Origin of the sequence: Duganella sp. S19_KUP01_CR8 (genome assembly GCF_036688705.1) — a bacterium.
In the GTDB taxonomy this organism is placed as follows: domain Bacteria; phylum Pseudomonadota; class Gammaproteobacteria; order Burkholderiales; family Burkholderiaceae_D; genus Rugamonas.
Genome location: NZ_JAQQPR010000002.1, coordinates 56141 through 171483, shown reverse-complemented (window position 1 = coordinate 171483; position 115343 = coordinate 56141). Strand labels below are relative to the sequence as shown.

General features: G+C 64.3%; 102 protein-coding genes (2 of these 102 running past the window's edge). 37 read left to right on the top strand and 65 right to left on the bottom strand.

The genetic code is table 11. The features are described 5' to 3' along the window. From V6M89_RS02640 to V6M89_RS02560, 17 genes are all read right to left on the bottom strand, one after another. Nucleotides 1–1076 carry the 5' portion of an NAD(P)/FAD-dependent oxidoreductase gene (locus V6M89_RS02640; protein ID WP_332851693.1) on the bottom strand. 214 nt of this gene lie to the left of the window's left edge, so 1076 of the gene's 1290 nt are visible here — the first part of the coding sequence; the start codon lies at nt 1074–1076; the stop codon falls past the left edge of the window. After that, complete coding sequence (locus V6M89_RS02635) at nt 1073–2419, bottom strand: glutamine synthetase family protein (protein WP_332851692.1); 1347 nt, start codon at nt 2417–2419, stop codon at nt 1073–1075. Before V6M89_RS02635 ends, V6M89_RS02640 begins: the two co-directional genes overlap by 4 nt. A gap of 99 nt (nt 2420–2518) precedes the next feature. After that, nucleotides 2519–3256: a TetR/AcrR family transcriptional regulator gene (locus V6M89_RS02630; protein ID WP_332851691.1), complete on the bottom strand. Its 738-nt coding sequence runs from the start codon at nt 3254–3256 to the stop codon at nt 2519–2521. 55 nt (nt 3257–3311) lie between these two features. Then, nucleotides 3312–4748, bottom strand: a complete 1437-nt coding sequence (locus V6M89_RS02625; RefSeq protein WP_332851690.1) for an amidase — start codon at nt 4746–4748, stop codon at nt 3312–3314. A 27-nt stretch (nt 4749–4775) separates the two neighbouring features. Continuing rightward, nucleotides 4776–6311, bottom strand: a complete 1536-nt coding sequence (locus tag V6M89_RS02620) for an aldehyde dehydrogenase family protein (protein ID WP_332851689.1) — start codon at nt 6309–6311, stop codon at nt 4776–4778. A 139-nt stretch (nt 6312–6450) separates the two neighbouring features. Next, nucleotides 6451–8001, bottom strand: a complete 1551-nt coding sequence (locus tag V6M89_RS02615) for a flavin monoamine oxidase family protein (protein WP_332851688.1) — start codon at nt 7999–8001, stop codon at nt 6451–6453. An 18-nt stretch (nt 8002–8019) separates the two neighbouring features. Further along, nucleotides 8020–9363, bottom strand: coding sequence for an APC family permease (locus V6M89_RS02610; RefSeq protein WP_332851687.1), 1344 nt, complete (start codon nt 9361–9363; stop codon nt 8020–8022). Between the two features lies 1 nt (nt 9364). After that, nucleotides 9365–10792, bottom strand: coding sequence for an amidase (locus V6M89_RS02605; RefSeq protein ID WP_332851686.1), 1428 nt, complete (start codon nt 10790–10792; stop codon nt 9365–9367). A 143-nt stretch (nt 10793–10935) separates the two neighbouring features. Further along, nucleotides 10936–11925, bottom strand: a complete 990-nt coding sequence (locus V6M89_RS02600) for a WD40/YVTN/BNR-like repeat-containing protein (protein ID WP_332851685.1) — start codon at nt 11923–11925, stop codon at nt 10936–10938. A gap of 15 nt (nt 11926–11940) precedes the next feature. After that, nucleotides 11941–14355 (bottom strand): efflux RND transporter permease subunit, encoded by a 2415-nt coding sequence (locus V6M89_RS02595; protein WP_332851684.1) that lies wholly within the window; start codon nt 14353–14355, stop codon nt 11941–11943. A 13-nt stretch (nt 14356–14368) separates the two neighbouring features. Beyond that, nucleotides 14369–15997, bottom strand: coding sequence for a DUF1302 domain-containing protein (locus tag V6M89_RS02590; RefSeq protein WP_332851683.1), 1629 nt, complete (start codon nt 15995–15997; stop codon nt 14369–14371). A gap of 27 nt (nt 15998–16024) precedes the next feature. After that, a complete protein-coding gene (locus V6M89_RS02585) occupies nt 16025–17392 on the bottom strand; it encodes a DUF1329 domain-containing protein (protein ID WP_332851894.1) in 1368 nt (455 codons plus the stop codon). A 121-nt stretch (nt 17393–17513) separates the two neighbouring features. Continuing rightward, complete coding sequence (locus V6M89_RS02580; RefSeq protein ID WP_332851682.1) at nt 17514–19007, bottom strand: aldehyde dehydrogenase family protein; 1494 nt, start codon at nt 19005–19007, stop codon at nt 17514–17516. A gap of 17 nt (nt 19008–19024) precedes the next feature. Continuing rightward, entirely contained in the window at nt 19025–20230 is a 1206-nt protein-coding gene (locus tag V6M89_RS02575) for a saccharopine dehydrogenase family protein (RefSeq protein ID WP_332851681.1), read from the bottom strand. Between the two features lie 226 nt (nt 20231–20456). After that, nucleotides 20457–20819 carry a hypothetical protein gene (locus V6M89_RS02570; RefSeq protein WP_332851680.1) on the bottom strand — a complete coding sequence of 121 codons (363 nt, stop codon included), beginning with the start codon at nt 20817–20819 and terminating at the stop codon, nt 20457–20459. Nucleotides 20820–20882: 63 nt separating this feature from the next. Next, the gene (locus tag V6M89_RS02565) at nt 20883–22391 is read right to left on the bottom strand and encodes a CoA-acylating methylmalonate-semialdehyde dehydrogenase (RefSeq protein WP_332851679.1); all 1509 of its coding nucleotides are present in this window, start codon (nt 22389–22391) and stop codon (nt 20883–20885) included. Between the two features lie 141 nt (nt 22392–22532). Then, the gene (locus V6M89_RS02560) at nt 22533–23864 is read right to left on the bottom strand and encodes an aspartate aminotransferase family protein (RefSeq protein ID WP_332851678.1); all 1332 of its coding nucleotides are present in this window, start codon (nt 23862–23864) and stop codon (nt 22533–22535) included. 95 nt (nt 23865–23959) lie between these two features. Between V6M89_RS02560 and V6M89_RS02555 the strand changes: the two genes are divergently transcribed. Further along, on the top strand, nt 23960–24886 hold the full coding sequence (locus V6M89_RS02555) for a LysR family transcriptional regulator (protein ID WP_332851677.1): 927 nt from the start codon (nt 23960–23962) through the stop codon (nt 24884–24886). Here the strand turns inward: V6M89_RS02555 and gabD are convergent. Then, nucleotides 24883–26337 (bottom strand): NADP-dependent succinate-semialdehyde dehydrogenase, encoded by a 1455-nt coding sequence (gene gabD / locus V6M89_RS02550; protein WP_332851676.1) that lies wholly within the window; start codon nt 26335–26337, stop codon nt 24883–24885. The two genes, V6M89_RS02555 and gabD, sit on opposite strands and share 4 nt — an antisense overlap. Before the next feature lie 126 nt (nt 26338–26463). Continuing rightward, entirely contained in the window at nt 26464–27732 is a 1269-nt protein-coding gene (gabT, locus tag V6M89_RS02545; protein WP_332851675.1) for a 4-aminobutyrate--2-oxoglutarate transaminase, read from the bottom strand. A gap of 118 nt (nt 27733–27850) precedes the next feature. Between gabT and pdxR the strand changes: the two genes are divergently transcribed. The 3 genes from pdxR to V6M89_RS02530 all read left to right on the top strand — a co-directional run bounded on the left by pdxR (nt 27851) and on the right by V6M89_RS02530 (nt 31874). Further along, nucleotides 27851–29344: a MocR-like pyridoxine biosynthesis transcription factor PdxR gene (pdxR, locus tag V6M89_RS02540; protein ID WP_332851674.1), complete on the top strand. Its 1494-nt coding sequence runs from the start codon at nt 27851–27853 to the stop codon at nt 29342–29344. A gap of 65 nt (nt 29345–29409) precedes the next feature. Then, nucleotides 29410–30153 carry a LemA family protein gene (locus V6M89_RS02535; RefSeq protein WP_332851673.1) on the top strand — a complete coding sequence of 248 codons (744 nt, stop codon included), beginning with the start codon at nt 29410–29412 and terminating at the stop codon, nt 30151–30153. Beyond that, nucleotides 30150–31874: an MAG1210 family protein gene (locus tag V6M89_RS02530; RefSeq protein ID WP_332851672.1), complete on the top strand. Its 1725-nt coding sequence runs from the start codon at nt 30150–30152 to the stop codon at nt 31872–31874. Before V6M89_RS02535 ends, V6M89_RS02530 begins: the two co-directional genes overlap by 4 nt. 4 nt (nt 31875–31878) lie before the next feature. Here V6M89_RS02530 and V6M89_RS02525 read toward each other — a convergent pair whose 3' ends face one another. The 8 genes from V6M89_RS02525 to V6M89_RS02490 form a co-directional block, all read right to left on the bottom strand. Continuing rightward, nucleotides 31879–32613 carry a substrate-binding periplasmic protein gene (locus V6M89_RS02525; RefSeq protein ID WP_332851671.1) on the bottom strand — a complete coding sequence of 245 codons (735 nt, stop codon included), beginning with the start codon at nt 32611–32613 and terminating at the stop codon, nt 31879–31881. 112 nt (nt 32614–32725) lie between these two features. Beyond that, a complete protein-coding gene (locus V6M89_RS02520; protein WP_332851670.1) occupies nt 32726–34306 on the bottom strand; it encodes a GH39 family glycosyl hydrolase in 1581 nt (526 codons plus the stop codon). 137 nt (nt 34307–34443) lie between these two features. Then, nucleotides 34444–34968, bottom strand: coding sequence for a protein tyrosine phosphatase family protein (locus tag V6M89_RS02515; RefSeq protein WP_332851669.1), 525 nt, complete (start codon nt 34966–34968; stop codon nt 34444–34446). 13 nt (nt 34969–34981) lie between these two features. Then, nucleotides 34982–35449: a group II truncated hemoglobin gene (locus V6M89_RS02510; protein ID WP_332851668.1), complete on the bottom strand. Its 468-nt coding sequence runs from the start codon at nt 35447–35449 to the stop codon at nt 34982–34984. A 44-nt stretch (nt 35450–35493) separates the two neighbouring features. Then, nucleotides 35494–35709, bottom strand: coding sequence for a hypothetical protein (locus V6M89_RS02505; RefSeq protein ID WP_116988858.1), 216 nt, complete (start codon nt 35707–35709; stop codon nt 35494–35496). Between the two features lie 30 nt (nt 35710–35739). Further along, a complete protein-coding gene (locus V6M89_RS02500) occupies nt 35740–36000 on the bottom strand; it encodes a hypothetical protein (protein WP_332851667.1) in 261 nt (86 codons plus the stop codon). A gap of 118 nt (nt 36001–36118) precedes the next feature. Next, nucleotides 36119–36832 carry a LytR/AlgR family response regulator transcription factor gene (locus V6M89_RS02495; RefSeq protein ID WP_332851666.1) on the bottom strand — a complete coding sequence of 238 codons (714 nt, stop codon included), beginning with the start codon at nt 36830–36832 and terminating at the stop codon, nt 36119–36121. Next, entirely contained in the window at nt 36832–37968 is a 1137-nt protein-coding gene (locus V6M89_RS02490; protein WP_332851665.1) for a sensor histidine kinase, read from the bottom strand. Before V6M89_RS02490 ends, V6M89_RS02495 begins: the two co-directional genes overlap by 1 nt. Nucleotides 37969–38050: 82 nt before the next feature. Between V6M89_RS02490 and V6M89_RS02485 the strand changes: the two genes are divergently transcribed. From V6M89_RS02485 to V6M89_RS02475, 3 genes are all read left to right on the top strand, one after another. Then, nucleotides 38051–39244, top strand: a complete 1194-nt coding sequence (locus V6M89_RS02485) for a DJ-1/PfpI family protein (RefSeq protein WP_332851664.1) — start codon at nt 38051–38053, stop codon at nt 39242–39244. A gap of 119 nt (nt 39245–39363) precedes the next feature. Continuing rightward, nucleotides 39364–40641, top strand: a complete 1278-nt coding sequence (locus V6M89_RS02480; protein WP_332851663.1) for an efflux RND transporter periplasmic adaptor subunit — start codon at nt 39364–39366, stop codon at nt 40639–40641. A gap of 10 nt (nt 40642–40651) precedes the next feature. Beyond that, entirely contained in the window at nt 40652–42040 is a 1389-nt protein-coding gene (locus V6M89_RS02475; RefSeq protein WP_332851662.1) for an efflux transporter outer membrane subunit, read from the top strand. A gap of 19 nt (nt 42041–42059) precedes the next feature. On the opposite strand, the gene V6M89_RS02470 is transcribed toward V6M89_RS02475, so the two are convergent. Beyond that, nucleotides 42060–44423, bottom strand: coding sequence for a S53 family peptidase (locus V6M89_RS02470; protein ID WP_332851661.1), 2364 nt, complete (start codon nt 44421–44423; stop codon nt 42060–42062). A 233-nt stretch (nt 44424–44656) separates the two neighbouring features. On the opposite strand from V6M89_RS02470, the gene V6M89_RS02465 reads away from it, so the two are divergent. Together V6M89_RS02465 and V6M89_RS02460 are read left to right on the top strand one after the other, a co-directional pair. After that, nucleotides 44657–46834 carry a phosphocholine-specific phospholipase C gene (locus V6M89_RS02465; RefSeq protein WP_332851660.1) on the top strand — a complete coding sequence of 726 codons (2178 nt, stop codon included), beginning with the start codon at nt 44657–44659 and terminating at the stop codon, nt 46832–46834. A gap of 19 nt (nt 46835–46853) precedes the next feature. Beyond that, a complete protein-coding gene (locus tag V6M89_RS02460; protein WP_332851659.1) occupies nt 46854–47531 on the top strand; it encodes a PEP-CTERM sorting domain-containing protein in 678 nt (225 codons plus the stop codon). An 83-nt stretch (nt 47532–47614) separates the two neighbouring features. Here the strand turns inward: V6M89_RS02460 and guaA are convergent, their stop codons facing one another. After that, nucleotides 47615–49225, bottom strand: coding sequence for a glutamine-hydrolyzing GMP synthase (gene guaA, locus V6M89_RS02455; protein WP_116988848.1), 1611 nt, complete (start codon nt 49223–49225; stop codon nt 47615–47617). A 69-nt stretch (nt 49226–49294) separates the two neighbouring features. After that, nucleotides 49295–50767, bottom strand: a complete 1473-nt coding sequence (guaB, locus tag V6M89_RS02450) for an IMP dehydrogenase (protein WP_332851658.1) — start codon at nt 50765–50767, stop codon at nt 49295–49297. Nucleotides 50768–51168: 401 nt separating this feature from the next. On the opposite strand from guaB, the gene V6M89_RS02445 reads away from it, so the two are divergent. From V6M89_RS02445 to V6M89_RS02430, 4 genes are all read left to right on the top strand, one after another. After that, nucleotides 51169–52302: a choice-of-anchor J family PEP-CTERM protein gene (locus V6M89_RS02445; protein ID WP_332851657.1), complete on the top strand. Its 1134-nt coding sequence runs from the start codon at nt 51169–51171 to the stop codon at nt 52300–52302. After that, a complete protein-coding gene (locus V6M89_RS02440; protein ID WP_332851656.1) occupies nt 52299–53714 on the top strand; it encodes a PA domain-containing protein in 1416 nt (471 codons plus the stop codon). Before V6M89_RS02445 ends, V6M89_RS02440 begins: the two co-directional genes overlap by 4 nt. A gap of 142 nt (nt 53715–53856) precedes the next feature. Next, nucleotides 53857–54360 carry a DUF4124 domain-containing protein gene (locus V6M89_RS02435; RefSeq protein WP_332851655.1) on the top strand — a complete coding sequence of 168 codons (504 nt, stop codon included), beginning with the start codon at nt 53857–53859 and terminating at the stop codon, nt 54358–54360. A 67-nt stretch (nt 54361–54427) separates the two neighbouring features. Further along, nucleotides 54428–55456: a LacI family DNA-binding transcriptional regulator gene (locus V6M89_RS02430; RefSeq protein WP_332851654.1), complete on the top strand. Its 1029-nt coding sequence runs from the start codon at nt 54428–54430 to the stop codon at nt 55454–55456. Nucleotides 55457–55467: 11 nt separating this feature from the next. Here V6M89_RS02430 and V6M89_RS02425 read toward each other — a convergent pair whose 3' ends face one another. Beyond that, entirely contained in the window at nt 55468–56301 is an 834-nt protein-coding gene (locus tag V6M89_RS02425) for a substrate-binding periplasmic protein (protein ID WP_332851653.1), read from the bottom strand. A gap of 130 nt (nt 56302–56431) precedes the next feature. On the opposite strand from V6M89_RS02425, the gene V6M89_RS02420 reads away from it, so the two are divergent. Next, nucleotides 56432–57661, top strand: coding sequence for an esterase/lipase family protein (locus V6M89_RS02420; RefSeq protein WP_332851652.1), 1230 nt, complete (start codon nt 56432–56434; stop codon nt 57659–57661). A 126-nt stretch (nt 57662–57787) separates the two neighbouring features. Further along, on the top strand, nt 57788–58030 hold the full coding sequence (locus V6M89_RS02415) for a hypothetical protein (RefSeq protein ID WP_332851651.1): 243 nt from the start codon (nt 57788–57790) through the stop codon (nt 58028–58030). Between the two features lie 4 nt (nt 58031–58034). Here the strand turns inward: V6M89_RS02415 and V6M89_RS02410 are convergent, their stop codons facing one another. Both V6M89_RS02410 and V6M89_RS02405 read right to left on the bottom strand, forming a co-directional pair. Beyond that, nucleotides 58035–58319 carry an RnfH family protein gene (locus tag V6M89_RS02410; RefSeq protein ID WP_332851650.1) on the bottom strand — a complete coding sequence of 95 codons (285 nt, stop codon included), beginning with the start codon at nt 58317–58319 and terminating at the stop codon, nt 58035–58037. After that, nucleotides 58309–58743 (bottom strand): type II toxin-antitoxin system RatA family toxin, encoded by a 435-nt coding sequence (locus tag V6M89_RS02405; RefSeq protein ID WP_332851649.1) that lies wholly within the window; start codon nt 58741–58743, stop codon nt 58309–58311. Before V6M89_RS02405 ends, V6M89_RS02410 begins: the two co-directional genes overlap by 11 nt. A 75-nt stretch (nt 58744–58818) precedes the next feature. Between V6M89_RS02405 and smpB the strand changes: the two genes are divergently transcribed. The 3 genes from smpB to V6M89_RS02390 all read left to right on the top strand — a co-directional run bounded on the left by smpB (nt 58819) and on the right by V6M89_RS02390 (nt 60680). Next, nucleotides 58819–59268: an SsrA-binding protein SmpB gene (gene smpB, locus V6M89_RS02400; RefSeq protein ID WP_020702788.1), complete on the top strand. Its 450-nt coding sequence runs from the start codon at nt 58819–58821 to the stop codon at nt 59266–59268. A 165-nt stretch (nt 59269–59433) separates the two neighbouring features. Next, complete coding sequence (locus V6M89_RS02395) at nt 59434–60120, top strand: hypothetical protein (protein ID WP_332851648.1); 687 nt, start codon at nt 59434–59436, stop codon at nt 60118–60120. Then, a complete protein-coding gene (locus tag V6M89_RS02390) occupies nt 60120–60680 on the top strand; it encodes a FlgO family outer membrane protein (RefSeq protein ID WP_116988674.1) in 561 nt (186 codons plus the stop codon). The genes V6M89_RS02395 and V6M89_RS02390 overlap by 1 nt, the downstream gene beginning before the upstream one ends. Nucleotides 60681–60692: 12 nt before the next feature. Here the strand turns inward: V6M89_RS02390 and V6M89_RS02385 are convergent, their stop codons facing one another. Further along, a complete protein-coding gene (locus V6M89_RS02385) occupies nt 60693–61544 on the bottom strand; it encodes an NAD-dependent protein deacetylase (protein ID WP_332851893.1) in 852 nt (283 codons plus the stop codon). A 102-nt stretch (nt 61545–61646) separates the two neighbouring features. On the opposite strand from V6M89_RS02385, the gene V6M89_RS02380 reads away from it, so the two are divergent. From V6M89_RS02380 to V6M89_RS02355, 6 genes are all read left to right on the top strand, one after another. Then, nucleotides 61647–62231, top strand: a complete 585-nt coding sequence (locus V6M89_RS02380) for an RNA polymerase sigma factor (protein WP_332851647.1) — start codon at nt 61647–61649, stop codon at nt 62229–62231. 17 nt (nt 62232–62248) lie between these two features. Next, a complete protein-coding gene (locus V6M89_RS02375; RefSeq protein WP_332851646.1) occupies nt 62249–62965 on the top strand; it encodes a zf-HC2 domain-containing protein in 717 nt (238 codons plus the stop codon). After that, the gene (locus V6M89_RS02370; protein WP_332851645.1) at nt 62962–64353 is read left to right on the top strand and encodes a S8 family peptidase; all 1392 of its coding nucleotides are present in this window, start codon (nt 62962–62964) and stop codon (nt 64351–64353) included. The genes V6M89_RS02375 and V6M89_RS02370 overlap by 4 nt, the downstream gene beginning before the upstream one ends. Further along, nucleotides 64350–65051, top strand: coding sequence for a TorF family putative porin (locus V6M89_RS02365; protein WP_332851644.1), 702 nt, complete (start codon nt 64350–64352; stop codon nt 65049–65051). Before V6M89_RS02370 ends, V6M89_RS02365 begins: the two co-directional genes overlap by 4 nt. A gap of 83 nt (nt 65052–65134) precedes the next feature. Further along, nucleotides 65135–66205, top strand: a complete 1071-nt coding sequence (locus tag V6M89_RS02360) for a TIGR03118 family protein (RefSeq protein WP_332851643.1) — start codon at nt 65135–65137, stop codon at nt 66203–66205. A 96-nt stretch (nt 66206–66301) separates the two neighbouring features. Continuing rightward, nucleotides 66302–66919, top strand: a complete 618-nt coding sequence (locus V6M89_RS02355; RefSeq protein WP_332851642.1) for a PEP-CTERM sorting domain-containing protein — start codon at nt 66302–66304, stop codon at nt 66917–66919. 110 nt (nt 66920–67029) lie between these two features. Here the strand turns inward: V6M89_RS02355 and V6M89_RS02350 are convergent, their stop codons facing one another. Continuing rightward, entirely contained in the window at nt 67030–67446 is a 417-nt protein-coding gene (locus V6M89_RS02350) for a DUF4259 domain-containing protein (protein WP_332851641.1), read from the bottom strand. A 79-nt stretch (nt 67447–67525) separates the two neighbouring features. Between V6M89_RS02350 and V6M89_RS02345 the strand changes: the two genes are divergently transcribed. Further along, nucleotides 67526–68617 (top strand): GSCFA domain-containing protein, encoded by a 1092-nt coding sequence (locus V6M89_RS02345; RefSeq protein WP_332851640.1) that lies wholly within the window; start codon nt 67526–67528, stop codon nt 68615–68617. Next, the gene (locus tag V6M89_RS02340; RefSeq protein WP_332851639.1) at nt 68614–70161 is read left to right on the top strand and encodes a hypothetical protein; all 1548 of its coding nucleotides are present in this window, start codon (nt 68614–68616) and stop codon (nt 70159–70161) included. The genes V6M89_RS02345 and V6M89_RS02340 overlap by 4 nt, the downstream gene beginning before the upstream one ends. A gap of 13 nt (nt 70162–70174) precedes the next feature. Here V6M89_RS02340 and V6M89_RS02335 read toward each other — a convergent pair whose 3' ends face one another. From V6M89_RS02335 to ppsA, 3 genes are all read right to left on the bottom strand, one after another. Continuing rightward, the gene (locus V6M89_RS02335) at nt 70175–71125 is read right to left on the bottom strand and encodes an SPFH domain-containing protein (protein ID WP_116988667.1); all 951 of its coding nucleotides are present in this window, start codon (nt 71123–71125) and stop codon (nt 70175–70177) included. 22 nt (nt 71126–71147) lie between these two features. Further along, nucleotides 71148–71570, bottom strand: coding sequence for an NfeD family protein (locus tag V6M89_RS02330; protein ID WP_332851638.1), 423 nt, complete (start codon nt 71568–71570; stop codon nt 71148–71150). A 157-nt stretch (nt 71571–71727) separates the two neighbouring features. Next, the gene (gene ppsA, locus V6M89_RS02325; protein WP_332851637.1) at nt 71728–74157 is read right to left on the bottom strand and encodes a phosphoenolpyruvate synthase; all 2430 of its coding nucleotides are present in this window, start codon (nt 74155–74157) and stop codon (nt 71728–71730) included. 154 nt (nt 74158–74311) lie between these two features. On the opposite strand from ppsA, the gene ppsR reads away from it, so the two are divergent. Beyond that, entirely contained in the window at nt 74312–75160 is an 849-nt protein-coding gene (gene ppsR, locus V6M89_RS02320; protein WP_332851636.1) for a posphoenolpyruvate synthetase regulatory kinase/phosphorylase PpsR, read from the top strand. Between the two features lie 2 nt (nt 75161–75162). After that, the gene (locus V6M89_RS02315; protein ID WP_332851635.1) at nt 75163–76488 is read left to right on the top strand and encodes an amidohydrolase family protein; all 1326 of its coding nucleotides are present in this window, start codon (nt 75163–75165) and stop codon (nt 76486–76488) included. Nucleotides 76489–77249: 761 nt separating this feature from the next. On the opposite strand, the gene V6M89_RS02310 is transcribed toward V6M89_RS02315, so the two are convergent. The 19 genes from V6M89_RS02310 to rpsB all read right to left on the bottom strand — a co-directional run bounded on the left by V6M89_RS02310 (nt 77250) and on the right by rpsB (nt 95006). Next, the gene (locus V6M89_RS02310) at nt 77250–77723 is read right to left on the bottom strand and encodes an RES family NAD+ phosphorylase (protein ID WP_332851634.1); all 474 of its coding nucleotides are present in this window, start codon (nt 77721–77723) and stop codon (nt 77250–77252) included. After that, nucleotides 77720–78181 carry a type II RES/Xre toxin-antitoxin system antitoxin gene (gene parS / locus V6M89_RS02305; protein ID WP_332851633.1) on the bottom strand — a complete coding sequence of 154 codons (462 nt, stop codon included), beginning with the start codon at nt 78179–78181 and terminating at the stop codon, nt 77720–77722. Before parS ends, V6M89_RS02310 begins: the two co-directional genes overlap by 4 nt. 61 nt (nt 78182–78242) lie before the next feature. Further along, the gene (locus V6M89_RS02300; protein ID WP_332851632.1) at nt 78243–79448 is read right to left on the bottom strand and encodes an EAL domain-containing response regulator; all 1206 of its coding nucleotides are present in this window, start codon (nt 79446–79448) and stop codon (nt 78243–78245) included. 20 nt (nt 79449–79468) lie between these two features. Beyond that, the gene (locus tag V6M89_RS02295; protein ID WP_332851631.1) at nt 79469–80254 is read right to left on the bottom strand and encodes a TrmH family RNA methyltransferase; all 786 of its coding nucleotides are present in this window, start codon (nt 80252–80254) and stop codon (nt 79469–79471) included. Then, complete coding sequence (gene rnhB, locus V6M89_RS02290) at nt 80251–80892, bottom strand: ribonuclease HII (protein ID WP_332851630.1); 642 nt, start codon at nt 80890–80892, stop codon at nt 80251–80253. Before rnhB ends, V6M89_RS02295 begins: the two co-directional genes overlap by 4 nt. Before the next feature lie 10 nt (nt 80893–80902). Next, a complete protein-coding gene (lpxB, locus tag V6M89_RS02285) occupies nt 80903–82081 on the bottom strand; it encodes a lipid-A-disaccharide synthase (RefSeq protein ID WP_332851629.1) in 1179 nt (392 codons plus the stop codon). Further along, a complete protein-coding gene (gene lpxA, locus V6M89_RS02280; protein ID WP_020702765.1) occupies nt 82065–82853 on the bottom strand; it encodes an acyl-ACP--UDP-N-acetylglucosamine O-acyltransferase in 789 nt (262 codons plus the stop codon). The genes lpxB and lpxA overlap by 17 nt, the downstream gene beginning before the upstream one ends. Before the next feature lie 2 nt (nt 82854–82855). Continuing rightward, nucleotides 82856–83317: a 3-hydroxyacyl-ACP dehydratase FabZ gene (fabZ, locus tag V6M89_RS02275; protein WP_332851628.1), complete on the bottom strand. Its 462-nt coding sequence runs from the start codon at nt 83315–83317 to the stop codon at nt 82856–82858. Nucleotides 83318–83373: 56 nt separating this feature from the next. Beyond that, nucleotides 83374–84429, bottom strand: a complete 1056-nt coding sequence (gene lpxD, locus V6M89_RS02270) for a UDP-3-O-(3-hydroxymyristoyl)glucosamine N-acyltransferase (protein WP_332851627.1) — start codon at nt 84427–84429, stop codon at nt 83374–83376. Nucleotides 84430–84453: 24 nt separating this feature from the next. After that, nucleotides 84454–84978, bottom strand: coding sequence for an OmpH family outer membrane protein (locus V6M89_RS02265; RefSeq protein ID WP_217940231.1), 525 nt, complete (start codon nt 84976–84978; stop codon nt 84454–84456). Between the two features lie 58 nt (nt 84979–85036). Continuing rightward, the gene (gene bamA, locus V6M89_RS02260; protein WP_332851626.1) at nt 85037–87373 is read right to left on the bottom strand and encodes an outer membrane protein assembly factor BamA; all 2337 of its coding nucleotides are present in this window, start codon (nt 87371–87373) and stop codon (nt 85037–85039) included. 55 nt (nt 87374–87428) lie between these two features. Continuing rightward, nucleotides 87429–88823, bottom strand: coding sequence for an RIP metalloprotease RseP (gene rseP, locus V6M89_RS02255; protein ID WP_332851625.1), 1395 nt, complete (start codon nt 88821–88823; stop codon nt 87429–87431). After that, a complete protein-coding gene (gene ispC, locus V6M89_RS02250; protein ID WP_332851624.1) occupies nt 88820–90013 on the bottom strand; it encodes a 1-deoxy-D-xylulose-5-phosphate reductoisomerase in 1194 nt (397 codons plus the stop codon). The genes rseP and ispC overlap by 4 nt, the downstream gene beginning before the upstream one ends. A gap of 10 nt (nt 90014–90023) precedes the next feature. Further along, nucleotides 90024–90863: a phosphatidate cytidylyltransferase gene (locus tag V6M89_RS02245; RefSeq protein ID WP_332851623.1), complete on the bottom strand. Its 840-nt coding sequence runs from the start codon at nt 90861–90863 to the stop codon at nt 90024–90026. Next, on the bottom strand, nt 90863–91615 hold the full coding sequence (gene uppS, locus V6M89_RS02240) for a polyprenyl diphosphate synthase (RefSeq protein WP_332851622.1): 753 nt from the start codon (nt 91613–91615) through the stop codon (nt 90863–90865). Before uppS ends, V6M89_RS02245 begins: the two co-directional genes overlap by 1 nt. A 158-nt stretch (nt 91616–91773) precedes the next feature. Next, entirely contained in the window at nt 91774–92334 is a 561-nt protein-coding gene (gene frr / locus V6M89_RS02235; RefSeq protein ID WP_008449292.1) for a ribosome recycling factor, read from the bottom strand. A gap of 28 nt (nt 92335–92362) precedes the next feature. Next, complete coding sequence (pyrH, locus tag V6M89_RS02230; protein WP_020702755.1) at nt 92363–93079, bottom strand: UMP kinase; 717 nt, start codon at nt 93077–93079, stop codon at nt 92363–92365. A 144-nt stretch (nt 93080–93223) separates the two neighbouring features. Beyond that, nucleotides 93224–94135, bottom strand: coding sequence for a translation elongation factor Ts (gene tsf / locus V6M89_RS02225; protein WP_116988647.1), 912 nt, complete (start codon nt 94133–94135; stop codon nt 93224–93226). Between the two features lie 118 nt (nt 94136–94253). After that, nucleotides 94254–95006, bottom strand: coding sequence for a 30S ribosomal protein S2 (gene rpsB, locus V6M89_RS02220; protein ID WP_070271614.1), 753 nt, complete (start codon nt 95004–95006; stop codon nt 94254–94256). 388 nt (nt 95007–95394) lie between these two features. Between rpsB and V6M89_RS02215 the strand changes: the two genes are divergently transcribed. The 7 genes from V6M89_RS02215 to V6M89_RS02185 all read left to right on the top strand — a co-directional run bounded on the left by V6M89_RS02215 (nt 95395) and on the right by V6M89_RS02185 (nt 105987). Further along, nucleotides 95395–96210: an MHFG family PEP-CTERM protein gene (locus V6M89_RS02215; RefSeq protein ID WP_332851621.1), complete on the top strand. Its 816-nt coding sequence runs from the start codon at nt 95395–95397 to the stop codon at nt 96208–96210. A 179-nt stretch (nt 96211–96389) separates the two neighbouring features. Further along, complete coding sequence (gene map / locus V6M89_RS02210) at nt 96390–97211, top strand: type I methionyl aminopeptidase (RefSeq protein WP_332851620.1); 822 nt, start codon at nt 96390–96392, stop codon at nt 97209–97211. Between the two features lie 7 nt (nt 97212–97218). Then, on the top strand, nt 97219–99801 hold the full coding sequence (locus V6M89_RS02205) for a [protein-PII] uridylyltransferase (protein WP_332851619.1): 2583 nt from the start codon (nt 97219–97221) through the stop codon (nt 99799–99801). Between the two features lie 123 nt (nt 99802–99924). Next, nucleotides 99925–100674, top strand: coding sequence for a pseudouridine synthase (locus V6M89_RS02200; protein ID WP_020702749.1), 750 nt, complete (start codon nt 99925–99927; stop codon nt 100672–100674). Between the two features lie 202 nt (nt 100675–100876). Continuing rightward, complete coding sequence (locus V6M89_RS02195) at nt 100877–101548, top strand: flagellar brake protein (protein ID WP_332851892.1); 672 nt, start codon at nt 100877–100879, stop codon at nt 101546–101548. Nucleotides 101549–101627: 79 nt separating this feature from the next. Further along, a complete protein-coding gene (locus tag V6M89_RS02190; protein WP_332851618.1) occupies nt 101628–105041 on the top strand; it encodes a hybrid sensor histidine kinase/response regulator in 3414 nt (1137 codons plus the stop codon). Then, the gene (locus tag V6M89_RS02185; protein WP_332851617.1) at nt 105025–105987 is read left to right on the top strand and encodes a response regulator transcription factor; all 963 of its coding nucleotides are present in this window, start codon (nt 105025–105027) and stop codon (nt 105985–105987) included. Before V6M89_RS02190 ends, V6M89_RS02185 begins: the two co-directional genes overlap by 17 nt. On the opposite strand, the gene V6M89_RS02180 is transcribed toward V6M89_RS02185, so the two are convergent. The 8 genes from V6M89_RS02180 to V6M89_RS02145 form a co-directional block, all read right to left on the bottom strand. Continuing rightward, nucleotides 105929–106525, bottom strand: a complete 597-nt coding sequence (locus tag V6M89_RS02180; RefSeq protein WP_332851616.1) for a trimeric intracellular cation channel family protein — start codon at nt 106523–106525, stop codon at nt 105929–105931. The two genes, V6M89_RS02185 and V6M89_RS02180, sit on opposite strands and share 59 nt — an antisense overlap. 86 nt (nt 106526–106611) lie before the next feature. After that, nucleotides 106612–107454 (bottom strand): hypothetical protein, encoded by an 843-nt coding sequence (locus V6M89_RS02175; RefSeq protein ID WP_332851615.1) that lies wholly within the window; start codon nt 107452–107454, stop codon nt 106612–106614. A gap of 89 nt (nt 107455–107543) precedes the next feature. Then, nucleotides 107544–108242 carry an urea ABC transporter ATP-binding subunit UrtE gene (urtE, locus tag V6M89_RS02170; RefSeq protein WP_332851614.1) on the bottom strand — a complete coding sequence of 233 codons (699 nt, stop codon included), beginning with the start codon at nt 108240–108242 and terminating at the stop codon, nt 107544–107546. 5 nt (nt 108243–108247) lie between these two features. Next, the gene (urtD, locus tag V6M89_RS02165) at nt 108248–109105 is read right to left on the bottom strand and encodes an urea ABC transporter ATP-binding protein UrtD (protein ID WP_332851613.1); all 858 of its coding nucleotides are present in this window, start codon (nt 109103–109105) and stop codon (nt 108248–108250) included. Beyond that, complete coding sequence (gene urtC, locus V6M89_RS02160; RefSeq protein ID WP_332851612.1) at nt 109102–110184, bottom strand: urea ABC transporter permease subunit UrtC; 1083 nt, start codon at nt 110182–110184, stop codon at nt 109102–109104. The genes urtD and urtC overlap by 4 nt, the downstream gene beginning before the upstream one ends. Next, entirely contained in the window at nt 110181–111755 is a 1575-nt protein-coding gene (gene urtB, locus V6M89_RS02155; RefSeq protein WP_332851611.1) for an urea ABC transporter permease subunit UrtB, read from the bottom strand. The genes urtC and urtB overlap by 4 nt, the downstream gene beginning before the upstream one ends. Nucleotides 111756–111840: 85 nt before the next feature. Beyond that, nucleotides 111841–113040 (bottom strand): urea ABC transporter substrate-binding protein, encoded by a 1200-nt coding sequence (urtA, locus tag V6M89_RS02150; protein ID WP_332851891.1) that lies wholly within the window; start codon nt 113038–113040, stop codon nt 111841–111843. A 79-nt stretch (nt 113041–113119) separates the two neighbouring features. Continuing rightward, nucleotides 113120–114235 carry a porin gene (locus V6M89_RS02145; protein ID WP_332851610.1) on the bottom strand — a complete coding sequence of 372 codons (1116 nt, stop codon included), beginning with the start codon at nt 114233–114235 and terminating at the stop codon, nt 113120–113122. Nucleotides 114236–114394: 159 nt separating this feature from the next. Between V6M89_RS02145 and V6M89_RS02140 the strand changes: the two genes are divergently transcribed. Together V6M89_RS02140 and V6M89_RS02135 are read left to right on the top strand one after the other, a co-directional pair. Next, nucleotides 114395–114622 (top strand): hypothetical protein, encoded by a 228-nt coding sequence (locus V6M89_RS02140; protein WP_332851609.1) that lies wholly within the window; start codon nt 114395–114397, stop codon nt 114620–114622. Between the two features lie 75 nt (nt 114623–114697). Next, a protein-coding gene (locus tag V6M89_RS02135) for a DNA topoisomerase IB (protein ID WP_332851608.1) crosses the window boundary here: on the top strand, nt 114698–115343 show its 5' portion. The gene runs 467 nt beyond the window's last position; the window shows 646 of its 1113 coding nt (coding positions 1–646); it begins with the start codon at nt 114698–114700; its stop codon lies off the right edge, out of view.

Below are 115343 nucleotides of genomic sequence, written 5' to 3'. Positions count from 1 at the left end.
TGCGCCAACTTCCCCAACTGCGGAATCCGGTTGATGACGATGCCCATGTCGCAACTCCACTGGTAGTCGATCTCCACCCCGCGCAGCTGCGGGAAGGTGCGCTCTATGCACGGCCGCAGTTCGGCCGCGATGTCGCGCGAGGACTTGCCCGAGTAGTTGGCGCCGCCGCCGAACAGCAGCCGGCCGTCGGCCGTGGTGCGGTAGTAGTCCAGCACGAAGCGGCTGTCGTACACCGCCACGTCCTGCGGATTGATCTGCCGCGCCAGTTCCCCCAGCGGCGCGGTGGCGACGATGCCGCCGGCCGCCGGGAAAATCATGCCGCCCAGCTTGCGCCGTTCCAGTTTGTGGCTGACATCACCGGCCAGCAGGATCTGGTCGGCGACGATGCGCCCGCCCTCCAGCCGCAGCGCCGGCGTGGCGCCGTGGATGATCTCCAGCACCGGCGACTGTTCAAAAATCAAACCACCCAGGCTGGCCAGCGCGCGCGCCTCGCCCAGGCAAAGGTTGAGCGGATGCAGGTGCAGATTGCGCTGGTTGTAGATGCCGCCGTGATACAAGGGCGTGGCCAGGAAGCGGCCCATGTCGCGCGCCTCCACCAGTTCCACCATATCGCCCATGTCGCGCCGGACCAGTTCCTCGTAAGCCGTGCACATGGCACGCATGTCGCTTGCCTTGTAGGCGGCGTGCAGGTGGCCGTATTTGAGGTCGCATTCGATGCCGTACTTCGCGATGCGCTTGCGGATGATGTCCTGCCCGCGCCAACGCAGATTCCAGATGAATTCCTCGGCCACCTCGGCCCCGGCCTGGCGCGTCAACTGCCGCAGGATGGCGCCGTCACCCGACAGGCTGCCCGTGACCTGCCCGCCGTTGCGGCCGGACTGGCCCCAGCCGATGCGATGCGCCTCGACCAGCGCCACCCGCTTGCCCTGCTCCGCCAGCTCCAGCGCCGTGGCCAGGCCGGTGAAGCCGCCGCCGATGACGGCGACATCGACCCGCAGCTCGCCTTCCAGCTTGGGATAGCGCGTGGTGCTGTTGACGGTGGCGTTGTAGTACGAATGGATGCGTTCGGTGCTCATGCGAGCTCCAGGTAGCGTTGCAGCTCCCAGTCCGTTACGCTCTGGTTGAACTGAGCCACTTCCCATTGCCGGGTCTGGACGAAATGGCGGACGAATTCCTCGCCCATCAGTTCGCATGCCAGCGGCGAGCGCTCCATCGCGGCGGTGGCCTCGGCCAGTGTGCGCGGCAGCCGCTCGACCTGCTCGGCGCCACGGTTGGCGCCGGCCACCGGCGGCAATTCCAACGCCAGCTTGTGCTCGATGCCGTACAGGCCGGACGCCAGCGCGGCGGCGATCGCCAGGTAGGGATTGGCGTCGGCGCCGGCGGTGCGGGTCTCCAGCCGCATGCTGTGGCTGCCGCCGGGGATCACCCGCAGCGCGGCGTTGCGGTTGTCGACCGCCCAGGTCGGCTTGACCGGGGCCAGGTGATGGTCCACCAGCCGTTTGTAGCTGTTGATGAACGGCGCCAGCATCGGCAGCAGATGCGGCAGGCAATGCAACTGGCCGGCGATGAAATGGCGCATGGTGTCGCTCATGCCGTGCTCGCCCCGCTCGTCGTGGAAGCAGTTGCGGCCGTCCCGCCACAGGCTCTGGTGCAGGTGCTGGCCGCAACCGGCGTAGTCGGTCGAGTACTTGGCCATGAAGGTGTTCAGCAGGCCGTGGCGGCGGCCGATCTCGCGCACCGATTCCTTGAACAGCACCGCGCGGTCCGCAGTCTTGAGCGCGTCGCCGTAGCGGATCGCCGCTTCGAAGTTGCCGGGGCCGGCCTCGGTGTGCAGGGCTTCCAGCGGCACGTCGATGGCGTTCAGGCTGGTGAACAGTTCGCGCACGAACGCTTGCCGGGCGCCGAGGCGGAACGGCGAGTAGTTGGTCATGCCGTGGGTGGCGGTCTGCAGGTCACGGTAGCCCTTGGCGCGCACCGACACTTCGGTCTCGTCCAGCACAAACCATTCGAACTCGGCGCCCACCTGGGCGGAGTAGCCGAGCGCGTCGGCCTTGGCCAGCACCCGTTTCAGCACCTGGCGCGGGCAGATCGGCAACGGCGTGCCGTCGGCGCGGGTGTGCTCGCCGAGGATCAGCCAGCAGTTGTCGTCCCACGGCAGCTGGCGCGCGGTGGCGGGATCGAGCACCAGGCCGATGTCGGGAAAGCCGGTGTGGAAGCCGGTGAAGCTGACCTGCTGGTACAACTGGTCCTGGATATCCCAGCCGAACACGGCGCTGGCGATAGTGCCGCCGCCGTCCAGCATGCTGGCGATCTTTTCGCCGGACAGGTGCTTGCCACGGCTGACGCCGTCGATATCGGTGACGAGGAAACGGGCATAGGGCTGGCCTGCCAGCGAGTCTTTGGAAAAAGTCGGGTTCATATAGTGCTCTCGATGCGGTTGGTCCTGCGGACGCGCAGGCGCACGCCACCGGCGCGAACGCCGGTGGACGGATGGAACGGGATGGGGAGGCGGGAGAGCTTAGGTGACGTCGGGCGGCGCTTCAGGGCGTGGCTTGGCCAGGCGCCCCTGTTCGTTCAGCAGCATCATATGGCTGGCCAGCGCGTGATGGCAGATCAGGCGGTGGCTCTCGAACAGCTCGGCATGGGCCGGGTCGCGCATGATCGATTCGATCAACAGATGGTGGTCCAGGATGGTCATGGTGCGCGCCATGACGCCGCAGTGGTCCTTGTCGACATACGGCACCAGGAACTGGATGGCGTCGGTCAGCAAGGCTTTCACCTGCAGGTCGATCTCATGTTCCAGCGCCTTCAGCGCCGGCACCGACGACAGCAGCGTGATCAGCTCGCTCACACCGGGCACCTGCTGGTACAAAGGCTTGACGGCCGCATAGACCATGCCCAGATAACGGATCAGATCGGTGCAACCGGTCTTGGACGGATGGATGGCGGCCACCGCGTCCTTGACCTGTTCCAGCCACTGGCTGGCCAGCGCGTGCACCACCGCTTCCTTGTTGGGGAAGTATTCGTACAGGCCGCCCACCGACAGGCCCGCCGCTTCGGCGATGCGCTTGGTGGTGAGCTTGCCCAGGCCACCGCGCGCGATTTCCTGTCCGGCCGCCTTGAGGATGACCTCGATCGTCTTGATGCCGCGCTCCTGCTGCGGAACGCGCCGCTTGGCGGCCGGCTTGGCGACAGGCTTGACGGCGGCCTTGGCGCTGGCCGGCGCTACCTGGGCGAGGGATTCTTTTTTTTGCATACGTTTCAGTGACTGTTCGAAGAGCGGCGCAGAGCGCCGATTATGCCACAGCAGTTCAAGCTGCCGGGCCCATGGTGGGAAAGCGTTCAATGAACAGCTGCGACGTGCCGGCCCGCGCGTGGTTGGCGCCGATCCGGAACACCGTCTCGTCGTCGTAGGCGTTGGCGACGATCTGCATGCCGGTCGGCACGCCGAGCTCGGACAGGCCGGTCGGCACCGCCATCACCGGATAGCGGTTGAGCAGGTTGAACGGCGGCGTCAGGCACCAGCCCAGGTAGGCGTCGATCTGGTGGCCGTTGATGTCGAGCAGCGGCTCGGCGACCGGGTCCTGGTCGGCGGCCAGGTCGGTGGTCAGCATCGAGGCGCAGATGAAAGCGCTGTAGCCCTTGCCCCAGACCTTGCCCTGCATCTCGCGTTGCAGGCGCTGGCCCAGCGCGGCGCTCGGCATGACCGAGGCGCGCGGACCGCCGGCTTTTTCGTGCAGGTCGGCGGTGTAGCTGTTCAGCTTGTGCAGCTCGGCGTGCGGGATGTCGCGCATGAACTCGTCCACGAACAGCGCCCGCAAGCCTTCCAGCAAGACGCGGTTGACCTCTTCCAGGTCCCAGTGCAGCGCCACCTCCTCGATCACGGCGCCGCGCTCGCGCAGGCCGTCCAGCGCCGTCATCATATTGCGGCGGATGTCGTCGGCCAGCGCCGGATGGCCGAACGCCGGGCTGTAGGCGATGCGCACGCCATGCAGGTCGCCGTATTCGGTCGGCAGCGGCGTGAACGGCAGCGTCGTATAGGAGTTCGGATGCGCGCCACCCAGCACGTTTTGCATCAGCACCAGGTCGTCGAAGGTGCGCGTCATCGGTCCCTCCACCGCCTGCGCCATGTATTCGTCGCCGGGCGCGCAGGCCAGGCGGCCGAACGGCGGCTTGTAGCCGTACACGCCGCACAGCGAGGCCGGCAGGCGGATCGAGCCGGCCATGTCGCTGCCGGTGGCCAGCGGCGCCACGCCGGCCGCCAGCGCCGCGCCGGAGCCGCCGCTGGAACCGCCGCAGGAATACGCGGTCGCCCACGGATTGCCGGTCACGCCGTACAGCTTGCTCCACGTATGGCCCAGCACACAAAATTCAGGATTGGTGGCCTGGAAGTACGGGATCGCGCCCGCCTCCAGCAGCTTGTCGACGATGGGATGATTCTCGGTGGCGATCTTGTCGCGGTAGACCAGCGAGGCCAGCGGACGCGGCCAGCCCTTCACGCTGGTCTCTTCCTTGATGATCACCGGCACGCCCTCCAGCGGGCGGGCCGTGCCTTCAGCATAGCGGCGGCGCGCCTCCAGCGCCATCGCGCGGGCGGCGTCCAGGTGCAGGCTGGCGGCGCAGTTCACCGTCGCTTGTTGACGGTGGGCCGCTTCGATCAGCGTTTCCAGGTAGTCGGCCGGGTCCAGCGTTCCGGTGCGGAATTGCGCCAGCAGTTCGGTGGCGGGCAGGTAGTTTGTGTGTTGCATGAAATGTCCAGTCCAGTCGTTATTCAGTCATTGCTCTTCGGTTGCGGCCGCTTGGGCCGGGTAAAACGCCGCGTCCGGGCGGGGCAGCCACCAGTCGTGGATGCGCGGCTGGTGATCGAGGATGACCATCTTGCTGCGGCGGAAGGCGTCCAGTCCCTGCCGGCCCAGCTCGCAGCCCAGGCCGGACATCTTGCTGCCGCTGAAAGGCAGCGCATCGTTGTCGATCAGCGGGTTGTTGATCCAGACCATGCCCGATTCCAGCCGGTTGGCCGCTTCCATGGCCTCGGCCAGGTCGGTGGTGAAGACCGAGGCGCCCAGGCCGAATTCGGAATCGTTGGCCAGCCGCAGCGCCTCGTCGAAGTCGGCCACGCGGCAGATCGCCGCCACCGGGCCGAAGCACTCTTCGCGCATGATGGCCATCTGCGGCGTCACGCCTGTGAGGATGGTCGGCTCGTAGAACCAGCCGGGCGGGCAGTCCGGCGGTATGCGGCCGCCGCAGACGATCTTGGCGCCCTGCTCCACCGCCTCCAGCACCAGCCGCGCCACCTTGTCGCGCGCGGCCTGGCTGACCAGCGGGCCGATCTCCGCCGTGCCCATGCCGTCGCCGACCCGCAGCTGCACCGTGCGGCGGGCGAACTCGGCCACGAAATCATCGTGGATCTGGTCGACCACGAAGAAGCGTTCGGACGAGGTGCACACTTGTCCGCTCAGCAGGAAGGCGGAGTTGACGCAACCGGCCGCCGCCACTTCCAGCGGCGCGTGGCGCGAGATGATCATCGGATCGCTGCCGCCCGCTTCCAGCACGCACGGCTTCATGCGCTCGGCACAAGCCACGCCGACGGCGCGCGCCGCCGCCACGCTGCCGGTGAAGGCCACCGCGTGGGTACCGGCCGATTGAATCAGCAATTGCGCCGTGTGGGCGTCGCCGGGCAGGCAGGCCACCAGGCCGGGCGGCAAGGCGGCGAAGTATTCCATGAAGCGCAGCGTGCACAGCGCGGTCGCCTCGGCCGGCTTGATGATGCAGGCGTTGCCGGCGGCCAGCGATGCGGCCACGGTCCAGCACAACAGCAGGATCGGATAGTTGAACGGCAAGATGTGCACGCTGACGCCGTAGGGTTCGTAGCGCATGTGCTGGAACGAGCCGGCCTGGTTGGTGCCGGCCACCTTGCCGCCATCGTCGCGCGCCATCTCCGCGTAGTAGCGGAACACCGAGGCGCAGATCGACAGTTCGCCATACGCATCCGGATAAGGCTTGCCCATTTCGCGGCAGATCAGCTTGGCGACCTCGCTGCGGATGGGGGCATTTTCCAGCGCGTGGGCGATGGCGTGCAGCAGCGCGGCGCGGCTGGCGGTGTCGGTCTGCTTCCACAGCTTTTGCGCGCGGTTGGCCGACGCCACCGCCCGCTCGACATCGGCTTCCGCGCACACCGGGTAGCGCCCCACGGACGCCAGCGTGGCCGGATTGACGGCTAGTTTGGCCTGCCCGGTCAGCGGCTCGACATAGCCGCCGTCCAGGTAGACCTGCGCGCGCAGCGGAGTGAAACAGGAAAAATTCACGTGCATCTTGGTTCCAGTTATCTAAGTTAAGTCGCCCCGTCGTTCCCGCGCAGGCGGGAACCCATGCACTGCATGCGTTCCCTCCATAGAACCGCTCTGGAGCAAGCTCAGCATGGGTTCCCGCTTTCGCGGGAATGACGCGGTATCAATGCACGGCGAGGGCGATGACCTTGGCGCAGCGTTGGCCGGTTTCCACCGCGCCATTGAGAAAGCCCGAATGCTGCACCGATGCGTGCTCGCCGGCGAAATGGCAATTCCCCTGCCGCACGCCGGCATAGCCATACCATGTGGTGTAGCTGCCCTTCGGATGCGCCGTGTAGGCGCCCTTGGTCCATTGGTAGCCCGGCCAGTAGTTCAGCACCACGCGGCCGTTCCACAAAGGCTTGATGCCGGGGAAAGTCAGGTTCAGGCCGTTCAACATGTCGGCCGCCTTGCGGTTGATCGGCTTGTCGTTCATCGCCACCGCCACCGCATCGCCAGAGAAACAAGTCAGGATGCCGGCCGTACCAGGTTGGGCGCGCGTGACTTCCCAGCTGATCTGGTAGCCGGTGTCGTTGTCGCTCAGACCGGTGTAGCCCTGCTCGCGCCAGATGCGGCGTTCGAACTGCATCTGGAACTTCGAGTGCATGCCCATGCGGAAGTTGCGGATGGTGTCGACCTTGCGCGCATCAAAGCCGGCGCCGCTGTAGTCCACGGCGCTTTGCAGGATGGAGAACGGCAAGGCCAGCACCACGTGGTCGGCCTGCACCTGGACCGTGTTGGCGCCGTTCTTGAAGGTCAGGCTGTAGCTGTCGTTGGCGTTCTTGACGATGCGGGTCAGCGCATGGTTCTTGATGATCTGGCCGTTGTTCAGCGTGGCCGCCATGCGGCTGACCAGCTGGTCGTTGCCGCCACGGATGTGGAAGCGCTCGTCCGATGCCTTGGCGGCGAAGAAGCCCACCAGATCCAGCGCGCTGGTCTCGGTGGCGGCGATGCCGGACGAGGCATCCATCAGCAGCTTCAACAGCTTGCCCTGGCGCGAAGCCAGGCCGCCCGGCACATAGGCGCTGATGTAATCGGTGACCGACATATTGTCCAGCTCCGCGCCGCGCGCGCTGTGGCTGTCGTAGGTCTGTGGCCACGGCGCCGCCTGGTTGTCGGCGTCGATCTGATCGGCGAAGGCGCCGAAGTCGACCACTTGCTCGTCCCAGGTGTAGCGCGCGCCGTCGATCCAGAAGGTGAGCTCGCCGCCCTGCTCCTCATCGTAGGCGTTCAGGTCGTCCAGCGTCAGGCCCAGTTCGGCGGCCAGCAGGCGCAGTTCATGGTGACCAGTATCGATCAGCTCGCCGCCGTTTTCCGCCACCTGGCCGGGGAAGCTGGTGGTATTGGACGAGCAACGTCCACCCAGGTGGTCCGACGCTTCATACACGGTGGCGCAGATGCCGGCCTTCTTCAGGTCGTAAGCGCAGGCCAGGCCGCCCAGGCCGCCGCCGACGACGACCACGCGCACATCGCTGCGATCACGGCGGACGCGGCTTGCCGCCATCAACGGGCCGCTGGCCAGCACAGCGGCCGAGCCGACGGCCGACAGCTTGAGCAACGCGCGCCGTTCGCGCAGCAAGGCCAGCGCCGCTTCGCTCGACAGGCCGTGCCGCTTGCGCAGGCGGGCCACCTCCATGACGGAGGCCAGGATACGCTTCAAAGGAGAATGTGCCATGTTGTCTCTTTCTAATGGTTATGGGTTGCTCTGTTGGAAAACGTCGCGGGAAGCGTCCTGGCTGCGTCGCGAAAACAGCCAGTAACCCAAACCGGCCACGAACCAGCAGCCACCCACGGTCAGCGCCGTGGCGTTCAGGTTGATGAGGATAATCAGCACGGCGGACAGCCCGCACAGCGGCACGATCACATGCGCCCACCAGCGCCGTCCGCCATGCCGGCCGAAATGCGCCAATACCGACAGGTGCACGAACAGGAAGCCGACCAGCGCGCCAACGCTGATAAAGATCGCCAAGTCGCTGATGTTGTTGCGCATCAGCAGCGCGATGCCCAGCGAGATGGTGGTCGAGACGATCATGGCGACGTAGGGGTTGCCGTGCCGTTGGTGCACCTTGGCCAGCACCGACGGCAAGCTGCGGTCGCGGCCCATGGCGAACAGCACACGCGCCACGCCCACCTGCATCGGCAGCACGTTCGGCACGCCGACCACCAGGATCAGGAACCACGCCAGCGCCAGCGAAGCCTTGTGGCCGGCAATGGCGGCCAGCAGTTCGTAGATCACCGTGGCCGGATCCTGCACCGGGAAACCCACCAACAGATTGCCCACCACCCACGAGGTCAGCACGAAAATGCCGCTGGTGATGGCCAGGTTGGTCATGATGGCCTTGCCGACCACGCGGGTGTTGCCATCCTTGACTTCCTCGGCCAGCGTCGAGACGGCATCGAAGCCCAGGTAGGACATCACGCAGATCGAGGTGGCGGCCAGCACGCTGGCGCCGTGGAACTTGCCGGCGTCGATCAGCGGCGCCAGCGTCAGCGCCCCGCTGCCGTGGCCGCCGAACAGCGCGAACAGGCACATCCCTACGATGACCAGCACCGCCAGCAGTTGCAGCACCACCGACATGAAGCTGACGCGCGACGTCACGCTGATGCCGAACCAGTTCACCGCAAACGTCGCGGCCACGGTCGCCACGATCCAGGTGGCGCGGTCGCCGTGCGGCAACAGCTCCTCCAGGCTCACCGCGCACAGCGCGTAGGTAAAGGCCGGCACCAGCAGGTAGTCCAGCAATATCATCCAGCCGGCGATGAAGCCGGCGAAACGGCCCATGGTCTGGCTGGCGAAGCCGTACACCGAGCCGGCGCTGGGCATGGCCGAGGTCATCACCGCATAGCTGCTGGCCGTGAAGTACACGCACAGCGCGCCCAGCACATAGGCCAGCATCGGCAGGCCGCCGGACACGGTCCAGACGAAGCCGGCCATGGTCAGCGGCGCCACCGGCGCGGTGTAGGCCAGGCCGTAGAACACCAGGTCGCTGTAGCTGAGCGCGCGCTTCAGCTTGCCGTTCGGAGTGGCGTCGGACATGTCAGGATGCTCCAAGTGGATGGCGGGCCGTCATGGCCGGATCGGGACGCTTGCCTTGCCAGACGCCCGCCTCCACCGCCGCGCCGATGCGGAACACGGTGGTCTCGTCGAAGGTGCGGCCGACCACCTGCACGCCGGTGGGGATGCCGTTGCTGGCGATACCCGACGGCACGCTCAGCACCGGGTGCCGGCTCAGCAGGTTGAACGGGAAGGTCAGCGCGTCGTTGCGCAGCACCGCCATGCTGTCGCGCTCGCCTTCGGCCACGGCGCCGATGGCGCCCATGGTTGGGCAGATCAGGGCGTCGTAGCGGGTCATCACCTCGGCCAGCGAGTCGTACATGCGGCCGGTGGTGACGTCGGCGGCCAGGTACTGCTCGCCCGTCATGCACAGGCCGGCGGCGGCGAAGTGGCGGATGTAGTCGCTGGTTTCCAGCTCCTGCTCCAGGATGCGGACGGCGAACGCGCGGCCGGTCTCGTAGCCCAGCCGGTGCTCCAGCGCATCGGCGGCGCTGCTGTCCCAGCCCAGCGTCACCTGCTCGACGATGGCGCCCTGCGCGCGCAGCGCCTGCACCACCTGGTCCATCGACTTGCGCACATCCGCATGGACCTTGCAGAAGTCCAGGTCGTAGGACAGCGCGATGCGCAAGCCCTTCACCGGCAGGAAGTCCAGCGGCACCTCCAGCTTGGGGCTGATGGTGGCCGGGTCGCGCACATGCGGACCGTTCATGATGTTGAACATCAGCGCGCAATCGGCCACGGTGCGCGCCATCGGGCCGATGTGGTTCATCGGATGCAGCGCGTAGCCGATCGGCGTGACCGGCACGCGGCCGTAGCTGGGCTTGAGGCCGACCACGCCGCAGTAGCTGGCGGGGATGCGGATCGAGCCGCCGATGTCCGAACCGGACGCCAGCGCCGTCAAGCCCGCCGCCAGCGCGGCGCCGCTGCCGCCGCTGGAGCCGCCGGGGGTCATCTCGGGATTCCACGGATTACGCGTCACGCCGTGGCGTACCGAGCGGGTGAAGCCGGCCATGTAGAATTCCGGCACATTGGTCTGCGCGTGGATCACCGCGCCGGCGTCCAGCAGGCGCTGGCTGACCGGGGCGTTGACCGTGTCCGGCGTGTTCCCTTGCAGCCAGGAGCCTTTGGTGGTGACCCAGCCGACCAGCGTGTGTTCGTTCTTCAGCGACACCGGGATGCCTTCCAGCGGACGCGGTACGGCGCCACGGCCGCCGTAGGCCAGCTCGGCGTCGCGCGCGGCGGCCTTGGCTTCCTCGCGGCGCTGGGCGCTGAAGGTGTTCAATACCGGCTCAAGTTGGTCGGCGCGGGCCAGGCAGGCATCCAGCAACTCCACCGGCGACAGGTCGCGCGAGCGGAACAGCTGCAAGGCCTCGGTAGCGGGCAGGTAGCAGAGTTCATCGGGTTTGTACATGTTCGTGTCCTTGTAAGGTCAATCTAATAAGTACCATCGTCGTTCTCGCGGAAGCGGGAACCCATGCTGAGCGTCCTGCCCGGCGAAGTATGGATTCCCGCTTTCGCGGGAATGACGGGGTGGTGGCCATTGATGGGCACCGGCTAATGCTGGTCCGCCGGGGCCGGGCCACGGGCGGACATCATGGGTGGGGTGTTGCCGGCCAGCGGCAAGGCGGCCGACAGTGGCAGGCGGTCGGTGCGGTAGCTGCCCTGCACGCTGGCGCCGTCGTCCGCGCTGCGCAGGACCAGGCCGTCCTGGCCCACTGCCAGCACGTCGTGTCCGCTGCCGGTGCGCACCACGCTGGTGATCGAGGCGGTGCTGCCGGTGGCGACGCGGGTCCAGCTCTGGCCGGCGTCGCCGCTGCGGTACAGCGCACCGCGCAGGCCGCCGACCAGCAGGCCGCCGTCCCGCAACGCGGTGCCGGCCCAGAACGAGCCCTTGTAGCCGGTGGGTAGGTAGTTCCAGCTGAGGCCCTGGTCGGCCGAGTGCAGCACATAGCCTTTTTCGGCGGCGGCATAGAGCGCCCCGCCCTGGCCGGCAAACAAGCCCAGCAGGTTCAGGTCGGCGCGGCGGGCGCCGGGTGGCGCTTCAAGTTCCCGGGTGGTCCAGTGGCGGCCGCCATCGGTGGTGGTCAGCACCAGCGACCACAGGCCGACCGCCACGCCATGCTGCGCATCGAAGAAATGTACGGCAAACAGCGGACGATCCTGCTCCGGCTGGCTCCGCTGCACCGACCATTCCTCGCCGCCGTTGCTGGTGTGCAGCACCACGCCGGCATGGCCAACCGCCCAGCCTTCCTTGTCGTTGGCAAAGGATACGGACGTCAGCGTGACATCCAGCGGCACCTTGCCGGCCTGGCGCCATTGCTTGCCCTGGTCGTCCGACAGCAGCACCACGCCGTGCGCGCCGACCGCGACGATGCGCTTGCCGGCCCAGGCGGTGGCCAGCATGCCGGCCTGGCCGGCATGGGCCACCTTGGCGGCCGCATGCAATCCCACCGGCCAGGCGGACGGTTCGGCGCCGCAGGCGAACGGCAGCAGCGCGGCGGCGCCCAACAGTCCGGCCCATATGTGTTTCAAGTTACGGTTCATGGCGTCTCCGTCGGTTCAATGCTGGAGCAGACCCGGCGCGCGGGCCGGAGTCTTGCGTGGAAATAAACGTTCCAGCCACACGGCGAAGGCCGGTAGCGCGGTCATGGCCATGATCATGTTCACCATAAACATGAAGGCTAACAGCTTGCCCATGTCGGCCTGGAATTTCAGGGCCGAGAAGGACCAGGTCGCCACACCCACGGCCAGCGTGACGGCGGTGAAGATGGTCGCCGTGCCCACTTCCAGGATGGCCTGCTCGACCGCCTTGACGATGGGCAGTCCGTTCGCCAGGTGCATCTGCAAGCGGTTGTAGATGTAGAACGCATAATCGACGCCGATACCGACCGCCAGCACCATCACCGGCAGCGTCGCCACCGTCAGGCCGATGTTGAGCTCCTTCATGAACCAGTAGCCGATGAAGGTGCCCACCGTCAGCGGCAGGCAGCAGGCCAGCACGGCCCGCAGGTCGCGGTAAGTAACCAGCACCAGCAACACGATGGCGGCGTACACCCACAACATCATCGGCAGCTCGCTGTGCTCCAGCGTCTGGTTGACCGCCGCCAGCACGCCGGCATTGCCGGAAGCGAGACGGATGGTGATGCCGGGCGCCGACTGGCTGGCGGCAAACGCCTCGACGGCGGCGATCACGCGGTTGATGGTGACGGCCTTGTGATCGGTCAGGTACAGGTGCACCGCCGTCATGCTGCAATCCTTGCGCATGGTGCCACGGGTGCGGGCGATTTCGGTGGCCAGCGCCGCGAAGTTGGCGGAGTCCAGCGGGATTGCCTCCATCTTCGGATTGCCTTCGTTGTAGCCACGGTTGTACTGCTTCATCTGGTCCGAGAACGAAGCGATCGACAGCACGCCCGGCACCGGCTGCATGGCCCAGGTGAAGCGATCCTGGAACAGGCCGATGTTGGAATTGCCGCAGAAACCGACGCCCTGCCCGTCCGCCGGGGCCGACGAGTCGCCTGCACCTGAGATCGCCTTGGCTTCGAAGATCACGGTCAACCAATCGAGGCCGGTGTCGTAGTTGCTGGCGATGGAGACGGCGTCGCGGTTGAAGCGGGCGTCCGGCCGCAGTTCCGGCGCGCCCGGCTCCACCGTGCCCACCACCCGCCCCTGGCTCTGCCACACGGCCAGGCTGAAGATGGCGCCCACCACGGCCAGGCAGATCGCCGCGTTGCGCGGCCGGGCCACGCGGGCCAGCACGCGCAGCCAGCCGGCCCGCTTTTCGCGCAGCACCATCGCGGCGTCGGCATAGGACTGGTCGATGCGGCAGTAGGAGGCCGCCACCGGCAGCATCACCAGGTTGGTGATGATCTTGAAGCCCACGCCCAGCGAAGCGGCGATCGCCAGTTCGCGCACCATCGGGATCGGGATCATCAGCAGCGTGACGAAGGAGACGAAGGCCGTGGCCAACGCCAGCGTGCCCGGTATCAGCAAGCCGGAGAAGCTGGCGCGGCAAGCATCCATGCAGCTCTTGCCGAGCGAGACTTCACGAACGATGTAGTTGATCTGCTGCACGCCGTGCGAGACGCCGATGGCGAACACCAGGAACGGCACCAGCACCGCCAGCGGATCCAGCCCGAAGCCCAGCAGATGCAGGGCGCCGAACTGCCACACCAGCGAACTGAGCGAGCAGACAATCGGCAGCAGCGTGAACCGCACCGAGCGGCAATACCAGTACACCGCACCGGCCGTCAGCAGCAGGGCCAGCCCGAAGAAGCGCAGCACCGACTTGGCCGAATCGGCGATCTCGCCGACCTGCTTGGCGAAGCCGATGATCTCGATGCTGAAGTCCTGGTCCTCGTAACGCTGGCGCAGCTGCTCCAGGATGGCGTTGTAGGCGACGTAGTCCAGCTTGTGGCCGTCCTTGTCGGACTCCAGCAGTTCTGCGCTGATCATGGCGCTGTCCTGGCCGCGCGACACCAGCGTGCCGACGAAGCCGCCCTGCACCGCCGCCGCCTGGATGCCGGCGATGGCGGCCGCGTCCAGCCGGTCCGGGGTGATGCTGCCGTCGATCAGCGGATCGGCACGGAAGCCCTCCTCGGTGATTTCGTTGACGAAGGTGTTGGGCGTCCACAGCGACTGCACGCCCAGCCGCTCCACGTTCGGCAGGAAGGTGACGGCCTGGGTGACCTCGTACAGCCGCTTGAGGCCGGCGGCGCTCCAGATGGTGCCGGTGCGCGCCCGCACCACGATGTTGAGGCGGTTGGCGCCCATCACATCGTCGCGGTAGGTATGGAAGGTCTCGACATACGGATGGTTGGTCGGCATCTGTTTCTCGAAGCCGGCCTCCATCCGCAGGCGCCAACCCAGGCAGCCCATGAGCACGGTCAGTCCCAGCAGCGCAACCATCAACCAGTTGCGCCGCGTGAAGCAGACCGTTTCAAAGCGCGCCAATAAACGGGCGGGGGAAAATGTCATTGTTACGGTCCGGTCAGAAGTTGCGCGAAAGGGTCAGGCCGACAAAACTGCGGTCGCGGTAAGGCTGGTCGAACACCGTCTTGCCGCCCATGAAGCGGGCGTAGTTGATGGCGGCCTGCCAGTTGGCCGGGTTCTGGATGAAGCTGACCGTGAAGTTGACCGACTGCGCTCCCTTCATGAACGTCGCCGCGCCGTTGGGCGTGCGGCCGTTGAGCGCGCGGAAGTAGTACACCTCCGGCACCACCTGCCAGCCGGGGATCAAGGTGCCGTCATACACCCAGCTGAAGTCGAAGTTCACGCCCGACGAGTTGCGCGTGCCGACCTGCTTCGGCGTGCCTGCTGCCGAATACTCCTGGCCCCAGCCCCAGCCACCGGCCGACACCAGGTCGTCGCCGTACTGGGTTTGCATGTCCGGGAAGCGGATCGCCACGGCTTCCGCCATGAAGTTGCCGGAATCGGCGTGCAACAGGCCCAGCAGGGTCGACGCGGTGTCCGGCGTCAGGCTGAACATGCCGGTGACGGCCGCCTGCATGCGGGTGGTGTCGACCCAGCATTTGCCGCCCTGCGAGGCGCAGCCGGTGGTGGCCGAGTTGATCGTCACGGCGTCTTTCGGACGGTAGGAGAATTCGCCGCCGACCGCCCAGTTACCGACCGGGAAGTTGGCCGACATGCCGTACAGCTTGCGGTCTTCGCCATACACCCAGCCCAGCGCGCCATTCGGATTGTTGAAGGTGAACGATGGCGACTTGTCGTGGTAGTTGATGGCGTAGGCGCCCAGGTTCAGCTGCGTGCCGGGCGGCTGGTAGCGCAGCGACAGCCCCCACTGGCCGCCGTTCCTGGCCTTGGTCTCTTGCAGGAAGTAGTCGTCGTGGCCGGCGCCGATGCCGTTGTAGTTCGACCAGTAGCTGCCGGTCGGCGGCATGTAGTTGGCGTTCCAGCCCAGCTGCACATAGGCTTCGGCGTTGAAGCCGTTGCCCAGGCCCGCGGCCGCGCTGACGATGGGCGCCGGCAGGATGGCCTCCTTCAGCTGCGTGCCCGGCTGCGACAGGCGCATCAGGTCGACCGCGTTGGTGACGTTGATGCCGCCGGGGATGAACAGGCTTTCGCCCCAGCTGATCACCTGGTTACCGGCGCGGATGCGCAGCATGTGGCCGTCGATGTCGAAGCGCTTGCTGACCCACAGGTCCAGCACGCGGGCCTTGAAACGCAAGTCCTTGCGGGCATCGTCGGACAGGTTGCCGTCCAAGCCGGGCGGCGTGCCGACGCTGGTCCAGCCGGTGGTATGGGCGGCCGTGAAATCGCGCAGCCAACTGACCCGGCCCATCGCGGTAATGCCCTCAGGGAAGCTGAGCAGCAGCTCGTGCGAACCCTTCAGGTAGGTGGTGAAGGCATCGCCCTTGCCGTAGTTCAGGTCGCCCTGGTCGCCGAGGCCGCTGGTTGGCGACAACTGGCCTTCCGGCCCGCCGGTATTGCCGGCGCTGACCAGGGTCGGATTCGGACCACGGGTGCGGATGCCGGTGCCGATGCTGATGGTGGAATCGAAACTGCCCTTGACGTACTCGTTGCTAAAGGTTTCGGCGCGCACGCCCAGGCTGGCGACGGACGTACCGATCGCGCAGGCCATGATAAACGGCTTGTTCATAAAAGACTCCGGAATGTGGTGGACGGATTAGCGGTCGCTGATGGCGCGCAGGTTTTCTGAGGTGAAGAACGACGCTTTGGTGCGTTCGCCACGGCTTTCCGTCAGCCACTTGACGTCGGTACCAGCGCCGACGGTGGTGAAGTCGAATACATAGCGGCCTTCCGGCAGGTTGTACTGGCTGAAGGCCAGCACATCGCAGGTGCCCGTCTCGTAGACCGGTACCAGATAGCCTTCACGGACCTTCCACAGCGCGCCCTGGACGTCATAGTCCTCGGCCAGTACCGCATTCCAGCTGTCTTCATCGAGGTAGTAGGTGCGCTTCGGCGACACGTGGCGCGCGCCCTGCTTCACCGTCGCCTCGACCACCCACACGCGGTGCAGCTCGTAGCGGCGGGCGCTGGCGGCCAGCGCGTTGCGGCCGACCACGTCCGAGATCTTAGCCTTGAAGTCATACGCGCCGAAGGCGTTGTACGGCACCAACACTTCCTTCTTGCCGACGATCTTCCAGTCGAAGCGGTCCAGCGTGCCGGTGAACATCGCGGTCTCGTCGAGCAGGTACTGGTTCTCGAAGCCGATCTGCGGCGCATCGTAGGCATAGGCCGGCAGGCGGCGCACACGGCGCTGGCCGGGGAAATAGTAGAACGTCTCGTTGCTCGAACTATCGAACAGGATGTTGGCGGCCAGCGCCTGGCCGGCCAGCGCGGCCGGCGACTTGTAGGTGAAGTAGGTGTAGTACTCGACATTGCCGACGTCGCTCAGGTTGAACGAGCCCTTCTTCCCGGTCGGGAAGAAATAGTTCTGCTCGTAGCCGGCCGTGATCCAGTCCTCGCTGCCACGGCGTGGCGATACCATGGTGTAGCCATTCTGGTATTCGACGCCGACGCCGCGATAGCGCAGCTTCATGTTCATCATCGCCTGGGCGCCGGTGGTCGGCAGCGGGAATGGAATGCCGGGTACGACGGCGGCCTTCAGGCTCCATCCGTCTGCGCCCATCTTGGCGCTGGCGACGTTCTTGCGGGTGTTGTCGGCGACGAAGTCCGGCACGCCGCAGCTGCGGCGGGTCGGGTAGACGTCCATCTGGAAGCCGGGATTCTGTTTGAGCAGCGCCATCTGGCCCGGCGTCAGCACATCGGCGTGCTGGGCCATGTTGGCGGCGTTGATCGTGTACTGGGATGCATCGTTCTTGTATTTCCAGAACTCCTTGCGCGGCTTGCCCCAGGCCCAGCCGTCGGTGGACTGGACTTCGTTTTTCCAGGCCGGGATGCGGCCGTCCTTGCTGCCTGCCATTTCCGCGCCCAGCGGGGTCAGCGTGGTGCCGAGCTGGGTCGCGTCGGCGGCCATTGCGGCGCCGCTGGCGCCGGCCAGCCACAAGCCGCCGAGTATCAAGCGGCGCATGACGCCGTAAGGTGTTTGCTTAACCATCTTCTTGTCTCCGTTTGGATTATTTTTATGTGCAGACTATAACCGAATAAATATTCAGTTTTCCACACGTTTTTGTACAGCGTTGTAAATTGGACTATTTGCTTATCACTGCCGCCGGCTGGTACCAGTTCCAGTCGGCGTTGGCGTCGAAGCGGGTGATCTGCTTCACCTCCAGATAGGCTTCGTAGCCGTGCCGCCCCAGCTCGCGGCCAATGCCGGAGGCTTTGTAGCCGCCCCACGGCAATTGGGTAAAGGTCGGCTGCGAGCAGTTGATCCACACCACGCCTGCACGCAGCGCATTGGCCACCCGCTCGCACCGTTCCAGGTCGGCCGACATCACCGCTCCGGCCAGGCCGAAGCGGCTGTCGTTGGCGACGGCAAGCGCTTCGGCTTCGGTGTCGAACGGGCGCACGCACAACACCGGGCCGAACACTTCTTCGCGCCAGATCCAGCTGTCGAGCGGGACGTCGGCGAAGATGGTCGGTTGGACGAAATAGCCGCGCACCAGTTGCGGTGGGCTGCAACCGCCGCTGACCAGCCGCGCGCCTTCGGCCCTGCCGCGCTCGATACCTTCCAGTACCCGACGCCGCTGCCCTTCCGACACGATGGGCCCCATCTGCACGCCGTCGAGATCGCCGGGACCGATCAGGATGCGCTGCGCCGCCGCGACCAGCCGCGCCAGCAAGGCCTCGTAGATCGGCCGTTCCACCAGCAGGCGCGAGGTGGCGGAACAAATCTGCCCCTGGTTCCAGAACACGCCGAACTGTATCCACTCGACTGCCTTGTCCAGATCGCAGTCGGCAAACACGATGAACGGCGATTTGCCGCCCAGCTCCAGGCTGACGTTGCGGATGCCGGGCGCCGCCGCCTGCATCACCCGCGTGCCAGTCGCCTGCGAGCCGGTGAAGGCCAGCTTGTCGACGCCGGCATGCATGCTCAGCGGGACGCCGGCGTCCGGCCCGGTCCCTGTCAGCAGGTTGAATGCGCCGGCCGGCAAGCCGGCCTCGTGCAGGTAGTGCGCCAGCGCGCCGCACGTCAGCGGACACAACTCGGACGGCTTGAGCACCACGCAGCAACCGGCCGCCAGCGCAGGCGCCACCTTCCACGCCGCCATCAGCAGCGGGAAGTTCCACGGCGTGATCGCGCCCACCACGCCCAGCGGCTCCTTGCGTACCCGGCAATGGAAGCGGTCGTCGCCGACATCGTGCGTGGCGTCGCCTTCGGCCTCGGCCTGTTCGGCCATGTCGGCGTAGTAGTCGAAGCAGTAGGCGGCGTCGGCGATGTCGCCGCGCGCTTCCTTCAGCGGCTTGCCGTTGTCGCGCATTTCCAGTGTCGCCAGTTCCTCCAGGTCGGTGCGGATGGCGCCGGCCACCAGCCGCAGCACGGCGGCGCGCTGGGCGGCCGGCATGCGCGGCCATGGGCCGTGGTCGAAGGCGCGACGGGCGGCGGCCACGGCGGCATCGACATCGGCCTCGGTCGCGGCGGCGGCCAGCGCGAAGCAATCGCCGGTGGCCGGATCGATCACCTCGAGGAATCCGCCGCGGGCCGGTTCGACCAGGGCGCCGTCGATATAAAGCAGGTTGCGCATGGTTGCTCTCCGTCCGCTCAGCCGATGTCGCGCGTCATGGTGATGTCGAACTCGCGCTTCTCCGCTTCGCGGAAATAGCTGACCGCGTTGAAGTACGCTTCCGGCGCATACACACCGGGACGGCGCGGCTCGCTCAGCATCAGTTGCACCGCGATCGATGCGTTCATCGAGGTGGCCGCGTCCACATAGCCCTCGTACATCGCGTTGGGACGGACGATGACCTGGCAGCGCGCCGTCGCGGCCTTTCCGCCGACACGGCCACGGCCGATGGCGAAATGGATCTCGTGACTCTTCTGCTGCGGGATACGCTCCTGGTTCTCGGCGATGTTGCGCTGGATGACGGCGTTGAGCACGTCAAGCGGACGCACCGCTACGCCGTTGATGTCCACCGTGCGGTCGAAGTCGCCGAAGCCGGCCTTGACCAGCCCTACCCACGCCTCATGCTCGCGATGCGGCAGGTGCAGTTTCCAGGTGAATTCCTTGATGCCTTTTTCGCGGATACCGTCGGCCAGCGGCACGGTCAGCTGCTCGGAGTGGATCGAGTACATGAACTCGCAACTGCCCCACGGCGCCGGCAGGTCGATGGTTTCGACACCGGTCTGCGGCGCGCATTCGACATGCCGGCCATCGAGGAATTGCAGGCACGGATGGGCATACTCGGCCAGCACGGTCGATACGCTGTACGGCGGCACCAGCACCGGATTCTCATCGCCGGTCAGCGTCGCGGCCCAGTACAGGTTGATGCTGTCGATCTCGTCCAGCTCGTCGGCCACGGCGCGGCAGATCACGTTCGACATGCCGGGATCGGCGCCCACGCCCAGCACCGCCACCACGCCGGCGTCACGGAAACGCTGCTGCCATTGCAGCTGCTTGACGGTGAAGGTGCCCAGGCCGCCCAGGTCCACATAATCGACGCGGGCGCCCAGCGCCGCTTCGAAGATCGCCATCTGGTGTCCGGCCAGCGTCGGCACCGAGTTGACGCAAATGTCGGAACCGGCCAGCGCGCGCGCCAGTGCCGTGGGATCGGCCACGTCCAGGTCGTGCAGCGTCAGGCGGGCATCGCCCAGTTCGTCGCGCAGGGCCGTCATGCGGTTGCGGTCGCTATCGAATACCCGTACTTCGCCGATCTCCACAATGCTGCGGTCGGACAGCAGGTCACGGATGATGCCCTGCCCCATCATGCCGCCGCCGCCCAGGATGGAGATGATTGCCTTCTTTGCCATTGGTAGTGCTCCTTTATCGTTTGCATCACAAACCGAACAATTAGTCGGCTTTTGAAAAATAGTACCCGAAAAGCGGATCAAGTCCGCAAATACTTTTGAAAAAACTGATCTTTTATTCGCTTTTTTACGACAGCTGCGGCTGCCATGCGAACACGCGAACGCGAGCGCCCCACTCACTCCAGCAGGAGTGGTGGGGCTGGCATAAGCGGTATGCCGAGTCGATGACTTATTGCGAGTCGTCGATCAGCGTGATGCCGGCGATTTTCCTTTGCAGCTCCTCGCTGAGCTGGCGCGTTTCTCCCAATTCGTTACCCGCGACCATGACGACCGCCGTAGCACGTGGCGCCGTGTTCACACAGGTGATGGCAACGTAGGCATTGCCACGCGAACCGGCCACCTCCATGCTCGATACCCGTATGCCCTGCATGCCGGTGCCACGCATGGCGTCGGACGCGAATCCCAGGCAGGTTTTAACGGAGCCGCTCTTGACGGGCGTCTTGGTCCAGTACAGCGCGACGGCGCCCGCCTCATGCGCCGCCACGGCGCCGATGAACGCCAGGAGGACTAGCTTGCCAGCAGGGTTCTTCATGATGTCTCCAGAGAGGATGGTCGAGATCAATTAGACCTGCCGCTCAGGCGCGAGTTCAGCTCCTTACTGGTTAGACGGGAAGCTGAACACCGCGGCTTCACGCAGGCCGGCGGAAGGCCAGCGCTGGGTGATCGTCTTGCGCCGGGTGTAGAAGCGCACGCCGTCCGGACCATACGCGCCGAGATCGCCGAACAGCGAACGCTTCCAGCCGCCGAAGGAGTGATAGGCCACCGGCACCGGCAACGGCACGTTCACGCCCACCATGCCGACCTGGATGCCGTCGCTGAAGTAACGCGCCGCCTCGCCGTCGCGGGTGAAGATGCAGGTTCCGTTGCCGTACTCATGCGCGTCGATCAGATCCATCGCTGCCTGCAGCGAGGCGACCCGCACCACGCCCAGCACCGGGCCGAAAATCTCTTCCTGGTAGATGCGCATGTTCGGCGTGACGTGGTCGAACAGGCAGGGACCGAGGTAGTAGCCATCCTCGTAGCCCTTCGGCAGTTCGATCTCGCGGCCGTCGACCAGCAGCGTCGCGCCTTCGGCCACGCCATTCGCCACATAGCCGCGCACCTTGTCGTAGTGCTGGCGCGTGACCAGCGGCCCCATGTCGCTGCGCGCATCGTCGCCTGGGCCGACACGCATCTTGCCGATCTCGGTGCGCAGGCCGGCGATCAGGGCGTCGGCCGTCGCATCACCGACCGCCACCAGCAGCGGGATCGCCATGCAGCGCTCGCCACACGCGCCGTAGGCCGCGCCCATCAGTGCGCTGACAGCTTGCGGGATGTCGGCGTCCGGCATGACGACCGCGTGATTCTTGGCTCCGCCCAGCGCCTGGATGCGCTTGCCCTGCGCGGTGCCGGTGGCGTAAATGTACTGGGCGATCGGGGTCGAGCCGACGAAGCTGACCGCCTGTACGCGCGTATCGAGCAACAGCGTATCGACCGCTTCCTTGTCGCCGTTGACGACATTGAGCACGCCCGGCGGCAAGCCCGCCTCCAGCGCCAGGCGGGCGATCAGCAAGGTGGACGAGGGATCGCGTTCCGACGGCTTGAGCACGAAGGTGTTGCCGCAAGCGATGGCCAGCGGCCACATCCACAACGGCACCATCGCCGGGAAGTTGAACGGCGTGATGCCGGCCACAACGCCCAGCGGCTGCATCTCGCTCCAGGAATCGATGGACGGGCCGGCGTTCTTGCTGTGTTCGCCCTTCAGCAGCTCCGGCGCGTAGCTGGCGTACTCGATGTTCTCGATGCCGCGCTGCAGCTCGCCCATGGCGTCACTGAGCACTTTGCCGTGCTCGGCCGTGATGAGCTGGCAGATCTCGTCGGCGTGCTGCTCCAGCAGCTGCTTCAGGTTGCTCATGACACGCGCGCGCTTCAGCGGCGGCGTGTTGCGCCAGGCCGGAAACGCGGCCTGGGCCGAAGCGATGGCGGCTTCGACGGTTAGCCGGTCGGCCAGCAGCACGCGCTTCTCCGCCGCGCCGGTGGCCGGGTTGTAGACGTATTGCGAACGGCCGGTGCCGTAGACATCCTGGCCGTCGATCAAGTGGCCGATGAGGTTGTTCGATTCCATATGCGGTGTTCCTGTATTGTTTGAGTAAAAAATCCCCGGTCGTTCCCGCGCAGGCGGGAACCCATGCCGAGTATCCCCTCCAGCGAAGCATGGATTCCCGCGTGCGCGGGAATGACGCTTAAGCGGCTATTCGGCGCTACATCAGGCGGTTTCATGGATGGCTTCGCCCAGTGCGGAGACCAGGCTGTCGATCTCGGCCGGGGTGGAAATGAATGGCGGCGCCAGCTGGATGGTGTCGCCGCCGTAGCGTACGTAAAAGCCTTTGCGCCAGCACTTCATGGCGATCTCGTACGGCCGGCGCGCCGGTTCGCCAGGCAGCGCGGCGATGGTCAGGCCAGCTGCCAGCCCGATGTTGCGGATGTCGGTGACGTGCTTGCTGCCCTTGAGGCTGTGCACCGCGTCTTCGAAATGCGGCGCCAGGCCCTGCACCCGCTCGATCATCTGCTCGCCGACCAGCACATCCAGCGCCGCCAGGCCCGCCGCGCAGGCGACCGGGTGTGCCGAGTAGGTGTAGCCATGCGCGAACTCGACCATGTATTCGGGGCCGCCATTGGCCATGAAGGTGTCGTAGATTTCTTTCGAGGCCAGCACGGCGCCGAGCGGCTGGGCGCCGTTGGTCACCTGCTTGGCCAGGTTCATGATGTCCGGCGTGACGCCGAAAGCCTGTGCGGCGGTGTAGGCGCCAACGCGGCCGAAGCCGGTAATGACTTCATCGAAAATCAGCAGGATGTTGTGGGCGTCGCAGATCTGGCGCAGGCGCTGCAGATAGCCTTTCGGCGGTATCACCACGCCGGCCGAACCGGAGAACGGTTCGACGATGACGGCGGCGATGTTCGATGCGTCATGCAGCGCGATCAGGTCGAGCAACTCGTCCGCCAGTTCGATGCCATGCTCCGGCATGCCGCGCGAGAAGGCGTTCTGCTTCAGCTGGGTGTGCGGCAGGTGATCGGCCTGGATGCCCTGGCCGAACATCTTGCGGTTGCCGGCGATGCCGCCGACGGAAATGCCGCCGAAATTGACGCCGTGATAGCCCTTCTCGCGGCCGATCAGCACGGTCTTGCTGGCCTGCCCCTTGGCGCGCCAGTAGGCACGCGCCATCTTCAGCGAGGTGTCCGCCGCTTCCGAGCCGGAGCCGGTGAAGAAGACGTAATCGAGTCCGTCCGGCGTCAGCTCCTTCAGGCGGTTGGCCAGCGCGAACGACTGCGGATGGCCGAACTGGAAGGCCGGCGCGTAGTCCAGCGTTGCCATCTGGCGGCTGACGGCTTCGGTGATCTTCGGGTGGCCGTGGCCGAGGCCGCTGCACCACAGGCCCGACAGGCCGTCGAAGATGCGGCGGCCGTCGATGTCAGTGTAGTAGCTGCCCTGTGCACCGACGATGATGCGCGGGTCGGCCTTGAAATTGCGGTTGCCGGAGAACGGCATCCAGTGGGCCTCCAGCCAAGCGGCGTCGGTACGGGTGTCGCCTTGCTTCATGTTCGTCTCCTGTTAAAAAAGCGTTGATGGCGTCGATTCTAGGGTAAGATTTCACTTCCATATTTATCAATCTATCACTGCTTAGTTAGCGTTTTATGCAACCAAAGACCAAGGCCGTACTGGGACAGTTGAGCGACATGGATTTTCGCTTGCTGCAAGTGTTTAAAAGCGTGGCCGATTGCGGCGGCATGGCTGCGGCCGGGCTGGAGCTCAACATCGGCATCTCCACGGTCAGCCGGCATGTGAAGGATCTGGAAGAACGGCTGAAACTGCGCCTGTGCAGCCGTGGCCGGGCCGGTTTTGCGCTGACCGCCGAGGGCGAACGCATCTACGAGGAGACCCAGCGCCTTCTGGCCTCGGCCGACATCTTTCGCGCCAGCGTGGACGACATCCATCGCCGCATGGGCGGCCAGCTGCACGTGGCGGTATTCGACAAGACGGCCAGCAATCCGGCCTGCAAGATCAGCGAGGCGATAGCCTTGTTTGCCGAACTGGCGCCGGATGTGGCGTTGAACTTCCACGTCGCGACGATCAACATGATTGAACGCGGCGTCATTGACGGCCAGTTCCAGGTCGGGATTATTCCGGCGCACCGTAGTTCGGAAAGCCTGAGCTACGACACGCTGTTCGGCGAGACGATGCTGCTGCACTGTGGCGCGAATCACCCGCTGTTTGCGCGGGCCGACGCCGGGTTGGATTGGCACGGCATCCGTAGTTATCAGTTCGCGGGACTGGGCTATCATTCGCCCAATATGGAGATCAGCCAGCAGGTGCGGCTGCCGCGCAAGGCCACGGGTTTCGACCAGGAGTCGATCGCGACGCTGATCTTGTCCGGCAAGTACCTGGGGTTCTTGCCGGACCATTATGCGCGGGGCTTCGTAGCGGATGGCAAGATGCGCGCCGTAAATCCATCGCTATTCCGCTACGAGTGCGATTTCGTCGCGATACTGCGCGGCTCGCCCCGGCCGTCGCGGGTAGCGCTCGCGTTCCAGCAATGCCTGCTGGATGCGCACGCTCGTTAGAGTCCGCCCAGGCAGACGTATTTCATCACCAGATAGTCGTCGATGCCGTGGCGCGATCCTTCGCGCCCCAGGCCCGATTGCTTGACGCCGCCGAACGGTGCGATTTCGTTGGAGATCAGCCCGGTGTTGACGCCGACCATGCCGCTCTCCAACCCCTCCGCCACGCGCCAGATGCGGCCGATGTCGCGCGAGTAGAAGTAGCTGGCCAGACCGAACTCGGTGTCGTTGGCCAGCGCGATGACTTCCTCGTCGCTCTTGAAGCGGAACAGCGGCGCCAGCGGGCCGAAGGTCTCCTCGGTGGCGACGATCATGTCGCTGGTGATGTCAGCGATCACGGTCGGCTGGAAGAAGCTGTGGCCCAGCGCGTGCCGCCGGCCGCCGGCCAGCAGGCGCCCGCCCTTGGCCAGTGCGTCGGCCACGTGCTGCTCGACCTTTTGTACTGCCTTCTCGTCGATCAGCGGCCCTTGGGTCACGCCATCGTCCGCGCCGTTGCCGACTTTGAGCTTGGCCACGGCGGCCACCAGCTTGTCGGCGAATTGTTCGTACACGCCGTCCTGCACGTAGATGCGGTTGGCGCAGACGCAGGTCTGACCGGCGTTGCGGTACTTGGAGGCCAGCGCGCCCTCCACCGCCGCATCGAGATCGGCATCATCGAACACGATGAACGGCGCGTTGCCGCCCAGTTCCAGCGACAGCTTCTTGATGGTCTTGGCGCTTTGCTCCATCAGCAGACGGCCGACCGCCGTCGAGCCGGTGAAGGTCAACTTGCGCACGGTGGGGTTGGAAGTCATCTCGGCGCCGATGTCCTTCGGCTTGCCGGTCACCACGCTGAACACGCCGGCCGGCACGCCTGCGCGTTCGGCCAGCAGGGCCAGCGCCAGCGCGGAGAATGGCGTCGCTTCCGCCGGCTTGAGCACCATGGTGCAGCCGGCGGCCAGCGCCGGGCCGACTTTGCGGGTGATCATCGCGATCGGAAAGTTCCATGGCGTGATGGCGGCGCAGACGCCGATCGGCTCCTTTGTCACCAGCAGGCGGCGGTCCGTCCATGGCGAGGCCAAGGTTTCGCCGGCGACGCGCTTGGCCTCCTCGCCGAACCATTCGATGAAGGAAGCGCCATACGCCACTTCGCCACGCGATTCGGCCAGTGGCTTGCCCTGCTCCGCCGTCATCAACTGCGCCAGGTCTTCTGCGTTTGCCAGGATCAGGTCATTCCACTTGCGCAGGATGGCGGCGCGTTCCTTGGCACTCTTCTTGCGCCAGGCCGGCCAGGCCGCGTTGGCGGCGGCGATGGCGCGGCGCGTTTCGGCGGCGCCCATCAGCGGCACGGCGCCGAGCTGTTCGCCGGTAGCGGGATTGGTCACGGCCAGCGTGGCGCCGCCATCGGCATCGCTCCACTCGCCGTTGATGTATGCCTGCTGGCGCAGCAGGGATGGATCTGTTAGCTTCAGCATAATTCGTCTCTCCTTATGGACACGTTAATCCGTCATTCCCGCGCAGGCGGGAATCCATGCTCCGCCTCTGACCACGCGACGTATGGATTCCCGCCTTCGCGGGAATGACGGTATTTCCAGGCTTCGTTACGCGCGCAGGGCTGCGTCGAGAATGTCGAGCGCTTCGTCCAGCACCGTATCGCCTATCGTCAGCGGGCACAGGAAACGTATCACCTGGCCGTAGCCGCCGCAGGTCAACAGCAGCAAGCCATTGCTCATCGCGTGCGTCTGAACCTTCTTGGTGAAGGCGGGGTTCGGCGCGCCGCTCTGCGGGTCGCGGAACTCCACCGCCAGCATCGCACCGATGCCGCGCACCTCGGCGATCTCCGGCACATCGGCGCGCGCCGCCTCCAGCCTGTCGCGCAGGCGCTGCGCCACCGTCACCGCGCGTTCGCACAGCCGCTCCTCTTCGATCACGTCCAGCACCGCGTGCGCCGCCGCCACCGCCAGCGGATTACCGCCGTAGGTGCCGCCCAAGCCACCCGGTCCCGGCGCGTCCATGATCTCGGCCCGGCCACACACCGCCGACAGCGGCAAACCGCCCGCCAGGCTCTTGGCCATCGTCATCAGGTCCGGCAGCACGTCGTAGTGGTCCATCGCGAACATCTTGCCGGTGCGGGCGAAGCCGGTCTGGATCTCGTCGGCGATCAGCAAGATGCCGTGGGTGTCGCACAGCGCGCGCAAGGCACGCATGAATTCCGGCGGCGCGACATAGAAACCGCCCTCGCCCTGCACCGGCTCGATGATGATGGCGGCCACCCGCTTCGGTTCGATATCGGCCTTGAACAACGTGTTCAGCGCGGCCAGCGACTGCTCCACCGTGACGCCATGCAGCGCGTTTGGGAACGGCACGTGGAACACCTCCGCCGGGAAAGGGCCAAAGCCGGTTTTATAGGGTTCGACCTTGCCGGTCAGCGCCATGCCCATCATGGTGCGGCCGTGGAAGCCGCCGCTGAAGGCGATCACGCCGGCGCGGCCGGTGGCGGAACGGGCGATCTTGATCGCGTTCTCGACCGCCTCGGCGCCGGTGCTGAAGAAGGCTGTCTTCTTAGCGTGGGTACCTGGCGTGATCTGGTTGATCTTCTCGGCCAGCGCGACATAGGAGGCGTAAGGCACGATCTGGTAGGCGGTATGGCTGAAGCGCTGCAACTGCTCGCTGACGGCGGCCAGTATGCGCGGGTGGCTATGCCCGGTGTTGAGCACCGCGATGCCGGCGCCGAAGTCGATATAGCGGCGGCCTTCGATATCCCAAAGCTCCGCATTCAATGCGCGCTCCGCGTAGAAATCACACATCACGCCCACGCCGCGTGGGGTGCTCTGGTTTTTGCGCTGCTGCCAATCGCGATTGCTATCCATGCTGCTTCCTGCCATGACGAGTTAAGAGGCGTCCATGGTCGCGCGTCTTGGCACCAGTTGATAGTGCCAATTTCGATTTTTAGATGGTACCAAGATTCCGCCCACGCTATACTGGGCCATGCGCACCTTCACCGTATCCGACTACCTGCTGCTCCATCTCGACAAAGTTCCCGGCCAGCCGCGCAATCAGCGGATCTACCAGCTGCTGCGCCAGCTCATTCTCGACCGCGTACTGCCGGCCGACACGCGCCTGCCGTCCAGCCGCGACCTGGCGCTCCAGCTGGGCCTGTCGCGCAACACCGTCCTGTATGGCTACGAGCAGCTGCTAGCCGAAGGCTACCTGGAGACGCGCGGCAGCGGCGGCACCTACGTCGCCGACACCGTGCCGATGCTCGACGGCGCGCCGCCGGCCACTGCGCGCCGCAAGCCGGCGACGGCCAGTGCGCACAGCGCCCTGTCGCAGCGCGGCCGCAAGCTGGTGGCCCACGCCGGCGCCTCCCATCAGCAATGGGGAGCGTTCGTGCCCGGCGTGCCGGACGTGACGCAGTTCCCGCACAAGACCTGGAACGCGCTGCAATCGCGCATCTGGCGCAATCCGCCGGTCGCCAGCCTCACTTACGGCCATGGCGGCGGCTACCAGCCCTTGCGCGAAGCGCTGGCCAACTACCTGAAGGTGTCGCGTTCGGTGGACTGCACGCCGGAGCAGATCGTCATCACCGGCGGCATCCACCAGTCGATCGACCTGTGCATGCGCCTGCTCAGCGATCCGGGCGACGCGGCGTGGGTGGAAGATCCCTGCTACTGGGGCGCGCGCAATATGCTGGCGGCGGCGGGCGTGGAGATCCGGCCGGTCGGCTTGGACCAGGAAGGCATCTGCCCGAAGCCAGGCCAACTGGCGCGGCCGCCGCGCTTCATCTTCGTGACTCCGTCGCACCAGTATCCGCTGGGGACCGTGATGAGCCTGTCGCGCCGCCGCATGTTGCTGGAGTATGCGCAGCGCCACGGCTGCTGGATCATCGAGGACGACTACGACAGCGAGTTCCGTTACGGCGGCCGGCCGCTCGCGTCGCTGCAAGGCATGGATCGCGGCGAACGCGTGCTGTACATGGGCACCTTCAGCAAGACCATGTTTCCCGGCCTGCGGCTGGGCTACCTGGTGCTGCCGGAAGCGCTGGCGCCGGCCTTCGTGACCGGCATGGAAGAGGTGTACCGGTCCGGCCACGCGCCGCTGCAGGCGACCATGGCGGCGTTCATCGAGCGCGGCCATTTCAACGCCCATATCCGGCGCATGCGTCTGCTGTATGGCAGCAGGCTGGAGATTTTGCAGCGGGCCATCGCCGCCGAGTTCGCGCCGGAGCAGGTGCACGCGGCCGGCGCCGATGCCGGCCTGCACCTGACCCTGTACCTGCCGCCAGGCTGCGACGACCGGGCGGTGGCGCAAACGGCGCAGCAGATGGGCATCGCGGTGCGGCCATTGTCGGGCTACTACCATCAGCACGCGCGCAGCCAGTCCGGGCTGGTGCTGGGCTATGCCTGCGTGGAATCGGCCCACATCGCGCCGGCGTTCGCGCAGCTGGCGCGGGCGATACGTTTGACTGCAAGGATTGGATAGATTTCCCGGTAACAACTAATGTTACACTGATCATTTAGCAAACAATGATTTAAGGAATACTATTTATGGCAAATGATTTAGACGAAACCACCGGCCCGATTGACCATGAGGGACGCGACATCAATGTCATCAACAAACAGATCCCCGTTCAAATCGGCACCGGCTCCCTGGTGTTTGAAATTGCGCTGTGGACTGTCGGGACTATTCCCGGAATCATTGCACTGGCAACCAACGCGCTGCCCCAGCTGCACAGCATTGGACTTCTGGCGGCGGGCATACTCCCGGGCCTGATTTTCTTGTTCATGAAGATCAACGCCTTGTCCTATTTGCGCAAACTGCAGCAAAAAATTCAAGCCGACGCATCGCAGATTGATAACTACCTGGAACAGCGCGTCGTCATCCTCAACAACGTCGTTGGCCTGGTTGCAAAGTCGATCGATCTGGACAAGGACGTCATGAAGTCGGTGGCGGCCTACAGAAGCGGTCACGATGGAAGTTCGGACGCGCTACGCAATGCGGCTTCACAACAGATTGACGGAGTTTTTTCGCGCATCAGCATGGCGTGCGAGTCGTATCCCGACCTGAAGGCGCAAGCCGCCATTGCCGATGCGATGCGGCAGAACAGCTATCTGCAGAAGGAAATCACTGCTGCGCGCACGCTGTACAACGACACCGTAGCGATGTGGAACCAGGATGTGTTTGCCTGGCCCGCCAAGCAGATCGTTGCTGCCCGCGCCGGCTTTACCACCCGCATTCCATTTACCGCTTCCGCCGAAACCAAGGCCGCCGCCAGGGGTACGTTCTTTTGATCGATGACGTACACGAGCCGTTAGAGCAATACGCGGCCGAATTCAAGACTGCTCACATCGATAACACGTCGAATTTCTTTGAAGACCTGGTGCGCCAGTCCGGCGTTGACGCGGATGCCAATGCCAGAACTGTTCAGCAACTGCGACTGCTGGAAAAGCAGGCCGGAGGAGCGAGCTCCACCAACAAATGGTGGCGGGTACTACGTGGCGTCCTCATTGCGGCAACCCTGGTGGCGCTGCTGTACATCTACATGGAATATTCGTGGCCGTGGATGCTGGCGCCGACGGCAGCATTTTTGCCTGCGATCTACTGGCTCAACCGGACCATCAACGATTCCTATGCGCGCTTGAAAGCGCTGGAACAGGCGCGCGACGCGAAACGCGCCGAGGCATGGGGTCAGATGGCGCCGCTCAACCGGCTGTTCGACTGGGACATCGCCGCCAAGCTGGTGCAAAAAACCTTGCCACGGCTGGCGTTCGATCCGTACTTTTCCAACGGCCGCATGACGGAACTTCGCAACAGTTTCGGCTGGTCCGGCGATCTGGGTGGCGATGAGTCCATCGTCTTTTCCCACAGCGGCGTGCTGAATGGCAATCCATTCATTCTGGCGCGCACTTTGACGCATTGGATGGGAAGCAGAACCTACCACGGCTCACTGGATATCAGTTGGACCGAGCAGGTTCGCGGCGCCGACGGCAAATACCGCACCGAGACACGCCGCGAGACGCTGCGCGCGTCGGTTGAACAGCCGTATCCGGAATATGGCAACCAGACATTTATCGTCTATGGCAACGAAGCCGCGCCCGATCTTATATTCAGCCGCAGCCCGTCGAAACTGTCCAAGCTGGAAGACGGCTTTTTCGACAGGATGCGAAAAAATCGCGCCATTAAAAAACTTGAGAAAAAGTCCCGCGACGTGGGGGAAGGAAAGACTTTCACGGTGATGTCCAACCGTGAATTCGATGCCCTGTTCGACGCAACCGATCGCAACCACGAGGTGCAGTTCCGCCTGTTGTTCACGCCACTGGCGCAGCAGGAGATGTTGAAGCTGCTACAAGACGACCTGGTCGGCTATGGCGACGATTTCGAATTTAGAAAAACGCACATGATCAACATCGTGGAGCCAGAGCATATGCGTGAAACCGATGTTGGCGGCGAGCCGGAAAAGTTTCACGCTTATGAACTGGCGCATGCGCGTACTTTCTTCAACACCTACCACAACGACTTTTTCCGTTCGTTCTATTTTGGCATTGCACCGCTACTGGCCATCCCGTTGTACCAGCAACACCGTCCTCATTCCGATATTTACAAGGACACCTACACCAGCAAATCGTGTTTCTGGGAGCATGAGGCGATTGCAAATTACCACGGCGAGGCGGTGTTCAAACACCCGGACTGCGTTACCCGGAGTATCCTCAAGACCACGTCGGAAAACGACGCCGACGGATCGCAACGCGTGCGCGTCGTGGCCAGCGGATACGGTAGCGTCGAGCGGGTGGACCATGTCTCGGTCCGGGGTGGCGACGGCCACAGCCACCGCGTCCCGGTCCACTGGACCGAGTACTACGATGTGCGGCATGCATCCGCCATGATGGTGAAAGAACAAACGCCTGCCAGCGATGACGGAGCCACATTGCGCAAGGTGTTCGAAAAGCGCGGGGTCGAGTACAAGAAAGCAATCGTTCGCCGCTCCATCGTTTCGGCTGTGCTGCCCGGTTAATTAGTCAATCAACGTCCAGCCCATACTTGCGGGCGATGCGCGCCAGCTCGCCGGCGCCGCGCAGCTTCTGCAACTCGCTGTTGAAGCCGGCCAGGACGGCCGGCTCCAGGTGTTTGGCGAAAGCGATGCGGAACTCCAGCTTGTCGGCCACCAGCACCGGCACAGTCCTGATCTCCAGTTCCGCCGCGGTGATTTCCAGCATCGCCTGGGGACCGTAGATCAGCGCCTTGTCGCCGTAGCGGCCGGCGTGCAGCTTTTGCACGATGGTGGCGATATCGGTTTCGGCCACCACCCGCATCTTGCTCAGGCGGACGGCCTTGCCTTCCAGCATACGCAAGGTGGTCGAGCCGCGCACCGAGGCCACCGTATAGCCGTCCAATTCACGTTCGCTATGCACCGGAACCGCGCCGGGATTACCCAGGAAGGCCACGTGGGACACGATAATGCCGTCGGTGAAATTCAGGTAAGAGGAGCGCTCGTCGTTGAGCAACAGGCTCAGCACCGCGTCAGCGCGGCCGGTCCGGCTTTCCGTCAGCGCCCTGAGCAGGGGCATGCCGGTAAACGAGCATTGATGGCCGAGCCGCGCGCACACCGCCTGGGCAATTTCCACCATCGCCCCGGTGTAGACTCCCGCCACAGTGGCATTGAAGGCAGGGGATTCCTGGCCGACAAACTTCAGCTCCCTGCCCTGCGCAGCCAGGCTCAGCAACAACAATAGCAGAATGACTATCCTCGGCATGGCCGCCCCCTGTAACGGACCAGTATAGCCGATGCGATCTGGCGCATCCGCAAAAAAAGACCGCGCCGCGCGGATACGACGGCACGGCCCCGGCACTCAGGGTCGCGTCGTCTTAATCCTCCCGCGCCAGGGTCACCAGGGCGACGTCGTTGCTGCGCATCGGCACGGTCAGATCGACGGCGCCGCTCTTGCCGACCTTGATCACGCGGTCGGTCTCGGGCAGGTCGCGGGTGAGCCCGTGCAGCTGCTCGACCTGGGCCGGGGTCAGCGTCTTCGGCGCCCCCATCTCGATGTAGGCCGAGTAGGCGTCGTTGGCGCGGAAACCGCTGCGGCGCACCTGCAGCCGGTACTTGCCGGCCTTGACGTGGCTGATGCGCAGCGCCAGCGGCGCCGACGGCGACGATGGCACCACGCGGCTGTAGAACGGCCGGTTGCTGACCTTCTGCTCCGGCTGCTGGAAGTCCCACACCAGCGCGGTCACCTTGCGGCCGTCCGCGGACGCCATCACTTGCGCATCGGCGACCGGGATCTCGTTGCCGCTCAGCGCGTGCAGGTACTTGTAGGCGAAATACGCGGGCTTGCGGACGCCCTGCGGATTGAGCAGGCCGAAGCCGCCTTCGAACGGCTTGCTCGGCGGCCCCGGCTCTTCGAACAGGTCGCTATAGGTCCAGTAGCTCATGCCCTGCACCAGGCCCTTGGTGGCCTTGAGCTTGCTGAGTATGTAGGTCGAGCTGATGTAGGAATCGTGCACCAGGTCGCGTGGCGTGTAGCTGGTGCTCCACTCGGTGAAGTACAGAGGCAGCGTGGGGAATTTCGACGCCGAGATCTGCTCGCGCACGCGCCGCACGTCGCCGACGATGGCGTCCGGCGACGGCGACAGCTTGGTGTCGCCCTCGCCTTTTTCGTCGAGGAAGCCGCCGTCCACGCCGTAGGTGTGGGTGGTGACGAAATCGACGGCGGCGCCGCTATGGGCCACGTGGTCGAGGAATTCCGGCACCCAGGCGGCGCCGGCGGTGGACGGCCCGCCCACGCGCAGCGCCGGATCGATGGACTTGATGGTGTTGGCGGTCAGGTCGTACAGCTCGAAATAGGCTTTCTGGTCGGCGTGCTCCCAGAAGCCGTCCAGGTTGGGCTCGTTCCACACTTCGAAGAACCAGCTGCGCACTTCCTGCTGGCCGTAGCGCTGCTCGATGTGGCGCACGAAGGCCGCGATCAGGTCCTTCCATTTGGCCGGGTCGGGATGCGAGGTGTTTCCTTGCCAGTAGAAGATCTGGCTGTTCGAGGTCGCCATCGCCTTGGGCGTGAAGCCCAGCTCGACGAAAGGCTTGATGTGGCGCGCCAGCATCTTGTCGTACAGCTGGTCCAGCTTGGTCCAGTCGTAGACGACCTTGCCGTCTTCGACGCGCACCGTGCCCAGCACGTCGTGGAAGATGGCGTGGAAGCGCAGGTAGCGGAAGCCGAGCTCGTCGACCGTGGTCTGCAACTGCGCCATGCTGTCGTCGCGCAGCAAGGTGCCAGGGTAGTCGGAGCCGACCGACAGGTCGTAGAAGCGGTCGAGCGGCGTGAGTGCCTGCGCGACATCGACCACGATGCGGCGCGGCGCCGGATGGCCGGCGTCGGCCGCCGTTGCGGCCGACAATGGCAGGCAGATCGTGGCGACTGCCGCCAGACAGGTGGTGCTGAAGTGCTGCATAGATACGGTCTCCTGGTCTGATTATTGCCGGATGCTAGCACCTGCGCTGCGCATCCGGCATAGCCGACGGGACCGTTGCTACATTTCGTTAAGCCGGTTGGTGATTTGCATAATGCCGCTCGCCACAGCCCGCCTCTTCAATACGGCTCAAACTGAATACCCGCTTTTCGTAGCTGGGACACCAGCAAGCTCTTCCAAGGCCCCTCCGGCGACCACACCCGCGCGACCGATTCATACGCCAGCTCGGGCTTCTCGTGCAGGACGATGGCGCGATACAGGAAGGTCATGCTGGATGCGCGCATATTGACCTGGCAATGGACCAGGACTTTGCGATCACCCAGTCGCCGCATGGCAGCCACGAACGACTGGAAGTCGGCCTCGGTGGGATTGCCGAAGCGGATAGGAATATTGATGAACTCAAGGCCCTGCTTGCGAACGATCTCCGCTTCACCAGCAATGGCGTCCGGCACGGTCAGCGGCGCCAGGTAGATGACTGCTCCAAACCCCTGCGCGGCCAAGCCGGCCAGTGCCTCTGCGCTTGGCTGGCCGGATGTGACGAGCTGTGGCGAGATCGCGACCACGTTCGGCGCCGCGATCACCACATCCGCCGCCGAAATCACGCCACCTGCCAGCAGGCCGGTGAGCAGCGTGAGCACCACCATCGCACGCCTCGTTTTAACCACGATATGGTCCCTTGACTTCGCCCCAGCCCCACTTGGGCATGGGCGCGTCCTGATCGGCTTGCGCCCCCGGCTGCGAGTTGATGACAGCCAGGCGCGAACCCCACTCTAGATAGCCAACCAGCGCCGAGCGGAATTCCGGATCGTCGGGCATGCCCAACTCATCGGCTGTTTCCAGCAGCAGCGCAACCCATCGGCGCCGCTGCTCCTGGACCAGATGCCGGTTGAGATGCTGCTGAATCATGTGCGGGTGCCCTCCGTACTGCTCGGAGTAGGTGGTGGGCCCACCCAGCACCTCGGCAAGAAAAGCGGCAACGTGCGCCGGATGATCGCCGCCCATATGGGCAAACACAGGGCCCAGCAAGGTATCTTGCTTGACATGCTCGTAGAAGCGCGAGGTCAGACGACGCAGGGCATCGATACCGCCCAGCCATTCGTACAGCGTAGGAATGTTTTCGGACATGCTGAACCTTTCAAATGCGGTCTAAGGCATCATAGGGTAGCAGGTCAATCAACGCGCGCGGCACATTTTGCGCATTTCACCAGTCCCGTGCGGCCTATCGTCCAACCGCACGCCCTCGCCGCCACCGCCGCCCGCTTGGCCCACTCGTCCATGGGATCGTTGGCGACTTCTTCGAATTCAAAAAACGCGCGGCAGTCATGCGATTCGCACACCAGCATGAATTCGCAGAACAGCATTTCTTCGAGCAAGTCATTCAACATTGCGATGGCCTTTAAAATATGGAACACCCCCTATTGTACTGGTGGGACCGTACCGGCCACGAGCAGCGACACGCCGGTGACGAGTTCCCAGATGATGAGCGCGTAGCAGCCACCGCGCTCCCATGCTCCATCCCAGGGCCCCGTCGGGACCAGGATGTCCGTCGAGCTGCCGGTGGTGGTGGCCATGAGTATCGCCAGCGAGGCGATTCCCAGGACGCTGATGCCCACGCTGAAATTCCGATAAGCCGTCGAAGCCCCAAGCCTGTGGGCGTACAGGCCGGCGACGATCATCGCCAGGTAGCCGCAGACGATAGCCAGCGCGGCCCCGAGTACATGCAGCGCGAACGTCCCATCGGTCGCGGCCCGCTCAAGCTCAGACCGCGCCAGCAGCCGTCGCCGCCAGCCTTCGCTAGGCCAGCCGATCCATAACGGGTTTGCGGTACCGCCTGCTCATGCGCAGGCGCTGCGTGCTGTCAAGGACGATTTCATATTCGCCGTCCGGACACAGCTCCAGCGCACGGATGCGGTCGAGATTGACGATGGCCGAGCGATGAATCCGGCAGAAGCCAAAGGGCGCCAGCAACACCTCCAGATCGGCCAGGCTGCGGCGCAACATATGGGCACGCCCGCCGGCATGCAGGGTCGAGTAATAATCGCTCGCTTCAATCCAGTCGACGTCTGCGTACTTGACCACGTCGAGCACATTGCCATTCCTGACCATGAACCGTTGGCTGGCGCCGGGAATCCGCAGGCGCTCCTTGACCCGTTCCAGCACGCGCTGGAAGCGCTGGTCGTCGAACGGTTTCATTAAGTAGTCGAGCGCGCCCACCTCGAAAGCGCGCAAGGCGAATTGGTGATGGGCGGTAACGAAGACGATGGCAAACGGCAGCACCGGCCCGAGACGGTCGAGCAGTTCGAAACCGTCGCACTCGGGCATTTCCACATCCAGAAAAACCAGGTCCGGCTTGCAGGCGGCAATCGCGGCCATGGCGTCCTCGGCAGAACCGCATTGGCCGACCAGCTGTATTCCGGCGTCACGCGCCAGCAGCGCGGCGATATTGCTGCGCGCGAGCGGCTCGTCGTCGACAATCAGGGCGCGCAGTGCAACGGTGCTGTGATCCATCAATCCTCACGATATGGCAGGGTAATTGTGGCAAGCACGCCCAGCTCGTCACGGTTCTTGAGCGCGAACGTCTGCGCGCCGCCGTACAGCGCGGCCAGGCGTTGCCGCGTATTGCCCAAGCCCACGCCAACGCCTGTCTCCGGAGGCAGAAGCGGACCGTCGTTATAGACGGTCAGGGTCAGAACCGGGCCCGCGCGCGCCGCCCCGATGCGCAGCGCGCCGCCCTTGGTGCGCTTGCCGATGCCGTGCTTGATGGCGTTTTCCACCAGTGGTTGCAGGATAAAGTCAGGCACCCGGGCCGCCAGCAACTGATCGGGAATGTCGATATGGTAGCGCAAGCGCTCGGCGAAACGCATCTGCTGCAGCGCCAGGTACTTGCGCAGGAATGTGATCTCGTCTTCCAACGTAACGTATTGGCGGTCGGAGTGGTCGGTCACCCGCCGCAACAGGTCGCCGAGCGCGGCGATCATCGCAATCGCATCGTTGCCCCGCTCCTCGCGTATCAGCCCGGTGATCGCGTTGAGACAGTTGAAAACGAAATGCGGCTCCAGCTGGAGTTTGAGCGTGGCTAGTTGCGCCTGCGCCAGCACTTCAGCCATGCGCGCGCTCGCGGCCTGCTGCTGCGCCAGGCGATTGTGGGCCTCGACCGTATGGTTCAGCGCCACGATGGCGCCATACAGTATTCCTCCGACGATGAGCATGCCATAGAATTTCGGATACCAGAGCACTGAGAACGCGGTCGGACCGGCGGGGTTGGCCAAGGGGTTGGTCAGGTGTTCAAGCAGCGAGGCCCACGTGGCCCAAACCAGGCAGATGACGGCGCAGGTCGCTGCATGCGCCAGCCACGGCAGCGCCGACCTGGACGGCAGGCGCAAGCGTTGCAGTAAAACGAGCACGGCGGGAGTGAACACGGGCCACGCGGCCCAGCTGGCTGCTGTCACCATAAACAGGGTGGCCCACAGGTGGTGCATGCCCATCGCGCGCATGCTGATCACCGTTTGGGTCGCATCGACCAGGGCGATGGTCAGCCAGACTGCAACAATCTGCAACCATAGTTTCGATATAACATGTGCGCTTTTCATGGCCCCATCATAAGCGAACCAGGGGCGCACCGGACGGCTTTGCAGCCAATCCACGCCGGGCTGCAGCCAAGCCCCTCGCGCGGGCGCCTGGACGATGGGAGACTGGTTGCCTCTTCACTACCGCTCCAGGATCACCATGAACCACCTCCCAACGGCCATCGACACTGGCGCCCCGGTCCACGCCGGAAGCGCCGCATCCCCTTCGCGCGCGCGGCGGCACACGGCCCGCATGATGGCCGTGGCATGCGCGCTGGCGCTGTGTGGCGCGGTAACGTCTGCCGCTGCGGCCGACATGGTCGCGCAGAAAAAGCCGGTCTATGTCTGCCAGATGGCCAGCCACGCCCACATGGCCGGCCATCCGGTCGCCGAGTATGACAAGCCAGGGATATGTCCCACCGACGGCATGGAATTGATCGATAAATCCCAGCGCCTGCGCGTTGCCGTGTTGATCTTCAATGGTGTGCAGGACATCGACTATTCCGGCCCGATGGAAGTGTTCGGCCAGTCCGGCGCCACCATCTTTACTGTTGCCGGCAGCACCAACAGCGTACGTTCGGCCTGGGGCTTGCAGATGACGCCCGATTACGACCTTGAGCATGCGCCACAGGCCGACATTGTGGTCGTCCCCGGCGGCGACGTGGGCAGCGTCATCCGCGATCCCAAGGCACTCGACTGGACACGCGCGCGCGCCGTCGACAGCCGCGCCGTGCTGTCGGTGTGCACCGGCGCCTTCATCATGGGCAAGGCCGGCTTGCTCGATGGGCAGTCGGCGACCACCATCGTCGGCGCGACGGAACAACTGGCGGCGATGTTTCCAAAGGCGAAGGTGGTCAACGACCGGCGCTATGTCGACAACGGCAAGATCGTCACCACCGGCGGACTGTCCTCGGGCATCGATGGCGCGCTGCACATGGTGTACCGCGAACTGGGCGCTTTGCGGGCCGAAAGTGTCGCCCGCGGCATGGAATACGAGTGGCGCGAAGAAGGCAAGCTCGCCTTCGGCCAGCTGGCTGCCTATCAGATGCCCGACGTTGCCGAGTTCGTGCCCAAGGGCGCAATGTGGGAACGCCTGATCGACGCTGGCGATGTCAATCAATGGGAGGTGGGCGGACGTATCGAACTGGCGGCTGGCAGCTCGGACTTCCTCGACCAGAGCGCGATCAAGATGGGCGCGGCCGGTTGGCGCGAGCTGCCCGCTGCCGGCAAGCTTGGCCGCAGCTTCACCAAGACCAGCAAAGGCAAGACATGGCAGGTGGCCATGGCAATCCAGGACGCTGACGCACCGGCCGTCTACAGGCTGACCATCAAGATCAAGCAGGTGGGCGCGTAGAACGATGCGCTCTGGCGCGTCGCGCGCGATGCCGGCGCATGAATGCGCTAGAATACCCGCAGTTTCTAACGATGCGAGGGGCCTTACTTGTCGCGTCACGACCTGGTTGGACCCACCGCATGCACCTGCCTTATCCCGATGTAAAACTGATGACCGGTGGACGCGCTCGCCGCCCTGTTGCTGCCGGCCCGTCCTGGTCCCGATGGCATGGCGGCCTGACGGCCGGCGCGCTGGCGATGGCGCTCAACGCCGGCGTTGTGCTGGCGCAAGTGCCGCAACCACCGAAGGCGCCGCCGCCGGCTGCCACGGCGGAGCTGCCGCACCCGCCCGCGGACACCGTGACGGTGCAGCGCGGTGATCTGCAGCAAACGGTCGACGCCATCGGAAAACTGCAATTCCATCAATTCGCGGACGTGGACATCCCGGTGGCTGGCCAGGTAAAAGAGGTCCTGGTTGCCGTCGGAGATACTGTGCAAAAAGGCAAAGTGGTGATGGAAATGTCGCCCGCGGTCCAGGCAAACCAGATGGCAAGCAATCGCGCTCAAATGGCGCGCCTGCAGGCCGAACTGGCAGACCAGCAGGCACAGATGGACTTTGCCGAGCTGCAGTTCAAGCGCCAGACCCAGCTCAAGGCGCAAAATGCCACGCGCGAAGAAAGCTTCGAGTCGAGCCGCATGAGTCTGTCTTCGGCCCGCGCCCGGGTGGACTCCATCAACGCCCAGATCCACCAGCTCGAGACGACGCTCAAATCCGATGAGGAGAGCCGCCAGCACACGCAGGTGCTGGCGCCGATTTCCGGAACCGTGGTCGCCGTGAATGCGCGGCCCGGACAAACGGCGAGTGTCGGGCAAGCCGCCGTGCCCTTGATGCGCATCGCGGATCTTACACAAATGACGGTGCAGGCACGCGTGGCCGAGATCGATGTGACGCTGCTGCGACGCGGCATGCCGGCCAATTTCAAGACGCCCGGTTATCCTGGCCGCATCTGGTCGGGCAAGCTGCGGCAGGTACTTCCGGTGCCCGCCGAAGGCACGGGCGAACAGGGCAAGCAGACTTTTTACAACGTCCTGTTCGAGGTCAACAATCCGGAGCAGGAGCTCATGAGCGGCATGACTACCCAGGTGCAGTTCATCGTCGCGCAGGCCAGGGATGCGGTGCTGTTGCCGCTCAACTTGCTGGGCAAGTGCGATGCGGAGAAATTATGCGAGGTCAACGTGTTGACCGCCAACGGCCAGGTCGATGCGCGCAAGCTGAAACTTGGCGTGCGCAATCAGCAGCAGGTGCAAGTGCTGTCCGGCCTGGAAGCCGGCGAGCAATTGCTGGCCGGCCCGGCGCCGGCCGTCGCGCTGCGGCCCAAGCCGGCCGCTGCGGGCGCCGGTGGCGCCACGCTGCGCTGATGGGAACGCCATGAAGCGCCGCGCCCTGTTCTCCTCGCTGTGTCTGGCCGGCGTCCTGCTGGCAGGCTGTGCGCACACGATTCCCGTGGCGGAAGCGCCGCCGGCACTCGACTTGCCGGCCGGCTGGTCGCAGGCGGATAAAGCGCGCGCCCAGGAATGGCCCGATGCCCAGTGGTGGCAACATTTTGGCAGCGCCGAGCTGTGCCAGCTGGTAGGCGAGGGACAAGAAGGCAATCTGGAACTGGCCGCAGCGCTGTCGCGTGTGCGCCAGGCAGAGGCTCAGGCCCGCATTGCGGGGGTCGCCCTGCTGCCATCGGTCGATGTGTCCGCAGGCGCCAGCCGGGATCTGCCGCTCGGCAGCCATCACAACGCCAATGTGTCGTCCAGCGGCCTGTTGCAAGTGTCTTACGAAATTGATTTCTGGGGCAAGAGCAAGGCCGGCATCGCCGCGGCCGAGGCATCGCTGAGGGCCAATTTCTATGATCGGCAAACCGTCGCCTTGACGGTGACGAGCGGCATTGTGTCGACCTATCTGCAAGTGCTGTCGCTCCACGACCGCCTCGACGTGGCGCGCGAGAACGTCGGCAATGCCGAACGTGTGCTGTCGCTGGTCGAGGCGCAGCGCAGCGTGGGGGCCGCCACGTCGGTCGACCTGGCCCGCCAGCGTTCCGCCGTTGCCAGCCAACATGCCACGATTCCCGATTTGCAACAACAGGAACGCGAAGCGCAATCGGCATTGGCCATCTTGCTCGGTCGCCCGCCGCAAACCTTCCGGATCGGGCATGGCGGACTCGACACCATCAGCTTGCCCGAGGTGACGCCGGGCCTGCCCTCCGAACTGCTGTCGCGGCGGCCGGATATTCGCCGTTCAGAAGCGACGTTGGCGGCGGCCAGCGCCAACGTGGACGCGGCGCGCGCGGCACTGTTTCCCAGCATACGCCTGACCGGATCGACGGGGACGCAAAGCAGCGCCCTGCTCTCGCTGCTCAATGGCCAGAATTTGTTCGCCAATGTCGGCGCTTCGCTGATGGCGCCGATTTTCGACGGCGGACGTCTGCGGACCGAACGTGATCTGGCCATCGAACAAAAACAGGAGCTGGTGAAGGCGTATCGCTCGACCGTGCTCGCGGCGCTGGCGGAAGTAGACACCGTGCTAGGCCAGATCAGGAGCATCGATGAGCAGCGTCAGCTGAAACAGGTCGAACTGGAACAGACGCGTCTTGCCTTCAATTTGTCGGAGATCCGCTACAAGGCGGGGGCGGAAGACTTGATGACCGTGCTCGATACCCAGCGCAACCTGTCGGACGTGCAAAATGAGTTGGGAATACTGAAGCTGAAGCGCCTGCAGGCCACCGTGTCCCTGTATAAAGCCCTGGGCGGTGGCTGGACGGCCAGCTGACTGTTGTCTGTAATTTCGATCAGCGCGCCGTCACCGTCACCGGGATCGTCAGCTGGGCGCTGCCTCCGGCATTATCGGTCACCACCACCTTCAATTGATAGCTGCCGGCCACCGGCGCGTTCCAGTACGGCATAACGCTCAGGCCGCTGGACTGGAACATCATCCCCAGCGGTACCCCGGTGATCGTGATCGACACCGAACTGGCGCCATTGTCGACGATGGTGATCAAGCCCGTCATAGGCTTGCCCGCCACGCCCGTCATGGCCGCGGCCGTGATCACCGGGCCACCGGCGGTGATTTGCACCGTGTACTTGGCCTGGCCGCTCAAGCCGGTCTTGCTGTCCTTGGCGGTGACGGTGACGGAATAGCTGCCGGCCACCGGCTTGGCCCAGCTGACCAGGCCCGCAGTGCTGATCGCCATGCCGGACGGCGCGCCGCTCAGCGCGTAGGTGACCGGATTGGCATTGCTGGCCGCCGCCGAGAACGACAACGCCACGCCCACCTTGCCGCTGATGGTGCCCGAAGTCAGCACCGGCGCCGACAACGGCGCGATGACGACGGTGTACACGCCCTGCCCGCTGAGGCCGGTCTTGCTGTCCTTGGCGGTCACGGTGACGGCGTAGGTCCCGGCCACCGGCGCTGCCCAGCTGACCACGCCGGCGCTGCTGACACTCATGCCGGACGGCGCCCCGGTCAGCGTATAGCTGACCGCATTGGCCGCAACGGTGGAAATCGTGAACGTCAACGCTGTCCCGACCGTGCCTTTGATGCTGGCCGAGCCCACCTGCGGCGCGGCGGCGACGGTCAGGCCCGACAGCGTCGACAATAGGCTGGACACATTCGGCGTGCCCAGGCCGGTCAACTGGTCGTAGCCGGTCTTGGCGGTACAGGCAGCGCATGTGCCGTGGCTGCCGGAGGTGATATCGGCAAAGGAGGATGCGTAGCTGCCCGGCACGGAGGAGATCCCGCCGTACAGGGCCGCGTGCGGCGCGCCGATTGCCGCCTTGCCGTTCAGCGCGCGGGTGGCGTTGGCCACCGCGATCAGGCCGGCCCATTGCGGCGTCGACAGGCTGGTGCCGCCCACGCTGCCCCAGCGCACCGTGCTGCTGCCGGGCGCGATCATCGCCACGTACTGGCCGGACGACGGATTGGCATTGAAGGCGACATCGGCCACCGTGCGGCGCGCGGGCGTACCCATGCCCGGCACGGCGTTGGTCTGGTAGCTCGGCGTGGCCGTGTACAGGCTGACGCCGCCGCCGGTGCCGGACCAGGCCACTTCGGAACGCAGTCCGCTGCCACTGTAGCTGAGCGTGGTGCCACCGACCGCCAGCACATGCGGCGCGACCGCTGGCCACGACACGCCCGCGCCGGAGTCGCCGGTGGCGGCCAGATAGGTCATGCCGGCGGCGGCGAATACGCTGTCGGAGGAGACGGTGCCGCTACTTTCAGCGCCGCCAAAACTCATCGAGACGATACCCGGCCCCATCGCGTTGGCCAGCTTGGCGCCGCCCAGCAGATTGTTGTAGCTTGGATCGGCGGTTTCGATCAGCACGATGCGGGCCAGTGGCGCGGTGGCGTGCGCCCACTGCACGTCGAGCGTGATTTCGCTGGCCCAGCCGGCGTCGTACGAGGGCTGGGTCGCGGTCATGGCGCCGCCGGCGGTGCTGTACACCACGGCCAGTTCGCAGCCGCTGGTGGAGGCGGCGGCCAACGGCAGGCTGGCCGCAGGAGCGATGGTCTTGGTGGTGCAGGCCGGCAGGCTGAATTTGGTGTTGAACGCGGCCAGTTCGGCGGCCACGTTCGGGTCATGGTAGGCGTCGAGGATGTAGATGGTCTGGCCGGCGCCCAGCTGGGCCGCCTGGGCCGCCGTCAATGCGCTGCCGGCCGCCGGCAGCGCCGGCAAGCCATAAGCGGCGCGGATCTGGGCCGGAGTGTAGGTCGCCACCACGCTGCCGGAGGCTGCCGGCGCTGCGGCCGCTTCCGGGCTCAGACTCCGCATGGCTTCCAGGTGACGGCCACGCAGCGCCTGCATGGTCAGGCGGCGAGTCGACAGGTTCTGAAATTCAGTCGGGACAGCCTGCGCGTGCACCGGCGCGGTGGCGCTGTCGGCATGGTCGTCCGGCGCCTGCAGTTCGACCGGGGCCATGTGGAACGACGGCAGCGCCATGCGCTGGGCGTCTTCGGCCGGCAGCGTGGCGGGATCCAGCACCAGCGTGGTCGAGCCGGTTGCGAGCGGAGCCGCGCCCTGTACCAGACGCGGTTCAGCCGAGTTGTCAGTGGCGCCCCCGCCGCATGCGCTCAACAGGGCAGCCGTACACAGCGCGAGCGCCGGCAGCGCAACCGCAGATGCGTTGAATTTTGTTAAATATTGATTCTTCATCATCTGCCTTGGCGCCGCCATTTTGTATCCGTACGGAAATTATCGCACATTATTTAGGCATTGCAAGTCACCGACTAAGCGAAGTGCTATCAATTGCATGCCATGTCATCAACATTTCATCGTTGTTACGTAAATTATTGCCTGCATGCCTACAGTTTTCATGTTTTCCCGACAATCGACTGGATCAATCAAATGCATATTTTCAAATTCGCGCTCGCGCGCACGCAGGTGCGTGCATGAGCCGACGTGACTTCCTCCGCAAAATGGGCAAGTCGGCCGGCGCAAGTGCCGTGCTTGCGACCTTTCCGCCGTCCATCCAAAAGGCGCTCGCCCTCCCCGCCAACCAGCGCACTCGCAGCCTGCAGGATGTTGAGCATATCGTCGTGCTGACGCAGGAGAACCGCAGTTTCGACCATTACTTTGGCACCATGGAAGGAGTAAGGGGATTCGGTGATCCCTTCCCGATTCCGGTGATGGACCGGCAAAATCTGTTCAATCGCAAATCGGTCTTCGTGCAGCGCTCTGTCGGCGGGGCGCCGGTGCCTGGCCGGCCCAACTGGCCGCAGGGCAGCGCCATCGCGCCGTTCCGGCTCAACACGGTGCAGGACTTTCCAGTCATGCGCGTGGCCGGGACGCCACATGCCTGGCTCGACGCCCAGCTGGCGTGGGACCACGGACGCATGAACGACTGGTGCACGGTCAAGCAGAACCACGCGATGGGCTATTACGCCGACGCCGACATTCCCTTCCAGTTCTCACTCGCGCGTGCCTTTACCATCTGCGACCACTATCACTGCGCAACCCAGACCGGTACCAACACCAACCGGCTGTTTCTGTTCAGCGGTCACAACGATCCCCAGGCGGCCGCAGGCGGCCCATCGACTGACAACAGCCGCGACGACTTCAATCCGGACATGTCGACCGACTACTTGTGGACCACCTATCCGGAGCGACTCGAAGCGGCGGGTATCAAGTGGCAGGTTTACCAGAACATGGCGGACAACTTCACCGATAACTCGCTGGCGGGATTCCGCTCGTTCCGCAACGCGTGGTATCGCCGGCCGGGCTACTCGCAATCCCTGCGCGATCGCGGCACCACGACGCGTGACATCGACCTGCTCAAGGCCGACGTGCTGGCCAACCGCCTGCCGCAGGTCAGCTGGGTCGTCGCGACCGCCGAAGGCTCCGAACACCCGGGTCCCTCCAGTCCCGCGTCGGGCGCCGACTACATCGCGCGCGTGCTGGACGCCCTGACCGCCAATCCCGAGAGCTGGAGCAAGACGGTCCTGCTCATCAACTTCGACGAGAACGACGGCTTCTTCGACCACATGCCACCGCCGGCGGTCCCTGCGTACACGAGTTACAACAGCAATCCGGCGCAGTCGCAGCTCGCCGGCGCGTCGTCCGTCGACACGACCGGCGAATACCATCACGTGCTCAACGGCGCCGATGCACGTACGCACCATCGCCCCTACGGTCTCGGGCCGCGCGTTCCGATGTATGTGATCTCGCCGTGGACCAAGGGCGGCTGGGTGAATTCGCAGGTCTTCGACCACACATCGGTGGTGCGTTTCATCGAGGCGCGTTTCGGTGTGCGCGAGCCGCTGATCAGCCCGTGGCGCCGTGCGGTGAGCGGCAACCTGTTGTCCTGTTTCGACTTCGCCAACCCGAACGACAACGGGTTCACGCAACTGCTGCCGGAAACGGCCGCGCGGCGTTCGATGGCGCTGAGCCTGCCAAACACCAAGGTACCCGCAACGCCGACCTCCCTGACGGCCCCCGTCCAGGCTGCCGGCGTGCGTCCGGCACGCGCCCTGCCCTACGAACTCCAGGTGCAGGCACAGGTGCCGGTCGGAGGCGGCCAGGTGGAACTCAGATTCGACAACCTGGGCGAAGCCGGGGCGGTGTTTCATGTGTACGACCGCCTGGCGTTGGACCAGGTCCCGCGCCGCTATACGGTCGAACCTGGCAAACAGCTCACAGGCCGCTGGAACACCGCATCTGCCTACGATCTCTGGGTACTGGGACCGAACGGCTTTCATCGCCACATCGTTGGGGACGTGCGCGGTGACGGCAACGCTGCATGGCCGGAAATCAGCATTCGCGCCGAACGCAGCGCCGGCGAGTTGGTCATTGACCTGGTCAACAATGGCGCACAGCCATGCACCTTCCTACTCACCGCCAACAAGTATTACGCGAACAAGCCGTTGGAAGTGCGCGTCGTCGCACGTTCGAGGAGCGCGGTCCGGCTTCCGCTGGCATCGAGTTCCAACTGGTACGACTACAGCCTGCGTGTGGCTGGCTTGCCGGGCTGGTTGCGCCGCTTCGCCGGCCATCTGGAAAACGGCTTGCCGTCTATCAGTGACCCTGCGATGCGCGGGGCAGCCCAACTTGACCAGTACCGCGTCATTTGACTTTTATAAGGAGCTTTTCATGAAGTGCAGATTTTTCGTTGCCGCGGCCTTGTTCGCCGTGGCGTGCAGTGGCAAGGCTGATGTCATCTACGGTCACAACCTCATTGTCAACGGCGATGCCGAAGCAGGCGTGAGCGGCTGGAGCGGCTACACGGGTTACAACATGGTCCAGTCGGTGGACTATGGCAACAACTGGGTGCTGCCCACCCAGCCTGGCCCGGTCGATCGCGGAACCAAGATGTTCGCCGGCCTCGGGCAGTATGCCGTGGGCACTCAGACCCTGGACTTCGGCGTGCCGACGGCCAAGAACAGTTCCTATTCCCTGAGCGGATGGCTCGGCGGCTGGGCCGCCCAGGGCGATAACGCACTGTTCTATGTGCAGTTTCTCGATGCGGCGAACAATGCGATAGGAAACGCCGCGATCGGTCCCGTCACCCCGCAAGATCGCGGCAACCAGACCGGCCTGTACTACCGGGAGTCCGTGGGAATCATGCCTGCTGGCACCAGCAAGCTGTCGTTCTGGCTGTCGATGGAGCGTCTCGCTTCGAACGATAACGATGGCTACGCGGATAACCTGTCCTTCATCGCGCGGGAGATTACGAGCCCGGTACCGGAACCGGGCATGGCGTCGATGCTCGTGCTGGGCTTGGGCATGTTGGTCGGGGCGCTCCGCCGCAATACGCGCGCACCCAAATAATCGAAAAAAGAAAAAGCCCCTGAAAATCAGGGGCTTAGTCTCATCCGTTTGCCAGGCAGCGCCAGCGGCTGCCGACTAGGAAATCACTCCCACTCGATGGTCGCAGGCGGCTTGCCGCTGATGTCGTACACCACACGGTTGATGCCGCGCACTTCATTGATGATGCGATTGGACACCTTGCCCAGCAGCGCGTGCGGCAGGTGCGCCCAGTGCGCGGTCATGAAGTCCTGCGTCTGCACGGCGCGCAATGCCACGACGTATTCGTAGGTGCGGCCGTCGCCCATCACGCCCACCGATTTCACCGGCAGGAACACGGCAAACGCTTGCGACGTCGCCTCGTACCAGTTGGTCGGCACGCTGTCCTGGTCGAAACCTGGCACCACCACCGGCTCGTACGGGGTGTTGCGCAGTTCTTCGATGAAGATCGCGTCGGCGCGGCGCAGCAGGTCGGCGAAGTCCTTCTTCACTTCGCCGAGGATGCGCACGCCCAGGCCCGGGCCTGGGAACGGGTGACGGTAGACCATGTCATGCGGCAGGCCCAGCGCCACGCCCAGCTTGCGCACCTCGTCCTTGAACAGTTCGCGCAGCGGCTCCAGCAGCTTCAGCTTCATGGTCTCCGGCAAGCCGCCGACGTTGTGGTGGCTCTTGATGGTCTGGCCCTTCTTGCCCTTGCCGGCCGACTCGATCACGTCCGGGTAGATGGTGCCTTGCGCCAGCCACTTGGCGTTGACCAGCTTGCCCGATTCGACCTGGAACACTTCGACGAATTCACGGCCGATGATCTTGCGCTTCTGCTCAGGATCGGCAACGCCGGCCAGGTGGCCCATGAACTGGTCTTCGGCATCGACGCGAATCACTTTGACGCCGAGGTTCTTGGCGAACATGTCCATCACCATCTTGCCTTCGTCCAGGCGCAGCAGGCCGTGGTCGACGAACACGCAGGTCAGCTGGTCGCCGATGGCGCGGTGGATCAGCGCGGCGGCCACCGACGAATCGACGCCGCCGGACAGGCCCAGGATCACTTCATCGGTGCCCACTTGCGCGCGGATTTTCTCGACCGCTTCCGAGATGTAGTCCGGCATGTTCCAGTCCGATTTGCAGCCGCAGATCTCGTGCACGAAACGTCCCAGCATGGCCTTGCCCTGCACCGTGTGGGTCACTTCCGGGTGCCACTGCACGCCGTAGAAACGTTTCTCTTCGTTGGCCATGGCGGCGATCGGGCAGCTCGGGGTGTTGCCCATCAGGACGAAGCCTGGCGGCATGTCCAGCACCTTGTCGCCGTGGCTCATCCATACTTTCAGCATGCCGTGGCCTTCGTCGGTGACGAAGTCGTTGATGCCGTCGAGCAGTTTGGTGTGGCTGCGGGCGCGCACTTCGGCGTAGCCGAATTCACGCACCAGGCCGTTCTCGACCTTGCCGCCCAGCTGGGCCGCCATGGTTTGCATGCCGTAGCAGATCCCCAGCACCGGCACGCCCAGTTCGAACACGGCGTCCGGCGCGCGCGGGGCGTCGCCTTCCAGGGTCGAGCTGTGGCTGCCCGACAGGATCACGCCGGCGGCGCCGTAGTTGCGCACGAACTCGTCGCTGACGTCATACGGGTAGACTTCCGAGAACACGCCGGAGTCGCGCACGCGGCGCGCGATCAGCTGGGTGACTTGGGAGCCGAAATCGAGAATGAGGATTTTTGAGTGCATGAGTAATGTACTGGAGAGGTAAAGAATAGAAAAACGCCGGCTTGACTCAGCCGGCGTTGCAAGGACTGTTTAGTCGCCGGAACGGTAGTTCGGCGCTTCCTTGGTGATTTGCACGTCGTGCACATGCGATTCGCGCATGCCGGCCGAGGTGATCTCGACGAACTCGGCTTTGTTACGCAGTTCGTCGATGGTGGCGCAACCGCAGTAACCCATCGATTGACGCACGCCGCCGACCAGCTGGAAGATGATCGCCAGCACGCTGCCCTTGTAGGCGACGCGGCCTTCGATACCTTCAGGCACGAACTTGTCGGCCTTCATGGTGGCGTCCTGGAAGTAGCGGTCGGCCGAACCGTCGGACATGGCGCCCAGCGAGCCCATGCCGCGATACGATTTGTACGAACGGCCCTGATACAGGATCACTTCGCCCGGCGCCTCTTCGGTGCCGGCAAACATGGAGCCCATCATCACGGTCGACGCGCCGGCCGCCAGGGCCTTGGAGATGTCGCCCGAGAAGCGGATGCCGCCGTCGGCGATACATGGCACGCCGGTGCCTTCCAGTGCTTCGGCGACGTTGGAGATCGCGGTGATCTGCGGTACGCCGACGCCGGCCACGATACGGGTGGTGCAGATCGAGCCCGGGCCGATGCCGACCTTGACCGCGTCCGCGCCGTATTCGACCAGCGCCTTGGCGGCGGCGGCGGTGGCGATGTTGCCGCCAATGACGTCCACGTGCGGGAACTTGGTCTTGATCCAACGCACGCGATCGAGGATGCCTTGCGAGTGGCCGTGGGCAGTGTCGACCACCAGCACGTCGACGCCGGCGGCGACCAGCAGTTCGATCCGCTCTTCATCCTTGACGCCAACGCCGACTGCGGCGCCGACCAGCAGCTTGCCCTGCGAGTCTTTCGACGCCAGCGGGTGCTCGGTGGACTTCTGGATGTCTTTGACGGTGATCAGGCCGCGCAGTTCGAAGGCGTCGTTGACGACCAGCACGCGCTCGAGGCGGTGCTTGTTCATCAGGCGCTTGGCTTCGTCGCGGTCGGCGCCTTCCGCGCCCTCTTTGACGAACACCAGCTTTTCACGCGGGGTCATCTTGGCGCGGGCTTCGGCGTCGAGTTCCTGTTCGAAACGCAGGTCGCGGTTGGTGATGATGCCGACCACTTCCTTGCCTTCGACGACAGGGAAGCCGGAAATGCCATATTGCTCGGTCAGCTTGATGACGTCGCGGATCTTCATGGTCGGCGGAATCGTGATCGGATCACGCAGCACGCCGGCCTCGAAACGCTTGACGCGCGCCACTTCGCGAGCCTGGTCTTTAGGATTCAGGTTCTTGTGGATGATACCTATGCCGCCCTCTTGAGCCATGGCAATCGCCAGGCGGGCTTCGGTGACCGTATCCATCGCTGCGGACAGCAAAGGGATGTTCAGGCTGATATTACGGGTCAGACGAGTTTTGAGGGACGTATCGGCAGGCAGAACATTCGAGTACGCGGGGACGAGAAGCACGTCATCAAACGTGAGTGCTTTTTGGAGTAGACGCATAGCATTTCCTATAGGCGCAAAAGCAGATTATACAGAAAAAGCAGTGGCCTGTCTGAAACTTCTTCGCGCTGCCGGGCGCCCCCATGCGGGTACCGGTCGAATTTATATTCCTCTCAATGTTCCGTTTAGTACATGTTGCAAAAAAGCCTCTATTTCTACGCAAAATTTGGTCGTATCCAAAACTACTGCTGTGCTAGCTAGCATGAGGCTTGGAAGCGTTTTCAGCCGACCATTCGTGGATATCTTATAAATAATATATATAGATAGCCAAGAAAAATTACTGTACTTTATGAAACGTAGTCATTTGGGCCAGAGGCACACAACCGTTGCCGTCTGACATGTTCAACGCGCTCGCTTGCCGTAGCGAATTGTATGCAAGCAAACAATACCATTGGGGCATCATGAACTTGAATAAATACCTGACCGGACTCGTAGCCACCGTCGCTGCCAGCTCCGCTTTCGCCAGTCCTTTGCTAAACGAAGGATTCAATGACATCAGCACCCTCGGCGCGAGCGGCTGGGTGATGACCAACAACAGCGCAGCCGGCGGCAGCACCAGCTGGTTCCAGGGCGGCGATTTCTTCCCCGCCGCAGCCGGCCCGGCTTCTTCGTATGTAGCGGCAAACCTCAACAATGCCGGTTTCGGCGGCGCCGTCAGCAACTGGCTGATCACCCCTGAAGTCGCCATGACGAACGGCGAAAAACTGAACTTCTCGCTGCGCCTGCTCGGCGAAGGCGTCGTCGACACCGTCCAGGTGTATTACAGCACCGCTGGCGCCAGCGCCAACGTTGGAACGACCACCTCGTCGACCGGTGACTTCACCCTGTTGGGCACGTATTCCGCGTCCGCCGATACCGGCTGGACCGCAAACTCGCTAAGCCTGTCCGGCCTGTCGGGCGCGACCACCGGCCGCTACGCTTTCCGGTATCTGGTCAACGACACCGCCATCAACGGCGATTACATCGGCATCGACTCGGTCAGCGTCAGCGCCGTGCCGGAACCAACCACCGCACTGATGCTGTTGCTGGGCCTGGGCGTGGTGGCATTCAGCCGCAAGAAGCAGCTGCGTCTGCTGGCACTGGCCGGCCTGTCGGCCAGCACCCTGGTGGCGCAAGCGGCCGAGCCGCAAACCGGCGCCAATGGCCTGATGAGCTTCCCGAACGCGCGCGTCGTCGTCGCACCTGAGCTGAGCGCCACCGCCGCGCCGGCAGGCGCCGGCATGGTCGCGTACAAAGATGCAGCCGGCCAACTGGTCGGCCCATCGGCAGAACAAGCCGCCGACCTGGCCGCCGCAGCCGTGCCAGCCACCAGCGCCAAGGCCGCCGGCCGCCTGGCACTGGGCGGCCGCATCGCCCCGCTGACCACCGCAAAAGGCGGCGTCGGCCGCAAGCTGGACGACTCCAGCGCCAGCTTTGCCGTCATCCACAAGGATGCCGATGGCAATCTGGTCGAATCCTGCGTCCCCGGCGAAGATGTCGCCCACCACCTGGCGCACGGCCCTAGCCTGCCTGCCGTGAAAGGAGAACAACAATGAAGCGCTTTACCCTGAACACCCTGGCCGCTGCTGCCGCCTGCCTGTTCGCCTCCTCCAGCTTTGCTGCCGCGACCATCGTGATCGTCAACGGCGACCCTGCCAACGTCGGCTTCAATGACCCGACCGTGGTCGCTCCGGTCGGCGGCAACGCCGGCACCACGCTGGGCGTCCAGCGCCTGAACGCCTTCCAGGCCGCCGCCAACAAATGGGGCGCCACGCTGACCAGCACCACCCCGATCCGCGTGCTGGCCACCTGGGAAGCGCTGACCTGCACCTCCTCGTCGGCCGTGCTGGGCAGCGCCGGCGCCACCGAGGTGTTCCGCGACTTCGCCGGCGCACCGCAAGCAGGCGCCTGGTTCGGCAAGGCCCAGACCGGCAAGCTGACCGGCGCCGATCCTGATTCCGACGTCGCCGACATCCGCGCCCGCTTCAACATCAACCTGGGCACGGCCAATTGCCTGGCCGGTTCGCCGTTCTACCTGGGCCTGGACGCCAACCACGGCACCGCCGTCGACCTGGTGACCGTGCTGACCCATGAATTCGGCCACGGCCTGGGCTTCCAGACCTACACCAACGGTTCGACCGGCGCGCAGCTGGACAACACCCCGAGTATCTGGGACTTCTACCTGAAGGACACCAGCACCGGCAAGCTGTGGAAAGACATGACGGCCGCCGAGCGCGCCGCCTCGTCGCTGAAATCCGGCAAGCTGGTGTGGAACGGTCCGATCGCCAACAGCTATGTCAACACCGTGCTGCAACAAGGCGCGCCAGCGCTGACCTTGCTGAGCCCAGCCAGCATCGCCGGCTCCCTGCAGGTCGGCACCGCCAGCTTCGGCCCGACCCTCAGCAGCCCGGGCATGACCGGCGAGATCATGCCTGTGGTCGACACCGCGCCTAACCTCGGCCTGGCTTGCGGCACGCTGTCGGCAGCCAATGCCGCCGCTGTCAACGGCAAGATCGCGCTGGTGGACCGCGGCGTTTGCGCCTTCACGGTCAAAGCCAAGGCGGTGCAGAATGCCGGCGCGATCGGCATGATCGTTGCCGACAACGCTCCAGGTTCGCCACCGCCAGGCTTGGGCGGCGCCGATCCTACCGTCACCATCCCAGCGGTACGCATCTCGCAGGACGACGGCATTGCGCTGAAAACGGCCCTGGCCAAGCGCACCCGCCTGCACTCCAACGTGTTTGCCAACCTGGGCGTGAACCTGGCCTTGCGCGCAGGCGCCGACTCCGCAGGACGCCTGCTGATGTTCGCGCCTAACCCGTACCAGGGCGGTTCGTCGGTATCGCACTACGACGTCAGCGCCTTCCCTAACATGCTGATGGAACCGGCGATCAGCAACGACCTGACCCACGAGGTCACGCCGCCGAACGACCTGTCCTTCCCGCTGCTGCGCGACATCGGCTGGTAAGCGGACCCGGTGCCTGGCTGGCCCTTCCGGCAGCCAGCTCCGACCAGCCCGTCGTCCACTTCGGACGGCGGGCTTTTTCTTTATGGTTGACAGTTGCCGTAAATCATGGCGAAATCGGTGCTTGCTTTACTGGAGCGCTACCATGACTGACCGTACTTTGCATTGCCTGGCCGGCGCCCTGCTGCTGGCCGTTTCCTCGCTGGCGATGGCCCAGTACATCTGGATCGACGACAAGGGCGTCAAGCAATTGTCGGACCGGCCGCCGCCGCCCTCGGTGCCGGAACAGCGCATCCTGAAGGCGCCCGGCAAGGCGCCGTTCAACCCCAACGCCGAAGCCGAAGCCCCGGCGGCCGAAGCGGCGCCGGAAAGCCCCGTCAAGCGGCCGCCGACGCTGGCCGAGCGGAACGCCGACTTCAACAAGCGCAAGGCCGACGCCGCCGCCGCCGACAAAAAGGCCGCCGACGAGGCCAGGCAAAAAGCCGACATCGCCGCCAACTGCGACGCCGCCCGCAAGAACCAGCAGGCGCTGGCCGACGGCGTGCGCATGGCCAATTACGACAGCAACGGCGAACGCGGCATCATGAGCGACGCCGAACGTGCCGAAATGGCGAAAAAGAACCAAAAAGTGTTGGCTGGCTGCAAATAGCCCCTGTCGGGGTCTGGCCAAGCTGCCGTATGATATCGCTATCAACAAGCACCACCGGCTACCTCCTATGATCAAGACAGCAGCGAACAAGAGCCGCGCCAGCGGCCGTATCACTTTGGCCATGGTGGCCGAACGCGCCGGCGTGGCGACCATGACCGCCTCGCGCGCCATCACCCAGCCAGACATGGTGTCGCAGGCGCTGCGCGACCGGGTCGAGCAGGCCGTCGCCGAGCTGGGCTACGTGCCCAACCGCGCCGCCCGCGCGCTGGCCTCGTCGCAATCGAAGGTGATCGCGGTGCTGGTGCCGTCGCTGTCGAACGCGGTGTTCACCGAGGTGTTGGCCGGCATCCAGGACGCGCTGGACGCCGACGACTACCAGATCCTGATCGGCAATACCCGCTATTCCGACAAGGAAGAAGAAAAGCTGATCGGCACGTATTTACAGTCGAATCCCGACGGCATGCTGCTCTCCGGCCTGAGCCACAGCCCGCGGGTGCAACAGATCCTGACCAATTCGCGCGTGCCGGTGGTGTCGATGATGGACATGTCCACCGACACCACGCAGCTGACGGTGGGCTTCTCGCAGGTGCAGGCCGGCCACGCGATGACGCACTACCTGATCGAAAAAGGCCACAAGCGCATCGGCTTCATCGGCGCCCAGCTGGACGAGCGCACCCTGCGCCGCGCCGAAGGCTACCGCCAGGCCATGCGCGAAGCCGGCCTGGCCGACAGCAAGCTGGAGGTGATGGTGGGCGAGCCGTCCACCATCGCGCTGGGGGCCGAGCTGCTGGGCCGCATGCTGGCGCAGGCGCCGGACTGCGACGCCATCTTCTGCTGCAACGACGACCTGGCCCACGGCGCCGTCTACCAGTCCCAGCGGCGCGGCATCGCCGTGCCGTCGCAGCTGGCCATTTGCGGCTTCAATGATTTGCCGGCCTCGGCCTGGATGAATCCCTCGCTGACCACGGTCGCCACACCACGCTACCGCATCGGCTACGAGGCGGCCAAGCTGCTGCGCGCCGTCATCAAGGGCGAAGAGCCGGCCAGCCGCCAGATCGACCTGGGCTTCACGCTGATGGCGCGCGAAAGCGCCTGACAGCCGGCAGCTCAATCCCCGTTCGCCAGGGCGGCCAGCAAAGGCGCCGGACCCTGGCGGAATATGCGTTTGACGGTGGCGTCGTCAAAATACCGGGCATACAGGACCGGCACCACCTGCTCGGCCACCATGGCTTTGACGGCGGCGGCATAGCGCCCGCGCACGTCGGCGCCGAGGGTTTTCTTCGACAGATAGACACCGGTGAATTGCGCGGTCGCCTCCGGCAATGGGATCACCGACAGCCGGTCTTTGAAGTTGCGCGTCTTCAGGTGCCTGGCGTAAATCGGCGGCGTGGCCAGCGTGCCGTCGGCGCGGCCCATCTCCAGCTTGCCGAACACGGTCTCGAAATCGCTGACCACTTCCAGCCTGCCCGCCGAGGCCAGCAGCGCCAGCTGGGTTTCGACGGCGGCGTCATAAGCCATGCCGCGCGTCACGTTCAGTCTGCCGGTGCCGCGCGCGACAAAATCGCTCAGGCCCGCATAATGCTGGCCGGCCGGCTCCGCCAGGATCAGGTCGTACTGCAGGTAGGCGTAAGGCAGGAAGCTGGCGTAGGCGTCGCGCTCCGGCGTGCGCAGCGCGGCCAGCGTCATGTCGATGCGGCCCGCCTCCAGCTCGACGAACAGGCGCTGGCGCGGATACCAGAAGAATTCGAACTGGCAACCGGTGCGGCGCGCCATTTCCTTGACGACGTCGACCGAGATGCCGCGTATCTGCCCATCTTCGCGGAACGAGGTGTAGCCCAGGTCGCTGACGCCCACCCGCGTGACCGCCGGGCAGCCTTCGCGCGCCTGGACAGGCGCCAGGCCGAAGCACAAACCGACAGCCAGAAGTATCCGGCTACGCATCCAGCGTTTCATCATGGGTCCAGGTTGTGCAGTATCGGTGAGTGTAGCTTAGCTTGCCGCGTCTGCGCAATCCGGCGCGGCGATCGGCCGCAGCATCGTACACTGGCGCCAGAACCATCAGGAGATAAGCATGCAATTCGCAAAGCATGAAGAACTGCAACGCGCGCTGGCCGACGCCGCGCCGGACATCGTCGCGCCGCCTTTGTCGCTGGCCGCCGCGCCAGCCTTGCCTGCCGCCCAGATTGCCGACACCCACCTGAACATCGTGCGTCACAAGGATAGCGGCTGCATCCAGTTTGTATTCCCGCGCCAAGGCGCGCAGTTGCTGGCGGCGCCAATATCGCCGGCCGCCGGCCGCATGGACTGGATCCTGCAAGCGGCCTTGCGGGTGAAGGAGCGCATGACGCAGCAGATGATCGAGACCATCGAAGCGCACAACAAGCCCGAAGGCTTGCTCAGCCTGCGCCACGGCTGGCGCCAGCCGGCAACGGCGGCCGAACTGGCGGCCTCGCGCGGCCGCAAGGTGCTGCTGTTCGTGCACGGGATATTCAGCTCCATCGAAGGCGCCTTCAGCGACCTGGCTGCCGACGACACCATGCAGCGGCTGCTGGCGCAATACGACGGCCAGGTGTTCGGCTACGATCACTGGAGCATCGCCAAGACGCCGCAGCAGAATGCGCTGGACCTGCTGTCGCATCTGCCGCCCGATGCCGGCTGGCAGGCCGACATCGTCTGTCACAGCCGCGGCGGCCTGGTGGTGCGCTCGCTGCTGTCGGCCGCGCCGCACGCGCAGGACGCCGTGCTGGCCGCCATCGACCAGCAGCGCATGGGCCGTATCGCCAGCGTGGGCAAGGTCTACTTTGTGGCGGCGGCCAACCAGGGATCGCCGCTGGCGTCGCCGGACGATGTCGAACACTTCCTCAACGCGGCGGCGATGCTGGCCTCATTCAGCGGCGGCATGGCGCTGGACCTGGTGATCGGACTGGCGCGGATGGTGGTGTCGCTGGGCTTCGACCGCCCCAGCGTGGAGGCGCTGGCGAGCGGTTCGGCGTTGATCGTTCAATTGAACGAAGGCGCCACCTTGCTGACCAGCGCCAGCACCTATTACGCCCGCGCCGATTTCGATTTCGGCACCTCGGTGCTGGAGCGTACCGGCGCCCTGCTCAACCGCATGCTGCTGGAAAGCGATAACGATGTGGTCGTTCCATACAGCAGCGTGCTGCTGCCTGAGGCGCAAGTCACCGACGACCGCATGCTGAGCTTTGGCACGCCACTGCAAAAACAATCGGAGGTCTGGCATACTGAGTTTTTCAAGCAGGCGAAAGTACGTGATTTTTTAACACGCGACGCCGCGCCATAAAAAAAGGAATCGCTACTTTGCATCGCTACGCCATCGTCGATGATTACAACAAAGTAACAATTTGATACCATTGCCAACTCAGCAAGATGTTATCCTGCCGCTCCGATACGTCACAACGAGTTTTACATGAATAAATTCACGTTCCCGATAGTCCTGGTGGTCGCGGCGGTAGTGCTGGGCTGCGCGCCGATGCTCTACAACGCATATACCAACGAACTGCTGCTGCGCACAGTCATGGCGCAGACAGATAGAAACGTGAGTTTCGTCCCGCTGGCGCCTATCGTCCCCCTCACCTGCTTGTCGCTCGGCATGGTGTCGCTTCTGGCCGGCATCATCCTGGGCTGGAAAGTCAGCGCCAGGGCGGATTGAAATATCAGGCGGCGGCCTTGCGCCGCCGGCGGGCATTCTTGGGATCGGCGATCAGGGGGCGGTAGATTTCGACGCGGTCATGCTCCCGCAGCACGGTGTCCAGCGTCTTCTTCTTGGCATAGATACCGACCTGCATCGTGGCCAGGTCGACCTCGGGCACTTCCTGCAGCACGCCGCTGATGGCGATGGCCTGTTCGATGGTGGTGCCCACCGGCACCCGCAGCGCGCACAGGAACTGCACCGCGTCGCTGGCGTAGCACACTTCGATATTGAAGGTTTCAGCCGCCATAAACCGTTTCCGCCCGCTTGCAGAAGGAATCGACCATGCTGTTGGCGATCATGCCGAACACCGGCCCCACCAGCTGCGCCAGCAAGGCGCTGGAGAACTCGTAGTGCAGGTCCAGCTCGATCTTGCAGGCATCCTCGCGCAGCGCCTTGAAGGTCCACACGCCGTCCAGGCACTTGAAAGGCCCGTCCACCAGCTTCATCTTGATCTCGGTCGACGGCGTGTTTTCATTGGAGGTGGTGAAGCTTTGGCGCACCCCGTGGTAGTTGATGCCGACGCTGGCCGTCACCGTATTTCCATTGCGTTCGCGGATCTCCACGCCACCGCACCACGGCAGAAATTTGGGATAGTCCTCGATCGCGGCGACCAGATCGAACATCTGCTGCGCGCTATATCCGAGGAAAACTGATTTGTGCACTACTGCCATTGGCTAACCATTTGCTATGATGTTGAATTATTCGCGTTTCTGTGCGCGAAGCAGTAGTTTAACCGATACCATCCCATGACCATAGCCGATAACAAAAAAGCCTTTTTTGACTACTTCATCGAAGACCGCTACGAAGCGGGCATCGTCCTTGAAGGCTGGGAAGTCAAGGCCATCCGCGACGCCCGCGTGCAGATCAAGGAAGCCTACGTCACCATCAAGGGCGACGAGCTGTTCCTGTTCGGCGCCCACATCAGCGCGCTGCCGACCGCCTCCACCCACATCCACCCGGAAGCGATCCGCACCCGCAAGCTGTTGCTGCACCGCGCCGAGATGGACAAGCTGATCGGCAAGGTCGAGCGCGCCGGCTACACCTTGGTGCCGCTGAACCTGCATTACAAGGGCGGCCGCGTCAAATGTGAAATCGGCCTGGCCAAGGGTAAAAAAATGCACGACAAACGTGCCACCGAGAAAGACCGCGACGGCAAACGCGAGGTGGCGGCCGCCATGAAGACCAATCGCCGTTAAAAAAGCCCGCGACACTGTTGCGCGCCCTGTACAAAACCCGGTCCCGCACCGGGTTTTTTATTGCCCGACGAGTTTCTAATTAGAAACACCCATGCTAAACTGGCAGAAGAATGATTTCACATTCGGACTTTTGACGACGAGGCAATGATGGCGCTGAAAACTGCAATGGCTCTGGCAGCCGGTACCTTGGCCAGTCTCTTGTTGGCAGGCTGTGCGTCGCGCTACACGCCGACCCCGTTGGCGAGCAACTTCCCCACCACCAAGCAGGCCAAGCTGCAGGCGGCCTATCACTGGGGCGTCATTTCCGACAATATCGAGAAAAGCATCGTGGCCGAGCTCAAGAAGAGCCCGCCGCGCCCGGTGTTCCTGAACGAACCGCGCGAGCCGACCGCGTTCCAGCGCGCGCTGACCACCCAGCTGACCACCTCGCTGGTCAACGACGGCTACATCGTGACCCGCAGCCCGGCCGGCTCGCTGAAGATCGACATGGACGTGCAGGCCGTGACCTTCACCGCCAACCGTCCGCAATACCGCTACCACGGCGAGCGCGCGGCGCTGGCCGCCGGCGTCTGGGTGCTGAGCGAGATCGAAGCGCCGCTGCTGGCCAGCGTGGCGGCCGGCGCCGGCGCCTGGGATTCCTACGACTGGTTCAACGCCCAGTTCGCGCCCGGCGCGACGCCCCGAACCGAAATCATCGTCACCGTCTCGGTCTCCGACCAGTTCCGCTACGTGGCGCGCAGCACCTCGGCCTATTACGTGGCCGACAGCGATCGCATCCTGTATGGCATCGTCGATCCCGAGCCGGACGAACCTAAACTGACCCGACTGTACAAAGTCCGCGGAGACATGTAATGCCGACCCACGTTTTGACCCTGGCCCGCGCTTCCGTGCTGGCGCTGCCGCTGCTGCTGGGCGCCTGCTCCTCCACCCCCGTCAAGGACGAAGGCAATTATTCGACCATCTCGTCCAACCAGTTCATCGACGCCAACTACAAGGCCGCCGATTCGCTGATGCACCAGCTGAACGGCAAGCTGATGGCCGACAAGCCGCTGATCATGGCCACCATCGTCAACATCGATGCATTGGAACAGACTACGACCCTGGGCCGGCTGGTGTCCGAGCAGCTGTCGACGCGCCTGGCGCAAGGCGGCCTGAGCATGCTGGAGATGAAGCTGCGCAACAGCGTCTACCTGAAGCGCAACCAGGGCGAGCTGATGCTCACCCGCGAGATCGGCGAAGTGGCCACCGCCCACAATGCGCAGGCGATCGTGGTCGGCTCGTATGCGGAGACCTCCGACATGGTGTTCATCAACATCAAGGTGATCCAGCCGAACACCAACTTCGTGCTGGCCGGCCAGGATTACGTGCTGGCCAAGGAAGCCATCGTCCGCTCGATGTTGCAGCGGAACTGATCCGCAACTGAACTACAGCAGGCGCGGCAGCACCTCGCTGGCCGTCGCCTCCACTTTCAGGCCGATCAGGTCGTCCGCCCGGGTCTTGCCCAGGTTGATGGCGGCGATCGGCTTGCCCGTCACCGCCGCCAGCTTGCAGAAGCGGTAGCCGGAAAACACCATCAGCGACGAACCCACCACCAGCAAGGCATCAGCCTGCTCCATCATATCGAGCGCGGCCGCCGTGCGCGGCGCCGGGATGTTATCGCCGAAAAAGATCACGTCCGGCTGCAAGGTGCCGCCGCAGGCGTCGCAGGATGGCATGTGAAAGTCCTGCAGGGCGTCCAGTTCGACTTCGGCGTCGCCGTCGGGGCGGGCTTCGGGCACCACGCTGTCCACGCCGGCCGCCGCGCTGGCAGCCAGCACCGGATTGGCCTCGACCAGCCAGGCCTGGATGTCGGCGCGGCGGTGCAGCGTGCGGCAGTCCAGGCAGATCACGCCGTGGATATTCCCGTGCAACTCGATCAGCCTGCTGGTGCCGGCGCGCTGGTGCAGGCCGTCGACGTTCTGGGTGATCAGCGCATCGATGCGGCCGGCCGCCTCCAGCTGGGCCAGCGCCTGGTGGCCGGCATTGGGCGCGGCCTGGGCCAGGGTCGGCCAGCCGGCCATGCTGCGCGCCCAGTAGCGGCGCCGCACCGCCTCCGACTTGCGGAAATCCGGCCCCTGGATGGGCGTGCGGCCGCGCCGGACGCCGTCCTTGTCGCGATAATCGGGGATGCCGGAGGCGGTGCTCAGGCCGGCGCCGGTCAGCACCAGCACGCGGCGGTGCCGCTGCAGGAAGCCGGACAGATGGTCAACTTGTTCGCTCAGATTCATGCCCGCCATGTTAGCCGAGAATCGTGGTGGTAGCATGGGACCATTAAATTTCCCAACTTGTAGAACCGTTTTCGCTCGGCAAGGTATTAACGGGAAAATGGAGGATGGCGGATGCAACAAGAACGGGGCCGCACGGGCGGCCCGAACCCGGAATCGGAAGAGGTGCGCCTGCTGGCCAGGATAGCGGCCGGGGACCGTGTCGCCTTCGAAGCGCTGTATCGGGCGTATTTTCCGCGCCTGTCGCGCTTTATCGGCCGCATGGCGCGCAACGCGGCGCTGATCGAGGAAGTGGTCAACGATACCATGTTGGTGGTCTGGCAAAAGGCCGCCAGCTTCGACGGCAGCTGCAAGGTGTCCACCTGGGTCTTTGCGATCGCCTACCGCAAGACCTTGAAGGGCTTGAAGGCCAGCGACGAACCGGTGGAGTCGGATGCGTCGCTGTACGAGGACGACAGCGGCAACCAGCCGGAGCAGACCATGAAGCGCCAGCAATTGCAGCAGACCGTGGCCGAGGCGCTGGACCAGCTGCCAGCCGCCCAGCGCGCCGTGATGGTGCTAACCTACTACCACGACATGGCCTACAACGATATCGCCGAGGTAGTGGAGTGTCCGCTGAACACGGTAAAGACCCGCATGTTTCATGCGCGGCACAGATTGAAGGATTTGTTGTGGAACGAAAGAGAGAGCAGCCAATGAACGGGCGCATCTTCAGAATGGATATCCCGGCCCACCAGGCGGTGCAGGAATTGCTGCCATGGCATGCGAGCGGGCAGCTGGCACCGGAGGAAGCGCAACGGGTGCAGGAGCATTTGCAGACCTGCGCGGAGTGCCGGCGCGAGCTGGAATGGGAGCGCGAGCTGCGTGCCGAAGCCGCCGCCTCCGATGCGTTGCCGGAGGGCGTGGACATGGAACGCGCACTGGCGCGGCTGATGCCCGCGCTCGGCCCGCAGGAACACGCAGCGCCGGCGGCCCAGCCGTCGCCGGCCGTCGGCGTCGACGCCGGCGCCAGTATCAACGCCAACGCCAACGTCAGTGTGAACGTCAGCGCCGGCCGCGTATCGTGGTGGCGCGCGGCGGCGGCCAACCAGCCGTCGTGGCTGCGCTGGACCGTGGCCGCGCAATGGGTGGCGATCATCGGCCTGGGCGCGCTGCTGCTGCGCCCGGACAGCGAACCGGCGCCCTACCGCGTGCTCGGCTCGGCCGTCAGCAGCGGCGGCAACCTGGTGGTGATCTTCCAACCCGACACCACCGAACGCGAGCTGCGCCGCATCCTGCAAGCCCAGGGCGCCCGCGTGGTCGACGGTCCTACCGTGACCGACGCCTACCTGCTCAACGTGCCGGCCGCCGGCCGCGCGCAAGCTTTGCAAAGCTTGCGCGCCGACCCAGCCGTCAAGCTGGCCGAAGCACTGGATGGGAGTAGCGCACCTTGAACACCTACTGGCTCCGGCTCGGCGTGATGCTGGCCTGCCTGGCCGGGCTGGCGGGGAGTCCGCTGGCCGCCTCCGCCGCCGCACCCTCCACTGAATTGGCGCAGGCGGCGCCACCGGCCGGCGATGAAACGCTGCGCCCCGTGCTGGCGCCCGCCAGCCACGCGCCCGGCGAGCACCAGTTGCTGGTGATGCTGCGCCTGCCGGCCACGCACTTCCGTCCGGACGCCAGCTACGGCGGCCGCTACATTGACGACAGCAGCCGCGCCGCGCGCCGCCGCCGCGCCGAAGAGCTGGCCCGCCAGTACGGCCTGACGCTGGTGGACGACTGGCCGATGCCGGTGCTGGGCCTGGACTGCTACGTGATGCGCTACCCGGACCAGGACAATGCCGAACGCATCATCGCCAGGCTGGCGCGCGACCCGCAAGTGGAGTGGGCGCAGCCGGTGGCGAGCTTCGAGGGCATGGCCACCATCCCCTCCCGCAGCGCCGCCGATACCCAGCTGCCGCCGCCGCCCGCCCCCGACGCGCTCTACCCGGTGCAGCCCGCCGCCCGCTACTGGCACGTGGCCGAGCTGCACCGCCAGACCACCGGCCGCGACATCCGCATCGCCGTGGTCGACAGCGGCATCGACGGCAGCCATCCCGACCTGCTGGGCCAACTCGCGGTCAACGCCAACTTCGTCGACAACGGCGCCACCCCGGCCGAGAACCACGGCACCGCCGTGGCCGGCATCATCGCCGCGCGCGCCGGCCACGGCGGCATCGTCGGCGTGGCGCCGCAGGCCCGGCTGATGGGCTTGCGCGCCTGCTGGCAGCAGGCCGACCTGGCCACGCGCTGCAACAGCTTCACGCTCAGCAAGGCGCTCAACTACGCCATCCTGAACGGCGCCCAGATCATCAACCTCAGCCTGGCCGGTCCACCGGACCGGCTGCTGGACCGGCTGCTGGACGTGGCCGTGGAACGCGGCATCGGCGTGGTCGGCGCGGTCGACGCCAGGGCCAGCGGACCGGCCTTCCCGGCCAACCATCGCGGCGTGCTGGCGGTGGCTTCGCAGGCCGAGGCCGGCAAACAGAACGCACCGCCCAGCGCCAGCGGCGACCCGCCGCTGCTGGCGCCCGGCAACGACGTACCGACCACGGCGCCCGGCGGGCGCTGGTCTTTCGTCAGCGGCAGCTCGTACGCGGCGGCCCACGTCAGCGGCATGCTGGCGCTGATGGAGCAACTGCAGCCGAACGCCACTCCGGCGCAGTTGCGGCGTTTGCTGCAACCGGGCGAAGCACTGAACACTGTTAATATCGACGCATGCGCCACCATCTCCCGCCTGCTCCGTCATTGCAGCTGTTCCTGCGCCGCCGCCAGTCTCACGCAACGTGGCGTCGGCCCGTGACGCTGCGCGCCACGCTCGCCCTCCTTGCGATACTGCCTGTCCTGCCGATGCGGCCGGCCCTGGCGCAAACCGATATCAGCGGCAGCGTCGCGCTGCAATCGGACTACCGCTATCGCGGCCAGTCGCTCGGCGACGACCGGCCGTCGCCGCAACTCACGCTCAACCTGGACCACGCCAGCGGCTGGTACGCCGGCCTGTTCGGCAGCGGCTTTTCGATCGGCGAGGTGCACGGCGCCAAGCTGCAAGCCTATGGCGGCTATGCGCTGCGGCTGCGCTCGGGCTGGAGCGTGGAAGCCGGCTGCAGCCGCTCGACCTACACCCAGCTGCACAATAACGATTTCAACGAATGCTACGTGGGCGCGTCGGGCGAGCGCGTCACCACGCGGCTGTACTACGCGCCGCGCTACCTGGGCCGCATGACGCGCACCTTGTACGGCGAGGCCAACCTGTTCTATCCGATCCACCCCGGCTTCAACCTGGTCGCCCACGCCGGCCTGCTGCGCACGCAGCGCGGCATGGATTGGGCGGGCGCAGCGGCCAGTTCGCGCTACGACCTCCGGCTGGGCGCCAGCATCCCGTTCGGCAACTGGACGGTGCAACTGGCGCGCGAGCACACCCAGGACGACGGACTGCGCTACAACAACTACCCGGTGCGCTCGCCGCGCGCCTGGGTGCTCGGCGCCACCTACGCTTTCTGAGAATTTATTCGCGCGGCGCGGAAACCGCGCGGCGGCCGGCGGGAATCCACGGGACACCAACCCTGATCCCGAAAGGAGTCGCCATGCGCACCCGCACTAGCACCCGCACTTGCACCGCCCTGACCGCCCTCGCCCTGACTGCATGTGGCGGCGGTGGCTACGACACGCCGATGGCGGCGCCGCCGGTCGTCATGCCACCGGCCGTCGCCAGCCAGTTCAAAGTCGCCAACCTGGTCGGAGACACCGCCGGCAGCGCCGCCCAGACCGACGCCAAACTGGTCAACGCCTGGGGCATCGCCTTCAATCCGACCGGCTTTGTCTGGGTCGCCAACAACGGCAGTTCCACCTCCACCCTGTACGACGGCAACGGCGTGCCGCAAACGCTGGTGGTGGCGACGCCGCCGGCGCCGACCGGCATCGTCTACAACGGCAGCAGCGACTTCCGCGCCAGCCCGTTCATCTTCGCCACCGAGAGCGGCAAGATCGCCGCCTGGTCGCCGACGGTGGACCGCAACAACGCCCTCACCGTGTTCGACGGCGCCGGCGCGCAGGCGGTCTACAAAGGCCTGGCCATCGCCACCTGGAACAACGCCAACTACCTGTACGCGGCGGATTTCCACAACAACCGCGTCGACGTGTTCGACGCCGGCTTCAACAAGGTGACGCTGAGCGGCGCCTTCCGCGACGCCGCGCTGCCGGCCAATTACGCGCCGTTCGGCATCCAGGCCATCGGCGACCGCATCTACGTCGCCTTTGCCCAGCGCGAGAACGGCGGCGATGACGAGGTGGCCGGCACGGGGCTGGGCGCGATCGACGTGTTCGACACCGCCGGCAACCTGGTCAAGCAACTGGTCAAGGGCGGCGCGCTGAATGCGCCGTGGGGCATGGCGATGGCGCCGTCCAACTTCGGCAGCTTCAGCGGCAAGCTCCTGGTGGGGAATTTCGGCGACGGCAAGATCAACGCCTACGATGCGGCCAGCGGCGCCATGGCCGGCACGCTGTCCAAGACCGACGGCAGCGCCATCGTGGTCGACGGTTTATGGGGCATCGCCTTCGGTCCGGGCGTCAACAACCAGCCCACCAACACCCTGTTCTTCGCCGCCGGACCGGGCGACGAGACGCATGGACTCTACGGCCGCATCGATATGCTGTAAAAAAACGCTGGCCACGGCACGATTACTGAATTACAATACTCATGCCTTATAAGAAATATAAATTGCCAACAAACAACTTCACAGGGAATAACAACGATGAAAACCACGAAACTGATCAAATCCGTCGCAATCGCTGCCCTGCTGGCTGGCGGCAACGCCTTTGCCGCACCGGTCGAACTGCTGTTGAATGGCGGCTTTGAAGCCGACGTCCAGGCCGCGGGCAGCTGGAACATCTACCCCGGCCTGACCGACTGGACCGGCGGCGGCTACGGCATCGAGCTGCGCAACAACGTGGCCGGCGTGGCGGCCCAAGGCGTCAACTTCGTCGAGCTGGACACCACCCACAACAGCAGCCTGAGCCACACCGTGCTGACCAATGCCGGTCAGTTGTACACGCTGAGCTTCCAGTTCCAGGACCGCGAACACGTGGATGCCTCGTCGCAAGGCCTGGTGGTGAGCTGGGGCGGCGGCGCCGTCGACAGCGTCAACAATTCGCTGGGTGGTGGCTGGGAAACCCGCACCTACACGCTGACCGGCAACGGCTCGGCCATGGACCTGAAGTTCCTCGCCGTCGGCACCGATGACAGCCTGGGCACCTCGCTGGACAACGTATCGCTGACCACCGCCGTGCCTGAGCCGGAAACCTATGCGATGCTGCTGGCCGGCCTGGGCCTGGTGGGCTTCGCCGCCCGCCGCCGCAAAGCCGCCAAGTAATTCCGGTTACACGCCATAGCAATCCGGGGTCAGGTCCCCCATTTATTCATGAGCCCGGTTTCTACAGCCGGTCTCATGAATAAATGGGGGACCTGACCCCGGATTGTTTTTCAAGCAGCGATGCGGCCGCGCAGTTCTTCCACCGCCGCGCGCCAGTCGGCGTAGTGCTCGCTGTCGGCCCACAGTTCGCGCAACTCGGATTGCTCGGACAGGATGCGCTCGATGGCGCGGCCGGCTTTCTCGGCCAGGTCGGTGCGCACGCGGGCCTTGGCCTTGCGCGCGTCCACCCACTCGTCGACCGCCGCGCTGTCTTCGCCGCGCTCGCCGCCCTTGCCCTGCAAGCGCGCCAGCACTTCGATCGCCACCAGCGCCTCGGCCGCGAACGGCGCATCCAGCGTCTCGCCGGCATTGTCCAGCGCCATGTCCAGCGTATTTTCCACCGCCTCCAGGTTGCTGATCTGGCCCAGGTCTTCCGCCCAATCCTGCGCATAATCGTTGCCGAATGCGTCCACCGCCCATGTAGCCATCGCTGCTCCTGTCGAGGCCGCTTTTTTGCGGGCGGCCGTATGATATATTGCTTCCATCCACATTTTATCAGACGCCCCCATGTCGCTACACCCATCCTCCCCGTATCTCAAGGTGCCGGCTGGCGCGCGCTGGAAAGACGCCGTGTCCGGCCGGCCCGCCGCCGACATCGATCCGCACCTGGCGCCGCGCATGCAAATCTCGCCGACCCAGCAGGTGGCGTCGGCCGGCAGCTGCTTCGCACAGCGCATCGCCGAAGCCCTGCAGCAAAGCGGCTACGGCTACATGGTGGCCGAGAGCGGCCCCGGCTTCATCCCCGAGGCGGACCGCAAGGCGCTGGGCTACGGCGTCTACTCGGCCCGCTACGGCAACCTCTACACCACGCTGCAACTGCTGCAGCTGTTCGACCGCGCCTACGGCCGCTTCGAGCCGGCCGAGCCGCTGTGGCGCAACGCCGAAGGCGGCTATGTCGATCCGTTCCGCCCGTCGGTGCAGCCGGGCGGCTACGCCAGCGAGAGCGAGTGCCTGTGGGACCGGCGCGAACACCTGGCGGCGGTGCGCAAGATGTTCGAGCAGCTCGACGTGTTCGTCTTCACGCTGGGCCTGACCGAATCGTGGCTCAGCATCGAGGACGGCGCGGTGTTCCCGGTCTGCCCCGGCTCCGGGCTGGGCGGCGAGTTCGATCCGGCCCGCCACCGCTACCACAACTTCAGCGTGGCCGAAGTCAGCGAGCACATGTCGCAGTTCATGGCGCGGCTGGCCGAGGTCAACCCGCGCGCGCAGGTGATCCTGACGGTGTCGCCGGTGCCGCTGATGGCCACCTTCGAAGAACGCCATGTGCTGCAGGCGACCACCTATTCCAAGGCGGTGCTGCGGGTGGCCTGCGAAGAGGTGGTGCGCCGCCACGCCAACGCGCACTACTTCGCATCGTATGAAATCGTCACCGCCAGCGGCGACAGCAACAACTACTTTGCGCCCGACCGCCGCAGCGTGCTGCCGGCCGCCGTGGAGCACGTGATCGCCTGCTTCCGCCGCCAGTACATGGGCGAGGCACCCGCCACCGCAGCGCAGGCCGCGGCGCCGCAGGCCACGCCCGCATTGCCGGACCAGCCGATGTGCGACGAACAGCTGGTGATGGACGCGCTGGCCAGCCACACGGCGAAAGGACCATGACGATGGCGGTAACCCTGCTCGGCACCCCCAGCCCTATCCACGTCATCGGCGAAAGCCACACCCTGATCTTCCGCAACCTGCTGTTCCGCGCCAGCGGCGGCGAGCAGCTGTTCCAGACCCGCATCCGCTACCTGCCGCACGTGCTGGCGCAGAACTTCTGCGATCCGGCGGTGCGCGCGTTTCACCAGGATCTGCTGGAAGCCTTCCGCGCCGAGGAGCTGCTGCGGCCGGACCTGTCGCCGGCCCACCATTCGCTCGACGGCGCCACCATCAGCGGCGCCTGGATGGAGAAGCGCGCCATCGTGGCGCCGGCCGTGGTGCTGTGCATCGGCGACCTCGATATCCACCACCTGCTGGGCCAGTTCGCCGACTATGATTTCGAGCTACCGGGCGATCAGCACTACGGCGTCGACCGCAGCAAACGGCCGATCGCCCACGCCACCATCCGCAGCCAGATGGAGAAGCTGCTGTCGCCGTTCACCGAAGGCCTGCGGCTGCTGCGCGGCTTCGGCTTCACGCGCATGCTGGTGCATTGCCTGCCGCCGCGCACCGTCGACGACGCCGCCACGCTGCGCTGGACCAAGGTGCACAAATCGGTGCGCGCCAAGCTGACCGTGATCGCCAACCAGTTCCTGGCGCGCGAGTGCGCGGCGATCGGCGTTCCCTTCATCGATGTATGGCCGGAACTGTGCAAGGACGGCTATCTGCTGCCGGAGTACGACCTGGACGGCACCCATCTGACGGTGGCCGCCGCGCAGGTCTCGCTGGACAAGATCGTCGCCAGCCTGCACCAGCACACCTGGGATGCGCACAACATCGCGCGCTACCAGCACGCGGCCACGCAGGCGCCGCGCCTTGCGGCAGCGGATGCCACGGCGGTCGACCGTCCCGCGCCCGGCATCAGCACCGGCCAGCTGGACGCGCCGGTGCAGGCATTGCAGGCGCCGCGCGACAGTTATCGCGCCGCGCCGGAACTGGCGCCGCGCCTGGACTGGAGCGCCGCGCCGGCCGCCGGCCGCGCCGCGCTACTGAGTGCGCAGCCCAGCGCCGAACAACTGGCGTTGGCGGCCCAGCTGCTGGGCCAGGGCGTGGGCCAGGCGGTGCTGCATGGCGATGTGGATTTTGCGATGACGGTGTCGAGCTTCCGCCCCAGCCGGATCGCGGCCGGCAGCGCGCCGCAGGTGCTGGCGCGGACCACGCACAGCGGCGGCTTGCGCAAAGCGGTGCTGCGCATCGGCGGCGGCGGCACCATCGGCTTCGCCTCCGCCACCGGCGAGACGCTGCACGTGATGAGCGCCGCGCCGGGCGCGCTGGCGGTGTACGACCCGGCCGCCGCGCTCTGCATCCTCGATCCGGCGCTGGGCGAAATCAGCCTGGTGGAAATCGCGCTGATGCCGCTGGGCGCGGGACAGCCGTTCCGCGTGGTGTGGAGCGGCCAGCATGAGTGGCCGCTCGATCCCTTCCAGTACGGCGTGGCCGGCATGCTGGCCGAGCCGCCGTTCGATGGCGCGCAGATGACGATACGCGCGCTGGCGATGGCCTGACGCCGGCGGCCTGCTAGGCCTTGGCCGGCTTGACCAGCGGCGCGTCCTTCTGCGATTTGACCACCTGCATGGCGGTGGCGATCAAGCCGCTCATCTCGCCCAGGTTGGCCGGGATGATGATGGAGTTGTTGGTCTTGGCCAGCTGCGAGAAGGCGCCCACGTACTGCTCGGCCACCTTCAGGTTGACGGCGTCCTCGCCGCCCGGCTCGCGGATCGCCGCACCCACCTGGCGCAGCGCCGACGCATTCGCTTCGGCCAGCGCGACGATGGCGGCGGCCTGGCCCTGGGCGCGGTTGATGGCGGCCAGCTTGTCGCCTTCCGAGCGGGCGATCTGCGCCTCGCGTTCGCCGTTGGCGATGTTGATCTGTTCCTGCTTGCGGCCTTCCGAAGCCGAGATCAGCGCCCGCTTTTCGCGCTCGGCGGTGATCTGCGCCTGCATCGCGTGCAGGATCTCTTTCGGCGGCGTCAAATCCTTGATCTCGTAGCGCAGCACCTTCACGCCCCAGTTGGCGGCCGATTCGTCGATGGCGTTGACGATGGCGGTGTTGATATGGTCGCGCTCTTCAAACGTCTTATCCAGTTCCATGCGGCCGATCACCGAGCGCAAGGTAGTCTGCGCCAGCTGGGTGATGGCGGTGATGTAGTTGGACGAGCCGTACGAGGCGCGCATGGCGTCGGTGATCTGGAAGTACAGGATGCCGTCCACCTGCAGCTGCGTGTTGTCGCGCGTGATGCAGACCTGCGGCGGCACGTCGAGCGGGATCTCCTTCAGGATGTGCTTGTAGGCGATGCGGTCGACGAAGGGGATCACGATGTTCAGGCCGGGTCCCAGCGTGGCGTGGTACTTGCCGAGCCGCTCGACCACCCAGGCGTGCTGCTGCGGGACGACGTTGATGGTCTTGAACACGAACACCAAGGCCAGGATGAAGATGATGAAGGTGACATTGCCGAAACTGATATCCATAAAACTCTCCGGTGGGTAAATCTTAGGCCGCCACGATCAGGCGGCTGCCGCGTACTTCGCGTATCGTAAATTGGCCGGGGGCCGGCGTCATGCCCGGCGCCAGCTCGACATCCCACAGCGCGCCGCGGTACATCACGCGCGCCGCGCCGTCCTGCCAGGCCGGCACGTGCACGGTCTGGCCGATGTCCATGTTGACGTTGGGGTCGTGCTCGGCCTTGGTACGGTTGACCAGCTTGCCGAAGCGGCTGCGCCGCAGCAGCGCGGTGGCGGCGATGCCCACCACGGCGGCCAACAGCGTCTGCAGCGCCATGCCGAAGCCCAGCAGCGCGGCCAGCGCGCCGGACACCAGGCCGATGGCGATCATCAGCAGGTAGAACGTTCCGCTGAACAGTTCCAGTATCACGGTGGCGCCGGCGGCGACCAACCAAAAACTCCAGTCAGCCATGATGCACTCCTCTCAGGTTTAAAAATGCAAAAACCCCCGCTTCCCGGTGCGGGCTGCGAGGGTTTTTGCGACAAGGTCCGTTGGTATTGATAGAGTTATTTGCTACTAAATTCGATAACCCCAGTCTAAACCAAATTACGCTTGCGTCAATACTTTATTATTTCTGCAGGGCTGCCAGCTTCTGCCAGGTGTCGATCACCGAGTCCGGGTTCAGCGACATCGACTCGATGCCCTGCTCCATCAGCCAGACCGCGAAGTCCGGATGGTCGGAAGGACCCTGGCCGCAGATGCCGATGTACTTGCCCTGCGCGCGGCAAGCCTTGATCGCCATCGACAGCAGCGCCTTGACCGCAGGATCGCGCTCGTCGAAATCGGCCGCCAGCAATGCCATGCCGGAATCGCGGTCCAGGCCCAGGGTCAGCTGGGTCAGGTCGTTGGAACCGATGGAGAAGCCGTCGAAGTGCTCGAGGAACTGGTCGGCCAGGATGGCGTTCGAAGGGACTTCGCACATCATGATCAGACGCAGGTCGTTCTCGCCGCGCACCAGGCCGTTCTTGGCCAGCAGGTTGACGACTTTTTCAGCCTGGCCCAGGGTACGCACGAACGGCACCATGATCTCGACGTTGGTCAGGCCCATGTCGTTACGCACGCGCTTCATGGCCTGGCATTCCATTTCGAATGCGCCGGCAAAGTCGGCCGCCAGGTAGCGCGCCGCGCCGCGGAAGCCCAGCATCGGGTTTTCTTCGTCCGGCTCGTAGCGCGAACCGCCGATCAGCTTCTTGTACTCGTTGGACTTGAAGTCCGACAGGCGCACGATGACTGGTTTCGGCCAGAAGGCGGCGGCGATGGTGGCGATACCCTCGGCCAGCTTGTCGACGTAGAAGGCTTTCGGCGAGGCGTGGCCGCGCGCGACCGACTCCACCGCTTTTTTCAGGTCGGCGTCGATGTTCGGGTATTCCAGAATCGCTTTTGGATGCACGCCGATGTTGTTGTTGATGATGAACTCAAGACGCGCCAGGCCAACGCCGCCGTTCGGCACCGACTGGAAGTCGAAGGCCAGCTGCGGATTGCCGACGTTGAGCATGATCTTGGTCGACAGCTTGGGCAGCTCGCCGCGCGACACTTCCGAGATTTCCGTTTCCAGCAGGCCGTCGTAGATCTTGCCCTCGTCGCCTTCGGCGCAGGACACGGTGACGAAGGTGCCGTCCTTCAGGATCTCGGTGGCGTCGCCGCAACCGACAACCGCAGGCACGCCCAGTTCACGGGCGATGATCGCCGCGTGGCAGGTACGGCCGCCGCGGTTGGTGACGATGGCCGAGGCGCGCTTCATGACCGGTTCCCAATTCGGGTCGGTCATGTCGGCGACCAGCACGTCGCCCGGCTGCACGCGTTCCATGTCGGCCGGATCGTGAATCACGCGTACCGGACCGGCGCCGATCTTCTGGCCGATGGCGCGACCGGAGGTCAGCACCGTGCCGCTCGATTTCAGCTTGAAGCGCTGCTGCACGTCGGTCGCCTTCTGCTGCGACTTGACGGTTTCAGGACGCGCTTGCAGGATGTACAGTTTGCCGTCGCGGCCATCCTTGCCCCACTCGATGTCCATCGGACGGCCGTAGTGGTTCTCGATGATGACGGCGTACTTGGCCAGCTCCACCACTTCGGTGTCGTTCAGCGAGTAGCGGTTGCGCAGCTCGACCGGCACGTCCACGGTCTTGACCGAACGGCCAGCCTTGGCTTCGTTGGTGAACTCCATCTTCAGCAGCTTGGAGCCGATGTTGCGGCGGATGACAGGCGATTTGCCTTTTTCCAGCATTGGTTTGTGAACGTAGAATTCGTCCGGATTGACCGCGCCCTGCACCACCGTCTCACCCAGGCCGTAGCTGGAGGTGACGAAGACCACGTCCTTGAAGCCGGACTCGGTGTCGATGGTGAACATCACGCCGGCCGCGCCCAGGTCGGAACGGACCATGCGCTGCACGCCGGCCGACAAGGCGACTTCGGCGTGGGTGAAGCCTTTGTGGACGCGGTAGGAGATGGCGCGATCGTTGTACAGCGAGGCGAAGACATGCTTCATCGCATCGAGCACGTTTTCGATGCCAACCACGTTGAGGAAGGTCTCCTGCTGGCCGGCGAACGAAGCGTCCGGCAAGTCTTCGGCGGTGGCAGAGGAACGCACGGCGAACGACATCTCGGTGGCGGAATCGGCGACCAGTTGATTGTAGAAGGTCTCGATTTCCTGTTGCAGGCGTGGCTGGAACGGGGTTTCGACGATCCACTGGCGGATCTCGGCGCCGGCTTGCGCCAGGGCGCGCACGTCGTCGATATTCAGGTCGGCCAGGCGGTCGGCGATGCGTTCGGCCAGCGGCTTGCCGCCGTCGACGCTGTGCGACAGGAAATCGCGGAAAGCCTGGGCCGTGGTGGCGAAGCCGCCCGGAACCCGGACGCCGGCGCCAGCCAGTTGGCTGATCATTTCGCCTAATGAGGCGTTTTTGCCGCCGACGGATTCAACATCCGTCATGCGCAAATGTTCGAACGATGCGACATATACCGCTCCGTTGCTCTGCTCCTTCAATGCTGCGTTGGACATAATGACACCCTTTTGATGATAGAAATCTTCCAGCGAGGCGCAGACTTTGTTTCTTGTTATTCTGGTCGTCGTGCAGCACAATCTTACCTATGGCGCCCATTCTACAGCCTGCGGCCCAAATTGACGATTCACAATAATGACAGGCTTACTCTACATGACACAAGAACAACGACCTCCCCTGCCCACGGTAGCCCGCACGGTCTTCTTCGTTTCCGACGGCACCGGCATCACGGCTGAAACCTTTGGTCACTCGGTCCTGACCCAATTCGAGCTGCGTTTCCGCCAGTTCCGGCTGCCGTTCATCGATACGCTGGACAAGGCGCACGACGCGGTACGAAAAATTAACGAAGCCTTTGAAACCGACGGTCAACGTCCGATTATCTTCTCGACCCTGGTCAAGACCGAGCTGTCGGACGTGATCCGCCAGTGCAAGGGCATGTACATGGACATGTTCCAAACATTTGTTGCGCCATTGGAACAAGAGCTGGGCGCCAAGTCGACCCACACCATCGGCCGCTCGCATAATATTGTCGACAGCGAGGAGTACAAGAACCGCATCGAGGCGATCAACTTCTCGCTGGCGCACGATGACGGCCAGTCGCACAAGAACCTGTCGTCGGCGGACGTGATCCTGGTGGGCGTGTCGCGCTCGGGCAAGACGCCGACCAGCTTGTACCTGGCGATGCAGTACGGGATCAAGGCGGCCAACTATCCATTGATCCCGGACGATTTCGAGCGCGGCAGGCTGCCGTCGTCGCTGTACGAGTTCAAGTCCAAGATCTTCGGCCTGACCATTACGCCGGAGCGCTTGTCCGAGATCCGCAACGAACGGCGCGCCGGCAGCAAGTACGCGGCGCTGGAAAACTGCCGCTACGAGGTCAACGAGGCGGAAATGATGATGAAGCGCGAAGGCATACGCTGGCTGTCGTCGACCACCAAGTCGATCGAGGAAATCTCCACCACCATCCTGCAAGAGATCAAGCCTAACCGGCGCGAGTACTAACAGTGCGCCTGATTGCGCTGCTGTTCGCCGCTTTAGCACCGGTCGCGGCGTGGGCGCAATCGACCGCCTTTGTGCATGTCAACGTGGTGCCGATGGATAGTGAGCGGGTGTTGCGCGACCAGACGGTGCTGGTCAAAGATGGCCGCATCGAGGCGGTGGGTGCGGCTTTGCCTGCGCCAGCCGGCTATCGTGTCATCGACGGCCACGGTGCGGCATGGCTGTCGCCCGGCCTGGCCGACATGCACACCCATTCCGAAACCCGCAACGACCTGGCGCTGTACCTGGCCAACGGCGTCACCACGCTGCTGAACATGGGCGGCGCGCGCGCCAACCTGGTCGACAGCATCAGGCCGGCCGTGGCGCGGGGCGCGCTGCCGGGCCCCCATGTCTACGCCAGCCTGATGGTGGACGGCACGCCGGACTTCAACGGTTTGCAGGTCAAGACGCCGGCGCAGGCGCGCGCGGTGGTCGACCTGGCGGCCGCCAATGGTTACGATTTCATCAAGGCGTATGTGGGGCTGGCGCCGGACGTGTTCAGCGCGCTGGCCGAAGCCGGCCGCGCCCAAGGCCTGCCGCTGGTGGGCCACGGCGTGACGGCGGTGCGGCTGGAGCGCCAGTTGGCGCAGGGCCAGGTGCTGGTCGCCCATCTGGAGGAATTCTTCTACACCTATTTCACGCCGCCCGGCGTGCAGGAAACCGACGCTCCGCCCGATGAGGCGCGCATCCCCGAGGTGGTGGCGCTGGTCAAACGCCATGGCGCGGCGGTGATTGCCGATCTGGTAACCTACCATGCGATCGCCGGCCAGCTCGGTCATCCCGAAGTGCTGCGGGCCATCCTGGCCGCGCCGCAGACGGCCTACGTGGCGCCGGCCGACGTCCAGGCGTGGCGCCGCAGCGGCTACGGCGGCAAGTCGGCACGGCTGGAGGCCAAGCTGGCCTTCCTGCGCAAGCTGACCAAGGCCATGGCCGACGGCGGCGTCGAGTTACTCTCAGGCACCGACGCGCCGACCTTACCCGGCGTGGCGCCGGGCTATTCCCTGCACGACAATCTTGCAGAATTGGAAAGCTCGCATCTGAGCCGCTATCAGGCGCTGGCAACGGCCACCAGCGCGCCGGGCGCCTTCATCGCGCGCACCAAGGGTGGCGTGCCGTTCGGCAAGGTGGTCGCCGGCTATCGCGCCGATCTGGTACTGACCGAGCATAATCCGCTGGATGGATTATCAACCCTGCGCACGCCATTAGGCGTTATGGCCGAAGGCCGCTGGCGCGACCAACCGGCACTGAAGGAGTTATTGGCCGGTGTGCGCAGCAGCTACCGGCCGGATTGATTAAACGCAGCAAGTAGAGATTAAGCCTAATCGGCGCGAATATTAAATTAACCTGTGGAATAAAACAGTTAAGAAACCAATTCTTGCCAAGTTTGCGGCTTCAATTTGAAACTTCAGGGTCATTCCATTGTTGAATGTAACCATGTGCATCCGATGGGCAGCAGCATTCCAAGAATTACCAGCATCAATAAATTAATTCCCTTGCATCCCAACTTTTCGAAGCCCACCTCCGGATTTGCCACTGCTGCGCAAGCTTCTAGGCAAATCAAAAAAATAATGCTTTAGCCTGCGGCAATATCAATTAATCGAAACAGTCTGGAACCTGGACTCGGGTCGCCCTGTGGCGTCGCAACGAGCGTGGCCCAAACTTGCCCCGTATTCATGCTAAATATTGGCGCAAACAGGCTGAAAATTTGCATGATGGTGCCGCCCTCTATCAGCCTCACTGACTCGCAGTCCCTCATCTGGGAACACGATTCCAGTTGAGTCGCGCCGGCTGAGTTACCACCTGTTCTAATTGCCAAACAAAGTTCAAGCAGGCCAGTAGGATTATGCATATGGGATGCGCTGCCCGGCGCCTTGCAGCAAAGCCCCGATTTTCTCTTCTATTTCCTCCTGCTTTTTCAAGCATTAAGCTATTTCCGAATTCCCCGGTTTAAATATGGGAAAGCCGAAAATAATAGAGAAGAAAATAGGAGGTTTGCTATAAGGAGCGTGCGTGCCCACCGATACCCTGCTCAGGGCGGCGTGCGCGGTTGTAATCAGGAGAAAAAGCGAGGGTCGTAGATCCAGCGTTTAATGGTTGTTGCTGTTATGGAGGTAACATCCGGATGTAGCGGATTAATCAGCACATTATATTCATCAGGCACGCTTACCGACGGCACAAGCAATAGCGCCGAACTATTCGATGCCACCCAGGCGTCACCTGTCATCCGGCTTGTCATACCGGACGGAACCGCATCCCATCCGCCAGGCAACGGGTCGAGCACGAGACGCGTGTCCCAGACACCGTCGGGAACGTCGATTCGCACCAGAAAGCGATTGAATGGCAGGCCACCATTGCGTATATGCAAGACCGTTTCAATGGTCGCCAAGGCAATGTTGCTGGCGCTGTAGATGAGGGGCGTGCCAACGCTATTCCAGCGCCCCCCGGAAATCTTGGCGCCGGCGCCGGTAAGATCGTTGGCCTCATAGCTTGGAGCCTCGACGGCTATCCGCCACAAGGACATGGTCATGCATAGGCTCCGCTCTGGCTCATGGACAGCAATTCAGCCACCAGCTTTTGCCCTTCGAAAGTGTCCATGTAGCTGGCCGGCGTTGCGCCACCAAGCGCAGGTAGTGGCTTGGCTAGCCAGTCCGCAACCCAACGTGGAGCGTCAAAACCGGTCGGGTCGCCGGACTCCTCCACCATCGCTTGCACTTTGCCGATCAAGGATGCCACACCCAGGACACGCTCGGATTCGTCTTTCGACAATGCCGTCTCGTCCTTCTCCTTCCGGCTGATGGTTGCGCGTGACAGGCCGAGGCTGCCGAGCAGCAACTCTTTACTCATCCCCATCATCGACGAAAGCTCGCCGACCATCGAGGCTGGAATACCCTTTCGGATCGCGGCAATCCGGGTTTGGGGATCAACTCGATAGAGCTTATTGGTGTCAATAACTGGGGCTGACGCGGGTTTCTTGGAATCTGACATGATCATCTCCTTTGAGACAACAGTGTAGCTCAAATGAGGCGCCGCAGACCCGTCGTTTCGCTCAGAAGAAATGCTGCCAGTCGGCCAGCCAGGCGGGGAATTCCTCGACCGGCATCGGCTTGGCGATATAATAGCCTTGGGCATATGTGCAGCCCAGGCCTTGCAGGAAATCCCAATCCTGTTTTGTTTCAACCCCGACCGCCACCGAACGACGATCAAGGCTGCGCGCCAATCCCAAACAGGAACGCAGCACCGTGCCTATGGCCTGTTTCTTGGAAGCGCCATCGACAAAACTACGGTCTATTTTTAATTCGGAGAATGGAATACGCGCCAGCAGTTGCAGATTACTCCGACCGGTGCCGTAGTCATCGATCGCCAGGCCAAAGCCCTTCATCCGCAAGCGCAGCAGCCGTTCGAGGAAATGTGGATCGGTGGTCAATACCGCCGATTCGGTCATCTCGAAAGTAATGTAATCGGACATGATGCGATGCCGCTCCAGGCAGGCCGAAATCTGCTCCATGAATTGCGGATGCGCCAATGTTCCTTGATCAACATTGATGGAAAATGAAATCGGAATACCCTGGTCGTGCAGGGTGCGGCAGGCCGCCACCGACTTCTCGATCATGCTCCAGTCGAGGAAATCGATGCGCCGGTTGTCCTCCAGCACCTGCATGAACGACGCCGGCCCCAGCACGCCATACAGCGGATGGCGCCAGCGCGCGAACATCTCCAGGCCCTTGACCTGCCCGGTCTCCAGCTCGATCTTGGGCTGGAAGAAGGGATCGAACTCGCGCATCTGCAAGCCCTGCCCCACCTCGGCGAACGAGATCGGCGGCGTCTTGGCATAGCCGCCATCGGCACGGGCCTCGTCCGGTTGCAGATAGTTGGTGATGAGCATCTCCAGCCGGCTGCCGATCACCGGCTTGCCGATCGCGCCCAGCATATTGATGCCGTAGGCCGCCGCCATCGTCTCCACGGAGAACAGCACCGCGTTCGACTGCGCCCCCACCACCACCACCCCCATGCGGGATTTGGCTTCGGACAGGCGGCGTATCAGTTCCAGCGCATCCATGCCCGGCAGCGCCAGGTCGATGATGGCGATATCCACCCGCGGCGTGATGCCGGCGCTGAAATGGCGCAGTGCAGTATGGCCGTCGGGCGCCTGCGTGATCCGGCCCACGCCCAGGTGCACCAGGATATCGGCCAGCGCATGCCTTTGTACCTGATCTCCCTCGGCTACCAGAAAGTGCAACTGCGCGATATCCATCAACGACTCCAATAAATCAGTTATATCTGATTCTGCCTGACTTGCTCGAAAAAGCATACTGCCGCGCATGCGGCCACATTCAGCGACTCCACCTGGCCCAGGTGCGGTATCACCACCTGATGCGTCGCCATCGACAGCAGGTCATCCGCCACGCCCTGCCCTTCGTGGCCGAACAGCCACGCCACCGGCTGGCGCAGGTCGACGTCGTACAGCCGCTGGGTGGCGTAACCGCTGGTCGCCAGCGAGGCCACCTTGGAGGCGGAAACCAGCTGCGCCAGGTCGACGTTTTCGAAGATATCGAGCACAAAGTGCGCGCCCATGGCCGCGCGCAGCACCTTGGGCGACCAGCAGAACGCCGAACCGGCGCTGCAATACACCTGGGTGATGCCGGCCGCCGCCGCGCTGCGCAGAATGGAGCCGACGTTGCCGGGATCCTGCACGTTATCAAGCAGCACCGCCGACACGGCCAGCGGCTCGGTCACGGCGCGCTCCGGCGTCTCGATCAGGAACATCACGCCGACGCCGTGTTCGACCTGGCTGACGGCGTTGTACATCGCGTCGGGCAATCCCAGCACGTGCGCATGCTGCGCCTCCAGCCGGCCGACGATCTCCATCACTTCCGGGTTGTGCAGCGCCGTTTCGCTGACGATGCACTGCTCCGGCAGGCCGCGCAGCTGCAAATAGGCCTGGCACAGGTGCACGCCGTCCAACAAGGTGCGGCCGGACTTGCGGCGCGCCTGCGAACTGCCGGCCAGCTTGACCAGCTCCTTGTACTGCGCGTTGTCGCGCGAGGTGATGGTCTTCATGCGGCACTCCCTGCGCGCAGCGCGAATTCTTCCAGCACCGCCCGCACCGGCGCGAACGAACGGCGGTGCACCGGCGAGGCGCCGTGCTCGCGCAGGCGTTCCAGGTGCAGCGCGGTGCCGTAGCCCTTGTGCTGGTCGAAGCAGTACTGCGGGTATTGCGCGTGCAGCGTCACCAGCGCGGCGTCGCGCGCGGTCTTGGCCAGGATGGACGCGGCCGAAATCGCATCGACCTTGTCGTCGCCACCGACGATCGCGATGCTCTGGATCTTCATCACCGGGCAGCGGTTGCCGTCGATCAGGGCCAGCGTCGGCACGGTGCTCAGCGCCTCCACCGCGCGCCGCATCGCCAGCATCGACGCCTGCAGAATATTGAGCTTGTCGATTTCCTCTTCCGACGCCTCGGCGATCGCCCACGCCAGCGCGTTGGCCTTGATCAGCGGCGCCAGCAAATCGCGCTTGGCTTCGGTCAGCTTCTTCGAATCGCGCAGGCCTTCGATCGGACGGGAAACGTCCAGGATCACGGCCGCCGCGTACACCGGGCCGGCCAGCGGACCGCGGCCCGCCTCGTCGACACCGCATATGATTTCATCGGGCGAGTCGGGCAGGAAGTCGAACAGGCCGGGGTTTTGGTTTTTCACGTTGAGACTCTTAGGCTTTGATTACTTTTAGCACGGCGGCCGCGCTCTCCACCGCGCTGTTGCGCAGCAGGCTGTGATGCATGTCGGTGAAGCGCTCAGTCAGCCGCAGGCGATGCGGCGCGTCGCTCAGTTGCTTCCACATGGCTTCCGCCAGCGCTTCGGGATTGGCGGCGTTCTGCAGCAGCTCCGGCACCAGGAACTCGCGCGCCAGGATGTTCGGCAAGCCTATCCACGGCTGGTAGCCGAAGTGGCGCAGGATCTGCCATTCCAGCTCCATCATGCGATAGGCTATCACCATCGGCTTCTTGAACAGCGCCACCTCCAGCGACGCCGTGCCCGAGGCCACCAGCACCGCGTCCGCCGCAGCGATCGCCGTGTGCGATTGCCCGTCCAGCAGCTGCACTTCAACGTCCTGAAGGCCGGCCTGCGCCACCAGTTCGAGGAAGTACTGGCGCTGGCGTTCGCCCGCCATCGGCGCCACGAAACGCAGTGTACGGTCGCGCTGCTTGAGCAGCCGCGCCGCAGTGATGAAGGCCACCGTGTTGTACTTGATCTCAGACATGCGGCTGCCCGGCATGATGGTCACCACGTTGGCGTCCTCCGGGATGCCCAGCGCGCGCCGCGCGCCCGCCACGTCCGGCGTCAGCGGGATCAGCTCCGCCAACGGATGGCCGACATAAGTGACCGGCACGCCGGCCTGGCGGTAGATCTCCTCTTCAAAAGGAAACACCACCAGCATGTGCGATACCGCCCGGATGATTTTCTTGATGCGTCCACCGCGCCAGGCCCAGATCTGCGGCCCGATGTAATGGATGGTCGGAATCCCGGCCGCCTTGAGCTGCTCTTCCAGCCCCAGGTTAAAGCCCGGATAGTCGGCGCCGATGAAGGCCGCCGGCCGCTCGGCCAGCAGCTGGTCGCGCAGCTGGTTCTGGATGCCCTTGATTTCGCGGTAGCGCGGAATCACGGCCAGCAGGCCGCGCACGGTCAGCTTGTCCATCGGCCAGTGGGATTCGAAGCCTTGCGCGATCATGTGCTCGCCGCCGATGCCGTGGAAGCGCGCTTCCGGCAGATGCGGGCGCAGGCCGGACAACAGCCGCGCCGCCAGCAAATCGCCCGACGGCTCGCCCGCCACCAGCGCCACCGACAGCGGCGACGCAGTCGGCGCCGTCAGGTCAGCGGACGATGCCACGGCTGGCGACGTTGAGGAATTCGCGCATCGAGCGGATTTGCTCGGCCGCTGCCGGCATCGCGTCCTCTTCGGCCTGCAAGGCGACCTTGGCCTCTTCCAGCGTCAGGCCGGAGCGGTAGATCAACTTGTACGCGGTGCGGATGCCGTTGATCTGCTCGCGGGTGAAGCCGCGCCGCTTCAAGCCTTCGATGTTGACGCCGTGGGCCTGCGCCGGATTACCGTTCAACAGCACGAACGGCGGCACGTCCTGGGTCAGCGAGGTGCTCATGCCGACGAAGGCGTGCGCGCCGATCTTGCAGAACTGGTGCACATTGGCGAAGCCGCTCATGATCACCCAGTCGCCGATTTCGACGTGGCCGGCGATCTGCGCGTTGTTCGAGAAGATGGTGTTGCTGCCGACCTGGCAGTCGTGCGCCAGGTGGACGTAGGCCGAGATCCAGTTGTCGTTGCCTAGCGAGGTCACGCCCTTGTCCTGCACCGTACCGGTGTTGAAGGTGCAGAACTCGCGGATGGTGTTGCGGTCGCCGATGGTCAGGCGGGTCGGCTCGCCGTTCCACTTCTTGTCCTGCGGCGCGGCGCCGATCGACGAGAACTGGAAGAACTTGTTGTCGCTGCCGATGGTGGTGTTGCCCTCGATGACCACGTGCGGACCGACCACGGTGCGCGCGCCGATCACCACGTTCGGGCCGATCACCGAATACGGCCCCACCTCGACGGATTCGTCGAGCTGCGCCTTCGGATCGATGATGGCGGTGGCGTGAATCTTGGCCATGATTACTTCCCTGCTGGCTGGCTGGCGTCGGTGGCGCTGCGGATGGTGCACATCAGATCCGCCTCGACCGCGGTCTGGCCGTCGACCGTGCCTACCGCCTTGTATTTCCAGATGCCGCGCGATACGCGCAGGATCTCGACGTTCATCACCAGCTGGTCGCCCGGCTCCACCGGACGCTTGAAGCGCGCGTTGTCGATGCCGACGAAGTACACCACCGAATTCTCGTCCGGCTTGATGTCCATGGTCAGAAACGACAGGATGGCCGCGGTCTGCGCCATCGCTTCGATCATCAGCACGCCCGGCATCACCGGCTTGTGCGGGAAGTGGCCGTTGAAGAATTCCTCATTGGCGGTGACGTTCTTAATGGCGGTGATGGTCTTGCCCGACTCCCAGTCCAGCACGCGGTCCACCAGCAGCATCGGGTAGCGGTGCGGCAGGTACTGCTTGATCTGATGGATATCCATGCATTTCTTCACGCAAGTGGATTCGGAGGTAACAGGGGTCGTGGTAGTGGTCATGATTATTTCTCGTCTTGATTCGTCAATGTTTTAATTGTTTTTTCCAGCGCGCGGATTTTATCCCGCATCGTCGACAGATTGCGGACGATGGCGGCGGATTTTTCCCACTCGCTGTTCTTTGCCAGCGGATAGAAGCCGGTGTACTGCCCCGGCTCCAGGATGGAACGCGACACCATGCTGCCCGAGCCCACATGCACCTTGTCGGCGATGGTCAAATGGCCCAGCACCATCGCGGCGCCGCCGAAGGTGCAGTACTTGCCGATCTTCGCGCTGCCGGCCACGCCGACGCAGCCGGCCATCGCCGTGTGCGCGCCGATATGGCAGTTGTGGCCGATCTGGATCTGGTTGTCCAGCTTGACGCCGTCCTCCAGTATCGTGTCGGCCAGGGCGCCGCGGTCGATGGTGGTGTTGGCGCCGATGTCCACATCGTCGCCGATCACCACCCGCCCGGTTTGCGGAATCTTGATGTAGACCCCGCCCTCGTTGGCGAAACCGAAACCGTCGGTGCCGATCACCGCGCCCGAATGGATGATGCCGCGCTTGCCGATCACGCAGCGCGACTGGAAGGTCACGTTGGCGAACAAATGCGTATCCTCGCCGATGACGGCGTCGCGGCCGATGTAGCAGCCGGCGTCGATCACCGCGCGCTCGCCGATCACGGCGCCGCTCTCGATCACCGCGCGCGCGCCCACGTGGGCGCTGGCGGCAACCACCGCGTCGGCCGCCACCACGGCGCTGGCGTGCACGCCCGGCGCCGGCACGATGGCCGTCAGCGATTCGAAATACTGCGCCGCGCGGGCGAAATACACGTACGGATTAGTGGTGACGATGCGCGCGCCTTCGTATCCGGCGGCGATAAAAGCGTCATCGGCGGCCGACACGATGAGTGCCGCCGCCTGGCTTTGCAGCGCTTGCGCGCGCAGTTTGCTATTGCTGAGAAAGCTGATGTGCGAAACGCCGGCGTCCGTCAGTGGCGCGATCCCGGTGACTTCCAGGTTCGCATCCCCCACCAACTGCCCGCCGAGGCGTTCGACCAATTCCCCTAGTCGAGTGCCCATCGGGTGATCCAATCTTGATGTGTTTTACTTGTCTTTATCCAGCGCGGCCAGCACTTTGTCGGTGATGTCGATGCGCGGGCTGGCCCAGACCGCATCCTGCAGGACGATGTCGAAACCTTCCACCGCCGCCATCTGCTTGATGATCTTGGTGGCTTTTTCCGAGATCGCCTGGCGTTCCTCGTTGGTGCGCTGGTTCAGGTCTTCGCGGAACTCGCGCTGGCGGCGCTGGTATTCCTTATCCAGCTCGAACACGTCGCGCTGGCGCTTGATGCGGTCGGCCTCGGCCAGCGTGGGGACGTCTTTTTCCAGCTTTTCCGACGCCGCCTTGAGGCGTCCGGCCATATCCTGCATGGCCTTCTCGCGGCTCTTGAACTCTTCCTGCAGCTTCTCGCCGGCCAGCTTGGCCAGCTTGGATTCGTTGTAGATGCGCTCAGGGCTCAGCCAGGCGATGCGCGAGGCCGAGGTCTGGGCCTGCACCGGCGCCAATGCACACCAGCCCAGTGCAAGCACGGCGAGAGATTTGGTCAGGGTAGCGGACGCAGTCTTCAACTTGTTTCTCCGAAGTAAATATCAATACTCAATGCCATCGCAATGTCTATCCGCCGCCTTAGAAGCCGGTACCCATCTGGAACTGGAAGCGTTCCAGGCGGTCGCCCGGCTTGGCGTTCAAAGGCTTAGCATAACTCAACTTGAGCGGACCGACCGGCGAAATCCAGCTGATGCCCAGGCCCGACGAGTAGCGCAGCTCGGAAGCGCGCATCTTCGCGCCTTCCTGGTACACCTGGCCGGTATCGACGAAACCGAACCAGCGCAGGCTGCGGTCCTGGCCCGAGCCAGGGAACGGCAGCTGCAGTTCGGCGGTGCCGAGCAGGCGCGAGGCGCCGCCCAGCGCATCGCCGTAGATCTGGTCGACCGCGCCCAGCGAGGAGCTCAGGTAGCCGCGCACCGAACCGATGCCGCCGCCGTAGAAGTTCTTGAACACCGGGTAGCTGCTGTTGCCCAGGCCATGACCATAATCGATCTCGCCCTTCAACGCCAGCGTCACCTTGGAGAACAGCGGCTTGTACCACTGCTGCTCGTAGACCGCGCGGTAGTATTTCTGCTGGCCGACGATGTCCAGCTCCAGGTTGGCGCGCTGGTAGCGGCCCACGGTCGGCGTCAGCGCCGAGTCGCGGCTGTCGCGCGCCCATGCCGCCGTCAGCGGCACGGCGTTGGTCGACGCGGTACCGATGCCGTCCGGGTTGCCGGTAATGGTGGTCACGTATTCCTTGAAGCGCACCGGCGAGGTGGCGTCGGTGGAGATGCGCGAGCGTTCCAGGCCGATACCGAAGAACACCGTGTCGACTTCCGAGAACGGCACGCCGTAGCTGATGCGGCCACCCTGCTGGCGAATGGTGTAGCTGCCGATATTGAGCGCCGGCGGCTGCTGCGTGCGCAGGTAGACTTCGTACGAACGCGATACGCCTTCGTCGGTGTAGTACGGGTCGGTCTGCGAGAACGACAGCGTGCGGCTGTATTTCGACGTATTGAACTCGATGCCGACGGTGGTGCCCGAACCGGCGAAGTTGGCCTGCTGGATCGCCGCCTGGAAGGTGAACTTCTCGGACTGCGAGAACGCGCCGCCGATCTGGAAGTTACCGGTCGGCTTCTCGACCACGGTCAGGTTGACGTCGACCTGGTCGGACGTGCCCTGGGCTTCCGGCGTGTCGATGGTCACGTCCTTGAAGTAGCCGAGGCGGTCGACGCGGTCGCGCGATAGCTTGATCTTGTTGGCGTCGTACCACGACGATTCGAACTGGCGGAACTCGCGGCGGATCACTTCGTCGCGGGTGGTGGTGTTGCCGGCGATGTTCATGTGGCGCACGTAGGCGCGCTTGCCCGGATCGATGAAGAAGGTGAAGGCGACTTCGCGCTTCTTCTGGTCGATTTCCGGATTGGCGTTGACGTTGGCGAAGGCGTAGCCGAAGGTGCCCAGGCGATCGGAGATCAGCTTGTTGGTGGCGGTCAGGCGTTCGCCGGAATAGGTTTCACCGGTACGCAGCAGCACCAGCGAGCGCAGTTCCTCTTCGCGGCCGAAGGTCTCGCCTTCGAACTTGATGCCGGAGACCTTGTACTTCTCGCCTTCGGTGATGTTGATGGTGATGTAGATGTCCTTCTTGTCCGGCGTGATCGACACCTGGGTCGATTCGATCTGCATCTCGATGTAGCCGCGATTCAGATAGTAGGACTTGAGCGACTCGATGTCGCCGGTCAGCTTGGTCTTGGAGTACTGGTCGGCCTTGGTGTACCAGCTGAACCAGCCGCCGGTGTTCAACGCCAGCTGGTCTTTCAGCTCTTTGTCCGAGAACACCTTGTTGCCGACGATGTTGATCTGCTTGATCTTGGCGATGTCGCCCTCGTCCACCGCGAAGGTGATGTTGACGCGGTTACGCTCGATCGGGGTGACGGTGGTGACGATCTTGACGCCATACAGGCCGTGCGACAGATACTGGCGCTTCAGTTCCTGCTCGGCGCGGTCGACCGACGCCTTGTCGAAAATCTTGGTCTCGCCCACGCCGATGTCCTTCAGCGCCTTGACCAGCGTGTCTTTTTCAAATTCCTTGGTGCCGGTGAACTCCACCTTGGAGATGGCCGGACGTTCCTCGACCAGCACCACCAGCACGCCGCCGTCGGCTTCCAGCTTGACGTCCTTGAAGAAGCCGGTGGCGTACAGCGCCTTGATGGCGGTGATCGATTTGTCGTCGTTGAAGGTCTCGCCGACCCGCACCGGCAGGTAGCTGAAGACCGTACCGGCTTCCGTACGCTGGATCCCTTCGACGCGGATGTCTTTGATGACGAAGGGCTCGATGGCCATGGCACTGCCGGCGCACAGCGCCAGGACAGCGGCGCCGATCAGGCTGCGGCGAAAGGAAGTTGAGTTAATACGGTCAGAATATAATTTCATTGGGGTTATTCAATGGCTAAATCAACGAACTACTTTTATATACAAAGCGAGCCTGTTACAACAGCCGCACGACGTCGTTAAACACCGCCAGCAGCATCAACGTCAGTAACAAGCCCATGCCCAGGCGCTGCGCAATCTCACCAAAACGCTCCGGCACAGAACGCCCAGTTAAAACTTCCAGCGAATAATACAGCAAATGCCCCCCATCTAGAACGGGAATTGGTAGCAAATTCATTACCCCCAAACTGATGCTGATGAAGGCGATGAAGCTTAAATAGCTGGCCGCGCCCATTCGCGCGGTCTGCCCGGCATAATCGGCGATGGTGATCGGGCCGGTGACGTTTTTCAGCGAGACTTCGCCAGTGATCATCTTGCCGATCATTTTGACCGTCATGGTGCAGGTATCCCATACCCGCGCCATCGCCTTGCCGACGGCCGCGACCGGGGATGATGGCACGCTGATCATATCCGGCTGCTGCTCGACGTAAGCGCTGATCTTACCGACTGTTACAGTTCCCTTACCGGTCTTTGCCTCGCTTTTTACCAATTCTGCCTGCGGCACCATCGGCAGCACCAGCTGCTGGCCGGCGCGGCGCACCGCCACCTGCACCGTCTTGCCGGCCGAGGCGCGGATGATGTCGATGAAGGCGATGCCGTCGCCGACCGGCGTGCCGTCCACCGACAACAGCAGGTCGCCCTTGAGCAGGCCGGCGCGCGCGGCGGGGCCGCCGGCGATCACTTCCTGCACCACCGGCGCCGGACGGCCCACGCCCACACCGAGCTTGCCCGGCACATCGCCTTCCAGGTCCAGCGTCGCCAGCGCCTCGGCCGGCAGCACGAAAGTGAAGCGGCCCTGCCCCACGCGCTCGACGGCGATGCGGGCTTCTTGTTTATCGATGGCGGCCTGGATCAGGTTCCAGCGCAGTTCGGACCACACGGCCACCGGTTGTTCGTTGACGGCGGTGACCACGTCGCCGCTGCGCAGGCCCGCGCTCCATGCGGCGGTGGGCACGGAGGCCGCAGTCGCCACCTCATTGGCACGTACGCTGATCTTGCTGGTCGGCTCTTCCACGCCGTGCATGTACAAGCCGGCGAACAGCACGATCGCGATCAGGAAATTGGCCAGCGGGCCGGCGGCCACGATGGCGATGCGCTTCCACACGTTCTGGCGGGTGAATTCGCGCTTGAGGTCTTCCGGCGGCAGGTCGCCCAGGTCGCCCTCGCGGGAGTCGAGCATCTTGACGTAGCCGCCCAGCGGCAGCGCCGACACCGCCCACTCGGTCTGGTCCGGCCCGAAACGGCGCGACCACACCACCTTGCCCATGCCGACCGAGAAGCGCAGCACCTTCACCCCGCACCAGCGCGCCACCAGGTAGTGCCCCAATTCGTGGAAGATGATCAGGGAGCCCAGGCAGACGACAAATGCCAGCACGGTTTGCAGGAAGTTCATTTTGCCAGTCCGGCGATATAGGTTTCAGCGGCGGCGCGCGCCAGCGCATCCTGCGCCATCACGGCGGCGATGCTGTCGGCGGCGCCATGCGGCAGCGCCTCCATCACATGCGCGCTCACGCGGTCGATCTGGCGGAAGCCGATCCGCAGGTCGAGGAAGGCTTGCACCGCGATCTCGTTGGCCGCGTTCAGCAGCGCCGGCGCGGTGCCGCCGGCCTTGAGCGCCTCGAAGGCCAGCGCCAGGCAGGGGAAGCGGTTGAAATCGGGACGTTCGAATTGCAGCGTGGCGATCTGGGTCAGGTCAAGCTGCGCCACGCCCGACTCGATGCGCTCCGGGTAGGCCAGCGCGTGCGCGATCGGCGTGCGCATGTCCGGGTTGCCCAGCTGCGCCAGCACCGAACCGTCGACATACGACACCATCGAATGGATCACCGACTGCGGATGGATCACCACCTCGATCTGTTCTGCCGGCGCGCCGAACAGCCAGTGCGCCTCGATCACTTCCAGGCCCTTGTTCATCATGGTCGCGGAATCGACCGAGATCTTGCGGCCCATCGACCAGTTGGGGTGTTTGCAGGCCTGCTCCGGCGTCACCGCGTCCAGCGTGGCGACGTCGCGCGTCAGGAACGGGCCGCCGGAAGCGGTCAGCAGGATCTTGGCGATGCCGGCCTTGGCGTCGCGCACCGCCGGTACGCGGCCGCCGAATTGCGGCATGCCCTGGAAGATCGCGTTGTGCTCGCTGTCGATCGGCAGCAGCACCGCGCCCGCCGCGTGGGCGGCGTCGATGAACAGCTGGCCGGACATCACCAGCGCTTCCTTGTTGGCCAGCAGGACCTTCTTGCCGGCGCGGGCCGCGGCCAGCGTCGGCGCCAGGCCGGCGGCGCCGACGATGGCGGCCATCACGCTGTCGACTTCCGGCGCGCTGGCGATCGCGCACAGCGCCGCCTCGCCATATTCCACTTCGGTGTTGACGCCGGCGGCGCGCAGCAGCGCCGTCAGCGCGCTGGCGCCGGCCGCCGTGCCGACCACCGCGCGCGCGGGACGGAACTGGATGCACTTGGCCGCCAGTTCATCGACGCGGCTATGCGCCGACAGGGCGTAGACGGAATAGCGCTCGGGATGACGGGCGAGCACGTCCAGCGTGGACACGCCGATCGAACCGGTGGCGCCAAGGATGGTGATGCGTTGCATAGTTATTCTTTCAGAACCAGGAGCCGATCAGCGCGGCCAGCGGCAGGACCGGGATCAAGGCGTCGATACGATCAAGCACGCCGCCGTGGCCCGGCAGCAGGTTGCTGCTATCCTTGATGGCGGCGCGGCGCTTGAGTTGGGATTCGAACAGGTCGCCGATCACCGACGCGGCGACGATCAGCAGCAGCACCAGCAGGGCCAATGCCCAGCCGAAGCGCGCCTGCAGTTGGAAGGCGAAGGTATCCCGCAGCCATGGCTGGCCGGAGGCCAGCAGCACGCTGATGGAGGCGATGGCCAGCACGGCGACGCCGCCGCCGATGGCGCCTTCCCAGGATTTGCCCGGCGAGATGGACGGCGCCAGCTTGCGCTTGCCGAAGGCCTTGCCGGAGAAGTAGGCGCCGATGTCGGCGATCCACACCAGCACCATCACCGACAGCAGGTACAGCGCCGAGTGCTGGTACAGGCTGACGATGGCGAAGAAGCAGGCGAAGATGGCGAAGCTGAAGGTGATCGCCAGCGACCAGTTGGCCGCGCCCGCCAGCGGCGGCAGGCCCAGGCCCAGCGACGGCGCATAGCGGATCAGCCACAGCAGGCAGGCCGCGCCGTACAGCGCGCTGAGCGCGCCCGGCTTGCCGGAGTGCTGCAGCAGGAACACGAACAGCACCGCGCCGGCCACGCCGACCACGCGCGCGCGCATGGCGGACAGGCCGAACAGGCGGGCGCCCTCCCACATCGCGGCGCCCAGGAACAGCGTGACAACGACGGCAAACGCTGGGAAATAGTTGAAGAACAGGACCGGCAGCAACACCGCCAGCAAGACCACAGCGGTAATAATCCTAGTTTTCAGCATCAGCTTTTCTTTTCTGCCAGTTGCGCGCCGGTGCGGCCGAAGCGGCGTTCCCGATGCTGGTAGGAGGCAATCGCCTCGTCGAGGCTCTCGATCGAAAAATCGGGCCAGTAGGTATCGGTGAAGAACAGTTCGGTGTAGGCGAGCTGCCACAGCAGGAAATTGGAGATGCGCTGCTCGCCGCCGGTGCGGATGAACAGGTCGGGCTCGGGCGCGTAGGCCATCGCCAGGTGCGGCGCCAGCTGCTCTTCGGAGAAGTTGGCGGCGCCGGGATGGGCGGCCACCATCTGGCCGACCGCCTGCATGATGTCCCAGCGGCCGCCATAGTTGGCGCACACGGTGACGGTCATGCGGGTGTTGTTGGCGGTCTTGCGCTCGGCGCTGGCGATCATGCTTTGCAGCTTGTCGTCGAAGCGGCTGAGGTCGCCGACCACCTTGAGGCGGATGTTATTGGCGTGCAGCTTGGACACTTCGCGGTCCAGCGCCGTCACGAACAGGCGCATCAGCAGGGACACTTCCTCTTCCGGGCGGCGCCAGTTTTCGGAGCTGAAGGCGAACAGGGTCAGGTACTCGACGCCGCGACGGGCGCAGGCCTCGACCACGGTGCGCACGGCGTCCACGCCCTTGACGTGGCCGGCCACGCGCGGCAGGTAGCGCTTAGTGGCCCAGCGGCCATTGCCATCCATGATGATAGCCACATGGCGGGGCACGGACGGCGCGTCTGGAACCTCAGTAGTCGAACTCGTATATTTCATGAAAACTTTGGTGCCAAAGTATAAAGTATTGCAGGTGTGACGCAAAAAGACAAGGCGCCAGCACTAACCCGCACCCCGACGCATCGGCGGGGTCAGACCCCGCATGGGGTCTGACCCCTCGGCCACGGAGGGAGATCAACTGCTGGCGCCTACGGGTTTTAAACCGTCAGAACTTCTTTTTCTTTCTCTGCGACCATCTTATCGATGTCCACGATGAACTTGTCGGTCAGCTTCTGCACCTCGTCGGTGCCGCGGCGCTCGTCGTCTTCCGAGATCGCCTTGTCCTTGACCAGCTTCTTCATGCCTTCATTGGCATCGCGGCGGATGTTGCGGACGGCGATTTTCGCGTCTTCCGCTTCGCTCTTGACCAGCTTGACCATCTCCTTGCGACGCTCTTCGGTCAGCGGCGGGGTCGGTACGCGGATCATGTCGCCCTGCGACGACGGGTTCAGGCCCAGGTCCGCATCGCGGATGGCTTTCTCGATGGTGGCGGCCATCTTCTTCTCGAACGGCTGCACACCGATGGTGCGGGCGTCGATCAGGGTCACGTTGGCGACCTGGGTCAGCGCGGTCGGCGAACCGTAGTACTCGACTTGCACGTGGTCCAGGATGCCGGTGTGGGCGCGGCCGGTACGAACCTTGGCCAGATCGGCGCGCAAGGTTTCCAGCGATTTGATCATGCGCTCTTGCGCACTTTTTTTAACGTCAGCTACGGACATTGCTGCTCTCCTGTAATCGGAATATTGTTTAAACGTGAACCAGTGTACCCTCATCCTCGCCCATGATGACGCGCATCAGCGCACCCGGCTTGGTGATGGAGAACACTTTGATCGGCAGCTTCTGGTCGCGGCACAGCGCGAAGGCGGTGGCGTCCATGACCTGCAAATGCTTGGCGATGGCTTCGTCGAAAGTGATGGAGCTGTACAGCGTGGCGTTCGGATCCTTCTTCGGATCGGCGGTGTAGACACCGTCGACCTTGGTGGCCTTGAGCACGATCTCCGCGCTCATCTCCGAACCGCGCAGCGCCGCTGCGGTGTCGGTGGTGAAGAACGGGTTGCCGGTGCCGGCCGCAAACACCACGACCTTGCCTTCTTCCAGATACTGCAAGGCTTTCGGGCGCACATACGGCTCGACCACCTGCTCGATGCCGATCGCCGACATCACGCGGGCGGTGATGCCGACATGGCGCATCGCGTCGGCCAGGGCCAGCGCGTTCATGACGGTGGCCAGCATGCCCATGTAGTCGGCAGTGGCGCGGTCCATGCCTTGCGCGCCGGGGGCGACGCCACGGAAGATGTTGCCGCCGCCGATGACGATCGCCAGTTCCACGCCCAGTTTCGCGACCTCTGCCACGTCGGCGACCATCCGTTCGATCGTGCCGCGGTTGATGCCGTAAGGATCATCGCCCATCAGGGCTTCGCCGGACAATTTAAGGAGGACGCGCTTGTAGGCTGGTTTTGACATGAGACGAGGCTCCTAAGTTGGGTTTATTCGGGTAAGGCTGCCGGCGCCTATGATACCTTGGCCGGCGCCGGGAACGACTGTGTGCTACGGGTAAAACTTTGGTCGGGCTAAAAAAACGGGCCTCTCGGCCCGTTTTCTTTGGTATTACGCTCCCTGGGAAGCAGCCATCTGTGCGGCTACTTCTGCGGCGAAGTCGTCAACCTTCTTCTCGATGCCCTCGCCTACCACGTACATGGCGAAGGCTTTAACGGTGGTCGATTTTTCTTTCAGCATCTGCTCGATCGATTGCTTGTCGTTTTTCACGAAAGCCTGGTTCAGCAGCGATACTTCTTTCAGGTACTTCTGTACCGAGCCTTCCAGGCGCTTGGCCAGGATTTCCGGCGATTGCGCTGGCTTGCCTTCGGCAACAGCTTTGGCTGCATCTTCTTCAGCTTTCAGTTTTGCAACCGAACGCTCTTTTTCGATCAGTTCCGCTGGAACCTGCTCGGACGACAGCGACACTGGCTTCATTGCAGCGATGTGCATGGCCACGTCTTTACCAACTTGCTCGTCGGCGCCGTCGAAGTCGACGATCACGCCGATGCGCGCGCCGTGCAGGTAGGAAGCCAGCTTGCCGGTGGTTTCGAAACGCTGGAAGCGGCGGATCGACATGTTTTCGCCGATTTTACCGATCAGTGCTGCGCGCACTTCGTCCAGGGTCTTGCCGTCCAGCGGCAGTGCCAGCAGGGCGGCGACGTCGGCTGGGTTGTGCTCGACAACCAGGCGTGCGGCGTTGTTTGCCAGGGCCAGGAAGTCGTCGTTTTTCGCGACGAAGTCGGTTTCGGAGTTGACTTCAACCAGCGCGCCTACGCCGCCGGCGATGAAGGTTGCTACAACGCCTTCAGCGGTGATGCGTGCCGATGCTTTCGATGCCTTGCCGCCCAGTTTGACGCGCAGGATCTCTTCAGCACGACCCATGTCGCCTTCGGCTTCGGTCAGTGCTTTTTTGCATTCCATCATAGGCGCGTCAGTCTTCGCGCGCAGTTCGCCTACCATTGCTGCAGTAATAGCTGCCATGTGATTCTCCTGTATTCGGTGTTCGGGTGGGGGTGGTGAGCGCTGCTCTAACCACTTACGTTAAAAAAAAGGGGGAGCTGTTGGCCACCCCTTTTTCCTTACAGCTTGTTACGAACGATTAAGCCTGTTCGTTAACTTCGACGAATTCGTCGCCAGCTGCGGCTTTAACCATTTCAACTACTTCGTTACCGGCAGCAGCACGGCCTTCCAGGATGGCATCTGCCACGCCGCGGGCGTACAGAGTGATGGCTTTCGACGAGTCATCGTTACCTGGAATGACGAACTGAACGCCTTCTGGCGAGTGGTTGGTATCGACCACGCCGATAACTGGGATGCCCAGTTTTGCGGCTTCGGTGATGGCGCCTTTATGGTAGCCAACGTCAACGACGAAGATTGCGTCAGGAACGCCGCCCATGTCCTTGATGCCGCCGATCGATTTTTGCAGCTTGATCATTTCGCGTTGGAACATCAGCGCTTCTTTTTTCGACAGCTTCTCAACCGAACCGTCTTCGATCGTAGCTTCCATGTCTTTCAGGCGCTTGATCGAGGTCTTGATGGTCTTGAAGTTGGTCAGCATGCCGCCCAACCAGCGTTGGTCGACGAAAGGAACGCCTGCGCGTGCTGCTTCAGCAGCAATGATCTCGCGAGCTTGACGCTTGGTGCCGACCATCAGGATGGTGCCACGGTTCGAAGCTACCTGTTTCACGTGCTTCATCGCTTCTTGATACATACCCATCGTCTTTTCCAAGTTGATGATATGGATCTTGTTGCGGTGACCGAAGATGAAAGGAGCCATCTTTGGGTTCCAGAAACGGGTTTGGTGACCGAAGTGGACACCGGCTTCCAGCATTTCGCGCATAGTTACGGACATATTAAACTCCAGGGTTGGGTCTGGAATCCGATCAGTCACCATATAGGCACCCTTGTCGACCGGATTCGCGTTTATTAATGTGGATTTCCACGGGATTTTTACAACATTGCTCAAAACCGAATTCAAGCAACCCGAGATTCTACCCTGAAAACAGCCACTTAGGCAAGCGCTGTACGCCTGCGCACTCCCCCCGCCCCACCTTGGTGCGTCGCACCACAATGTCACACGACGCCTCACATTTGCGCGCCGTCATGACTTGTTACAAATAAAAAGGCAACCATTTTGAGTATAAGTAACTATTTTGTAATATCATGGCGAAAACTTTAATTCCTTATTGTTAATTATAGTTAATCAAACATACGTTTCAACCCCGTGAAGGCCCACCCCCATGTCCATCCTGTTTGCCGTGACGCTAGCCGCAGTTTCCACTGTTCAGCCAAGTTGCTCCTGGGATCGCCCTGGCGTTAATCCTTACACCGGCAAGACCGCCGCGGCCATCGACCGCTACACCGACATTCCGGCCTCCGTGCGCAGCACGCTCAAGCGCCGCATGGAGGAAGGCCAGTCGGACGACAAGGTCACCATCACCCGCGACGGCATCAACGGCAAGAACCAGTACGACCCGGCCATCCGCGACATGCACTTCGGCGCCGCCTCGGTGTGCGCCACCGTCACCCGCAGCAAATGGAGCGAGAAACGCCAGGAACCGGGAGCGGTCTACTGCGTCGACCAGCACTGCATCCTGGTGCCCAGGATTTGCGGCAACGTCAGCCGCATCAACCGCCTGCCTGCCGTCGCCAAGGCGCCGGCCGCGGCGCCTCCCGCCGCCGCCAAACTGGGCGACAAGCTGGACGCCAAGGACCTGGGCCTGGCCGACGCCGATCAGCACGAGCCTGAAGAATTGACCGAGGAGGAATTGGCCAAGCGCGAACTTCAACAGCGCCAGGTCGCCAACAAGGTAGGCAAACTCAGCCGACAACCGGGAGGCCTGGAAGTGTTCGACCTCAATGAAGACGGCACGCCCGACCCGCTGGCTGACGGCGGCGCATTCCCGCTCCCAGGCCCCTTCCACGGCGACAACGACGGCAGCTGGCCCGTACCCACCCCGGTGCCTGAAGCCGACACCTGGGCCATGTTGCTGGCAGGCCTGGGCCTGCTCGGCGTGGTTGCGCGCCGCCGCCGCGCCAGCTCCCGCCAGAGCTAAAGCACCCGGTACACAGCCCCGAGCGTGGCGCCCACGCGCCACACCGGGCACTATCCTTGCATTCCCGAGCGGGGCCGCCCCGCGTCGTTTATAATTTCGACATATTTGCACGCCGCGAGCTGATCTCATCCGCTCGCCGCCTGCGTTTTTACCGTTTACTTTGCTGATTGCGATCCACTATGTCTATTTCCATTAAATCCGCCGAAGATATCGCCGGCATGCGTGTGGCCGGCCGCCTGGGCTCCGAAGTGCTGGATTACATCACGCCCTTCGTCAAGCCTGGCGTGACCACGGGCGAACTGGATCGCCTCTGCCACGAATACATGGTCAACGTGCAGGACACCATCCCGGCGCCGCTGAACTACTGCCCGCCGGGCTACACGCCCTACCCTAAAGCGATCTGCACCTCGGTCAACGACGTCATCTGCCACGGCATCCCGGGCGACAAGGTGCTCAAGAACGGCGACGTGGTCAACCTCGACATCACCGTCATCAAGGACGGCTACCACGGCGACAACAGCCGCATGTTCTTCATCGGCGAGCCGTCGATCCTGGCCAAGCGCCTGTCCGACATCACCTACGAATGCATGTGGCTGGGCATCGCCAAGGTCAAGGCCGGCGCGCACCTGGGCGACATCGGCCACGTGATCCAGCAGCACGCGGAAAAAGCCGGCTACAGCGTGGTGCGCGAGTTCTGCGGCCACGGCATCGGCAAGATCTTCCACGAAGAGCCGCAAGTGCTGCACTACGGCCGTCCCGGCACGCTGGACGAACTGCAGGCCGGCATGATCTTCACCATCGAGCCGATGATCAACGCCGGCAAGCGCGAGATCCGCGAAATGGGCGACGGCTGGACCATCAAAACCAAGGACCGCAGCCTGTCGGCCCAGTGGGAACACACCATCCTGGTCACCGAGACCGGCTATGAAGTGCTGACGCTGTCGGCCGGCAGCCCGCCGCCGCCGGCTTTCATCACCAATGCCAGCGCCGTAGCCGCGTAAGCCCCGCATGACGACGGCGGCGATGAAGAAGGAACTGCGCGAACAACTGAAGCGCCAGCTGAAGGCCGACCGCCAGGTCGTCATCGCCGGCTTCCAGGCCGACGGCATGCCCGAAAAGCTGCTGCGCAGCCTGCGCCAGAGCGTCGACGCGGTGCTGACCACGGCCTGGCATGAAGCCCGGCTGCCTGCCAACACCGCGCTGGTCGGCGTCGGCGGCTACGGCCGCGGCGAGCTGTTCCCCTATTCCGACGTCGACCTGCTGATCCTGCTGGAAACAGCGCCGGACGCCGCCACCACCGGCAAGCTGGAAGAACTGGTGCAGCTGCTGTGGGACCTGGGCCTGGAGATCGGCCACAGCATCCGCACCGTGGACGAGTGCCTGAGCGAATCGGCGGCCGACATCACGGTGCAGACCAGCCTGCTGGAAGCGCGCATCATCTGCGGCGACGAAGCCCTGTTCGAGCGGCTGCAGCAGCGCTACCAGGCGGCCATGGACCCGCGCGCCTTCTACCACGCCAAGGTGCTGGAGATGCGCCAGCGCCATGCCAAATACGAAGACACCGCCTTCAGCCTGGAGCCGAACTGCAAGGAAAGCCCGGGCGGCCTGCGCGACCTGCAGGTGATCCTGTGGATGGTCAAGGCCGCCGGCCTGGCCAACTCCTGGCGCACCCTGGCCACCAGCGGCCTGATCACGCAGACCGAAGCCAAACAGCTGATGGAAAAGGAACGCGCCTTCAAGGACATCCGCGTGCGCCTGCACCTGCACGCCGGCCGGCGCGAGGACCGCCTGGTGTTCGACGTCCAGACCGCGATCGCCGAATCGCTGGGCCTGACCGCCACCGGCAGCGGCGTCAACATGCGCCGCGCCAGCGAATACCTGATGCAGCGCTACTACTGGGCCGCCAAGACCGTCACGCAACTGAACACCATCCTGCTGCAAAACATCGAGGAACGGCTGTTCCCGAAATCGGGCGTGGCGGTGCGCATCAACGAGCGCTTCAACGACGTCAACGGCCTGATCGACATCAGCGACGACGACACCTTCGCCACCACGCCGTCGGCGATGCTGGAGATCTTCGTGCTGATGACCGAGCGCCCTTCGCTGCAGGGCATGACCTCGCGCACCATGCGCGCGCTGTGGCACGAGCGCTTCAAGATCGACGCCGCCTTCCGCGCCGATCCGGTCAACCGTTCGCTGTTCCTGCGCATCATGCAGGCGCCGGTCGGCATCATCCACGCGCTGCGCCGCATGAACGACCTGTCGATCCTGGGCCGCTACCTGCCCAACTTCCGCAAGATCGTCGGCCAGATGCAGCACGACCTGTTCCACGTCTACACGGTGGACCAGCACATCCTGATGGTGGTGCGCAATATGCGCCGCTTCACGATGGCCGAGCACGCGCACGAATACCCGTTCTGCAGCCAGCTGATGGCCAACTTCCCGCAACCGTGGCTGCTGTACCTGGGCGCGCTGTTCCACGACATCGCCAAGGGCCGCGGCGGCGACCACTCCAAGCTGGGCACGGTCGACGCCGAGCAGTTCTGCCTCGAACACGGCGTCAGCGCCGACGACACCGAGCTGGTGGTGTTCCTGGTCGAGAACCACCTGACCATGTCGCAGGTCGCGCAGAAGCAGGACCTGTCGGACCCGGACGTCATCGCCGCCTTCTCGAAAGTGGTCAAGGACGAGCGCCATTTGACGGCGCTGTACCTGCTGACGGTGGCCGACATCCGTGGCACCAGCCCGAAGGTATGGAACGCCTGGAAGGCCAAGCTGCTCGAAGACCTGTACCGCATCACGCTGCGCGTGCTGGGCGGCGAGCCGCACAGCGCCGACCACGAACTGAAGAACCGCCAGCAGGAAGCGCTGGCCACGCTGCGCCTGTACGGCCTGCCGCCGGACGCGCACGAAGCGTTCTGGAAGCAGCTCGACGTCGCCTACTTCCTGCGCCACGACGCCTCCGACATCGCCTGGCAGACGCGCGCGCTGTACGACCGCTTCACCAACGACAAGCCGGTGGTCAAGTGCCGGCTGGCGCCGATCGGCGAAGGCTTGCAGATCGCCGTCTACATCAAGGACCAGCCGGACCTGTTCGCGCGCATCTGCAGCTACTTCGACCGCAAGAACTTCAGCATCCTCGACGCCAAGATCCACACCACGCGCCACGGCTACGCGCTCGACACCTTCCTGGTCACCGAGCAGAGCTTCGCCAAGAGCTACCGCGACATCATCAGCCTGATCGAGCACGAACTGTGCGCGCTGCTGACCAACCTGGAGCCGCTGCCGACGCCGGGCAAGGGCCGGCTGTCGCGCCTGTCGCGCACCTTCCCGATCCAGCCGACGGTGGACCTGCGCCCGGACGAGCGCGGCCAATACTACCTGCTGTCGGTGGCCGCCAACGACCGCACCGGCCTGCTGTACTCGATCGCCAACGTGCTCACCAAGTACAAGATCAACCTGCACACCGCCAAGGTGATGACCCTGGGCGAGCGCGTCGAGGACGTATTCCTGATCGACGGCGCCACGCTTAACAACGCCCGCAGCCAGATCCAGCTTGAAACCGACCTGTTGGACGCGATCAAGGTATAAACTTAACCCCTTGTCATTCCCGCGAAAGCGGGAATCCATACCGAGCGTCCCGGCAGGCGCTCCATGGGTTCCCGCCTGTGCGGGAACGACGGATCCGAATTGAACTCTTACAGAAAACGCATCATGTCCGAAGAATTATTACGCCTGTCCAAACGCATGTCCGAACTGGGCCTGTGCTCGCGCCGTGAGGCCGACGAGTGGATAGCGCGCGGCTGGGTACGGGTGGACGGCCAGGTCGTCTCCGAACTCGGCACCAAGATCTACCCGAGCCAGCGCGTCACCGTCGAGCGCCAGGCCGCCGCCGAGCAGTCCAAGCGCGTCACCGTGCTGATCAACAAGCCGATGGGCTACGTCAGCGGCCAGGCCGAGGACGGCTACCAGCCGGCCGTGGTGCTGATCAAGCCGGAAAACCGCTGGCCGGACGACCCGTCGCCGGAAATCTTCCACCCTACCCAACTGCGCTCGCTGGTGCCGGCCGGCCGCCTGGACATCGACTCGGTCGGCCTGCTGGTGCTGACCCAGGACGGCCGCGTGGCCAAGCACCTGATCGGCGAAACCACCGACGTCGACAAGGAATACCTGGTGCGCGTCGAGTACACCAAGCCCGGCAAGCTGCCGGACAGCGACCTGAAAAAGCTGTGCCACGGCCTGTGGATGGACGGCAAGCCGCTGCTGCCGGCCAAGGTGCGCTGGCAGAACGAGGACCAGCTCAGCATCACGCTGCGCGAAGGCAAGAAACGCCAGATCCGCCGCATGTGCGACATGGTCGGCCTGAAGGTGGTCGGCTTGAAACGGGTCCGCATCGGCAAAGTCAAACTGGGCGACCTGCCGGTGGGCCAGTGGCGCTATCTGCGGCCGGAAGAGCAGTTCTGACACAATCTCTAAATATTCTTGCCATTTAGCAAGCCAAGCGCGCGAATAAACTGTAAACTGTGTAGATCGACCTCGCATCGTAGAGTCATTACCAAAGAGATATGCCGTCGTGAACGATCCCATACCGAATGAATTCCGCCGCGGTCCTCCCAGCCTAAAAGATGCTGTGGAACCAATTCCGGCGGGTTCCAAGCCGCACGAGATGACCGATGAACATGACATCGGCGATTCTCTCACCCTGCTCGCCGACAATGGCGATCCGATCTCCATTTATCCGGCCAGCACCACCAACGTGGTGATGGCACGCATCAAATCGGTCGATCCGGAAAACCCGCATTTTGTGCTGGAACTGAACGAGGGCGAGTTCCTGCCGCCCGGCGACGCCGTGTTCGTCGCCTGGCTGCGCGCGGCCAAGGTGCAGTTCAAGCTCACGTCGCCGGACTGGGCTTGCACGCCAGGCGAGCCGACCATGATCCCGCTGGATTTCCCGACCAAGTGCCAGGTGCTGAACCGCCGCGCATCGACCAGGTTGGAGACCCCGCTGGGCATCTACTACATGGCCTCGTTTGTCCTGAACGGAAAACCCTACGAGCTGCAGCTGTACGACTTCTCGGCCGGCGGCGTCGGCATGCGGGCGCCGCCGCGCGACTGCGTCGGCCTGTACGTCGGCCGCAAGCTGCAACGCGTGCGGCTGGAGCTGGGCCCGGATTCGGTGATGATCGCCGACCTCGACATCCGCCTGTCGCGCACCTTCCGCTCCTTCCTGCTGGGCGAGCAGGTGCAGATCGGCTGCCAGTTCGTCAACCTGTCGCCGTCGATGCAGGAAGAACTGGCGCGTTTGCTGGACAAGCTCAACCTCAGCAAACAGCGCTAAACCTCACGCGACAACCTTGCCGGGCATGCAACTTGCTTAGAAAAGCAGCTTAGATAGCTGCTTTTTTTATGGGCCCGGCATGACAACAACTACAGAGACCGAACCGGCGCAACGCATCGTCAAGATCCGTCGCGACTACAACACCTGGGTGGCCAACGAAACCATCGAGGACTACGCGCTGCGCTACACGCCGCGCGCGTTCCGCAAATGGTCGGTGTTCCGCGTTTCGAACACGGCCTTCGGCGCGATCTCGTTCCTGGTGCTGGAGGCGATCGGCGGCACCATCACCGTCAACTACGGCTTCATCAACGCGCTGTGGGCCATCATGGCGGTCGGCCTGATCATCTTCACGACCGGCCTGCCGATCAGCTACTACGCCGCCAAGTACGGCGTCGACATGGACCTGCTGACGCGCGGCGCCGGCTTCGGCTACATCGGCTCGACGATCTCCTCCTTCGTCTACGCCTCGTTCACCTTCATCCTGTTCGCGCTGGAAGCGGCCATCATGGCCTACGCGCTGGAGCTGTACTTCCGCCTGCCGCTCTATCTCGGCTACATGGTCAGCGCGCTGGTCGTGATCCCGCTGGTGACGCACGGCGTCACCTTGATCAGCCGCATCCAGATGCTGACGCAGCCGGTGTGGCTGGTGCTGATGGCCCTGCCCTTCATCGCCATCCTGCAAAAGCAACCGGAGCTGCTGCCGCAGCTGCTGCACTACGCCGGCCGCTCCGGCGAGAACGGCCATTTCAACGTGCTGATGTTCGGCGCCGCCACGGCGGTCGGCGTGGCGCTGATCACGCAGATCGGCGAGCAGGTCGACTTCCTGCGCTTCATGCCGCAGAAGACCGCCGCCAACCGCTACCGCTGGCACCTGGGCGTGTTGATCGCGGGGCCGGGCTGGATCCTGCTCGGCATCGCCAAGATGCTGGGCGGCGCGCTGCTGGCCTTCCTGGCGATCAGCAGCGCGGTGCCGCTGGAGCAGGCGGTCAACCCGACGCAGATGTACCTGGCCGGCTTCGGCCAGGTGTTTGCGAATCCGTCGCTGGCGCTGCTGGCGACGGCGCTGCTGGTGGTGATCTCGCAGGTCAAGATCAACATGACCAATGCCTATGCCGGCTCGCTGGCCTGGTCCAACTTCTTCGCGCGGCTCACGCACAGCCATCCGGGGCGCGTGGTGTGGGCCGTGTTCAACGCGCTGATCGCCGTGCTGCTGATGGAGCTGGACGTGTTCCAGGCGCTGGACCAGGTGCTCGGCCTGTACTCCAACATCGCCATTTCGTGGATCACGGCGGTGGTGGCGGACCTGGTGGTCAACAAGCCGCAGGGCCTGAGCCCGAAAGGGATCGAGTTCCGCCGTGCCTATTTGTACGACATCAATCCGGTCGGCGTCGGCGCCATGCTGCTGGCGTCGGCGCTGTCGGTGGCGGCGTTCATGGGATTGTTCGGCCACCAGGCGCAGGCCTTCTCCGCCTTCATCGCGCTGCTGACGGCGTTCGTGGCGTCGCCGCTGATCGCCATCGCCACCAGGGGCAAGTACTACATCGCCCGCAAGCCGGCGCAGGTGCACAGCAAGACCTGCGTGATCTGCGAAAAGGAATACGAGTCCGAGGACATGGCGCACTGCCCGGCCTATCAGGGCTCGATCTGCTCGCTGTGCTGCTGCCTGGACGCGCGCTGCAACGACGTCTGCAAGCCGCACGCCAAAGTGTCGTCGCAATGGCAGGCGGCGATGCAGGCGCTGCTGCCCAAATCGCTGTGGCGCTACCTGAGCAGCGGGCTGGGACACTACCTGCTGCTGATGATCGTCACGGTGCTGTTCCTCGGCGCGCTACTGGGACTGATCTACTACCACGAGCAATCGGTGCTGGCGGCCGGCGACGCCGCGCTGCTGCCGCAGCTGCAACTGGTGTTCTTCAAGATCTTCGCGGCGCTGCTGCTCACCAGCGGCATCGTCGCCTGGTGGCTGGTGCTGACCAGCGAAAGCCGCCGCGTGGCGCAGGAAGAATCGAACCGCCAGACCGGCCTGCTGACGCGCGAGATCGAGCTGCACGGCCAGACCGACGCCCAGCTGCAGCAAGCCAAGAAGACCGCCGACCTGGCCAACCAGGCCAAGAGCCGCTACATCGCCGGCATCAGCCACGAGATCAGGACGCCGCTGAATTCCATCCTCGGCTACGCGCAGCTGCTGGACAACGATCCGTCGATACCGGAGCACCGCCAGCAAGCCATCCGCGTGATCCGCAGCAGCGGCGAGCACCTGCTGTCGCTGATCGAAGGCACGCTGGACATCGCCCGCATCGAAGGCGGCAAATTCAACTTCGACATGAAGGAGCTGAACTTCCCCGACTTCATCGGCCAGATCGTACGCATGTTCGAACTGCAGGCGGCCAACAAGGGACTGGCCTTCCGCTACGAGCTGACCGGCGCGCTACCGCGCATCGTGCGCGCCGACCGCAAGCGGCTGGGGCAAATCCTCATCAACATCCTCGGCAACGCGGTCAAGTTCACCAGCACCGGCGGCATCGTGCTGCGCCTGCAGTACGCGCGCGAGATGGCCTCGTTCGAGATCGAGGACAGCGGCCCCGGCATCCTGCAGGAAGAGATCGACCATATCTTCGAACCATTCTCGCGCGGCAGCGCCAGCGCGCACGCCAACGCCAGCGGCACGGGCCTGGGCCTGCCGATCTCCAAGATGCTGACGCAGCTGATGGGCGGCGAACTGAATATCCGCAGCACGCCGCAGCAAGGCAGCGTATTCCACATCCGCCTGTTCCTGCCCAGCGTGCACGCCTCCGCGCGGGAGTTGAAGGAACTGGAGCAACCGGCGGCGCAGCGCACCGGCTATCGCGGCACGCGGCGCCGCATCCTGGTGGTCGACAACGAGCGGGTCGACCGCGAGATGCTGCTCAACATCCTGACGCCGCTGGGCTTCGACGTGGCATTGGCCGAATCCGGCCTTGAGTGCCTGGACCTGTACGCCTCTTTCAAGCCGGACCTGATCCTGATGGACCTGGCCATGCCGGCCATGGACGGCTGGGAGGCCAGCTACATCCTGCGCCGCCGCCAGCTGTCGCAGGTGCCGATCGCCATCGTCTCCGCCAACGCCTTCGACAAGGGCATGGAAAACGCCGCCGGCATCACGGCGGCGGACTTCATCGTCAAGCCGGTCAACGTGGCCGAGCTGCTGGACTGGATAGGCCGGCGCCTGGCGCTGGAATGGATCACGCAGCCGGCCATCAGCATCGAGGTGGCGGCGGCCGCGCCGGAACTGGCGCAGCTGGTGCTGCCGCCCGCCGCGCAGCTGGCGGCGCTGAATGAGCTGATCCGTATCGGCTACGTGCGCGGCATCCAGAACAAGCTCGATGAAATCAGCGCGCTCGATGCGCGCTACCTGCACTTCACGCAAACCATGCGCAATTTCGCCGCCCGCTTCCAGCTGGACGCGATGGCCGACTTCCTCCGAAAGAACCAGAACGATGAACTTCAACATTGACCCCGCGCGCGGTGACGTTGTCCTGGTGGTCGACGACGTGCCGGAGAACCTGGCCGTGCTGCACGACGCATTGGACGAATCGGGCTACACCGTGCTGGTGGCGAACAACGGCGCCACGGCCTTGCAGCGCGCCGCCGAGGCGCAGCCGGACATCATCCTGCTGGACGCCGTCATGCCCGGCATGGACGGTTTCGAAACCTGCCGCCACCTGAAGGCCAGCCTGGCCACGCGCCACATCCCGGTGGTGTTCATGACCGGGCTGACGGAAGCGGAGCACGTGGTGGCGGCCTTCGCCGCCGGCGGCAACGACTACGTCACCAAGCCGCTGCGCACCAGCGAGGTGCTGGCGCGGATCACCTCCCACATGCAAACGGCGCGGCTGGTGGACCAGGCCCGCAGCGCGCTGGACGCCTTCGGCAACGCAGTCATCGCGATGACGCCGCGCGACGGCAAGATCGTCTGGCAAACGCCGCTGGCGCGCACGCTGATGCAGGGTTATGCGGTCGATACGGAATTGACGGCGTGGCTGGCGGCGACGCAGCTGGCGCACAGCCAGGGCCAGTCGCATCCGCCGCTGACGCTGCAGCGGGCCAGCCGCCGCCTGATCTTCTCGGCGGCGGAGTTCAGTGAAAACGAACAGTGGATGATCGTGCTGCGCGAGGAATCGGACAGCGCACAGATCGAGAAGCTGATGGCGTCCTTCAAACTGACGCAGCGCGAATCGGAGGTGCTGAACTGGGTCATCAAGGGCAAGACCAACCGCGACATCGGCGACATCCTCGGCACCAGTCCGCGCACGGTGAACAAGCACCTGGAACACGTGTTCGTCAAACTGGGTGTGGAAACCCGCACCTCCGCCGCGGCGGTCGCGATGGGCAAACTGCGAATCAGAACGACGGAAGCCGCAAGCCCAGTTGAATCGCCAGCAGGCGCACCACCACGATAGAAACCAAGCCGACGCCGAAGGCCCAGCGCGGCGGCATGCCGGCCTTCTTCAGCAGGATGTACAGCAGGATGCCGGCGATGGCGGCGGTGGCGTAGATATCCTGGCGCAGTATCAATGGCACCTTGGCGGCGAGGATGTCGCGCACCAGGCCTCCGCCGACGCCGGTCAATGTGCCCATCAGGATGACGATCAGCGCGCGGCAGCCCTGCGCCTCCGCCACCTTGGCGCCGGACATGGCGAACAGCGCCAACCCCAGCGCGTCGGCGATCAGCAAGGCGTCGGTCGGCACCGGCAGCACCTGCACCCAGACGATGGTGAAGACGGCCGAAGCGACGATCACCAGCAGCGGCTTGGGGTCTTCGATCCAGAACACCGGATGGCGGTTCAGCAGCAGGTCGCGCACCGTGCCGCCGCCGATGGCGGTCATCGCGGCCAGCACCATGATCCCCAGCAGATCCAGATGGGAAGCCATCGCCGCCAGCGTGCCGCTGGCGGCAAATACGGCCACGCCGATCAGATCGAGGACATAAAAAAGCAAACGCAACTCCACGGCAAACCTGACAAATAAAAAAGGACCGTTACTGTATCAGCAATCGGCGGAGCGTCCAAATTATGGGGAAATGCTCAGCGCTTCTTTTCCATGCTGAGCGCCAGCAGCTGCTTGCCCTCGGCGGTCGCGAGCCTGACCTCATCCGGCGACAGCCCTTGCGACATCTTCCGCATAAATTCATCCGGCAGCGGATTCGGCGTAGTCTTTGAAGCCCCGCCAAGTACCATTTCATAGTGGTCGTGCACGACGGTCGCATAGCGCAGCGCCGCTACCGGATGCTGCTTCAGCAGCTCACTGTCCTCGTTGTACTCACCCAGCAGCGTAATGATGCTGGGGATGTCGCCCTGCTGCGCCTTCACCTCAAGATAGCCCAGCGCCTCCGCCTTCCACGCCCGTACCAGCGGATCGTCGGGCCGCGACTCCAACGCCGACGGATCGCCAAACGGGCCGGTTTGCAGGAAGGTCAGGTCAGCGCCATCGATGCCCGCCTTGGCCGCAAGCGTCAGGTGCTCCAGGCGCGCAGTCTTCATCCGCTCGGTCATCTCGGCGCACAGCAGTTTTTCCGCAAACTTCTCGGCCTGGTTCGCCGGCCGCATGAAGTCTCCGTCCGCAACCGCCAGATCGCCGGTACGTTGAAAGTCGATGCAGTTTTGCACCAGCCAGTACGCATCGTAGGCATCGGACGGCCTGGCGGTGGCGACCAGTTGGTCCACCTGCTGCGCCAGCGTGTAGCGCGGGTCGGGCTTGGGCAGCAGGGCTGGATGCCTGGCCCGGCTGGTTTCCGCGAAGGCGGCGCGGGTGGCCGCCTGCTGCCTGGCCGCTTCGGGTTCGCCGCTTGGACGGCTCGACGACCAGTACAAACCCACCAACACGAGCGGCAGCAGCACAATGACATAAAGCGAATATTGCGGTCTCATGATGGCTACAGAGTGGCAAAAAAGACAATGTGGCATAGAACTCAACGCACAAACTGCACGCTTTGTCACACCGAACGCCCAACGTCAACTTAAACAGCCAGGTGGCGCTTGACGTCCGGGTCGTTCATTGCCGCCTGCGCACCGGCGGCCACCACCTCGCCGCGCGACAGCACCATGAACTGGTCGGCCAGTTCGTGGGCAAAGTCGAAGTACTGCTCGCACAGCAGGATCGCCATGTCGCCGCGTTGGCGCAGCAGCCGGATCACGTTGCCGATGTCCTTGATGATGGACGGCTGGATACCCTCGGTCGGTTCATCGAGGATGATCAGCTTGGGCTCGGCCAGCAGCGCGCGCGCAATCGCCAACTGCTGCTGCTGGCCGCCGGACAGGTCGCCGCCGCGCCGGTGCAGCATGTCCTTCAGCACCGGGAACAGCTCGTACACCTCGCCCTTGATAGTGGACGCCTTCCTGCCGCTGTGCGTGGCGAGGCCCATCAGCAGGTTCTCCTCCACCGTCAGCCGCGCAAAAATCTCCCGGCCCTGCGGCACGTAGGCGATGCCGGCCCGCGCGCGCTGGTGCGGTGCCATGCGCGTGATGTCGCGCCCTTCCAGCCGCACCGCGCCGGCCGATACCGGCAGCACGCCCATCAGGCATTTGAGCAGCGTGGTCTTGCCCACGCCGTTGCGGCCCAACAGCGCCATGCACTTGCCCCGTTCCAGTTCCAGCGAAACGCCGCGCAGCGTGTGCGAGGAACCGTAGTACTGGTTGATTTTTTCCACTTGCAGCATATTCGTCAGCGCCCCAGATAAACTTCAATCACCCGCTCGTCGGACTGCACCTGCGACATCGTGCCCTGCGCCAGCACCGAACCTTCGTGCAGCACCGTCACCACGCCCTGCTGCGCGATCTCCGTCACGAACGCCATGTCGTGCTCCACCACCATGATCGAGTGCTTGCCGCGCAATTCGTTGAGCAGCTCCGCCGTGCGCGCCGTCTCGGCGTCGGACATGCCGGCCACCGGTTCGTCCAGCAGGATCAGCTGCGGCTCCTGCATCAGCAGCATGCCGATCTCCAGCCACTGCTTCTGCCCGTGCGACAGCAGGCCCGCCAGCCGCTGCTCGCTGCCGTTCAGCCGTATCAGCTTGAGGATCTCGTCGATCTTGCCGCGCTGTTCGGACGACAGCCGCGCGAACAAGGTGGGCCGCACGCGCTTGTCGGTCTTCATCGCCAGTTCGAGATTTTCAAATACGGTGTGCTGCTCGAAGATGGTCGGCCGCTGGAACTTGCGGCCTATGCCGGCGTGGGCGATCTGGTATTCCGTCATGCGGCTCAGGTCCATCGTCTGGCCGAAGAAGGCGGTGCCGGAAGTCGGCCGCGTCTTGCCGGTGATGACGTCCATCATCGTGGTCTTACCCGCGCCGTTAGGACCGATGATGCACCGCAGCTCGCCGACCGAAATATCCAGGCTCAGTTTATTCAGCGCGCGGAAGCCGTCGAACGACACCGTGATCTCTTCCAGGTACAGGATGGCGCCGTGCGTGGTGTCCAGCCCCTCGCCGGCAACGCGGCCGTAGGATGGGCCCTGGGCGCCGATCGGGTCGGGTCCGGTCTCGGTGGTCAAACGCTCCTCCAGATGTTCGTTGACGCTCATGCCTGCTCCTTGCGCCAGCGCGCCGCCAGTCCTGCTATGCCCTGCGGCAGATAGCGCGTCACCAGGATGAAGATCAGTCCCAGCGCGAACAGCCACAGATTCGGGAAGGCGCCGGTGAACCAGCTTTTCAGGCCATTGACCGAGAACGCGCCGATGATAGGCCCCATCAGCGTGCCGCGACCACCCACCGCCGCCCAGATCACCATCTCGATCGAGTTCGCCGGCGACATCTCGGACGGGTTGATGATGCCGACCTGCGGCACGTACAACGCGCCCGCAATCCCGCACAACACCGCCGACAAGGTCCACACGAACAGCTTGAACCACAGCGGGTTATAACCGATGAACATCAGCCGCGACTCCGAATCGCGCACCGCTTGCAGCACGCGTCCCAGCTTGGACTTGACGATCCAGCGGCACAGCAGCAGCGAGCCGGCCAGCATCGTCAGCGTGACCAGGTACAACGTGGCCTTGGTGGCGGGCGCGCTGATCGAGTAACCCAATATCCGCTTGAAGTCCGTGAAGCCGTTGTTACCGCCAAAGCCGGTGTTATTACGGAAGAACAGCAGCATGAAGGCGTAGGTCATGGCCTGCGTGATGATCGAGAAGTACACACCCTTGATGCGCGAACGGAAGGCGAAGAAGCCGAACACGAACGCCAGCACGCCCGGCACCAGCACCACCAGCGCCACGCAGTACCAGAAGCTGTCGGTGGCGGACCAGAACCACGGATAGGTTTTCCAGTCGAGGAAGACCATGAAGTCCGGCAGGTCGCTCTGGTACACGCCCTCCCGGCCGATGGCGCGCATCAGGTACATGCCGTGCGCATAGGCGCCCAGCGCGAAGAACACGCCGTGGCCCAGCGACAGGATGCCGGCATAGCCCCACACCATGTCGAGCGCCAGCGCGGCCAGCGCATAGCACATGAATTTGCCGACCAGGCTGACCATGTAGCTCGGCACATGCAGCGGATGGCCGTCCGCAAAGGCCAGGTTCAGCAAAGGCAGCGCGGCCAGCACCACGCAGCAGGCGGCGATGCCGCTCCACGCCTGCCGCGAAAAGAGAGAAGGTTGATTCATTCTGCGCTCCTGCCTTTCATGGCGAACAGGCCCTGCGGCCGCTTCTGGATAAACATGATGATGAAGACCAGGATGGCGATCTTGGCCAGCACCGCGCCCGCCACCGGCTCAAGGAATTTATTCGCTTCGCCCAGTCCCAGCGCGGCGATGATGGTGCCCGCCAGTTGGCCGACGCCGCCCAGCACCACCACCATGAAGGAATCGACGATGTAGCTCTGGCCCAGGTCCGGCCCGACGTTACCCAGCTGCGACAAGGCCACGCCGCCCAGCCCCGCGATGCCGGAGCCGAGGCCGAAGGTCATCATGTCGATCTTCGCGGTCGACACGCCGACGCAGCCGGCCATGCGGCGGTTCTGCATCACGGCGCGGACGAACAGGCCAAGCCGCGTCTTGTTCAGTATCAGCCAGACGCCGGCCACCACGAACAGCGCGAAGACGATGATGACGATGCGGTTATAGGCCAGCACCAGCGATCCCAGCACCGTCACGCCACCGGACATCCACGACGGATTCGCCACCTCGACGTTCTGCGCGCCGAAGATGGTGCGCACCGCCTGCATCAGTATCAGGCTGATGCCCCAGGTGGCCAGCAGCGTTTCCAGCGGCCGGCCGTAGAGCCAGCGGATCACCGTGCGTTCCAGCGCGATGCCGACGGCGGCCGTCACCAGGAAGGCGGCCGGCAGCGCGGCGATCAGGTAGCAGTCCACCGCCGAGGGGAAGTAGTTGCGGAAGCCGAGCTGGCACAGGTAGGTGGTGTAGGCGCCTATCATCAGCAGCTCGCCGTGGGCCATGTTGATGATGCCCATCAGGCCGAAGGTGATGGCCAGGCCCAGCGCCGTCAGCAGCAGCACGCTGGCCAGCGAGATGCCGTAGAAGACGTTGCCGATAAATTCGGTGCGGGCCAGGCGGCTGTCCAGCGCCTGCAAAGTGTGGGCGGCGGCTACGCGCACCGCTTGCTCGGGTTCTTTATCACTCAACATCGCCAGCAGCAGCGGGCGCAGGTTGGCGTTGCTGCTGTCGACCAGCGCTTCGACGGCGGCCTTGCGCTTGGCGGCGTCCGGCGATTGCAGGTTGGCGGTGGCGGCGACCAGTTGCAGCATGGGGCGGATCTCGGCGTCTTGTTCGTTTGCCAGGGCCTTTTCGATCAGCGGGGCTTGCGCGAGGGTGACGCTTTTTTGCAGCTCGGTGGCGGCGGCCAGCCGCTGCGCGCGGTCTGGGGCGAACAATTTGAGGGCGGATAGCGCGTCGTCGACGGCGCCGCGCAGGCGGTTGTTGACCATGACGCCGTCCAGGCCTTCGGGCAGCGGGCCGGTTGCGCCGGTGGCCGGGTTGTAGGCTTTGTCGTCGGTGACGATGTAGATGCTGCCATCCGGCGTGGCGTACAGGGCGTCGCTCTTGAGCGCCGTCAGCAGGCGGGTGGCGTCGTCGTTGGCCAGCGCGCCGATCTTGACGATGGCGTCGACGCGGGCGTCGGGGTCGCCGCCGGCCAAGGGCGCCAGCAAGGCGCTGTCGATGGCGGCATGCGCCGCGCAGGACAGCAGCAGGCAAGCCAGGAGCAGGAGTTTTTTCAAGGTGGATTCCTCAGGTGATACCGGTTACCCCGCACAGCGGCTAACAGGGGTCTGACCCAGTCGGGTCAGACCCCGCCTTATCGGGTTACAGCTTCTGCTTACCCTCGTTACCCGGAATGTACGGGCTCCACGGATTGGCGCGCACCGGACCTGGCGTCTTCCACACCACGCTGAACTGGCCATCCGGACGAATTTCGCCAATGAACACCGGCTTATGCAAATGGTGATTGGTCGGATCCATCGTCAACGTAAAGCCCGACGGCGCCTTGAAGCTCTGCCCCGCCATCGCCGCGATCACCTTGTCGGTATCGGTCGACTTGGCCTTCTCCACCGCCTGCGCCCACATATGGATGCCGACGTAGGTCGCTTCCATCGGATCGTTGGTCACGACCGTGTTCGCGTTCGGCAGCTTCTTGGCGGTGGCATAAGCCTTCCACTTCTTGATGAACTCCGTATTCACCGGATTCTTCACCGATTCGAAGTAGTTCCACGCCGCCAGGTGGCCCAGCAACGGCTTGGTATCCACGCCGCGCAGTTCCTCCTCGCCCACCGAGAACGCCACCACCGGCACATCGGTCGCCTTCAAGCCCGCGTTGCCCAGCTCTTTGTAGAACGGCACGTTGGAATCGCCGTTGATGGTGGAGATCACCGCCGTCTTGCCGCCGGCCGAGAACTTCTTGATGTTGGCGACGATGGTCTGGTAGTCCGAGTGGCCGAACGGGGTGTACACCTCGTCGATGTCGCTATCCTTCACGCCCTTGCTCTTCAGGTAGGCGCGCAGGATCTTGTTGGTGGTGCGCGGATAAACGTAGTCGGTCCCCAGCAGCACGAAGCGCTTGGCGCCGCCGCCCTCCTTGCTCATCAGGTATTCCACCGCAGGTATCGCCTGCTGATTCGGCGCGGCGCCGGTGTAGAACACATTCTTCTCCAGCTCCTCGCCCTCGTACTGGACCGGGTAGAACAGCAGGCTATTCAACTCCTTGAACACCGGCAGCACCGACTTGCGCGACACCGACGTCCAGCAGCCGAACACCACGGACACCTTGTCCTGCGCGATCAGCCCGCGCGCCTTCTCGGCGAACAGCGGCCAGTTGGAGGCCGGATCGACCACCACCGCCTCCAGCTTCTTGCCCAACACGCCGCCCTTGGCGTTGATTTCGTCGATGGTCATCAACGCCACGTCTTTCAGCGACGTTTCAGAAATCGCCATCGTGCCCGACAGCGAATGCAGAATGCCGACCTTGATGGTGTCGGCGGCGTAGGCTTGTGCACCGGCGGCCAGCATGGCGGTGGCGGCGGCGATGCGGCTCAGGGAGGCGATGAAATTGCGACGATTTTGCATGAGATAGCTCCGTGTAGTGGAATTAGAATTGCAGCTGCAAGGTGACCGAGAACTTGTCCGTATCGGCCGCCTTGGTCATCTTGGTCTTCGAGTACACGGCGCTGACCTGCGCGTTGTAACCGTCGATGATGTAGTTCACGCCCGCGTCATACTGTTTGGTGTCGATGTCGGTGTCGGCGGCGAACTTCTGCCAGCGCACGAAGGGCTGGAACTTGCCCCAGCCGGCCTTCTGTTCGAAGATCCAGGAAGCGCCGGCCGAATAAGCCTTGCCCTGCTCGGACTTGATGATGTCGTCGGTGTTGTAGTCGTACCAGGCCGCCTCCAGCGCGAAGGCGCCGGAGCCCTTGACCCGCTTCTCCATCAGGAAGTCGACGTTGTAGGAACTGTACTTGCCGCTCTTGGCGACGGTGAGGATGCCGTCCTTCTGGTAGCGCCCCGCCACGCCGATGGAAAGGATGTCGGCGCCGCCGAGGTAATTGCCAGTGCCGTAGTAGCCCGGTTCCGCGTCCCAGAAATCGTACTGCAAGCGGCCGGCGTACATCAGCGAGTCGTCGGCCTTGACGCCTGCCGCCTTGGCCTGCGATTGCGTCATCGAACCTATGCCGAATGTATGGCCTTCGAACACGCCGAACGAGTAACCGAGCTTGCCCTCGGCGACATCGCCCCAGACCACCACGCCGTCGTCGCGGCCGCGGAAGATGCCGCCGTTGTAGCCGTAGCGCGAAGCCACGCCGGCCCAGTAGCCGCCGCCCAGCGAGTAGTATGGCCCCGCCATGTTGGCGCGGTCGCTCGGCGACAGCAGGCGGCCGGCCCAGATGTTCAACTCGGGCGAAATGGCGAACTGGCCGGCGGCGTCCAGGATGCGGATCTTGTCGCCGTCCCACTCGGTGTTCAGCATGCCCTTGATGTTTTTGTTGAGCGAGGCGCCCAGGAACAAGCGCGCCGAATCCAGGTTGAAGTCGCTGGAACGATCGCTGCCATTCGGCGCCCCGTCCTTGGCGCTGGTGTAGCTCTCGCGCATGCCGAAGCCGACGCTGACCGACTTGTCTTCGCCAAAGTTGACCGTGGCGCCGGCCTGCGCATTGCCTACTACTGCCGCTGCTGCGGCCAGCAGCATTCCCCGTTTCAAACCCATCATATTCCCCTTTTCGGTTTTGGATGCTGCAAGATTAGCCAGCAGACAAGCCGTGAGGAATACGTCGAATGACGTAGTGGTATCGGCGGGACAGGACAGCAGGAAGCGCCCCCAGTCCGATTTGGTGGCACAATACCGGCTTACATTTTTCGGAAGACCATCATGACCATTTTTGCCGCCCCCGTTTTCGAAGCAACCGTGATCTACGAAGGCAATGAACTGTTCAAAGGCCAGGGCGCAGCGCGCGGCTGGGCCGAAAAACTGGCGAAGGAGCTGGAATGCGAAATCGGCGTCGAAAAGATCGGCACCGGCTGGGCGCTGACCGGCACCGTCGACGGCGAAGCCTGCAAATGGAGCATCGTCGGCCAGCGCCTCAAACGCATGGACTAAAGCGTGCGCTAGCGCACAACATCGCACGGTCCGGACGGGTACGATTTCCGATAATCCGCCCACCCGAGGATAGCGATGAAACGCGATACGCCCGCAGCAACCGGCGAAGCCGCCTCGTTCCATGACACCGACGCCGCCGCCCGATCGGCCGGCCTGCGCTACGTACACGACTACCAACCCGGCATCGCCCGCCGCAAGCGCGGCAAGCACTTTCACTACGTCGACGCCGACGGCCACGCCGTCAAGGACGCCGACACGCTGGGCCGCATCAAAGCACTGGTGATCCCTCCCGCATGGACCGACGTCTGGATTTGCAGCCACCCGCGCGGCCACCTGCAAGCCACTGGGCGCGATGCGCGCGGCCGCAAGCAGTACCGCTATCACTCGCTTTGGCGCAGCCACCGTGACGAATCCAAGTATGATCGTATCCTCGGCTTCGGCAAGGCGCTGCCGGCGATACGCCGCGCAGTCGGCGCCGCGCTCCAGCTGCCTGGCCTGCCGCGCGAAAAAGTCCTGGCCACCATCGTCTACCTGCTGGAAGCGACCATGATGCGGATCGGGAACGAGGAGTACGCGCGCGAGAACAAATCCTTCGGCCTGACCACGCTGCGCGACCGCCACGTGCGGCTCGACGGCCGCAAGGTCGAATTCCACTTTCGCGGCAAGAGCGGCGTGCAACACACCGTCGAGGTGGAAGACCGGCGATTGGCCAACATCATCC

Coding starts and splice junctions, on each gene's coding strand:
- V6M89_RS02395 (WP_332851648.1), top strand. CDS start 59,434: ATGGCTCTGGCAGCCGGTACCTTGGCCAGTCTCTTGTTGGCAGGCTGT.
- V6M89_RS02515 (WP_332851669.1), bottom strand. CDS start 34,968: ATGGTGGTGCTCACGCTGCTCACCGGCCTGCTGGCAGGTGGCGTGATT.
- V6M89_RS02340 (WP_332851639.1), top strand. CDS start 68,614: ATGACGATGGCGGTAACCCTGCTCGGCACCCCCAGCCCTATCCACGTC.
- V6M89_RS02245 (WP_332851623.1), bottom strand. CDS start 90,863: ATGCTGAAAACTAGGATTATTACCGCTGTGGTCTTGCTGGCGGTGTTG.
- V6M89_RS02480 (WP_332851663.1), top strand. CDS start 39,364: ATGCACCTGCCTTATCCCGATGTAAAACTGATGACCGGTGGACGCGCT.
- V6M89_RS02500 (WP_332851667.1), bottom strand. CDS start 36,000: ATGATCGTCGCCGGCCTGTACGCCCACAGGCTTGGGGCTTCGACGGCT.
- V6M89_RS02175 (WP_332851615.1), bottom strand. CDS start 107,454: ATGAGACCGCAATATTCGCTTTATGTCATTGTGCTGCTGCCGCTCGTG.
- V6M89_RS02575 (WP_332851681.1), bottom strand. CDS start 20,230: ATGGCAAAGAAGGCAATCATCTCCATCCTGGGCGGCGGCGGCATGATG.
- V6M89_RS02375 (WP_332851646.1), top strand. CDS start 62,249: ATGGATATCCCGGCCCACCAGGCGGTGCAGGAATTGCTGCCATGGCAT.
- V6M89_RS02535 (WP_332851673.1), top strand. CDS start 29,410: ATGGCAAATGATTTAGACGAAACCACCGGCCCGATTGACCATGAGGGA.
- V6M89_RS02630 (WP_332851691.1), bottom strand. CDS start 3,256: ATGCAAAAAAAAGAATCCCTCGCCCAGGTAGCGCCGGCCAGCGCCAAG.
- V6M89_RS02570 (WP_332851680.1), bottom strand. CDS start 20,819: ATGAAGAACCCTGCTGGCAAGCTAGTCCTCCTGGCGTTCATCGGCGCC.
- V6M89_RS02295 (WP_332851631.1), bottom strand. CDS start 80,254: ATGAAGACCATCACCTCGCGCGACAACGCGCAGTACAAGGAGCTGGTC.
- V6M89_RS02335 (WP_116988667.1), bottom strand. CDS start 71,125: ATGGATATCAGTTTCGGCAATGTCACCTTCATCATCTTCATCCTGGCC.
- smpB (WP_020702788.1), top strand. CDS start 58,819: ATGACCATAGCCGATAACAAAAAAGCCTTTTTTGACTACTTCATCGAA.
- rseP (WP_332851625.1), bottom strand. CDS start 88,823: ATGAACTTCCTGCAAACCGTGCTGGCATTTGTCGTCTGCCTGGGCTCC.
- urtD (WP_332851613.1), bottom strand. CDS start 109,105: ATGAGCGTCAACGAACATCTGGAGGAGCGTTTGACCACCGAGACCGGA.
- V6M89_RS02610 (WP_332851687.1), bottom strand. CDS start 9,363: ATGTCCGACGCCACTCCGAACGGCAAGCTGAAGCGCGCGCTCAGCTAC.
- V6M89_RS02495 (WP_332851666.1), bottom strand. CDS start 36,832: ATGGATCACAGCACCGTTGCACTGCGCGCCCTGATTGTCGACGACGAG.
- parS (WP_332851633.1), bottom strand. CDS start 78,181: ATGTCAGATTCCAAGAAACCCGCGTCAGCCCCAGTTATTGACACCAAT.
- V6M89_RS02200 (WP_020702749.1), top strand. CDS start 99,925: ATGTCCGAAGAATTATTACGCCTGTCCAAACGCATGTCCGAACTGGGC.
- urtE (WP_332851614.1), bottom strand. CDS start 108,242: ATGCTGCAAGTGGAAAAAATCAACCAGTACTACGGTTCCTCGCACACG.
- V6M89_RS02185 (WP_332851617.1), top strand. CDS start 105,025: ATGAACTTCAACATTGACCCCGCGCGCGGTGACGTTGTCCTGGTGGTC.
- urtC (WP_332851612.1), bottom strand. CDS start 110,184: ATGAATCAACCTTCTCTCTTTTCGCGGCAGGCGTGGAGCGGCATCGCC.
- fabZ (WP_332851628.1), bottom strand. CDS start 83,317: ATGGATATCCATCAGATCAAGCAGTACCTGCCGCACCGCTACCCGATG.
- V6M89_RS02345 (WP_332851640.1), top strand. CDS start 67,526: ATGTCGCTACACCCATCCTCCCCGTATCTCAAGGTGCCGGCTGGCGCG.
- V6M89_RS02390 (WP_116988674.1), top strand. CDS start 60,120: ATGCCGACCCACGTTTTGACCCTGGCCCGCGCTTCCGTGCTGGCGCTG.
- frr (WP_008449292.1), bottom strand. CDS start 92,334: ATGTCCGTAGCTGACGTTAAAAAAAGTGCGCAAGAGCGCATGATCAAA.
- tsf (WP_116988647.1), bottom strand. CDS start 94,135: ATGGCAGCTATTACTGCAGCAATGGTAGGCGAACTGCGCGCGAAGACT.
- V6M89_RS02615 (WP_332851688.1), bottom strand. CDS start 8,001: ATGGCACATTCTCCTTTGAAGCGTATCCTGGCCTCCGTCATGGAGGTG.
- pdxR (WP_332851674.1), top strand. CDS start 27,851: ATGCGCACCTTCACCGTATCCGACTACCTGCTGCTCCATCTCGACAAA.
- ppsA (WP_332851637.1), bottom strand. CDS start 74,157: ATGTCCAACGCAGCATTGAAGGAGCAGAGCAACGGAGCGGTATATGTC.
- guaB (WP_332851658.1), bottom strand. CDS start 50,767: ATGCGTCTACTCCAAAAAGCACTCACGTTTGATGACGTGCTTCTCGTC.
- V6M89_RS02425 (WP_332851653.1), bottom strand. CDS start 56,301: ATGCGTAGCCGGATACTTCTGGCTGTCGGTTTGTGCTTCGGCCTGGCG.
- V6M89_RS02145 (WP_332851610.1), bottom strand. CDS start 114,235: ATGATGGGTTTGAAACGGGGAATGCTGCTGGCCGCAGCAGCGGCAGTA.
- uppS (WP_332851622.1), bottom strand. CDS start 91,615: ATGAAATATACGAGTTCGACTACTGAGGTTCCAGACGCGCCGTCCGTG.
- map (WP_332851620.1), top strand. CDS start 96,390: ATGTCTATTTCCATTAAATCCGCCGAAGATATCGCCGGCATGCGTGTG.
- V6M89_RS02410 (WP_332851650.1), bottom strand. CDS start 58,319: ATGGCGGCTGAAACCTTCAATATCGAAGTGTGCTACGCCAGCGACGCG.
- V6M89_RS02635 (WP_332851692.1), bottom strand. CDS start 2,419: ATGAACCCGACTTTTTCCAAAGACTCGCTGGCAGGCCAGCCCTATGCC.
- V6M89_RS02590 (WP_332851683.1), bottom strand. CDS start 15,997: ATGAACAAGCCGTTTATCATGGCCTGCGCGATCGGTACGTCCGTCGCC.
- lpxA (WP_020702765.1), bottom strand. CDS start 82,853: ATGGCCAAGATTCACGCCACCGCCATCATCGATCCGAAGGCGCAGCTC.
- V6M89_RS02380 (WP_332851647.1), top strand. CDS start 61,647: ATGCAACAAGAACGGGGCCGCACGGGCGGCCCGAACCCGGAATCGGAA.
- V6M89_RS02565 (WP_332851679.1), bottom strand. CDS start 22,391: ATGGAATCGAACAACCTCATCGGCCACTTGATCGACGGCCAGGATGTC.
- V6M89_RS02510 (WP_332851668.1), bottom strand. CDS start 35,449: ATGTCCGAAAACATTCCTACGCTGTACGAATGGCTGGGCGGTATCGAT.
- V6M89_RS02465 (WP_332851660.1), top strand. CDS start 44,657: ATGAGCCGACGTGACTTCCTCCGCAAAATGGGCAAGTCGGCCGGCGCA.
- V6M89_RS02520 (WP_332851670.1), bottom strand. CDS start 34,306: ATGCAGCACTTCAGCACCACCTGTCTGGCGGCAGTCGCCACGATCTGC.
- V6M89_RS02405 (WP_332851649.1), bottom strand. CDS start 58,743: ATGGCAGTAGTGCACAAATCAGTTTTCCTCGGATATAGCGCGCAGCAG.
- gabD (WP_332851676.1), bottom strand. CDS start 26,337: ATGCTGAAGCTAACAGATCCATCCCTGCTGCGCCAGCAGGCATACATC.
- V6M89_RS02580 (WP_332851682.1), bottom strand. CDS start 19,007: ATGCGCAACCTGCTTTATATCGACGGCGCCCTGGTCGAACCGGCCCGC.
- urtA (WP_332851891.1), bottom strand. CDS start 113,040: ATGCTGGCCGCCGGTGCACAAGCCTACGCCGCCGACACCATCAAGGTC.
- V6M89_RS02555 (WP_332851677.1), top strand. CDS start 23,960: ATGCAACCAAAGACCAAGGCCGTACTGGGACAGTTGAGCGACATGGAT.
- V6M89_RS02620 (WP_332851689.1), bottom strand. CDS start 6,311: ATGCACGTGAATTTTTCCTGTTTCACTCCGCTGCGCGCGCAGGTCTAC.
- guaA (WP_116988848.1), bottom strand. CDS start 49,225: ATGCACTCAAAAATCCTCATTCTCGATTTCGGCTCCCAAGTCACCCAG.
- V6M89_RS02485 (WP_332851664.1), top strand. CDS start 38,051: ATGAACCACCTCCCAACGGCCATCGACACTGGCGCCCCGGTCCACGCC.
- V6M89_RS02310 (WP_332851634.1), bottom strand. CDS start 77,723: ATGACCATGTCCTTGTGGCGGATAGCCGTCGAGGCTCCAAGCTATGAG.
- V6M89_RS02360 (WP_332851643.1), top strand. CDS start 65,135: ATGCGCACCCGCACTAGCACCCGCACTTGCACCGCCCTGACCGCCCTC.
- V6M89_RS02440 (WP_332851656.1), top strand. CDS start 52,299: ATGAAGCGCTTTACCCTGAACACCCTGGCCGCTGCTGCCGCCTGCCTG.
- V6M89_RS02600 (WP_332851685.1), bottom strand. CDS start 11,925: ATGAACCGTAACTTGAAACACATATGGGCCGGACTGTTGGGCGCCGCC.
- V6M89_RS02470 (WP_332851661.1), bottom strand. CDS start 44,423: ATGATGAAGAATCAATATTTAACAAAATTCAACGCATCTGCGGTTGCG.
- V6M89_RS02330 (WP_332851638.1), bottom strand. CDS start 71,570: ATGGCTGACTGGAGTTTTTGGTTGGTCGCCGCCGGCGCCACCGTGATA.
- V6M89_RS02420 (WP_332851652.1), top strand. CDS start 56,432: ATGCAATTCGCAAAGCATGAAGAACTGCAACGCGCGCTGGCCGACGCC.
- V6M89_RS02585 (WP_332851894.1), bottom strand. CDS start 17,392: ATGCGCCGCTTGATACTCGGCGGCTTGTGGCTGGCCGGCGCCAGCGGC.
- pyrH (WP_020702755.1), bottom strand. CDS start 93,079: ATGTCAAAACCAGCCTACAAGCGCGTCCTCCTTAAATTGTCCGGCGAA.
- V6M89_RS02355 (WP_332851642.1), top strand. CDS start 66,302: ATGAAAACCACGAAACTGATCAAATCCGTCGCAATCGCTGCCCTGCTG.
- V6M89_RS02435 (WP_332851655.1), top strand. CDS start 53,857: ATGACTGACCGTACTTTGCATTGCCTGGCCGGCGCCCTGCTGCTGGCC.
- V6M89_RS02415 (WP_332851651.1), top strand. CDS start 57,788: ATGAATAAATTCACGTTCCCGATAGTCCTGGTGGTCGCGGCGGTAGTG.
- V6M89_RS02560 (WP_332851678.1), bottom strand. CDS start 23,864: ATGAAGCAAGGCGACACCCGTACCGACGCCGCTTGGCTGGAGGCCCAC.
- V6M89_RS02205 (WP_332851619.1), top strand. CDS start 97,219: ATGACGACGGCGGCGATGAAGAAGGAACTGCGCGAACAACTGAAGCGC.
- V6M89_RS02625 (WP_332851690.1), bottom strand. CDS start 4,748: ATGCAACACACAAACTACCTGCCCGCCACCGAACTGCTGGCGCAATTC.
- V6M89_RS02195 (WP_332851892.1), top strand. CDS start 100,877: ATGACCGATGAACATGACATCGGCGATTCTCTCACCCTGCTCGCCGAC.
- bamA (WP_332851626.1), bottom strand. CDS start 87,373: ATGAAATTATATTCTGACCGTATTAACTCAACTTCCTTTCGCCGCAGC.
- V6M89_RS02430 (WP_332851654.1), top strand. CDS start 54,428: ATGATCAAGACAGCAGCGAACAAGAGCCGCGCCAGCGGCCGTATCACT.
- lpxD (WP_332851627.1), bottom strand. CDS start 84,429: ATGGGCACTCGACTAGGGGAATTGGTCGAACGCCTCGGCGGGCAGTTG.
- V6M89_RS02300 (WP_332851632.1), bottom strand. CDS start 79,448: ATGGATATCGCGCAGTTGCACTTTCTGGTAGCCGAGGGAGATCAGGTA.
- V6M89_RS02505 (WP_116988858.1), bottom strand. CDS start 35,709: ATGTTGAATGACTTGCTCGAAGAAATGCTGTTCTGCGAATTCATGCTG.
- ispC (WP_332851624.1), bottom strand. CDS start 90,013: ATGCAACGCATCACCATCCTTGGCGCCACCGGTTCGATCGGCGTGTCC.
- gabT (WP_332851675.1), bottom strand. CDS start 27,732: ATGGATAGCAATCGCGATTGGCAGCAGCGCAAAAACCAGAGCACCCCA.
- rpsB (WP_070271614.1), bottom strand. CDS start 95,006: ATGTCCGTAACTATGCGCGAAATGCTGGAAGCCGGTGTCCACTTCGGT.
- V6M89_RS02595 (WP_332851684.1), bottom strand. CDS start 14,355: ATGACATTTTCCCCCGCCCGTTTATTGGCGCGCTTTGAAACGGTCTGC.
- V6M89_RS02350 (WP_332851641.1), bottom strand. CDS start 67,446: ATGGCTACATGGGCGGTGGACGCATTCGGCAACGATTATGCGCAGGAT.
- V6M89_RS02190 (WP_332851618.1), top strand. CDS start 101,628: ATGACAACAACTACAGAGACCGAACCGGCGCAACGCATCGTCAAGATC.
- V6M89_RS02605 (WP_332851686.1), bottom strand. CDS start 10,792: ATGTACAAACCCGATGAACTCTGCTACCTGCCCGCTACCGAGGCCTTG.
- V6M89_RS02525 (WP_332851671.1), bottom strand. CDS start 32,613: ATGCCGAGGATAGTCATTCTGCTATTGTTGTTGCTGAGCCTGGCTGCG.
- V6M89_RS02445 (WP_332851657.1), top strand. CDS start 51,169: ATGAACTTGAATAAATACCTGACCGGACTCGTAGCCACCGTCGCTGCC.
- V6M89_RS02475 (WP_332851662.1), top strand. CDS start 40,652: ATGAAGCGCCGCGCCCTGTTCTCCTCGCTGTGTCTGGCCGGCGTCCTG.
- V6M89_RS02140 (WP_332851609.1), top strand. CDS start 114,395: ATGACCATTTTTGCCGCCCCCGTTTTCGAAGCAACCGTGATCTACGAA.
- V6M89_RS02460 (WP_332851659.1), top strand. CDS start 46,854: ATGAAGTGCAGATTTTTCGTTGCCGCGGCCTTGTTCGCCGTGGCGTGC.
- V6M89_RS02215 (WP_332851621.1), top strand. CDS start 95,395: ATGTCCATCCTGTTTGCCGTGACGCTAGCCGCAGTTTCCACTGTTCAG.
- ppsR (WP_332851636.1), top strand. CDS start 74,312: ATGACACAAGAACAACGACCTCCCCTGCCCACGGTAGCCCGCACGGTC.
- V6M89_RS02385 (WP_332851893.1), bottom strand. CDS start 61,544: ATGGCGGGCATGAATCTGAGCGAACAAGTTGACCATCTGTCCGGCTTC.